The organism is Anabaena sp. CCY 9613 (assembly GCF_963920895.1).
GTDB lineage: Bacteria > Cyanobacteriota > Cyanobacteriia > Cyanobacteriales > Nostocaceae > Cyanocohniella.
This window is the reverse complement of the sequence record NZ_CAWUDE010000008.1, coordinates 1-115343: the sequence shown is the minus strand read 5'-3', so window position 1 is coordinate 115343 and position 115343 is coordinate 1. Positions and strand designations below refer to the sequence as shown.

The following is a 115343-nucleotide window of genomic DNA, read 5'->3' as shown; positions in this document are numbered from 1 at the left end:
TATTATCGGCAGCGGTAATTTAAAATATTGGCCTATTCAGTTGATATTGACTCTGAGGAAATCAAGTGATGCCATGTATCATAAATGGCAGTCTTTCTAGAAAAGATTGGCATAAATAATTACATAGCTTTTTTACTAAATAAGAACGAAAAATCTAGCTTTTTCGTCAATTAGTTCAGCATAAACACAAAAATTGAGTAAAATATGATGCACAAATAAGTAATTTATTTGTAGAAATACAAAAAGCAGCTTTTTAGAATCAGGTAGTGTGAGTTACCATGTGCTTTTTTGTCAATTCTTAAACTGAACTCTTAGACATCTTTAAATTTATTAATAATTTACAATAATTTTAGCGTATTCTTCTGTAGATTAAAAAGCTTTATTTACATCTACCCATACTACATTGAATTTATCTCCTTCACCTCTGCTGCGGTTGGGGTAAAATATGTCATTACTGAAAAATTTAGCGAAAGTTCCTCACCTACGATGCAAAATACTCGTCTGACTAACTTGTTTGACGCCATCGCTAGGCGTTTGGGGCAATGGTTTTTAAATCCTTGGCGGCGCTTATCGTTACTGACTATTAGTTTTTTGTTTGGCTTTTTTCTGGGAACGGCAATTTCTACCATAGCTGGACAAAGAGGTACGTTAGACATTTTGATGGCAGGAATTTTAGTGGTATTTACAGAGGTTACTAGTAGGATATTTTATAGCCGGAGCTTTATGGCTAGACAAGCACTTTGGGTAGAATCACTCAATTTACTAAAAGTGGGTTTTATTTACAGCATGTTTGTTGAAGCCTTTAAATTGGGTTCGTAATTATGAGTTGGTGGTTAGATGATGCAGATGCAACATGGCAGCAGCAAGCACAAACAGCGGCTTTAGCAGACACTTCAGTGGCTCAGGCTTTTGGCATCACACCTACAAATGTGGATGAAATGATCCAAAAGCGATCGCACTTACTAAAATCTGTACTACCCAATTTTTACCAAATTAAATTCTCCGTGCCACCTGAGGCTATGTTGGGTGTATTGTGGGACTTGTGGCTACCACTGGGAATGAAAATTGCGTCGCAGCGCCAAGAGTTGGGGCGTCCTTTTATCCAGGGAATCTTGGGAGGACAAGGAACAGGTAAAACCACCATGTGTCAGGTTTTGGGCTTGATTCTTCAAGAATTGGGATACCGCACCTTGAGTTTATCTTTAGATGATTTATATAAAACTTATAGCGATCGCCTGGCTTTAACACAGCAAGATCCTCGGTTAATTTGGCGTGGCCCACCGGGAACCCACGATATTAATTTAGGTTTACAAGTCCTAGATCAAATTCGTCAATGCCAAAGTCCTGTGAGTGTTCCTCGCTTTGATAAATCTGCATATAACGGTGCAGGCGATCGCACTACTCCAGAAATTGTCCAAGATGTGGATATTGTATTATTTGAAGGTTGGTTTGTTGGAGTACAACCCATTAATCCCGATGTCTTTGATCATGCACCGCCACCCATCGTTACAGAAGAAGATCAGGCATTTGCTAGGGATCTAAATGAACAGCTAAAAAATTATCTACCATTGTGGGAGCGATTAGACAGTTTAATGGTGTTATATCCCATCGACTATCGTTGCTCCCTAGAGTGGCGTCAACAGGCAGAACAACAAATGATCGCTGCTGGTAAATCAGGCATGAGTAATTCACAAATAAAAGATTTTGTCAATTACTTTTGGCGATCGCTACACCCAGAATTATTTATTACGCCGTTAGTAAAATCTCCTTCAGCAGTCGATTTAGTAATTGAAATTCATCCTGATCGTAGTATTGGCGCAGTTTATTGATCCAATGGTATAAATTTAACGCGATCGCGCCCCTCTGATTTTGCTTGATATAATGCTTGGTCAGCCATAGCAATCATTTTTTGTAAGTCCGAGCCAGGCTGAGGAATTGTTGTGGATACGCCAATACTGATGGTCACATAAGGACTAACTTGGGAAGTACCGTGAGGAATAGCCAATTTCCTGATGACAGAGCAAACGGTTTCAGCCAAGAGAATAGCACCTTCGGTATCAGTTTTTGGTAAGATAATGGCGAACTCTTCGCCGCCATAACGAGACACTAAATCGGCAGGACGTTTAAAAGTATTTTTAATAGTGTTAGCGACTTGTTGTAAACAGCGATCGCCTGCTTGATGACCATAGGTATCGTTAAAAAATTTAAAGAAATCAACATCGCATAGAATCAAAGAAATAGGCATTTGATCTCGTGCCATGCGTTGCCATTCTTGGGTGAAATATTCTTCAAATCGGCGGCGGTTAGCTACTTGAGTTAATCCATCGATAGTCACCAATCTCTGCAATTCTCGGTTAGCTGCTTCTAACTGTCGCTGAATTTGAGCTTGTTGAATTAAGCGTCTGACTCGTTGACGCAAAACAGGCCAGTGAATTGGTTTGGTGACAAAATCAATGGCACCTACTTCAAATGCCCGATCAACTGACTCTTGGTCATCTAGCCCTGTAATCATTAACACTGGCGTATACTGACTATATTCTAGAGACTGTAACAGAGTACAACATTCAAATCCATCCATATCAGGCATAATCGCGTCCAGCAGTACTATCTGAGGGTGCAATTGGTTACAGAGATTGATAGCCTCTCTTCCACTGTGAGCTTCTGCTATCTGATATCCTTCTCGTTCTAAGGCCAGTCGTAGCTGCATCCGGATAAATTGTTCATCGTCAACGATGAGAACTAAAGATTGGTCTTCTGGAAAAATTTTTTTCAATCTGCCTCCTGCTTCAGTTCTCTTTGCAAAGCGGTTTTGACTAACTCATACTCCTGATAAAGTTTTGATAATACTTCTAAACTGCCTGTCAAATTGCTACTAAGTCCTTGTACTTCTAGTTGCTGACAGAGTTGTGCTAAAACTGTGGCTCCCACCGCACCGCTACTAGACTTAAGTTTGTGGGCTGCTTGCCATAAAGCTTGGGCATTTTGAGTAGTCACAGATGCATTAATATCTTGTATCAATTGGGGAAGCTCTGTTAAATAACAATTAAGTAGTTCCGTAAGTGCCGCCTGATCTCCTGCTAACATATTGCGTAAGGATTGCAGAATTTGGGCATTAATGACCGTAAATTCCGAATTTATTCGTAGTCTGCATTTGCTGAGTGCCTGAACTAAATCTGCGATCTGGACTGGTTTGCTAATGTAGTCATCCATGCCGGCAGCCAAACAGATTTCGCGATCGCCACGCATGGCATTGGCAGTCATGGCAATAATATAAGGACGAGAATTAATGTCCCATTGTTGACAGATAATCTTAGTGGCCTCCAGCCCATCCATTTCGGGCATTTGTACATCCATTAACACCACATCATAAGACTGACGTTGCAATGCCTGGAGTATTTCTAGCCCATTAGTTGCGACATCGGCCTGATAACCAATTTTCTCTAGCGTTAGCAGGGCAACTTTTTGATTAACGATGGTATCCTCTGCCAACAGAATACGTAACGGCAATCGTTGTGCTAAATGCAAATCAAGCGCGGGAGTTTGGCGCACAGAGATACTAGCTTTAATAGGTTGATTACTTAAAACACAGGTGAAGACATTGTAGAGTTGAGACTGTTTAACTGGTTTGCTCAAAAATGTCACCAACTGGAGATCATTAAATTCACTGTAAGTTGCCGATTTTCCTAGAGAGGTGAGAATTACCAAGGGTAAATCCTGACAGCCAAATTGTTGGCGGATTTGCTGGGCTAGAGTTAAGCCATCCATATCGGGCATTTGCATATCCAGCATGGCAATATCGAACTGTCTTCCCTCATTGAGTGCAGCTAAAGCTTCCTGTCCGGATTGAACTGCATAAGTTTGCATTTTCCAAGATGCTGCCTGTAAGCTGAGAATTTCTCGATTAGTGGCATTGTCATCCACAATTAATACCCGTTTGCCCATCAGCTGGGCGGGGGAAGTATAAAATTCACCAGGTTCTGAATTGGCGACAACTTGGGTAGTAATAGTGAAATAAAAATTGGAGCCTACTACAGCCGAATCAGCTGATAAATGCCATCCAGAACGGGGATTACCACCTACACAACCTTGGCTTTCCACCCACAGACTACCGCCCATCATTTCACTTAAGCGTTTGCTAATTGCCAGCCCCAGTCCTGTACCCCCATAGCGGCGATTCATGGAAGCATCAGCTTGGGCAAAAGGCTGGAATAAGCGGGACATTTTTTCTGGTGGAATGCCAATGCCTGTGTCTTTGATGGTAAAGAGAATTTTGTAAATGTTTTTGGCTTTCTTGCTGGTTATTTGCCTGGCTTCCACAGAGAGGATCACTTCTCCCTGTTTAGTAAATTTAATGGCATTGTTGAGTAGGTTCATCAAGACTTGACGCAGACGAGTTAAATCGCCCACAATCTGTGCTGGAATCTGAGGCTTGATTAAATAAGCCAGCTCAATATTTTTTTGAGCGGCTTTCGGGGCTAAGAGGTCGATGACTTTTTCTATACAAGTTCTTAAATCAAAAGGTTTTGCTTCTAGTTCCAGTTTGCCTGATTCAATTTTAGAAAAATCGAGAATGTCATTAATGATAGTTAGTAGTGCCTCTCCACTACTGCGAATTGTCTCTACAAAGTCTTGTTGTGGGGCAGTCAAGTTAGTATCTAGCAGCAACTCTGTCATGCCGATAACGGCATTCATGGGTGTGCGAATTTCGTGACTCATCATGGCTAAAAACTCACTTTTTGCCCGATTTGCCGCTTCTGCTTGACGTTTTGTTTGCTCTAAAGCAAAGTTTTTTAAGGTAAGTTCTTCACGTTGTCTGGTTTCTTGCTCTAGTAATTGAGCTTGGGCTAAGGCAATACCTAGTTGAGCCGTAACGGCCTCTAATAATTCAATTTCGTCTGGAGTCCATTGGCGAAAATCTCTGCACTGATGTAAACAAATAGCACCATTAGGTTCTCCTTGATAGGAGGTACGGACTGACAGTATAGACTTGAGGTCAATTTCTGGGTATACCAGTTCAGCATCTGGGAGTAGAGGATCAACAGAAACATTTACCGAAGCGATCGCTTGATCTTGAGCGATGATTTGCTGAAAATAAGGATTATCAATAATTGGCATCTCGATATTCAATACCGAGGGATAATCCCAGACAACATACTCTGCTACTACAGGTAAGCGGGGAATCGGGTCAATAATATAAGAGTGAATCAAACAGCGATCTACTGCAAACGCTTTACCGATTTGGCTAGCAGCCGTCTCAAAAATGCCTTTAGTATCAAGACTTTCACGAATTTTCTGCGTGATTTGTCCTAGTAGCAACGTTCGATTAAATTGGCGTTTGAGTGCATCTTGTGCTTGTACGCGTTCAGTAATGTCAGTGTGAGATCCCACCATCCGCAAAGCATTTCCTTGTTCATCCCAAAGTGCTTGTCCCCGGTCAAGAATCCACTTGTAGTTACCGTTTTTACACAGTATCCGATGCTCACTAATGTAAAAGGATGTTTTTTTAGCTAGGTGATCCTTACGTACTTGCATCACCATTTGCCAGTCATCTGGATGAAGACGCTTTACCCATTCATCTAAATCGTTAGCAATTTCGTGGTCTGCATATCCCAACATTTCCTTCCAGCGAGGAGAGAAGAAGACTTCGTTGGTTTTGATGTTCCAATCCCAAATGCCATCGTTATTTCCTTGCAATGCTAATTGCCAACGTTCCTCTTGTTCTCTGAGGGTTATTTCGGCTTGCTGGCGATGGCGTAGCGCAGCTTGGTGTTGGCTAATATCATTTTGCACTCCCACAAAGTGGGTTAACTGTCCGTTTTCGTCATGAATGGGTGAGATACTCAATTCATTCCAGAAACCGCTGCCATCTTTACGGTAGTTGCGGAGAATAACCTGACAATTCTTGCCGTTTTTTACAGCTAACCGCAATTGATCTAGTGCTGATTGCTGGGTATCGTGACCTTGCAAAAATCGACAGTTATGCCCAATGACATCAATTGCACTGTAACCTGTGATTTGCTCGAACGCAGGATTGACGTAAATAACTGGATTATTAGGCAGTCGGGCATCGGCGATAATAATACCGTTACTGGTAGCAGCCAGTGCCCGTTCCCGCAATCTCAAGGTTTCTTCTACCAGCTTCAGATCCGTAATATCAAACATGAATCCCCGGACAACAGCAGGAGATCCGACTTTTTGAGCCACATTCAGAATATTTCGCAGCCAAACAACTCTTCCATCGGCGGCTAACATGCGATATTCCCATTCGTGACTTTCACCTTTAACTACTGCTTCTTGGCAAAAACTGCAAAACTTTGCTTTGTCTTGTGGATGCAGGTGGTTGAACCAAAAATTTTCCTGATACCAGTCATCAATGGGATATTCTAGTAATACTTCTGCTTGAGGCCCAACATAGGTAAATCGCCAAGTTTTCCAGTCTAATTCCCAGGGAATAACTTTGACGGTTTCTAATAATTGCCGCAGACGAATTTCACTGCCTCGCAGGGCAATTTCTATTTGTTTTTGCTCAATAATTCTGTGAGCTAATTCTTGATTGATTGTGGCTATTTGATAGCTGCTGAATTGAGTAGCTTGGATAAAGTAACTTAATAAAGTTAGGGTTCCAGCCAGTAATAATCCAGCAACCAATACAACTGTAGGTAAAAGTGATTTCCCGCTTGTTAATAAATCTGAAGTAGGAGCAACCTGCACTTGCCAGTTGAGTCCGTACAAGTCAATGTATGCATCTTGCTGGAAGGGTAATAAAGTGGGCAAACGGGAATCATCGCTGTAAATCAACTCCTCACCGTCAAATACATTAATTTTGTACCCTGGTGGTAATTCGACAATTACATCTAGTAGGCGTTGGATTTGAAAAACTCCTAAAATAAATCCATCAAACTGCTGTTGTTTGCGTAGGGGAACATATGCTAAAAAGCCTTTGCCGCCTTGGACAAGATTAACTGTACGACTAAAAGTGATTTCACTGCGATCGCGTGCTGTTTCTAATGCTTGTTTACGCCGTGGTTCCTGGCTCAAATCGAAATTTTGGGCAGTTTCATTCCCCGCTAACGGGACAATCCAGCGTACCCGAAATGATGCATCCACCCATTCAATGGCCTGATATCCGCCAAAGTCTTCCACTTGGGCTGCTGCATCTGCTTCCCATTCCAGACGAGGAGTACCGCCCCGCATTTGCCAGCGCTTTTGCATACGCTCTAATGCTAAAATACGCGTCCTCAGTTCCGTCGTCAATTCAGTTTGCAGTGCGATCGCTTGTTGTTGTACCAGTTGTTCAATGTTGCTTTGCTCTTCAACTAGTAGTCTTTGCCATAATATAACCACAGCAATTGAGACGAAAATTCCCACTAAAAGTGGCAGCAACAATCGTTTGCTGAAACAATGCACAGATTTAAATTGAGCATATCTGTGCCGCACACCCACTTATTTGTCCTCCAACACTAGTTGCACAGACTTTTACTTTAAATTTGTTAAAATCTGAATGGTAATGAGACAACTACGGGTTTTTCAACAGATAAAATTCTATCTTACGGTATTGAGTATTTTATGTGAATGAAAAATAATTACTTATAGAGTAAATTAATCTTCGTTCAAAATTAGCATTATTGCAAATTATTATTTAGACAAATTCATTTGCGAAATTTAATAATAAGTTATTATGTTGTTAGTATCCAGCTAATTAATTCATTCAAATGAAAAAGAGAATAGTGACCTCAGTTTGCTATGGAAAATTCATGATTTTTCCAGCTTATAAGAAATCAAATTTTGCGTCAATCACCTCAAGACTCGTACAAAAATAACTTACCTCAAACTTGCCTACCTGGAAAACTGTAGTTTGTAGTCAAGATTATAAAATTGCTTCTGGATGTCGCAATAAAAAAACTCTACTTTTCACAATGGATCAGGTTTATTTAAAAATATAAGCCTGAATTTACAGAGGTGTGGGAGACTCAAAAAAGTAACTTATTCTTGCGGTATGCCTCACCATTATCGGAATCATGACAAGGTAAATAAATGTCTTTGCAGTTTAGGGAATAGCTCATAGTCTTTATGCGATCGCTAACACCATGTCATAAAAACAACAACATTTGATACCCAATCCACTTAGTTGCTGATTGCTCCGGATCTCTGTGGTTTGTTTTATTCTAAAAAATACAGATAAAAAATAATTTAAAACTTCATGATTGAACTTTTACAAAAAATTAGAGTAATTGACCCGGTATCTGGAACTGATCAAATAGCTGATGTCCTCATTGCTGATGGTAAAATTCAAGCTGTCGCCCCCCAAATTTCCGATATCAGTTCCCAGACTCAAATTAAAGATTGTCAAGGATTAGTTTTAGGAACCGGGTTAGTTGATTTATACAGTCACTCCGGTGAACCAGGATTTGAAGAACGAGAAACCTTGTTATCTTTACTACAAGCTGCGGCTGCGGGTGGCTTTACTAGAGTGAGTATCTTACCTGATACATCTCCAACTATTGATCATCCTGCATTAATAGCAAAGTTGCAGAAGCAGCGAGATCAAGAACATACTAATGCTGTCAGCCCCATACCTCATCTGCATATTTGGGGTGCAATCACATTAGATTTAGCTGGGAAGCAACTGACAGAATTAGCAGAGTTAGCGGCTGCGGGAGTTGTAGGTTTTACAGATGGTAAACCTTGGGAAAACTTAGGGTTAGTGCGGCGAGTGTTGGAATATCTCCAACCAGTGGGCAAACCCGTAGCCTTTTGGCCAAGCGATCGCCTATTATCAGCCAATGGAGTCATGCGCGAAGGTGCAGAAGCATTGCGTCTTGGTTTACCACCCATACCCGCCAGTGCCGAAACCACTGCGATCGCCTCTTTGATAGAATTAGTAGCAGCCATCGGTACACCAGTACATATCATGCGAATATCTACAGCCCGGAGTGTAGAACTTATCGCCTCAGCCAAAGCTGCTGGTTTACCCATCACCGCCAGCACTACTTGGATGCATTTGTTACTAGATACCAAAGCCGTTAAAAGTTATCACACCAGCTTGCATTTAGAACCACCCTTGGGTAATGCTAGTGATGTTAGAGCGTTACGAACTGGGGTAAAGCAGGGAATTATCGATGCGATCGCCATTGACCATACACCCCACACCTACGAAGAAAAAGTCCAAGCCTTTGCCGAATCATTACCAGGGGCGATCGGTTTAGAATTAGCATTACCTTTACTGTGGCAAAACCTTGTAGAAACTGGTGAATTTACAGCCTTAGAATTATGGAGTGCTTTAAGTACTAATCCTGCCAAATGTTTAGGACAGAAACCAAGTACAATTACTCCCAATCAATCAGCAGAAATCATATTATTTAATCCCCAAGAAACCTGGAAACTAGAAAAGAAAAACCTACATACACTTTCTGTTAATACACCCTGGCTAGGACAACAACTAAAAGGACGTGTAGTAAAAACTTGGTGTTAGTTGCTAACAGATAAATTAAACTTTTAAATATTTATGCCATCCTACTTACAGGGAAGTTAGATAATGACAATTCTCAACGCTAGTAATTTATCTCTAGAAGATGTTCAGCGTCTGTTTGGCTTTCAAGAACAGTACAGTGAATCATTTTCTCCTCTGTTAGCCCTGGAACCTCTCACAGAAGTAGAACAACATGAACTTCTGCAAATTAGAGATGACTTTCGATGCTATCTTAAATCTGGCAAAGTTTCAGAAGGACAGGTCAAATTTCTTGTACTTGCACCCTTAATGAGATTAGCTGGATTTTATCGCTATCCTATCGAAATTCGCCTAGAAGAAGATATTGCTGATATTGAAATTGAAGATGAAGATATCACAATCAAAGGCAGGATGGATATTTTAGCTATTAGTAAAGCTAAACATACCAAATCTCAAGTATATTTTTGGATACTTTTAATTGAATCAAAAAACAGTCAAATTGATATATCAACTGGCTTACCTCAATTACTCACCTATGCTTATAAAAGTTTAAATAATCAAAAATCAGTTTGGGGGTTAACCACTAACGGTAGAGCTTATCAGTTTGTTTATATTGAACAAGGTAATCCTCCTATTTATAACCTATTACCATTACTAAATTTTATGGAACCTCCCCGTGCAGTTGAATTATTACAAGTTTTAAAATCTATTTGTCAGCTTTAAGTAACACCCATTTCCGAAAAGATAGGTTGAATTAAACACAGTAAAACCTAACCAAATCTACGAGAGCTTAGAATTTAAGTATGATTTAATACTTCCGTCATTTGCTGCACAGTCACCAAACTATTCGCACACAAAATCCCCGAAGCCGCCACAGCAGGGACACCAATTCCTGGCATAGTGCTATCACCCACACGATATAAACCTTTGATTGGCGATCGCGTACTAGGAAACATACCCTTACCAGCAGCTATAGCAGGGCCATAAGTTCCCTGATATCTTCTTAAATAATGGGCATGAGTTAAAGGTGTACCAATAAGTTCTAATTCCACACGTTCCCGAATATTTGGAATCACTTTTTCTAACGCAGCATATAAAGATTGAGCTTTCTGTTTTTTCTTTTCTTCATACTCTTCATTTCGTTCCCAACCAGTAAAAGCTTCCAAGGTATAAGCGTGAACCACATGATGTCCCTCTGGTGCTAAAGTTGCATCCCACACACTGGGAATAGAAATCATGCAAGTATTACCCGGTACAGTGATATCTTGGCTGGAATCATGAACTACCACATGATGACCGATTAAATTCTCTAACCCATGCGCCCGAATCCCTAAGTGTAAATGCATAAAACTTGCCACTGCTGGCGTATCCAATGCAGCTTGTCGGTAAGATGCAGGTAAATCTTCAGGGCGTAACAAATGATTGTAAGTATCCCAAATTGACGCATTGGAAATTACTATAGGTGCTGGGAGAACTTCACCACTTTGCAACCGCACCCCCACAGCTTGGCCCGATTCCACCAAAATTTGCTCGACATGACACCCCAGGCGTAACTGACCACCCCAGCCTTCTAAACCCCGCACTAAGGCTTTAACAAGTGCCCCACTACCCCCCACAGGATATTCAACCCCAGCACGAGAGCGTTCTCCCAACATAAAAGCCACCTCCGGGGCAATTGTGCCGTGTGCCTTTAAGCCAGAGAGTAAAAAGCATTCTAGGTCAATGAGTCGCCGCACCCAAGAATCTTGCACTGTGCTATCCATGATATTGCCAACAGATGCTTGAACAATGGGCAAATAAGGTAGCATTTTTAGCAAAGATGGCAAGTAACGTTTCATTAACACCAAAATCACTTGCCAATCTGACCTCAAAGCTAAAGTGGGAATACCCTTCATCGCCTCATATAGCCCTAACAAGCGTTCGGCAAATTGCTGAAACTCCATAGCACCTTGGGGCGTAATTTTTTGCAACTCATGACGATACTTTTCAACATTGCTATAAACGGCAAAAGTCGCTTCCGGAAAGTGGTAAAGTCCCAATGGATCATAGGGTATAACTTGAAGAGATTCACCTAAAACTTCAAGAACTTGTTTTACAGGATTCAAGCTTTGCTCCTGGGTCAGACCACAATAGAAAGAGGGGCCAGAATCAAATTCAAACCCCCTACGTCTAAAACTATGGGCTGCACCGCCAGGAATTACATGGCTTTCACACACAATTACCCGCTTACCATAACGCGCCAGTAAACCAGCTGCACATAACCCGCCAATACCGCTACCAATAACGATGACATCACTTTGAGAGTCCTGCGTTGTGAGTGCTGAATTCATATTTACCTGACCAATGACCAATGATTAATGACTAACGACTAATGAAGGAACCATTAATTGAACTCAAAGGCATTTCTAAATCCTTTGGTAGCAATAAAGTTTTAGATAATGTAGACTTGACAATTTACCGGGGAGAAGCAGTAGGGATTATTGGGCCTTCCGGGACAGGAAAATCAACAGTTTTACGCATTATTGCCGGGTTAATGACACCTGATGCTGGAGAAATTTATGTCCAAGGAGTCAGGCGAAACGGGTTAATTGAAGATGGAGCTGATCCCATTGACATTGGAATGGTATTTCAGCAAGCGGCATTATTTGATTCTTTGACAGTAGATGAGAACGTAGGTTTTTTACTTTATCAACATTCAAAAATACCGCGATCGCGGATTCGGCAACTAGTCAAAGAAAAACTAGATATGGTAGGTTTGCCAGGAATCAGCCATCTTTACCCTTCTGAACTATCTGGGGGAATGCGAAAACGCGTGAGTTTTGCTCGCGCCATTATGTCGAACCCCGAAAACCTTTCAGAAGGCCCAGAAGTTTTACTATACGATGAACCAACAGCTGGACTTGACCCCATTGCCTCAACAGTGATAGAAGATCTAATCCGGCAATTACAATTTACACAAGGAGTCTGTAGCACTTATGCGATCGTTACGCATCAAGACAGCACCATCCGCCGCACCACTGATAGACTAATTTTTCTTTATCAAGGTAAAGTGCAGTGGCAAGGTACAGTAAGTGACATAGATAGCACAGAGAATCCTTTAATTAGACAATTTGTCAGCGGCAGTGTCAAAGGCCCAATTCAGGTGGCTGGCTAGGTGGGAAAAAAATATGCGAGATATCATCACAAACCGCTTCACGTCTAAGCGGACATTAAGAGAAGGCTCAGTAGGGTTATTATTTCTACTGGGAATAGGGGCATTTGTCGTGATTGTCTTGTGGTTGAATAGATTTACAGCTACTAGCAATTCATATAAATTTATTGCTGAATTTGCCAACGCTGGCGGTATGCAAAGAGGCGCACCAGTTCGTTACCGTGGTGTGAAAGTCGGCAATATTTCTCGAGTTCAACCAGGGCCAAACGCTGTCCAAGTAGAAATTGAAATTGCCTCAGCCGACTTAATTATTCCCCGTGATGTGGTAATTGAAGCGAATCAGAGCGGCTTGATTAGTGAAAGCATTATCGACATTGTACCTAAAAGGTCTTTACCTACTGGGATGACTATTGCTAAACCATTAGATAGAAATTGTGATCAAAGCCTGATAGTTTGTCAGGGTTCGCGGTTAAGCGGTCAAATTGGCATTAGTGTTGATGAATTGATTCGCAGTTCAACTAATTTAGCCACTACATACAATGACCCGCAATTTTATCAAAGACTGAATCGACTTTTAGAAAGCTCAACAGAAGCCGCTACTGGCGTAGCCGAACTCAGTCAAGATATTCGCGGTTTAAGTCAAAGCTTTCAACAACAGCTAGGCACATTTGCTTCTACAGCTAATTCAGTCCAAAGAGCAACCAATGCACTCACTACATCTACTACTAGAACAGTAGATCAATTAGGTGTCACCGCAGGTGAATTTAGTAGTACTGCAACTCAAGCTAATCGTCTGCTGAATAATCTAGATGATTTGGTTACAACCAATCGTTCTACGCTGGTTGGCGCTTTGAATAATATTACCGAAACTAGTAATCAACTACGGGTGACAGTAAGTAGTCTATCACCTGCGGTGAATCAGTTAACCCAAGGCGAACTACTCAATAATTTAGAATCTCTTTCGGCTAATGCAGCACAAGCCTCAGCTAATTTACGTGATGCGTCCAACACCTTAAATGATCCGCAAAACTTATTACTAGTACAACAAACCTTAGATTCAGCCAGGGTGACGTTTGAAAATACCCAAAAAATTACATCTGATTTAGATGAATTGACCGGTGATCCTGCTTTCCGACAAAATCTACGGCAGTTAGTCAATGGTTTAAGCGGCTTGGTGTCTTCTACAGAACAAATGCAAGAACAAGTAAAAGTTGCTGCTACTTTAGATTCGGTAAAAGCTGAGATTAACAATCCTGTTGTTCAAAGCCCTACTGTTAACAAAGCGCCAGTTAGGAAACCACCAGTTAACAAACCCGACATTTCAATTTCTCTCCCCACCCCAAAGCAACAGGCGCTAAATATTAATCCCTTACCTGCTGCTGTAGAACTTGCTGAACCCAACCCTCAACCAAACCCCAGTCCAGCAATTCCAGAATCACCCCAAGAAAAGTTATTAAAGCAGCTACGGCAGTATGGGGAAGAGCGGAAATTGGATGAATGAGGGGATGAGGGAAATGGAGTCAAGTTTTCCCTCCCTAATCCCTACTCCCCACTCCCTGTTTCTAATTCCAATCCTGTTCTTCCTTTTTGCCGCGACTTTTATAAATTCCTCCCTTGTCATGCATTTGGCGAGTTTTTTCCAAAAGTTCAGCTTCCGTTAAACCCCACTGCTGTAAGACTTTATCTAAATCTTTTTGAATGTCTCTGGCTCCGGGAAAGCCTTGATAACGAATTCGTAGTCTAGCCAATTCGGCTAAATTGTAGTCCGTTGGCTCTTGAGCGAGTAAAATATCAATAGAGGGGCGATCGCGGTTGTAAAGTGGATGTTGTTGATCTTTACTTCCGTGTAATTCAGACATAGTTTATACCTTTAGTCGGATTATTAATTCAACCAAAATCTAGAGTTCAGAGTCTTGCCTTCGCGCCATAATGAATGAAGACGGCAACCACACCTGATCCCATACGGCTCTCACCACTGCCATTACATGTTAAATAAAGATACATTATCTTTAAGAAAATACAAGAAAGTTTAAATGAGGGTGAATTGATTTATCTCACCCAAAGTCCAAGCAGCAAGGGAGCAATAACCCGCTATGTTTGAACACTTCACTTCCGAAGCCATTAAAGTAATTATGCTAGCTCAGGAGGAAGCCCGTCGCCTGGGACACAATTTTGTAGGAACTGAACAAATTCTCCTGGGTTTGATTGGAGAAGGAACTGGGGTTGCTGCTAAAGTGCTGGCCGAATTGGGCGTTACTCTCAAAGAAGCACGTCGGGAAGTAGAAAGGATTATCGGTAGAGGTTCTGGTTTTGTACCACCAGAAATTCCTTTTACCCCCAAGGTGAAAAGCTTATTCGAGCAATCGTTTAGAGAAGCTAATAGTCTGGGACATAACTACATCAACACTGAACACTTGCTCTTGGGATTGACCGAGGCCGGTGAAGGTGTCGCCGCCAAAGTCCTACAAAATCTAGGAGTTGACCTCAAAAGTGTTCGTACAGCAGTCATTCGTCGGTTAGGTGAAGGTGTATCTGCTTCTGTTTTCTCTGGTGGTGGTAGTGCAAAACGCACCCAAAACCTGAGCGTAGAAGAATATGGCAGAAATCTTACCAAACTGGCACAAGAAGGTAAGCTTGACCCCGTAGTCGGTCGGGCTAAAGAAATTGAGCGTGCCATTCAAATTCTCGGTCGCCGGACGAAAAATAACCCAGTATTGATTGGTGAACCAGGAGTTGGTAAAACTGCGATCGCAGAGGGTCTAGCACAACGTATCGTCAATCAAGATGTGCCAGAAATTTTGCTAGATAGGCAAGTTATCAGCCTAGATATGGGTTCACTAGTTTCTGGAACTCGCTTTCGTGGCGACTTTGAAGAACGCCTGAAGAAAATTGTCGAAGAAGTCCGTTCTGCTGGCAATATTATTCTCGTCATTGACGAAGTTCATACCTTAGTGGGTGCTGGTGGTACAGAAGGCGGTTTGGATGCAGCCAATATCCTCAAACCTGCCTTAGCACGGGGAGAACTCCAGTGCATCGGTGCAACTACCCTGAATGAGTACCGTCAACACATTGAGCGTGATGCAGCCTTAGAACGCCGTTTCCAATCGATTTTAATTGGCGAACCATCAGTAGAGGAAACAGTTGATATTCTTTACGGCTTGCGCGGTGCTTATGAGCAGCACCATAAAGTCCATATTTCTGACGAAGCTGTTTTAGCAGCAGCCCAATTGTCAGATCGTTACATAAGCGATCGCTTTTTACCAGATAAAGCCATTGACTTAATTGATGAAGCTGGTTCCCGCGTGCGGCTACGTAATTCTCGCATTTCTGCTAATAAAGAACTCAAACAGCAATTAGTCGGTGTGACTAAAGCCAAAGAGGAAGCTGTCAGAATGCAGAATTTTGATAAAGCTGGAGAACTGCGCGACGAAGAAATAAAGTTGGAAGCAGAACTCCATACTGATAAAGCTGTTCCACCTCCCGTTGTGGATGAGGAAGACATTGCTCAAATCGTCGCTTCCTGGACAGGCGTACCAGTCAACAAACTCACTGAATCTGAGTCAGAGTTGCTGTTACACCTAGAAGACACACTCCACGAACGCCTAATTGGCCAAGAACAAGCAGTTACAGCAGTATCTCGCGCCATCCGTCGTGCCAGAGTGGGGTTAAAAAATCCCAATCGTCCAATTGCTAGTTTTATCTTCTCTGGGCCTACCGGAGTTGGTAAGACAGAATTAGCCAAATCCTTAGCATCGTACTTCTTCGGTGCTGAAGAAGCCATGATTCGCCTGGATATGTCCGAATACATGGAAGGACATACCGTATCCAAACTCATTGGTTCACCTCCTGGTTACGTAGGATACGACGAAGGTGGACAACTGACCGAAGCCGTGCGGCGCAAACCATACTCAGTGCTGCTATTCGACGAAATCGAAAAAGCGCACCCCGATGTATTCAATATGTTGCTGCAACTCTTGGATGACGGTCATCTTACCGATGCTAAAGGTCGGAAAGTGGACTTCAAGAACACACTAATTATTCTGACTTCCAACATTGGTTCTAAGGTAATTGAAAAAGGTGGCGGCGGCTTAGGCTTTGATTTTGATACTCAAGCTGATGCTAGCTACAACCGTATTCGTAACTTAGTTAATGAGGAACTAAAGGCTTACTTCCGTCCTGAATTTCTCAACCGCTTGGATGACATTATCGTCTTCACTCAACTTTCCAAGGATGAAGTCAAGCAAATTGCTGACATCTTGCTGCGTGAAGTGGCTAGCCGCTTAACTGAAAAAGGCATTATCCTCGAAGTTACAGACCGCTTTAAAGAGCGTGTAGTCGAAGAAGGTTATAACCCCAGCTACGGTGCTAGACCGTTACGTCGGGCAATTATGCGCCTGTTAGAAGATCCTCTGGCCGAAGCAATGTTATCTGGTGAAGTCCGCGATGGAGTAACAGCCATTGTCGATGTTGATGATGACAATCAAGTGAGAATACAAGGATCTGAAAAACGAGAGTTACTTTTGGCTAATGCTGGCTAATATTTTAAACCTGTCGTTGAATTAAAAACTTTTCCCTAGTAGTAATACTAGGGAATTTTTTGATTTCAGGTCAACAATTTCATTCACCAATAAAAAAGCTATAATTAAGAGTTGAATTTAAACTGAAAAATAAAAGTATTAGTCAGATAAAATTGGATGGCTACAACCTAGGTTTAGTTTGGTTATGAAAAATCTTGAGAGTTTAACCATCCACCAATTTCGAGGTTTACAGAACCTAAAATTACAGGATACAGGACAAATCAATATCCTTGTGGGAGTTAACAACGCAGGTAAAACTAGTGTATTGGAGGCAATTTCAACTTACTCTCGTCCACTAGATTTATCTGAGTGGCTCTCGACAGCATGGCGACGAGAAATAAGTCCATATCGTAGCTCAAGGCTAGAAGCTCTCAAGTGGTTATTTCCTCAACAGAAACAAGGAAAACATATTCAGAGTTACCAAGGACAGATATTGATGTCCGGGACGGGTAATTTCCCAGTTAGGAAACTAGAAGCAAGCTACCAGGAACTCGAAGGAACATGGATATCTAAAGAAACACTCGGGGAGGAAGAAATCAAAGAAAGTGATGAAAGTATTGAAGATGAAGATATAACCAGACACGGTGCCAATCTAGAACTAAAGGTAACTACTAATGAGGAAGACTGGTTGCAGAATCAAAAGGAGATTAGCGAACAATTTGAAATATGGGAAAATGATAGATTTATTCCCAAACGAGGGCAAAAAAACTTAGCATTACCTGTTGCTACTATTACACCATTTTCTCATCGTGCAGAACGGTTTCAAATTCGGCTGCTTTCAGACGCCACTTTTCAAGATTTCAAATCTGAGGTGATTGAATTACTTCAATATATGGACTCAGGAATTGTTGATCTTGAGCTTTTAGTTCCTCCAGGTCAAAGAGTCTCTCGTCCTAGTATATATATTAGCCATAAACAAACGGGGATCTCACCAATCAGTGCTTTTGGAGATGGAGTGCCGCGTTTGCTATTAATGGCTTTAATGCTTCCCAGAGTACAAGAAGGAATCCTCCTAATTGATGAATTAGGAACCGCTATTCATACTGAAGCACTGCAATTGTTCTTCGAGTGGTTGATTAATTGGTCTAGAAAAATGAAAGTACAAATTTTTGCTACCACTCACAGTCTTGAAGTTATTGATGCACTATTAGTTGCAGATACTTCCGAAACTGAATTAGTAGTGTATAGAATAGAACCTGAAGATTCAACAACTAATGCAGTACGGTTGGATAGAAATATGCTCAAAACACTTCGCGAGGAATTAGGACAGGAGGTTCGCTGGTGAGTCTGAAATATGCTCTTATTGGCGTTGAAGGCCCCCATGATTTAGCATTTGTTGGCAAAATTCTCAAGCTGCTAAAATTCAAAGAATTTGATGGAAAAGAACATAATTTGGACTCATTTTGGGCAAAATTTAAACCAATTTATCCCAAAAAAGGGGGGAATTTGTATGAAAGATTAGATATGCCATCTATTTTTTTCACAGATACTCTCTCTGTTGCTGTGTACGCAGGTGGTGGAAGCAATCTGGCACCACGTCTATTAGCTATTCTGGCAAATCATCCCCCATATCAAAAAGAAATTATAGCATTTGGAATTATTGCCGATGCTGATAAGTATTCACCAAATAATATTGCTGAAGAATATAGTCAAAAATTTAAAGTATATTTTCCTGGATTACCAACAGTTGGAGGAAATGTAGATACAAGTTATCTACGAACTGGTATTTATGTACTGCCAGATAATTCACAGCAAGGTGTATTAGAAAATATTCTTTGTAGTTGTAGAAACTATGCTTATCCTTTACACATGGAAAAAGCCGCTTCCTATTTAGCAGATTTCGATGCAGAACATAAGCTCGGGTGGCAACCCTTTGATGACAAGAAGGCTTTAATAGCTACAGTTGTTAGTATTCTGAAACCAGGTAAAACTAATACTGTGAGTATTAAAGATAATGACTGGATTAGTCACAATACTCAAAATAATGTTCCTGCTCTTGAAAATTTTGTAGCCTTTATAAAAAAACTTTTAAACATAGAGGACAGCAATATCTAGAAACAAATTATATTCCGTTTATGTATAAAAAATAAGCATATCTAAAACTAGAAAATGATTAAATATGCCCCTTTCCCAGTTGAAACCAGAAGGAGGCATATTCAAACAGCAGCAACAATCTTTTAATTATTGACTTTTTAACACCCCCGGTTCTTGCTGTATGGGCAAGACATCTAAAATATCGGTTTGAGCGCAATATTTTAAATCTTCATGACCTTCAAGGCGTAATAACCTTTTACCATGACTGGCTTGGTGAAATAATCCCAATAAGTCATTTTGCCACTGGGAGTAAAGAGCGATCGCACTAATTAACTCATCGTTACCAGCTAAATCATCTGGGGATAATTGGGACTTTTCTACAAGACTATGAGCGATCGCCCCGGCGCATACTGTATCTTCTAACGAAAAACTGCCTTCCCAACCAGAACCGACAATCCACACTGTCTCTGGTTGTTTTTCCAGGAGATAATGCACCACCGCTGCCCGGTTAATCAAAGCTGCGGCGAGTACAGTTGGGGAGTGTTGTATCCGTTGTAAGGCGCGAGTCCCATTGGTGGTACTGATAAACAAACGTCGCCCCTGGACTACTTCCGGTGTGCAGTCGAGGGGAGAATTACCTAATTCAAAGCCAGTTACCTTAGCACCGCCGCGTTCTCCAGCCCTCAGTCGTTTTTCTGGGGGCCAGTTTTCGCTAACTGCAATTAGTTCATCTAAATCACTGAAGGCTTGCACAGCTTCGCCTCCAGAAGCCAAGACAGCGGCTATTGTGCTAGTAGCTCGCAAAACATCAACTACGATAGCGCAGTCTGGAGTTTTGTCCGTGGGAGTCAATTCCGGAGTGTGGTATATGAATAGCTTCACGCGCTGGATACACCTGCTCTAAATACTGTTACCGAGATTACATTCTAATTGGTGTCATTAACCATAATCACAGTTAAAGTCAGATGATTTCTTATCTTTAGGTAAGAGTATTCATTATCTTAGATCGGGGATTTGCAGCCAAGGAACACAAACAGCGGTAATCTGAAAAAAGAATCGACCTGCCAAAACAATCTTTTTCGCAGTCTCAGCTTGGCAAATAGAGCCGGAATTTTTGCATCTCATCCGTTGATCCAATATCTAAAATCTGTGACAAAATCAATATGGCACCTTTACCTGACTATCGCCCCAAACAACTGTCTGTAGGCCCTTTGGAAGCAGAAATTTTAAATATCATCTGGGAATTGGGTTCAGCTACAGTCAAGGATGTACACGATCGCATTCTCTCTGACCCGAACCGAGAATTAGCTTACACTTCTGTCACCACAGTCCTGCGCCGCCTTACAGATAAGGGTTGGTTAACCTGTAATAAACAAGGACGGGCGTTTTATTGGCAACCCAAGTTGACAAAGCAGCAAGCACAGGTAATTAAGGCCCACGAACAGTTACAACGGTTTTTAGCAGTGGGCAACCCTGATGTTATTGCTGCCTTTGCTGATAGTCTAGATGCAGCCGCCAGTGAGCAATTAGAAGCGATCGCTAAACGCATTCAAGCCGCACGCCAAGCCAGGGAGGAACAACAATAATGCATCTGATGATGATTTTGACTGCTTTGACAGTTGCTTGGAGTTTAAGATGCTCTCTTAATCATCTCCAAGGTAACTGGGGTGTCCGGTGGCGGCGATCGCTATTTTTATTTCTCTTTCCGCCATTATTAATTTTTATGACGGCGATCGCTGTCTTATTTATGGGACCCCAAGGCAATATGGGTGGAGTACATACTGGCTGGTTAAGCTATGAATTTGCGTTAACTTGCCTAGCTTTTTTTGCAGTTTTATGCATTAAATTGGCTTTCCAAGGTTGGCAATCTGTGGAATCTGCTCGTCAATCTCCTTTGGTGCATCTTGCAGGTAAACAAGTTAGGTTACTGAACACAGACGCACCGTTTGCTGGTCAAATTGGCTTTTGGCATCCAGAACTAGTAGTTAGTCAAGGATTACTGCAAACCCTCTCCCCAGAACATGTAGATAGTGTCTTGGCACATGAGCAAGGACATTATCATTACCGCGACACATTTTGGTTTTTCTGGCTGGGTTGGGTACGCGCCTGTACCAGTTGGTTACCCAATACAGATGTTTTGTGGGAAGAACTTTTAGCTTTGCGTGAATTACGTGCTGACAGTTACGCAGCGTCACAAGCAGACCCGCTTTTGTTAGCAGAGTCATTGCTAATGGTAGTAAGTAACAGCAGTGTATCATCAGAAATTTGCTGTGCAGCTTTAGGGTCTAGCGGAGGGGATACCTACGACGGCAAGCTACGCTTAGAACAGAGAATAGAAGCTTTATTAGCACCACCAGAACCCACACCAGAAATTAACTGGCATTACTGGAATAGTTTTCTCCTAGCATTTATGCCGCTAGTGAGTGTGATGTTTCATACATAAACGGGAAAAATAGGTCACATCAAAACAAGAAGGTGGCGCTACACACTCAGGTATCCAGTGATTCATGCCAAATCCTCTTGCTGATAGGAACTAATTGTGAGATTCATGAGGAGGATTCGGTGAAACTTGAGGCTTTTCGAGTGGCGCTAGTTGTTCTTGTATCAGCTGTTGTTGTTGGGGACTAATTTTTAGGGGTGTATCTAAAGCAGAACGGCTTCTGTTTAGCAAACGTTGAATTTCTTTCTCAAATTGCTCTCTACCCCGTGTAAAAAAGTTTGGCTCTCTGGGGTTAATTGCACCGTTGATTACTGGCTGACTGGCTTTAGCAGCAAATGGTAAACTAACCACTAAAACCGCCATGACCAGAGTTATCGATTTAGCTATGGTTAGGCTGGAAAATTTCTGGTAAAAAATGCTTTTCATGCGACCATCTCATGCATGGGTTGTGAAAAATTACCACAAGAAGAGATTTATATTCTAGCTGCGATCGCACTTGATTCATCGGCAACCAAACAAAAGTGCAAGTTAGGTAATCTAACTCCACAATCTAACTTTATCTTTTTTAAACTCCCCAGGCTGGATTCGAACCAGCGACCAATCGATTAACAGTCGATCGCTCTACCACTGAGCTACTGAGGAACGCTCACAGTTTCTAATATTAAACCCAACATATAAGATTTGGCAAGTACTTTCCCAAACTTTTTTTCGTATATGCTAAATTTTTATAAAATCCCAACCAAAAACCATGCTAGATAATGGTTTGAGACTTTTGAACGAGAGAGTATACCACTCTAGCCCCTAGCCCCTAGCCCCTAGCCCCTAGCCCCTACTGTAATCCCATCCGCAATTCCGCTAATCGCTGCCGTGCTTTAGCGTCAATGGAGTTAGCTAAAAACCGACCTTTAGGTTGTTGGCGTTTTTGATATTTATGTCGCATCCGACAAACTGTGGTTTCTACCTCACCACACAGTTGTTGTGCCGATAACCATTCAGCCCCATACCCCTGTACCATCAACTGCTGTGCGCGGTCTGATGTTGCCACAATCACGCGAGCAATCAGAGATTGGGCTATTTGATAACGCAAAGATGCACAGGATTTTTCAATAAAAGTATCTGCTGTTTGCCCAAAATCAGTGTAATGAACTGATAAAAGTTCTGTAATAGTTTCTTGATTGCTAGAGGCTTTATGATATTGAGCATCAAAAATTATTTGCGTATCATAACCTTGAAATGAGCTGTAACTAGTCATCGCTTCCACTAATTCCCAGCGTGCTGCCTCTAATCCTGCTTGATCACGGGTTTTTTTCAGGCAAGGCCAAGCGCCAATGATGTTGTAGCCGTCTACTAACAAAACGGCTCGGAGTAAGGGACGAGGCATGGTTTTTAATCACAGTTATCTAGAGTTAACAAAATCCATTCATAAGTTTTATAGTAATTGAAACACTGCTTGTAACACTATGTTACATAGCAGCAAAAAATGCGATATGCTGGCAAAATTAGACGTGCAAAAGCTTTATCAAAAGGAAACGCGCCCGTTTAAGGCGCGCTGTAATTGTGATTAATTATTGATTAATTAACTGAAGAAAAAGAATTAGTAGAAATTGACTGTTTAAGAAGTTTCATCTTCTAGAGTCATTAAACGTTGTTTGAGACGCTGAGGTTCACCTCTATCTACCAAAAAGCCTTTTTCTAATAAAAAAGCACCGTCACAGTAATTCAACTCATCTAGACGATGAGTTACCCATAGAGCAGTAATACCGCGACTTTTCACTAAGCGACGGACACCAGCCACTAAATCCATTTGGCTATCTGGATCAAGTAAAGCTGTGGGTTCATCTAACAATAAGATTTCACAACGCCGGGCGATCGCACCAGCAATGGCGACGCGCTGTTTTTGTCCTCCACTCAGGGCATAAATAGGGCGTAGTTGTAAAGCAGACAAATTTACTGCCCCCAGCGCCTCTTCTACCCTGTCCCTCACCGTAGCAGGCGGCAACTTTTCTTCTACCAGACCAAAAGCCACATCAGCACCAACTGTAGGCATGACTAATTGATGATCAGGGTTTTGAAAGACAAAGCCAACCGGATGTAAAACCCGAATTTCCCCGGATTGGGGAGCTAATAGCCCCGCCAGCAGTCGGAGTAATGTTGATTTACCACTGCCATTTGTACCCAAAAGCATCCAAAATTCACCCACAGGTACTTCCAGAGAGCAAGATTGGATAGCCGTCTCGCCATTAGGCCAACTGAAGCGTAAATCTTTAACTTCAATGCCCGCTTCCGCCATGTGCATACCTTAGTTATTCACTTATTCAGCAGTTACGGCAAAAAAGCCTGGTGGTCTGCCACTACTAGTGCTAGCACCATCTTTCTGAACAATTTGTACCCCAGAAATTTCACTAGCACGCACAACAATTTTCTTTTCTGTCTTACCTTCACACTTCAGTTCCACAAGGTCAGGATTACCAGAGCGCATCGCTGCCAAAATTAGCTGATAAACTGCTTCAGCATCCTCTGCTGATTTACGTTGTACAGAGATAGGAAAGGCAGTATTTCTGAGACTTAAATCGATGGTAAACATTTAGGATTAATCAAAACATAACTGTAGGACTCATTTTAGCGTCAGGGCATAAGGAATTGGGGATTAGGGATGAGATAAGAATTTTCCTAATACCCAGTACCCAATCTCCTTTTGCAAAAAATTACTGGAAAAATTAGCGATTTACACTTATAATTATGAGAGTCGGTAAAAATTTGTAAACTAGATTGACAATCTGGTTAGCTTTCTGCATAAGGATAGCTGTAAACAGCCAATCTGTCAGCAGATTTGTACTTATAAGATTTGGAGATTTGTTCTAATGACCATCGCAGTAGGACGCGCCCCCAGTACAAGAGGGTGGTTTGACGTACTAGACGACTGGTTAAAGCGCGATCGCTTCGTATTTGTAGGTTGGTCAGGAGTATTATTATTCCCCTGCGCTTACCTAGCACTAGGCGGTTGGCTAACCGGTACAACCTTTGTAACTTCGTGGTACACCCACGGATTAGCCTCATCCTACCTGGAAGGCTGTAACTTCTTGACAGTAGCAGTATCTAGCCCCGCAGACAGCATGGGACACTCCCTGTTGTTACTGTGGGGGCCAGAAGCGCAAGGAGACCTCACCCGTTGGTTCCAACTCGGTGGCTTATGGCCATTCGTGGCCCTACACGGAGCCTTTGCCTTAATCGGCTTCATGTTGCGGCAATTTGAAATTGCGCGGCTAGTAGGCATTCGTCCCTACAACGCCCTAGCATTTTCTGCCCCCATCGCGGTATTCGTCAGCGTATTTCTGATGTACCCCTTGGGACAATCTTCCTGGTTCTTTGCACCCAGCTTTGGAGTAGCAGCCATCTTCCGGTTCCTACTATTCCTGCAAGGATTCCACAACTGGACACTCAACCCCTTCCACATGATGGGTGTAGCAGGTGTACTCGGTGGAGCGCTATTGTGTGCCATTCACGGAGCCACAGTCGAAAACACCTTGTTTGAAGACGGCGAAGCATCCAACACCTTCCGCGCCTTCAACCCCACCCAAGCAGAAGAAACCTACTCAATGGTGACAGCAAACCGTTTCTGGTCACAGATTTTCGGTATTGCCTTCTCCAACAAACGTTGGTTACACTTCTTCATGCTGTTTGTGCCAGTCACAGGCTTGTGGATGGCTTCCATTGGGATTGTCGGTTTAGCGCTCAACCTCCGGGCATATGACTTCGTATCCCAGGAATTGCGCGCGGCTGAAGACCCCGAATTTGAAACCTTCTATACCAAAAACATTTTGCTGAACGAGGGTATCCGCGCTTGGATGGCTCCTCAAGATCAGCCTCACGAACAATTTGTATTCCCTGAGGAAGTTCTACCTCGCGGTAACGCACTGTAAGAATGGTTTAATTGCCATTTTTTCATCCTCCTCCGCCTTTTGGCGGGGGTTTATTTATTTAGAGTTAACCTCTCTAAAATTTCTGTGTTATATTGATTCCAGGTTAATAACCCAGAGTAAACGCTCTGCCCTTTTGAAACTAAGTCCGCTTAGGCAACAAGGAGGTGATGCCCATGATAGAAAGTAGTATACGCATGGGTCATCAGGTTGCAGTTAGCCGGCTGCGCGCCGGGGCTGTTCTCTAAAAGTTAGCCTTAGTTTCCTGGTGAAACTAAGTTAGCTCAAGTAGCTAGGCTAAAGATCGGAGTTCCTTCCGGCAGTCTGGTTGCAACCTGAAGACCCGCTACACCGCTCTGGTATTAGGTCATCTGATCTAAATCAGAGCGGATAGTTTTTTAGGGGTGACTTTTGATTGATTAATGATTGCCGTAGCAAATTCAAATAGGAATTGCGTTAAAGTTTTTATTAAGTACTAAATATAATATCTTGCATATTCATGGCATTTAACCCTGAAGAGGATTCCGGCGTATTTCTCTATGTGAGCATAAAGGGTGTAATGTAAATGAAGCGCCAAAATCATGCAATGCAAGATATTGCCAAGATGTAAGCAGGAATTTTTGGATATGGCGAAACTACTGACTGATACAGAAATTCAAGCAGAGGCAAGCCGCTTGTCAGATTGGACAATTGTAGGATCTAAGTTGCAGACTACCCGCAAATTTAAAGATTTTATAGCAGCTATTGAATTTGTGAATAAACTGGTAGAACCTGCTGAAACATCAGGACATCATCCTGATATAGAAATTTCTTATAACAAAGTCAATATTGCACTGACGACACATGATGCAGGTGGGTTAACCCAAAAAGACTTTGAAGTAGCTGCAAAAATTTCTCAAATCATTTAAAAAGGCTCAGGGGAAAATTGCCAATTAAATGAGCTTTTAAGACTAGAGACAGAGAAAAAATATGGCAAAAACCTTACCCTTACTTCAGACTTAAAGAGCATCACATGTGACAGTTAATCAGGCGATCGCTTGTAGCTTGCCATATACTTCAAATGCTTTATAATGCTATGTTAGGAAGCTATGTTTTTGCACAAGTTAATTACATTGATTTTTAACATTTTTAGTTAATCAGTTATTAGCCCAGCAAAAACCTAAAATTGTAGTAGTGGCAACGATGCATCATCCAAAACTTCAACATAGGAACATGTTGAGTTTTAGAGAGTAAGTTCAACGAAAACAATTATCTATACAAGGTGTGAGGAAAAAGTGAAAATGTCTAACATATTGTGGAAATCCCTGGTGGTTAGCCCCGCAGTTTTGGGAGCAACCTTGTTGGTTTCAGGAGCAGCAATTGCCGCCCCAAGCATTACCACTGAAGTTTCGGCAACAGAACAAACTGTTATTGAAATAGCGCCACAGCCAGAAATATTGGCTCAAGCAGCTAACGACAACGTAATTAACCAAGTTAATAGCTATAGCAACGAAGGTAGACAAAACACTACCATATCCCAAGTAACATCGGTTTCACAGTTTTCGGACGTACAACCAACAGACTGGGCATTCCAAGCGTTGCAGTCCTTAGTAGAGCGTTACGGTTGTATTGCAGGTTATCCCAATGCGACATATCGCGGTAACCGTGCGTTAACTCGTTACGAATTTGCAGCTGGTTTAAACGCTTGTTTGGATAGAGTCAACGAATTGATCGCCACAGCCACAGCTGACATGGTGACCAGAGAAGATTTAGCGACTCTACAACGCTTACAAGAAGAATTTTCCGCAGAATTGGCGACTTTACGCGGTCGAGTAGATTCTCTAGAAGCGCGGACAGCTGAATTAGAAGCTAATCAGTTCTCCACCACCACCAAGCTAGTTGGTGAAGCCGTTTTTGCTCTAACTGACGCTTTTGGTGATACAGCAGGCGACAATAATAACACTGTATTCCAAAACAGAGTCCGTTTAGGCTTACAAAGCAGCTTTACCGGTCGGGACGTGTTAACAACCCGTTTAGCATCTGGCAACGCAGATCGTTTTAATCTAGGTGTTGGTTCACCACCGATTCTGGGTGAGCCTGGCACTGTTAGTGGTGAAGGTCTGCAAACCTTTAACATCGGTAACACTGGCGGTAACAACGTTGAAATCGACAGATTAACCTACCAAGCTCCTGTTGGCCCAGCCCAAGTTTATATTGCAGCAAATGGTGGTAGACACAGCCATTATGCAGCAGTAAACAATCCCTACTTCAATGATGGTACTGACGGTGGTAACGGTGCTTTAACAACCTTTGCTTCTGAAAGCCCCATTTATCGCATTGGTGGTGGTGCTGGTCTTGCCTTCACCTTACAACCCTTTGGTCAAGGTGGCGGTATCCTCAGACCCAGTTCTCTCACTGTAGGTTTCTTAGGATCAGAAGCTAACGATCCCAGTCTAGGTTCCGGTATCTTCCAAGGAAACTATGCTGCTTTAGGACAATTGAACTTTAGCGTTAGCGATCGCATAGCTTTAGCTGCAACCTACGTTCATGGTTATCATGGTGCAGGTAGCAGAATCTTTGACGCAGGTAACAACACTTCTCCTGTAGTAGGTACTTCAATCGCCAACCTTGGTGGTGTTGATAGAACCGATGGTAGCACCAATCCATTCGCAACTAATTCCTACGGTGTTTCCGCAGCCTTCCGTCCCAGCGATAGACTCTCCGTCAGTGGTTTTGTCTCCTACACCGATGTTAATGGCTTTGGTGCTAACGACAACGGCGAAGTTTGGAGTTACGGTGTTGGTGTAGCGTTACCTGACTTTGGTAAGAGAGGTAACGTACTAGGTATCTTCGGTGGTGCTGTACCCTACGCACGTGGTATCCAACCTGGATTTAACAGAGTTCCCTACCAAGTTGAAGGCTACTACAAGTACCAAGTTTCCGATAATATCTCCGTTACTCCTGGCGTTATCTGGTTGACCAACCCTGGTCAAAACAGCGATAACTCTGATGCAGTAATTGGTACTCTCAGAACTACATTCACCTTCTAGAGTTTTGTCAGTTTACTGAAAACAAACTTTACAGTTTGTTGCACCCCGCCATCAGGTGGGGTTTTTTTGTTGCTAAGGGTGAAGCGTTAAACCTCGTCCATCATGAAAAGTGGAGTTTTTGTCATGGCGACGCCAGGAAGCAATCTCATAATCTTGACTACAAACTACAGTTTTCAAAGTAGACAAGTTTTAACAAGCAAAAGGTGTCAGGCTTTTATGATCAATTTATGAACTCAGCTACCGAGAAACTCTTATATGATTAAAGACAGCTTGGTATAATATTGCTACTTGTGCAATTATCATTAAATTAGAATGCTTCATTCTCAACTTAATGCGGAATAACCGAATTAATTTTGATAATAGGCGTAGCTAATGCAACAACAGTACAAGGTGTGAGGAGAAAAGTGAAAATGTCTAACATATTGTGGAAATCCCTGGTGGTTAGCCCCGCAGTTTTGGGAGCAACCTTGTTGGTTTCAGGAGCAGCAATTGCCGCCCCAAGCATTACCACTGAAGTTTCGGCAACAGAACAAACTGTTATTGAAATAGCGCCACAGCCAGAAATATTGGCTCAAGCAGCTAACGACAACGTAATTAACCAAGTTAATAGCTATAGCAACGAAGGTAGACAAAACACTACCATATCCCAAGTAACATCGGTTTCACAGTTTTCGGACGTACAACCAACAGACTGGGCATTCCAAGCGTTGCAGTCCTTAGTAGAGCGTTACGGTTGTATTGCAGGTTATCCCAATGCGACATATCGCGGTAACCGTGCGTTAACTCGTTACGAATTTGCAGCTGGTTTAAACGCTTGTTTGGATAGAGTCAACGAATTGATCGCCACAGCCACAGCTGACATGGTGACCAGAGAAGATTTAGCGACTCTACAACGCTTACAAGAAGAATTTTCCGCAGAATTGGCGACTTTACGCGGTCGAGTAGATTCTCTAGAAGCGCGGACAGCTGAATTAGAAGCTAATCAGTTCTCCACCACCACCAAGCTAGTTGGTGAAGCCATATTTGCTGTTACAGATGCTTTCGGTGATACAGTTGGTGACAATAATAACACTGTATTCCAAAACAGAGTCCGTCTAGACCTGCAAACCAGCTTCACTGGTCGAGATATTTTGCACACCCGTCTTTCATCTGGTAACGCCCAAAACTTTAATTTGGGTACTGAAGTGGGTGGTCTTCCCAGTGGTGAAGGTCTTCAAACTTTTAACGTTGGTAGCACTGGTAATAATAATGTCAACATAGATTGGTTGGCATACTATGTTCCTGTTGGCCCCGCACAAGTGTATATTGCGGCCACTGGAGGTATTCATAGCGATTACGCCGCTACCAACAACCCTTACTTTGAAGACTTCGATGGTGGTAACGGTGCTTTAACAACCTTTGCTTCGGAAAATCCCATTTATCGGATTGGTGGTGGTGCTGGTCTTGCCTTAACCTTACCTTTTGGTCAAGGTGGCGGTATTCTCAGACCTAGTTCACTAACTGTCGGTTATTTGGGATCGGAACCTAACAGTCCAGGACTCGGTGAAGGTGTGTTCAACGGCAACTATGCTGCTTTAGGACAATTGAACTTTAGTGTAGGCGATCGCTTGGCTTTAGCTGCAACCTACGTACATGGTTATCACGGTGCAGGTAGTAGCTTATTCGACGCAGGTTCAGTAACTAATCCCATCGTAGGTAGTAGTTTAGCCAACATTCTGCAAAACCCATCTTCTACCAATTCTTATGGTGTGTCAGCTGCGTTCAGACCCAGTGATAGACTGTCAGTTAGTGGGTTCGTTTCTTACACAGATGTCACAGGATTCGGTGTAGATGATGACAAAGAAGTTTGGACTTACGGTGTTGGGGTAGCATTACCTGACTTTGGTAAAAGAGGTAACGTTTTAGGTATTTTTGCAGGTGCCCAACCCTATGCGCGTGGTGTAGTAGATGGCTCTAACAGATTGCCATACCAAGTTGAAGGCTTCTACAAGTACCAAGTTTCCGATAACATCTCCGTTACTCCTGGCGTTATCTGGTTGACCAATCCTGGTCAAAACAGCGACAACTCTGATGCAGTGATTGGTACTCTCAGAACTACATTCACTTTCTAGAGTTTTGTAAATCGGCTAAAAATTCGAGAATCTATTATGCCCTGCCTTTAGGTAGGGTTTTTTATTTGAGAAGATGAGGGGGATGAGGAAAGTAACTAATGACTAATTAACAAACCCCAGTGGAGAACCGGAGTATACTAGAAAAGGTAAAGACTAATAACTCTTCTCAACTAACACTTGATCCCTTACTAGTATTCATGCCTGTGGAACTATCATGTAAATCTGAATATGCCATTCTCGCCTTGATAGAGATGGCAACTCATTACGAAAGCGGCGAACCGATGCAAATTCGACAAATTGCCGCGCAACAAAGCATACCTGATCGCTATTTAGAACAACTATTGGCGACTTTAAGACGTGGGGGTATCGTAAAAAGTCAACGCGGGTCAAAAGGTGGCTATTTTTTAACAAAAGAACCTTGGAAAATTACACTCTTCGATGTTTTAGAATGTCTGGAAGGGTCAGACGTGCGGGTATGTGAAGACGATACTAACCCTAAAAGTATAGATACTTCTGTAATCAAAGAAATCTGGCAAGAAGCACGTCAAGCCGCCAACTCAGTTTTACAAAACTATACACTTCAGGATCTTTGTGAGAAGCGAGATTCTCGGCGACAGTTGGATATTATGTATTACATTTAGTCCACAGTTGCTTTGGCTATTGACTTTTGACCACTAACTATATAGATAAGGAACAATAATGAAAATTGCGCGTAACATTACAGAACTTATTGGTCGGACACCTCTAGTACAATTAAACCGCATCCCTCAAGCTGAAGGATGTGTGGCACAAATAGTTGTGAAACTCGAAAGTATGAACCCATCGGCATCAGTCAAAGACCGGATTGGGGTAAGTATGATTAATGCCGCAGAAGAGGAAGGGTTGATTACTCCTGGCAAGACTTTATTGGTAGAACCCACATCGGGAAATACGGGAATCGCTCTGGCAATGGCCGCAGCAGCTAAAGGTTATCGCTTAATTTTGACTATGCCAGAAACCATGAGTGGGGAACGCCGGGCGATGTTGCGGGCTTATGGAGCAGAATTAGAATTAACACCAGGTATTGAAGGGATGAGTGGGGCAATTCGGCGGGCCCAAGAGATAGTTGATACTACCCCACATACCTATATGTTGCAGCAGTTCCGCAATCCAGCCAATGCTAAAGTGCATCGAGAAACTACAGCTGAAGAAATTTGGTCAGATACCGATGGACAGGTAGATATGATCGTGGCAGGGGTAGGTACAGGTGGTACAATCACTGGGGTAGCGGAAATGATTAAAGCTCGTAAACCTAGTTTCCAGGCGATCGCAGTTGAACCAGCCAATAGCCCAGTGCTATCTGGAGGACGACCAGGCCCCCACAAAATTCAGGGAATTGGTGCTGGGTTTGTCCCTCAAGTACTGAAGACAGAATTGATTAATGAAGTGATTAGTGTGACGGATGACGAAGCGATCGCTTATGGTCGGCGTTTAGCTAGAGAAGAAGGTCTACTATCTGGGATTTCTAGTGGTGCAGCCTTATGTGCAGCTATCCGTGTTGCCCAACGTCCAGAAAATGAGGGACGCTTAATCGTGATGATTCAGCCCAGTTTTGGAGAAAGATATTTAAGTACACCGTTGTTCCAAGACTTAGAGGCTAGGTTGGCCACTAGCATTAGCTAACGTTAAATTGGATAAATGGTCGATTCTAAACACGTTTCTAATCACTACGAAACTCTCAACGTTAATCCCAATGCTAGCCAAGCGGAGATTAAGCAATCTTATCGCCGCTTGGTAAAGTTGTTTCATCCTGACAGCAACCAAGAAACAGCAGATAAAGAACAAATTATTCGCATCAATGCAGCTTATGAAGTCTTAGGGGACAGTCAAAATCGACTCAGCTATGACCAAAAACTGCAAGAAGATTCCCAAAAATTCCAGAGCAATTATCAACAGCGGACAGCATCAGCTCAAAAACGTTACCAGACAACCAGGCCAACAGGACGAGATGCAGATGAACATGTTGAAGCTTGGTTGCGCCTAGTTTATCAACCAGTCAATGACTTGCTAGATAACATTCTCAATTCTTTAGAGGATCAAATTGAGCAACTAGCCGCTGATCCCTTTGATGATGAATTATTAGAGGAATTCCAGGAATACTTAAACGCCTGCCGAGATGACCTCAAGCACGCTCAATTAGCTTTTCGTTCCCTGCCAAATCCCCCAAGTTTAGCAAAAACAGCTGCTTACATTTACCATAGTCTTAATCAAGTAGCAGATGGTATAGAAGAATTGGCTTACTTCCCTTTGAGCTACGACGAGCATCATTTACATACAGGGCAAGAATTATTCCGTATAGCTGCCAGATTACACTACGAAGTACAAGAATCTGTTAGTTAATCAAATTCAGCATCTTTTGCAGAATACCTTAGAAGCTCTAAGTTAGGAAGACGTACATAATTAGGGCTTGCTGAAAAAGTCATTTAAAGGTAGGAGAAGGATTGACTAAGTAATCAGGCAAGAGAAGAGATAAGTTTTTGTTGCCTGCAATTACTCAACCTATAACGTTCATTAATAAAAGGGGTAAAAAAAGATGTGCTGTTGAAAAATTGCCATAAAAATCGACAAAAAAGCCGTGAAAGAAGGGCACAAAGATTCATGACTAAAAAAGTAATAGCAATAGCAGTCACAGACGTATGAGGAAGTTTAGCCATGACTCTACCCAAACTAAATCTTCACTTGCTACAAAGGTTTTTACCTATTTTATCCTTTTCTCTTGCACTTTATTTTCTTTTATCACCCCAAATCTCTTGATTTGTCTAGGTTTTTTGTTTATTCTGCAAGCTCTAATTAAAGGCTTATGGCGAGCTAGCGCATTCATGGGGAGCCATTGCGGTTCCACGCTACTTGTCACTACAAGCCTAGTTCATTTTTTTACATTACTTAACATAGTTGGATTTATTCGCATCAGTTTACTGATTGCGAATTATGAGTAACAAATGAGTCTCAGGCATTGTGGGTGGTCAACTTTTAGGTCTCCCCTATAATCGATTTCCACGACCACCCCAGCCTTTAGACAATTAGCTGATAGTCCTGCTGACATCTAATACGCTTATGCCCCAAAAGTGCTTCCTCAATATTCTATTGGCCCTTGCCGTTGGGGCGGATACAAGGGCAATAGACTGTTCTCTCATGTTCCCTACCAGACCATTTCTTCTCCCTTTTAAATGCCCTGGTAAACGGAACAAATTGAACATTAAGATTTTTGGACTCAGTAAATTACCCGGTGAAGAGCCATCTGTTTGTGGTGGTCAAACAGATTGGTCAAGCCTAGCAGTAAGGTGGTGTTGCTGACGTTAGCTTACTGGGGCTTCTCGTCAAAAATCTAAACTTCGCTTTAGCTGACTCGATTAATCGACTCTGCTGGTAAGCAAATGAGATTATCCCCTTGGGTGAGAATTAAGCCGCGTTGGCGCAACTTACCCATCAAGCGAGTAACGGTAACACGAGTTGAACCAATCGCGCTACCAATTTGGGCATGGGTGAGGGGAAAGGGCAGACAATAGCCACGAATTACATCAGGATCAGTCTCGCTCATAGCTGGCTCTCCATATTCCTCAATCAACAATGTGAGAAATCCTAAGAGTCGGTCAATGGTGCGGCGTTGTCCCAAGGCACTCAGCCACAACAGTTTGCGCTGGTGCTGATACCTAAAGGCATCCATGACTTCACGGCGGAAGTGAGGCCAATTGTCTAAGTCGTGCCAGTACATCCACAGCACCGCAGTTTGGTCAACGTGGGCGTATGCTTGGAGCGTGAATGGTGACTGAGCAACAATTTCAAACGGTTGTCCCGCGCCAACAAAACCCAAGAAAGCTTCTTCTGGGGTTCTGTTAATTCTTCGAGACGTGAGCTGACTGGCAGTAGCACTAACTTGTGCGGTTCCTACCATGCGGATTGCGCCCCTTTGCACCAAATACAGCAAACCAGGTCGGGCTGGAATGCGTTCATCTTTGCTAAAGGTGCGGCAGCGGTAGTGTTCTTGAGCCCAGTCAAGAATCCGTTGCCAAGTCAGGAAAGGCCGTGATGCCTCAGAAAAGGAGGATGGAGATTGCATAGGTAACAAAGAGCGTTCGGCTGAAGACAAAGACGATCATAAAAAGGTGCAAGGAGTGTCTTTGTGTTGGCAGGGTAGGCTTAACGCCTAACAGCGCCAGCCATACAAAGAGTAGAAAGCGTTGAATTTACACTCTACTCTTTTGTTATACTTCCTACTGTACAATGATGGTAGTAAAGTTTACTTACTATTCATCGAATATTCATCAAATTTTATCCTACTCTCATTTTTCTTTATCTAAATTAGACATCCATCTTCAGATAGATGAAGGAAATAGATAAATAATCATGAAATCCTGCTTGAGGATCATAATCTCTGCATAAAAGGCTACTAGTGAGTAAATATACAGCAACTAAGCAGCTAATACATAGCTATTTAAGCCAATCGCTCAGTATTTATACTTCTAACCATCAGAACTCATGCATAGATGAGCAAAAAATTCCTCTATATAAAGGTAGAGATAATAATCGAGTTTTGTATATCTCAGATATAGCCCTCAAGCTATCAAAATCTCATAATCGAACACCAATGGAGATAGCGAGTGGTATCACGTCTCACTTGTTAGCAACCTGTGGCGAAGTTTTCAGCGTGCAAATTGTTCCCCCTGGTTCAATTTATGTAGAATTAAAGCCCCTATTGTTAGCAGCTTGGTTACAAAGTATTGCCATTAAGAGTTTAGGGAACGAAGAGGAAGTTGAGTCCCCATCTGGGGATCAGTGGCAAATAGCGGAAATAGCAACAAGAAAAATTGCGCTTGACAATTCTGAGCGATTATTTGCTGTTCAATATACCCATGCACGCTGCTGCTCATTAGTGCTACTAGCTCACCGAGAAGGATTAATTCAATTAAAAAATATAAAAAATCTACTGGCCGATACTGGCGAAAACTCCCAAGAACAGATACCTTGGCTCAACCATAATTACCAAATGCGTCTCAGTCATCCAGCTGAGAATCATCTAATTGCGGAGTTAGTAAAAGTTGTAGATAACTTAGAGTTCCCTCATGTAGATAGTTCTGTGAATTGGGAGAAAGCAGCACTAGATTTAAGTCAGGCTTTTGAAGTTTTTTGGTGTAGGTGTCGCATTTGGGGAAATGTCAAAATTTCTTCTCCCAACCTGGCTCAAGCCAGGTTGGGATTGGTTATGGCTACTCAGTCTGTGTTGAAGTTTTTGCTGGTAAATAAATTGGGGATTTTTGCTCCTCTGGAGTTATGATTTGCTGGTGTCTGCCCTTGCTGACTCTCCAAAAAAGTTACCCCAAATATTTCTGATTTAACTAGAGCTTCCTAAAAAAGAATGCCGACCAATTTGGTGCTGAAGAAATGTCCCAAAAGACAGTAGTGTCTCTGAGAAAAAATCAAAACTTTTGTAGTAACTATTGACTCATGTAATCACCTCGGCTATATTATCAGGTGTGTGAGGAGCGAACCAGCAAGGGCACCGAGACGAAACACGGCCAGTCGTCGGTGTCCCTTCTGATTTCATAAATTTCATACAGGGCAAGTATCAAACATCACCCTGACGACAGTAAAAATTTTTCGATGGCAGCAGCAGCTCCGTTTTCCTCTACAGTAGGAGCTATCCATTGAGCAATCGCCTGCACGCCATCTGGTGCATTACCCATAGCTACACCGATGCCAGCGTATTCTAGCATTTCCAAATCGTTGAAATTATCACCAATGGTCATCACATTGCTGCTTTGTAAGCCTAATAGTTCTTCTGCTAAGTAACGTACAGCAGTGCCTTTATTGACAAAAGCATTAGTTGCTTCAAAGAAGGTAGCCACAGATGTTGTCAGATAGAGTTCAGCGGGTGTATATTGACGACGTAAATTTCCCAATAAATCTTGGATCACTTTTGTGTCGTGGCATAAAGCTAGGACTTTTGTCGGTTCATTCGTCAAGACTTGGCGCAAATCGCCCACAGGAATTGGTGTAATTCCAGAACGTGCGGCATAAGTTTGAGTTTCTGGGGTTAACTCACGCACATAAAGCTGGTCATTGATGTAAAAGTGGACAGATAAGAGCGATCGCAGCTGCGGTTGTTCAAAATAGTCTAGTAATTGCCTAGCAATTTCCCGTGAAACTGCTAAATGTCGATGCATTTTTTGAGTACCTGGGTCTTGAATCCAAGCGCCCTGATAAGCCATCAATGGTAAAACAGAGCTAATTTCCTGATGGAAGCGTAAAGCTGAACAATACATGCGACCAGTAGCGATGGCCACTGGAATTCCTTTGGCTTGTACTGCGGCGATCGCTTGCTTTACAGGTTCGCTCAAAGTGTTAGACTCTCCAGAAATCGTGCCATCTATATCTAATACCAGTAATTTAATCTCTTTTGCAGTTGCGACTTGATGATCAATGGATGCCAACTCAGAGGCAGATGCTTGGTGCATAAATTCCCCATCCAGGTCTAAACTCCCAGTATTGAGATTAACAAATTCTGTTCACTTAGCAATTTATTTGGTTTCATCATCACAACAAAAAAACCCAGATCAGTATCCGGGTTTGTAAAATTTATTTTTGCAAGTATGATCGTTGATTACACCAAAACTAACACCTGTCTATAAATTAAATGTCGTCACTATGCAAAAAGATGGGAAACAGTCCACCCATTGAGGAAGGTCTAGGAATTGGAAATCTTCAGCCAGCTTTTCTTGCGTTGTGACAAAAGACCAATCCCTGCAAATAAACCTAAGCCAAGGACAGCAGTAGGTTCAGGAACTGCCTGAGCTGTGTCGTAGTTGTATGTAACAGAGAGATTAGCACCAGCAAGAGTGTTGATAAAACTAGCCATGTTACCAGAGCCTGTAACATTGGAGTTAGCGGTAGCATTGAATAAAAAGTTCAGATTACCAGCACCGATGAATTTTGCTAAGTCGTTAGCATCAGTAAAAGTCTTGCTAGAGGAATCTGATGCTACTAGTCCAGTAATAGACTTTCCAGAGGTACCATTAAAATCATTTACACCATCAAAGCCACTAACTGTGTAGAATTGAGAAACACTTGGTGATAATGGACTGATACCAGTTAAATCCAAGCCATTATCTGTGCCTAATGTAATATTGGCACCTAAATTAACTGTTACATTAGCTTGACCATTACCTCTATTTTCAAATCCTGCATCTCCAGTCACATTAGTGGAGAAATTTAAGATCACACTTGTGAGATTACCAAGAGATGAATCAAACTTTTGCACGCTTAGAGGTGCGTTGATGATATCTGTTTCTTGCATAGCTACAGAAGCACTTTTGCTGTAGCTAAGGGAAGCTGCATTAGCTGCACCAGCTGTTGCTAAAACACCTGCTAAGGTTGTAGCGGCGGCTAGAGAGTTGAGTAGTTTTGTTGTCATGGGAAATGAGTTTTTCAAACGAACGATTGCATGATTACTCATCTATTTCTAACTCTGATATTGGTCTGATTGGCTTGATAAATATACGTAATTTTATGTAAAGCTTCCATAAGAAACTTAGTTCGAAAACTATACTTTCGAGAGCTTTGATATAAAGTTTTGTTGATCCAAAAGGCTATAATATTGATAGTTAATCACTAAAATTTACTTCTATTTTTTGTTGATTTATCCAAGTTTTTAGGGAAATTGAGATATCTTGCCAATTTACTGAAAACCTAGTTTAACTAGACTCACGTATTAACTCTACAAGTATGATATTTTTTATACATATCGCTGGATTAAGGAAAATTGCCAGTCTCAGAATGCCTGTATCTAGTAGATATGAGGATTCTCGTTACTTGCCAATGATATCGGTATGCTACAGCTAAAATAAGGCTATGTCTCTAACTTCTGATTCTGTAAACACAACACGTCCGACGTTCATCCTTGTAGACGGACACTCTCTGGCTTTTCGTTCATACTTCGCTTTTGCTAAAGGACGTGATGGTGGACTGCGTACAAAGTCGGGAATTCCTACCAGTGTATGTTTTGGCTTTCTCAAGTGCTTACTGGAAGTCATAGCCACACAACAGCCACAAGCAATGGCGATCGCATTTGATTTAGGCTTACCAACTTTTCGCCACGAAGCCGACGATACTTATAAAGCAGATCGTCCAGGTACACCAGAAGACTTTGTACCTGATTTAAAAAATCTCCAGGAGTTGCTGACAGGGTTGAATTTGCCAATCTTCACCGCACCTGGTTATGAAGCCGATGATGTGTTGGGAACAATAGCACAAAAAGCAACCGCCGCAGGATATAAAGTGAAAATTCTCACAGGCGATCGCGATTTATTTCAACTCATCGACCCGGAAAAAGAAATTACTGTTTTAAATTTTAGTCCTGATGCATTAAAGCGCTCTACAAATAGCATCACTGAGTTTAGCACAGCAGAAGTTAAAGAAAAATTAGGCGTATTACCTACACAGATAGTCGATTTTAAAGCCCTCTGTGGGGATAAATCAGATAATATTCCCGGCGTCAAGGGTATTGGGGAAAAAACAGCAGTCCAGCTACTTAATACCTACGGTTCTCTGGAAAAAATTTATGCCGCACTAGATAAAATTCCCGGTGCAACTCATAAAAAACTGGCAACAGGTCAAGAAGATGCTCAAAAATCTCGTTATTTGGCCAGCATAGTTATAGATGTACCTTTAGAAGTTAATTTAGAAGATTGCAAATTAACAGGGTTTGATACCAGCTTTCTCATCCCAATTTTAGAAAAGTTAGAATTTAAAACTTTTTTAGGCAAAGTTAACCAACTTCAGGAACGATTTGGCGGTGAAGTTTTAGAAGCCACAACAGCACCCAGTGATGATGAAGATGATGATGTGTGGTTTTTCAGTGCAGCTGATACAGCAGCAGTTCCCCAGGTATCTGCTTCACCAATTCAACCAATAATCATTAACACCGAAGCCAAACTTACTGAATTGGTGGAGGTACTGAAAACATTTACTAACCCAGAAACTCCCGTCGCTTGGGATACAGAAACTAGTGATTTAGAACCACGGGATGCTGTACTAGTAGGAATTGGCTGCTGTTGGGGAACCAAACCAGACGAATCAGCATATATTCCCTTAGCTCACAAAACAGGGGAAAATCTTAGTCAAGATGTAGTTTTAGCAGCACTAAAGCCCATTCTAGAAAGTACTAATTATCCAAAAACCTTTCAAAACAGCAAATTTGACCGCTTAGTTTTCCGTTGTCAAGGAATTAAATTGGCAGGTGTTGTATTTGATACTATGCTAGCTAGTTATATTCTCAATCCAGATACTAGCCACAACTTAACTGATTTAGCGCTGCGATCCTTGGGAATAACTTTGCAAAATTATCCAGATTTAGTCCCCAAAGGTCAAACTATTGCGGATATAAATGTTAATCATGTAGCTAATTATTGTTGTTTGCAAGTTTACGCTACCTATCAACTTGTAGCGCAATTACGGGAGGAACTAAATAAAGTTCCAGCCTTGCACAAATTATTACTAGAAGTAGAACAACCCCTAGAAGCAGTTTTAGCTGAGATGGAATATACAGGTGTTTCCATTGATTCACCTTATCTGCGGGAACTTTCACAGCAGTTAGAGATAGATTTAGCCAAATTAGAAGAGACAGCCACAGAAATAGCTGGAGAAAAATTTAATTTGGGTTCTCCTAAACAATTAAGTCAAATTTTATTTGAAAAATTGGGTTTAAGCACCAACTATTCCCGAAAAATTCAAACAGGTTATTCTACAGATGCAGCGACTTTAGAAAGACTCCAAGAAGTTGATCAAACTGGGTTTGTTGATGCCATCATTGAATACCGCACTTTATCTAAATTAAAGTCTACTTATGTAGATGCACTACCAGCCTTAGTACGTCCAGATACTCAACGCGTACATACTAATTTTAATCAAACAGCAACATCAACTGGTAGGTTATCTTCATCCAATCCCAACTTGCAAAATATCCCTATTCGCACAGCTTTTAGTCGCCAAATTCGCAAGGCATTTTTACCAGAAACAGGATGGTTAATGGTGGCGGCTGATTACTCACAAATAGAGTTAAGAATTTTGGCTCATTTAAGTCAAGAGCCAGTTTTGGTGCAAGCATATCAGCAAAATGAAGATATTCACACAGTCACGGCGCGGTTAATTTTTGAAAAAGAAGATATTACCTCAGATGAACGCAGATTAGCTAAGACTATTAATTTTGGTGTAATTTATGGCATGGGTTCGCTGAAATTTTCTCGTTCAACGGGGATAGATAAAGGAATTGCTAACGAGTTTATTAAGCGCTTTAACGAACGTTACCCCAAAATTTTTGCATATTTGGAAGGAGTAAAAAAACAAGCGATCGCTCAAGGTTATGTGGAAACGATTCTTGGTCGTCGTCGTTATGTTGAGTTTACCAATAATAGTCTACGCAAATTACACGGCAGCAATCTTGAAGATATTGACTTGACTAAATTGAAAAATCTGGGTGCTTATGATGCAGGTTTACTACGTTCTGCTGCTAATGCGCCAATTCAAGGTTCCAGCGCCGATATTATCAAAATTGCGATGGTGCGACTACATAATATTTTGCCCAAGTATCAAGCACGTCTTTTATTGCAAGTTCACGATGAATTGGTGTTTGAAGTTCCTCCCCCAGAATGGGAAGAATTACAACCACAAATTAAATCAGTGATGGAAGATGCTGTTTCTTTAAGTGTGCCGTTAATTGTGGATGTGCGTGCTGGTAATAATTGGATGGAAACAAAATAATTCTAACTAAATTTAGATGACTATATGATCGATCATGACCGTTTATTTAAGGAACTCCTGACTACATTTTTTGTGGAGTTCCTAGAATTATTCTTACCCGAAGTACTAAGTTATCTGGAACGAGATTTTATACAGTTTTTAGATAAGGAAGTTTTCACTGATGTCACGGCTGGGGAACGTCACGAAGCTGACTTAATTGTCAAAGTTAAATTTCTAGGACAAGAGTCTTGCTTTGTGATTCACGTAGAAAACCAATCTTATAAGCAACCCAACTTTGATAAGCGGATGTTTCGCTACTTCTCCCGTTTGTATGAAAAATTCGACATACCTATTTATCCAGTGGTTATATTATCTTACGATTCTCCACAAACGCCAGAAAGCAATGTACATCAAATAGCATTTCCTCATAAAGTTATTTTACAGTTCAACTATGATGTCATCCAATTAAATCAACTAAATTGGCGAGATTTTCTGCGCCAAAAAAATCCAGTAGCTACTGCATTAATGGCAAAAATGAAAATTGCACCAGCAGAACGCCGTCAAGTCAAATTTGAATGTTTGCGGCTGTTGGCAACATTACGATTAGATCCAGCACGGATGCGTTTGATTTCTGGTTTCATTGACACCTATTTACGCCTAAGTCCACAAGAGCAAATACTGTTACAAAATGATATTACTAGGATAGAACCTAAAGAACAGGAGGTAGTTATGCAAATAGTTACAAGTTGGATGGAAGAAGGGATTGAACAAGGAAAGCAACAAGCAACACTATCCTTAGTTCTGCGTCTACTTCCTCGACGGGTGGGTACGCTGACTCCTGAGTTAGAAGAACGAGTTCAGGGGTTATCGCTGACTCAGTTGGAAGATTTAGCAGTGGCGCTGCTGGATTTTTCCTCAGTAGAAGATTTAGAAGCTTGGTTGCAACAAGTTTCAGCAACAACTTGAACTATTCAGAGGAAGAAAAAATCTTCCCCTAAACTTCCTGTTTCTCTACTTTTACCGCACACGACAGAATTTGCGATCGCTATCATGTTCAGGGTATTGCCACGAATATGCAAAATGACTCACTCCCGTTATTTGGGGAGCAAATTGGCGTAGTGCTTGCATTTGGGCTTCTAAGGATGGACGATTACTGACTGATTTTCCCCAAGAGCCAGCTAATGCAGGGATTACTTTTGTACCTGGTTGTGCAGAATTCAAAACTTTTTGTACTTGCTGCACAATGCAATTAGCCGTACCGCAAGTTGCATAAGACATGGGATGCCATTCTAAGGAACTAGGAAATCTATCCCAAGGTTGTAAGCGGGAATCATAACCTTGTCCAACGGCTTGGTTACCATCAGGGAAAAATACTGCTCCAGAGGGAATACCTTGTTGTTGTGCTGGGTAACTAGCTAAAGCTACAAAGTCTAGAATACCTTGCATAGCGTGGGCTACTGCGAGTTGCCACAATTGTGTTTGCAATATTGGTTGTCTGTCAGTTGCAGACAAAAGTGATTTTTGTTCTGGTTGGAGAACTCGACCTTGCCACATTGGTTCGCCTTCTTGGGGATGCAATTTATCTATTTCAGCTATATCTCCGGCGGTGACATATCCTTTCCCCAGAAATCGCCGAATTAATTCCAACCCTTTGTAATTTTGTGCCCGTCGAAATAAAGCTTCTTGAGTGGCTTTACTAAACAGCCATAAATCTGAAACTTTGGTGGCAATGGAATTACTTCCTGGCTGTCGTGGATAGCGTACATAATCAAATAACACTCCATCAGGACGACGGCGTACTACTTCTTGTACCAATTGATAGTAGTCACGTTTTGCCTGTGGGTGATAAGGATCTATATATAGTTGGGAACTATTATCTGGAAGATATAAGCTAGTTTGTCCTTGACCATTACGGGCGATCGCTTCTTCTCTATCCCGACGTTGAGCGTAAGTATAGCCGAAGTTATTAGTAAACATCCAAGCATAAACTTTTAAACCACGTTGCCGTCCTTTTTGAATGGCAATAGATAGTAAATCAATATTTTCAGCGCCTGGAGTCCGAATTACTGATGGCCAAACCGTAGGATTATTGACTGCTGGTAATAATACTTGACCATCGGAGAAAACTTCTACATAAACTTGATTATAGCCACGGTTGACGATGCGATCCATAATTTGGTCAATCGCTCCTGGCTGAATGTCACAAGGATATAAGCGTAACCAAATCGCTTGAATTTGTGGCCAAGTACGATTGCGGCAATCCTGTAATTCCTTTGCCTGTTGTTGCACCAATTGTTGGTAGCGGGTTTGGGCATCTTGATTGCCTTTTAGCGCTGACAAACGTAAATCTTCTTTTGTTTGCGCTGCTGCTGTGGATAATTGGCAATACTCTGTTACTTGAGCCTTTGCGGGTTGGCCGCCAAAGTGGGGAATCAATAAACTACTGGTGAAAGCGGCAGCGAACAGGCGTCGCCAAAATAACTTTGGTCTTGTAAGATTCAAGGGGCGGTTAGACATACCTAAAAGTAGAAGCACAGATCTGTGATCAACCCTAATTAATTTTATTGGCAGCTACATATACCAAATTTTCTAGTTGCGAACTAAAAGTTTTGCAGCTTATGTGTTCAAGACTGCCAAAATTATATTTCTGTTGCCTGATTTTTGGAAAAAAGCTTTAATCTAAAATGTATAAAATGTATACAAAAAGCAGGTCTAGCCTGCTAAGTGGGGGATTTAATTTTTACTTGGGTTGTTTAAATTTTATTTAGCCAACAAGACCATATTGGGGAGATCAGGGGGATGTAGACGCTTTAGCGTAGGGTTGCTTTGCACTTAGCAACTTCCCGAAGGATGGGAGAAGGATTGTGGTCCGAACCTTGCCCCCTTTCCTCTTCTCCCCTACTTTTGTAGACTTGGGAATAAATTAGCCAATAGTTAAGCACCACGTTTCAGTGCGGATTCTACCCTATCTAACTCCTGCTCTAGACGATTTTTGAGCTTTTGGGGTACGGGACGATTTGGGTAAGAACTGTAGTGTCCTGCTAAAGAGTTAAGTGCTGTTCGCATGGTTGTAAAGGAACTAAGACCGGAAACCGAGTTAACTCTCTGGTAGCGAGCTGAAAAATCGTTAATTTTCTGCCGTGCTTCTGCTTGAACTACAGCTTTGTTGGGTGAATCATCTGACAAATCTAGAGCTTCTCTCATGATATTAACTACAGCTAATGTGTCTTGGCGATAATCTCCTGTGAGACCATCTCGACTGCCAGAACAACCCGTTAAGCCAATGGTTACAACTAAGAACAGGGCAAGTAGACGCGACCAATAGCGCTTCATATGCATTAAGTAAATAATACGTAAATCAACGTCTATCGTATCCTGGATTGGTATCAGGGGGATCAATTTAGGTGGGGAGATGGGGAGTAACTAATGACTAATGATTAAGTTATACAAAGTATCCCGTTGTTGATAGGGTCTACTTAAGGAGGCGATCGCAGTTTGCAGAGTTGCAATTTCCATACAAGTACCGCCTACTGCTCCTGCCATTGTGGTAATATGCTCCTCCATTAAGGTGCCACCAATGTCGTTACAGCCCCAAAATAAGGCTTCAGTTGCACCAGCTAACCCCAGTTTTACCCAACTTGGTTGATGGTTGGGTATCCAATTTCCTAAATAAATCCGGGCGACAGCTGTCAGTAACAGTGCATCATTTAAGACTGGCTGATCGCGTCCGACACGACGGCGTAATGATTTAGGTGCTTCTTGTCCGACAAAGGGTAAAACAATAAACTCGGTAATGCGAGCCGGATATTCTTGATTAATGGCAGTTTTTTGGAGCGATCGCAATTTTTCTAGGTGCCCAATTTGTTGTTCTGGGGTTTCAATGTGCCCAGATAAGATGGTGCTAGTGGTGGGTAAACCTAATTGATGCGCTGTCCCAACAATTTCTAGCCAAGTTGCTGTGTTAATCTTCTCTGGACATAATATGCGCCGCACTTCATCATCTAATACTTCAGCTGCTGTTCCTGGCATTGAGCCTACACCAGCATCCCGCAAAGCAGCAATGACATGAGCGTATGTAATACCATCAAGTCTGGCGATAAATTCAATTTCCTGGGGAGAAAAGGCGTGTAGATGTATCTGGGGAAATTCTTGTTTAATAATTTCTACTAATTTGAGGTAATAAGGCAAAGATTTGCCGTTGATTTGCGCTTGGGGGTTTAATCCTCCCTGCATACAGATTTCTGTAGCACCCCGTTGCACTGCATCTGTGGATTTTTCGACAATTTGCGTCCAATCTAACCAATAAGCACCAGCATCACCATCATCCCGGCGGAATGCACAAAAACTACAGTGCTGTTCACAGATGTTAGTAAAGTTAATATTACGGTTAATTACATAGGTAACTGTATCACCTGCTTGGGTGTAGCGGAGTTTATCGGCTGTAGTGCGAATGGCAGCGATCGCCTCTGGGTCAGTTTGTTTTAACAATACCACTCCCTCTTGGGGAGATATATCATACCCTAAAAGGGCATGATCCAAAATATTATCAATATTTACATTTACAATAGCCACAGTTTCTTATAGACAAACTACATATCTTATTTTCGCAATAAATTAGCTAATCTGCTGTGATTTTTTTTGTTTGGTAACACGCTGTAATTCTACAAAACTCGTTACCATGTTGATTCGGCTCGTCTAGTACTAGGGATTTTTTTCATATATGATATTCTTATAACCTAAATATTTTTATCTTCTATCTGCCACAGCCTCCCTCTTTTGTACACAATGGATATTTTGTATTTTTTTGCCAGTGCGGATTGAGTTTTTTCAGATATATTCAATAAAAATATATTACTAAAATTTTCAGGAATATTTGGTAGATCTGGCTTAGTTACCAATAAAATTTTTACATTGGCATTCAGCAGATGACTGAGAGACATTAAATCACCAATATTTAAGGAATGATTACTGCTAATTAAAAGTGGATTGTTACTTTTGTTGATTATGCGAGCTATTTGAGGATTAGCATGACTACCTTTATTCCACCATGTCTCAGCCTGAGAACTAACTACACAGGATATAATTCCACTAGAAATTACTATTAATATGACTAATTGCCAAACTTTGCGGTTGATCAATTTAGCAGAAATGATTTGTGTTGCTAGTAAATAGACAACTGCTAACTGAATACCGACATAGCATGGAATAACATATCTTGCTCTCGAACTTAGTTGACCTCCAATAATTAAATCAGGTAGGATTAAAAATAAAGCAGGTACTCCACTCAATATAAAAACAAACAACCAAACTTTTGGTGCTGTTCGCCGATAAAGAAATAAAAATGAATATGCTACCAAAATTAATAAAAAGGGAATTAAATATCGCCCCCAGCGCAAAACTGGAAGATTTAAATCTGGAAAAAATGGTTCATAGCGCCAAAAATCAGCAAACAAATTACTAATATTACTAATCCACTCTGAAACCAAACCTATTAGAGATTGTTTCGCTTGAGCGCTGGCTGTTGTGTGTTTAATTTGAAATAAATTATTAATGATTATTAAAATCCAAGGTACAAAAGCTAAAAACCCAATACTAGTTGCGGTCAAATAAGCTCTAACGGTTTTGGTAAATCGAAAGCGTTCAATGGCAAATACATAGATACCGTGAGAGAGCGCCACCAAACCAGAAAATAAAAATGTATACAGTCCTAGTACCACCGTGACTGCATAAATCCCCCACAACCATTTGCTACCGAGCCGCATTGCTCGCAGTAATGTAGCACTCCCAAGCAAGATAGCTACTATCCACAAACTAAACTGTCGAGCTTCTTGAGCGTATAACACGTGTAAGGGTGAAACTGCTAATAGTGCAATGGACATCCATGCGGTGATCGGTGACTCAAATAATTCTAAGCACAACCAATAAAGACCAGGAAAAGCTAACAAGCTAATTATGGCTGACAAACTTCTCGTTGCTGCCACTGAATTACCAAAAATTTGTACCCATAATCGGATCATTACGTAATACAGTGGTGGATGTTGAGTATCATCTACTGCCAAGGAGTTGATTGTATTGATTACACCTTTTCCTGGACGGGGACGTTGAAATTTTTGTAGAGATTCAATAGGAATTACAGTTCCATTAAAGACTTGTTGGACAAGTTCCGTTTTTGTAGAACCGGAAATTCGTAATGAAGTATAAGCCTCATCATGCCAATAGACTTTTTGGTCAAGATTGACAAAGCGAAAAAAGATTCCTAAGACTAATAAAATGACAATTAAAAATCTTAACCAATGAGGTGGTAATAATTTTAAATTTGATGAAAATTTTATCATGTCATTACAGGGAGTTTTTCATGTATATTATTGAAATATATCACTCATGTAGCAGTTGTAAAAACCATTTTTTCAACAAATAGTGAAGACATATAGACTAGGACACGAAGACGCAAAAGAAGTTTTCATTAATGATTTAAGACTGCTGTATATCATTTATAGTATTTGCAATTTATTTTATGAATGACAACTCACCCAAGACACTGTTAAAAGTTCCAACTGGTACATTACAAGTTCCTGAATTGCCTTTCACAGGAGTAGATACAGATGATTTAGTAATCCATTTTTCACTTGTGATTCCCACTTATCAAGAGAGTGCCAATATCTACAATGTTGTCAAGATATTGAGCCAGTTACTTAATGAATCTATCCCAGGACATTATGAATTGATTGTGGTAGATGATAACAGTCCAGACCGCACTTGGGAAGTGGCACAATCTTTGATGGTTGAATATCCGCAATTACGGGTGATGCGACGCCAAGATGAACGAGGATTGTCTTCTGCTGTCATTCGGGGATGGCAGGTAGCTAGGGGTACTGTCTTAGGCGTAATTGATGGAGATTTACAACATCCACCCGAAATATTGACACAACTATTGGCAGCAATTGAACAGGGGGCAGATTTAGCAGTAGCTAGCCGTCATGTAGAAGGAGGTGGCGTTAGTAGTTGGAGTATTATCAGGCGTTTTTTATCTCGTGGCGCTCAGGTATTAGGATTAATTTTACTACCAGGGGTACTAGGGAGAGTTTCTGACCCCATGAGTGGTTATTTTATGGTGCGTCGTGCTTGCGTAGCAGGTGTCACACTTAATCCTGTAGGCTATAAAATTCTGTTGGAGATTATTGGTAGGGGCAAAGTGAGTGATATTGCTGAAGTTGGTTATGTATTTTGTGAACGCCAACAGGGAGAAAGTAAGGTGACGTGGAAACAATACGTCCAATATTTACATCACTTATGGCGCTTGCGTTTATCCAGAGGAGTATTGGGAAAAGTGAATCAACAAGTCGGGTTTCCCATTGGTAAGTTCCTCCGCTTTGGGTTGGTGGGACTAAGTGGGGTGTTTGTGGATATGGGAATACTTTATTTGCTTAGTGATCCAACAACTTTGGCTTTACCTTTAACGCGGAGTAAAATCATTGCTGGGGAAATTGCCATTTTCAATAATTTCTTATGGAATGATGCTTGGACGTTTGCTGATGTTAGTAGAACTCAACAGGGATGGCATCAACGTCTGAAGCGATTTGGAAAATTTAACTTAATTTGCCTGGCAGGATTATTATTAAATGTCTTGGTGTTGAATTTGGTGTTTAATTTTATCATTCCTAACAGATACATCGCTAATTTAGTTGCGATCGCAGTGGCTACTATCTGGAATTTTTGGGTTAACTTAAAACTCAGTTGGCGTATCACTGACGTGAAATAGCCCCAATTTCATTGAACTAAAATCACAAATGTGAGTCTAATATATACAAATTGACTTGTTGCTGGTATGGCGATGAAAGTCATTCCTTGGGCTGCTGATAAATTGTTTGGATACTTGTTTTTCGTAACTTATTTTATACTTTGAATAAGAAAAAATCTCCATAAAAATAGATGAACTTGTATAAAAATTGGCGTTCTACCGTTTCTGCTCGCTGGTTTCATCCCGTACTATTACTGTTTTGGCTAATTATCGGCATCGGCTTACGTTTTCATAATTTGACTGCCAAGCCTCCTTGGACTGATGAGTTTGCTACTTTGGTGTTTAGCTTGGGGAATAGTTTTTTACCAGTACCCCTAGATCAAGCGATCGCACCTGATATCTTATTGCAACCACTGTTAATAAATCCCGCAGCTGGTATTGGGGATGTGATTCATAATCTCCTAATAGAAGACCACCATCCACCATTCTATTTTGTACTGGTTCATTTATGGATGAGGCTATTTCCCAATCAAGAAGGGTTAGTATCGCTGTTTGCTGCACGATCTTTTCCCGCTTTACTAGGTGCATTATCCATTCCCTGTGCTTATCTTTTAGGCAAATTAGCCTTTCGTTCTCCAGTAGTGGGACAATTATCGGCCGCCATGATGGCAGTCTCACCATACGGAATTTTTTTAGCACAAGAAGCACGTCATTATACTTTGGCTGTAATCTGGGTGATGGCATCCCTGACTTGCTTAATAATTGCTATCCGTCACCTGCAAAACCGAATATTGCTACCGCTTTGGTTAATCATTGCTTGGGTAGGAGTTAACGCCTTGGGTATTGCTACTCACTACTTTTTTGTTCTGACTCTCGGGGCTGAAGCTTTGGTGTTAATTTTTGTAGCTTGGCAACAATACACCCATGCCAAAAGTTTACTGTTTCTTTCTCCTCTATGGTGGCGGATTTATTTTATTGCAGCTGGTACTGCTGTAGCGGGTGTAGTTTGGTTACCTGGTTTGTTACAGAATCGCTATAGCAGTAGTATGACAGAGTGGATTAAAACTGAGCGTGTGGGACTAGATTTGATCAGCCCCATTTTTCAAGCTTTAGCAGCATGGATTACGATGATTTCCTTGCTCCCAGTAGAAGCACCACAGTTAACCGTTGTGATTGCCTCTGGCTTGGTAATGTTAATTTTCTTTATTTGGGCAGTACCTATTTTAATTCGTGGTATAAAACTCAGATTACAGCAACCTGAAACTCGTTCGATAACTCAGGTATTTGCTGGGGTAGTATTAGGAGCGATCGCGTTCTTCTTCTTCTTTACTTATGTTTTGGGTATTGACTTAACACGGGGCGCTCGCTACAACTTTGTTTACTTTCCGGCGGTGATTGTCTTATTGGGGGCGATTCTGGCAGTTTGTATTCAAAATCCGAAAATCGGTAAATGGGGTATTACTGGAAAACAAGCTGTAATCCTAATTTGGGTAATGGGATTAATGAGCGCTATTACAGTTACGTCTAATCTCGGTTATCGCAAATACTACCGCCCTGATCTGTTAGTTCCCCTGATTCAACAAAATTCCCCGCTTCCATTACTCATTGCTACAACTCACAAAAGCTTAGTACAAACTGGAGAAATGATGGGTATAGCCAGGGAGTTAGAATTTTCTGGTTCACAAGCTAATATCCAATTTCTGCTAGCTCATCAAGAACAAGACTTCAGTAAATCTACAAAATCTCTAGAAAATACTTTAAATGGGATACCACGACCGTTTGATTTGTGGCTGGTAAATTTCCATGTACCCATAGCCCAGGAAGTGGAAAAATGTCTGCCTGATACGCAAGCTTTGCCAGCAGTAAACGGTTATGAGTACAAATTATATCACTGTATCTAATCTCATAACTACCGTATATTAAGATGCAAAAAACATTATTTACATAATGTTAGCGATGGCACTCCTTCGTCAATAACAGGGTTCTAAATTGGACTTAGATGATTGGGTATCAATTTCAACATTAGGAAGATAAATTAATGCTCAATGCTAAAACCAGCTTTGCCTTACTGATGGTTGTGTGTCTAATAGCCACTGGAGTGACAGGGTATTTACTGGGAGGAATCGATCCACAGCTAATTCAATCTTGGTTACAAGTTGCAGGCATTTGGGCCCCCGTCACTTATATAGCTGTCTATGTGGTAGCAACGATTTTGATTTTGCCTTCTACAGCCTTGAATTTAACAGGAGGAGCAATTTTTGGACCTTGGATGGGGACATTTTGGACAAGTCTTGGGGCAATTATTGCCGCGATCGCCGCTTTTATTTTTGCCCGTACAGTAGGACATGAGATTATTTCTCAAAGACTAGCTGGACGTTGGCAAGCTATAGATGCTGAAGTTAGACAAGGCGGCATTTTTTATATGTTTGCTATCCGACTCATGCCAATCTTACCTTATGGATTAGTAAATTTTGCAGCTGGTTTAACATCAATTAGCTTCAAAGATTACTTAATTGGCACAATCTTGGGGACAGTACCCGGAATCTTGCCATTTGTTCTCTTGGGTAGTTCTGGCTTAAAAGCAATCCGCACTGGCGAAATTCTACCATTGGTGACTGCCTTGGTATTGATAGGAATGCTAGTAGGCGTTTCTACTTGGTATCGTCGTCGGCGCTCTTTTCCAAGTCGTAAAAAACCTTAACACAGCTTATCTATGATACCTAAATATTCTTTTATCGTACCGTTATACAACGAAGAAGAAACCATTGAGGAAATGTATCGCCGCATTTCCCAAGTGATGAATCAGATGGATGGTGCAGTGGAGTTGTGTTTGGTAAATGATGGTAGCCGCGATCGCTCTTTGCAAATGATACGTGAATTACATCAAAAAGATCCGCGTGTCGTGTACTTGAGTCTAGCCAGAAATTTTGGTCATCAAATCGCCGTCACAGCCGGGTTAAATTTTGTCCGAGGACATATAGTTGTCATTCTCGATGCTGATTTACAAGATCCACCAGAGTTAATTATCGACATGCTGGAACAATGGCGACAAGGATATCATATCGTTTATGCCCAGAGGATAAAACGCAGTAGAGAAAGCTGGTTTAAACGCTTTATGGCTTATGCTTTTTATCGGATTCTCAAGCGACTGGCGGATGTAGATATTCCCACAGATACGGGGGATTTCTGCCTATTAGATCGCCAAGTTGTAGACGTGCTAAATGCTATGCCAGAGCGAAATCGTTACATTCGGGGGTTGCGTTCTTGGGTTGGTTTTAATCAAATAGCAGTACGTTTTGAACGTGATCCACGATTTGCAGGTGATGTCAAATATACATTTCGCAAGTCTTTTACATTAGCAATTAACGGTATAGTTTCTTTTTCTAAGGTGCCATTAAGACTGTCAACTTATTTAGGATTATTAGCCGCAATGGTTTCACTCTTAATGTGTCTGTTGGTATTATACTGGCGAATTTTTACCCCCAATTCTCCTCTAACTGGAATAACTATTATTCTTATAGCTATCTTCTTTTTAGGAGCAGTACAGTTAGTTAGTATTGGAATTTTAGGTGAGTATATTGGGCGTATTTATGAAGAGGTTAAGCAAAGACCACTTTACACCTTGTCGGAAGTTGCTGGGTTTGATCAACAATATCAACCTACTAACGAAAGATTAGAAATGTCTTCAAAGTCAACCAGTTTTTAACCATTCTTCCCAAAGATAGGCTTTTCTGGAATACTGATAGGCGATAAACCAGCGATCGCCCGTAAGTTTTGGCAACGAAGCAAGGCGCTAAAATTGAAACTGCCATGTCCTTCGATATTAGCGATCGCCTCAATAGCAGATAATAAATGCTGGGCCGCTTCTGTTTGGGCATAACCCCGGCGTTGGGCTATTAAAATTGCTGCTGCATCGGCGTTTAACTCTGATTCTGGAGATTGGTTGATGCGCCAAATCCGAGTTAAAGCAATCACACTTAATCCTCCAGCTACAGCCATACCCACCACATCTGACTGTGCTGATTCTATTAATCCTGCCAAAAGTCCCAACAACACCACACCTTGATAGATATCCGGTTTATACCACTTCACCCCCGTCAACCAGCTTACCTTCTGTAAGGTTAATAAATCCCGTTGCGGTTTAGTCAAACGAAACCATAGATCGAAATTAATATATATTGGTCGATCATGGTGCCACGGTAAGGGAAAAGCAGCATCAATCACCTTTACCTGCTCCGGCTTGCTGACAATTTTCACCGTCATGCGACTAGAAGCAGGTATAACATCTAATAAACGGCGAATTTCGCTTCTCGGCTCCATAAGCACAATTTGTAATTCTTAATTAGAATATACATTTATTTCATCCCGCAAACTCCGTACACAAACTCAGCGTACCTCTGCACTGACTTAGTGTGACTGACTCTGCGTTGGTAAATAAAGTTGAGTATATTCCATTATTATGAGATGGTAGACAAAACCGCTGAATTACGAATTACGTAAAGCCTGCGGCATAGCTACGCTTAGAGCGTAGCGGGACGTTAGTCCATTACGAATTACGAATTAATATTACATGGACGCTTTTGCTCCCATACCACCTAAATGGACAAATGAGGCAATTCACGCTTACGAGTTTTGCTGTCCTAGTTGTCGAGCCAGTAGTCTGGAAGCGATGGAAGTTTGGATTAATAGGCGATCGCCTGTAATGACAGAAAACCATCGTCGTAAATGGCAAGAGTTCTATAATTGCCAGTGTGGTTATGTTTGGTGGGCGTGGAGTAGCGATCGGCCACCTACAAATCTACTTCCTCAACAAGATTATGACCAATAAAAAACCCGCTTAAAGCGGGTTGTAAATAATTCAAATTATAACCAAAAATTAGTTTTAGAAACTGAATGTAGTCCGGAGAGTACCTACATATATAGTGTCGTTGTTGCTGTTGTGTTCAGGGTTGAAGATAACCAACAAACCAGGCGTAACCTGAACATTGCTGCTGACTCTAATTTTGTAAAGTCCTTCTAAATGATAGGAAGTATCGTTGTCTCTACCTGCTCTGTCTACACTACCACCAGTTACTTTGGGAGGTTGACCAAACACAAGACCTAAAACGTTACCTTCTCTACCCAAGTCTCTGACAGCTAGAGTAGTAGCCCAGTTCCAAATATCTGCGTCTCTACCAGCGCCTACTTGTTCATCCGCTGTGGTATAACCTACCCAACCACTTAGAGCTAGACTAGGGCTTGGTTGGAATGAAGCTTGCAGACCGTAGTGGTTAGCAACAGTGGCGTTACCATTAAAGGGATTGTTAGCAAAAGTACTGCCGATGCTAGCAAAGTTGTTGATGCCACTACCAGTAGGAGCGCTATTTTGATATGTCCGAGCGTAAGCCAAACCTAAGTTTAATGCTGTACTGGGTTGAAAGGATAGCTGACCGAAAACGGTATTAGCACCTTCAAGAACTCCGTTATCAGGATCAGGGTTATTACCTCTTGGAGCTAAGTAAGCACCAGATAAACTCAAAGCACCGCCAGGATTAAAGGTTACTGTCAAACCAGAACCACCAGCACCTTGACGATAAATGGGACTAAAACGTCCAAACCGGGAAATAGCGCCTCTACCTGAACTAGAAAAGTCGGGGTTGAAGACGTTGACGTTTTCGTTTAATTCAGCACCAGTTGCATCGATCTGCACACGCAAAGCATCACTGAAGTTGAATCTATAGTTAACTTTATCGATTTCAACGTTGTTACCGTTATCACCATCAAAACCCAAGCGGGTCATATTGGTACCTGTACCAGTACCCAATGCATCATTACCACGAGTGGAAACAATATTACCGGAATTTAAACGAGTTTGTAGTCTGTCTTGACCTGTAAAGCTAGTGTTGAGAGTTAGACGTACCCGATTAGAAAAAGTAGTGTTGCTGTTTAATCCTTGAGTTGGTTCACCCACGGGAACTGCTCTGCTATCACCAAAAACATCAGATACAGCAAAAATTGCTTCCCCAGATAGCTTGGTGGTGGTGGAGAATTGATTCGCTTCGAGTTCAGAAGTCCGAGCTTCTAAAGAATCTACACGACCACGTAAAGTTGCTAATTCCGCAGAAAATTCTTCTTGCAAGCGCTGCAAGGTTTCCAAGTCTTGTCTGGTAACTACATCAGCAGTTGCTGTGGCAATTAGTTCATTAACTCGGTCTAAACAAGCATTCAAACCAGCCGCAAATTCGTAGCGAGTTAAGGCACGGTTACCACGATAGGTGGCGTTGGGATAACCTGCAATACAACCGTAGCGCTCAACCAAGGATTGCAAAGCTTGGAATGCCCAATCTGTAGGTTGCACATCAGAAAACTGAGACACAGATGTTACCTGACCGATGCTATCAGTCTCTTGAGACAACTGAGCAACGGTTGTTACCTGTTCATTAACTTCAGCAGCTAAGGCACTGTTAGCAGCAAAAAATGTCGCAGCAACAATTGGGCTGACCTTTAACACATTCCAAAATAGTTTTGCCATATTAGTTAATTTCACTCACACCTAACGAAACTCTAGCTATGGAAAAAACCCATTTTCTTCAGGGAATTTACTCACGCATTCAGTAGGTAATATACCAGATTATGGAAACTGAATACAAGTCAATCACCTTCTTTCTGACTAATTTTTTGAATTTATTTATTTAGTGAACACAGAATAATCCGCCGTTTATAGCGTAACAATGCCCCTTGAGTTTCAAATTGTTGTAACAGCCGTGTTACTGTGACGCGAGTTGTGTTTAAAACTTCAGATATTTCCTGATGGGTGATGTTTAAATCAATCAATTTGCCTTGTTCTACGTCACGTCCAAACTTTTCACTTAACCACAGCAGAAATTTCCATAAACGTAAAGATATGGGCTTGGAATGCACAATACTTAAAAGCTCTTCTGAATGTTGAATGTGGGATAAAAAAGCATCGATATTTATATACCAAAGGTGAGGTGGTATCATGCTTACTTCTACGCTTGTCAAACATTCAATTTGATAAGGTTGGACTTTAGATAAAGGATAACCAATTAAATCTCCAGCGCCCCAGTAACCCAGGGTAATAAATAATCCGTCTTCACTCCAGGTTAAGGTACGAACTGCTCCCCGCTCAATGCGCCACAGTACGTCGTTACCAGGTGGAATTATTTCCCTACGACTAAATAACTTTTGTGGTAAGTGTTCACCGAGGCTAGATTCATGTGAGACATTGGGTAAGTTGGGAGTCAAACTTGTGGAAGACATTATGCAAGTACTTGTAGGAGTATGAACTGGAATTAATTGCAAACTATAAAAATTTTTTTATTAATTTATTCAAAAAAATTAATCGGTGAATATCTTCAGCTTGGTCAGATAAAAAGAATTTATTTAATTAACTCATATTTTTTATAAGATGATTTTATATGTATAAATGTCAGATAATCACTTGTAAAAAAATTAAACTTTGCTCACAGCCACAACTGCTGGCTTAGGAGGAGAATTGGGAGTCTTATGAGGCCAATTAGAACCAATAGGAACTTGACGAGTTTGTAAAAATTCTTCACCTAAAGTATTGGTAATCACAAATTCTCTAGTTTCAGATGCTTGGTCTTTACGTATACCATGAAATTCTCCTGGGTGTTGTATTGATAAAAATATAGTTTTGTGATCTGGAGTGAAGCAAGGCCCAGTAGTTTCACACTCCATCGGCCCCATCCCAAATAAAAAAGCTTTACCAACATCTTCACCGTGGGTGGGCAGAAACCAAATGGCATTGTTACCAAATAATCCAGATAAACTTACAGCTTTACCTTGGTCATTCGTACGAGTTTTGATGGAATTATTGAGTTTATTCGTGGAAATATCGGTCACCATCCATAAATTGTCTTGAGGATCTAGCAATAAATTGTCTGGGTTAGCAAAACCCATACCGCCGGCTGCTGGTTCCCCTCCTGTAGCTAAGATTTGCCAGCGAAAAGTATGTGCAGATAAATCATTGTGATCTTCACTTAAGCGCATGAGCCAACCATATTCATAAGGTGTTTCACCTGTAGGACTTTTGAAGATCCGTACATCAGCACCTCCTTGTTGATCTGGAAAACCAGAGGTAAAGGCAATGTACAAATCACCATTAGCTGCAATCACTGTATCTTCTGGACGTGCTGTGCAAGTAGCACCGACAGCATTAGCAGCGTAGTGGGCATCAATTAAAATGGCACCTTGCTTTTCTTCGGGGGTGCCGATGTAAAGTTCACCTAGTTGTTGATATATTTGTTTAAACTGAGTAATTTCCTCGTCTTTTTTCACTAACAAATAACCATCGTTGATCGCTGCGGATGACTGGAGTTTGGGGCCAATGGGTAGCCTGATCACATTACCGGCGATAATTTGCGGAATATCAGGATTAATTGGTGTGTCTGCATTGAGTGGTAGCCAATGACCTGTACCATCAGCGTTAAATTTGGCAGCATAAAGCATTCCCTGTTGTAATAACTGAGAATTGGCTTTGTCTTTGGGGTTATTTACACGATCACGGCTGATAAATTTGTAAATATGTCCTCCCCGGCGATCGCATCCCGAATAAAATGCAATGGGTTTACCTTTTTCTACCCTGACTCCCACAGCTTCATGGCGGTAACGTCCTAGCCAGGTATGTTTTGTCCCGTAGTCTTTGGGGTTGGCTGGGTCAATTTCCACAATCCAGCCATATTTATTTCCCGCTAAACCAAAAACATTACCTTGTCCGTACAGTTCTTCATCACCTAAAGCAAATGGTCGTTGGCTAGGGTCAAAAGAAGTACCGTCAGCATATACAGCTTCTGTAACTTGTATTTGAAAATTTTCTTCCGCACTGAGAACTGTACCCCACGGGGTTGTTCCGCCAGCACAATTAGCAAAAGTCCCAATGATGCGATCGCCTAATTGATCAATATACCCTTGTCCTTGTTGTTTGCGAAATACTGCCACTGCGGGGCCAGTTGCTTGCAGATACCGCCCATCTTCTAAGCCAGAAATACCACTTATCCGTCTATCAGCTACAGAATTATTTCTTTCCCACTGGCCATTATTTCCCTGGCGAATTGATATGACACCCAATCCTTGATCTAGCAGTGCTTCTGTACAAATTTCTCGGATTTGGGCTTTGATGGGATCGCTATCTGGCAAAGCATAAGCATTAATTTCTATTTTGCCTGATGATTGTGCTTTGAGGGCAGTTTTTACAGACTCAAAAGGCAGCGATTTCCCAATTACCTGCTCATAAGTTTGTATCCAGGGGATAGTACTGACATATTCAAAATTAACTGAGAGATATCCTTCATTTTCTGCTGTTGGTAAAAACGATAGATAATCGTTGTTGTAACCAAAACGAGAATCACCTACCACATCACCCCAAGCCGCAATAACTTGATATTGAAAGCCTTTTGGTAGCACCAAATCATCTACTACTTCATAGGTGCTGTATTCTGCTTGCTGTTGTTCTGGTGTCAAACCTGCTGTTGCTAAGGGAATAGGGCCCTTTATGGATTGAAAAGAAAATGGTATTTCAGCGTTTGTAATCTTGTTATCACAACCTGTCACATAACTCAGTGCCAATGCACTTGTACTGCCCCCAATTAACAATAAAAAATCCCGGCGTGTGATACTCATGGGTTTGATTAATTACACCAGATTTATCAGCTAGTGATAAAAACAACAGTTTTGATGCTTGTTGTAGCTAATGTAATTGGGCCAGGTTAAGAAAAAGTAATCGTTTGGTAAATTGTCTGTTGGTTAACCAAGTTTTTATTTTCGGGACTGCGAATTAGAAAAAAAAGGATTGGTAAATAGGTAACTTACCAACCCTCAATTCCTCATCCCTAAAACTGAATTAATGACGTTGACCGGTGACAATGTATGCTACTCTTTGACCAATATTAGTAGCATGATCTGCCATCCGTTCTAGACAACGAATTGCCAATGCTAGCAACAGAATCGGTTCAACTACCCCTGGCACATCCCGCTGCTGGGACAAGGTTTGATAAACACGATCATAGGCATTATCTACAGCATCATCTAAATGCTTTAAACCTCTTCCACCCACTTCATCCAAATCGGCCAAAGCTTTTAAGCTAGTGGCCAGCATTGCTTGTGCATGGTGGGACATGTTTTCAATCTCTGGTAAAGTCTCATGAGGCGCATAAGGAAAAATTTTAATGGCAATTTCCGCTAAATCCTCAGCATAATCGCCAATACGCTCTAAGTCTCGCACCAACTGCATAAACGCACTCAAGCAGCGTAAATCTTGGGCTGTGGGTGCTTGCAGCGTCATAATGGCTGTACAATCTGATTCTATTTGTCTATAAAAACGATCTATTTTTTTATCTAGTTGGGGAAGTTCCTCAGCTGCGGTTAAATTACGAGAAAATAGCGCTTGGTGGCTGAGGCGGAACGATTGTTCTACCAAGGCTCCCATACGTAATACATCTCGCTCTAAGCGCCTAATGGCACGTGTTAACTGGGGACTTTTGGGGTTGGAATTAGGGTCATACAAGACGGCTTTCACACTTGTTATCTCAAAGGTGAAGATATTCTTAACTATAATCTTGGCTTTGAGAGTTTGCCATAACTTCAGGAATTTGAAGTTGCATCCAAGCGCCACCAGTTTCTGGATGGTTCATAGCTTTGATAGAAGCACCATGAGCTGCAAGAATTTGCCAGACTATGGCCAAACCTAAACCATTACCCACAATTGCCCCCATACTGTTACTTTCTGGTAATGGAGAATGAGTGCGTGCTTTATCTCCTCTGTAAAATCTCTCAAAAATATATGGTAAATCTGCTTGTGAAAAACCTATGCCCGCATCAATAAGATTTATTTCTAAAACTGGGCTTGGGCGATCGCTATCTTCTGGGGAGATGATTTTCGCTTGAATTTGAATGCTGGTACAAGGAGGACTATATTTGATACTGTTATCCAGCAAGTTGAGAAAAACTTGATAAATTCGGGCAGAATCTGCCTTAATCCACAGATTTTCTGGACCAGTATAAGACAGAGACAGATGTTGCTTTTGGGTTAATGGTTCTAATGTTTCCCAAACCGATAAAATTAGCGATCGCAGTTCCAGAACTTCTAGATGCAATTGCATCGTGGGGTTGGCTTCCATTTGGGTGAGTTCTAACCAGCTTTGCACCAAGTTAATCAGCCGATCAACTTCTTGCATCAAGCGGTTAACCCAACGATTTAACGGCGGATCTAGGCGATTTTGTAAGGTTTCCACAATCAGACGGATTGAAGTCAGTGGAGTTCTCAGTTCATGGGCTAGATCAGAAAAAGAGCGATCGCGTTCTTGATTCATATCTAGCAACGGTTGGCGATTTTCTAGAAAAACTCCCACTTGTCCCTGAGGTAAAGGCAAGCTGAACGACCGCAAAGTCAATGATTTAATGGTGGGCATTTCTGCCGCATTATCACAAGCTGGGTGAAATACCCAATCTTTGGTCTGCGCTTTTTGCCAATCACGTGTTTTTTCAATTAAATGGTCAAGATCATAAGACCTCACCAATTCCAACAACAACCGCACTTGTTCTGGTTGCCAACTTTGCAGGTAAAGCATTTCCCGTGCTTGTTGATTACACCACAACAGTTGGTTTTCTTCATCTACCTGTAAATATCCTAGTGGGGCAAAATCCAGTAAATCTTTGTAGATTTGCAACGAGTGCTGCGAATCCTGTCGTTGCTGCTTAATAGTTGCTATTTTTCGCTGCAAACGGGGAATTAGCGGTAGCGATACCTCAGAATTATTCGCGGTTAAAGGTGAGAGTACTCGCCCCAAATAGCGGTTCAATTGAATCTGTTGCCAAATCCAAAACCCAATGCCTACCGCTAAACCCAGAAAAAATCCCAATAAGAGCATTTGAGTATGAGTTGCTAGTTGGTTGGTAATTAATCAAAACTAACAACTATCTCACAAATTATCCGAAACGATAGCCAAAACCTCTGACAGTCACAATGTATTCAGGGTGACTTGGGTCTTGTTCTAATTTCTCGCGTAACCAGCGGATGTGGACATCGACAGTTTTACTGTCGCCCACAAAATCTGGGCCCCAAACCTGATCTAGCAATTGCTCCCGTGACCAGACTCGGCGAGCATAACTCATAAAGAGTTCCAACAAACGGAACTCTTTGGGAGAAAGATTCACCTCATGACCACGAACCAGCACCCGACACTCTTGGGCATTCAAAGTGACATCTTTATGTTTGAGGACTGGTAGTTGTGGCAAAGTGCTTAAGCGTTGACGACGGAGTAGCGCCCGACAACGAGCGACTAATTCCCTCATGCTAAAGGGTTTAGTTAGGTAGTCATCTGCACCTACTTCTAACCCCAAAACGCGATCAGTCTCGCTACCTTTGGCACTCAAAATCAAAATTGGTACTGGGTTTCCTTGGTGACGCAGCAAGCGACAGATATCTAGCCCATTAATATGAGGTAGCATCAAGTCAAGAACAATTAAGTCAAAAGGCGGCTCTCCTGAGTTGGGTTCAAAACTTTTGAGATATTCGACAGCAGACCGCCCATCAGGGGCTGTGATGACACCAAAACCTTCTTCTTCCAATGCTACAGCTAGCATTTCTTGGATTAATTCTTCATCTTCTACGACCAGAATCCGACTAGTTTGTCCGATTTCTGCTCTAGTAGAATACTTAATTGATTCACTGGTATACATTGATAACAGAAAAATCTAGTTTGTGCTTGTATCAATTACGCTGATGCAATTAATTGTCTGATTTCAGTGGATATATGTTCTTACCGCAGTGAATTCTTTTGCAAAAAGTAATATATATAACACTACAGGATAAATTGCTGTAATTGCAAGCAGCTAAGAGTATTTTTGACTATCTAGCATTTTCGATTTCTCTTTACTGGCGATTCTGCATTGACAACCGCAAATTACGTTGATTATGAATTACGAGGATACGATTAAGCCCGCATAAGAGAATTATAGCTAAGTAAGTCAGAATTACTGGTACGTCAAAGAATCCCGATATTTTTATCATACCGGGATTTTCGTTGCTAGTTCACGGTTACTTTTTTATACTTAATTGTCGCGTACCGGAGCCTCTAGATTGACTTCACGGCGACTTCATGGCGGTACTAATGGTCTGTTTTTTCTGGTCTACCGTTGTTCAGGGGTTGTTTTCTATTCTTAGTTGTTTCATCTATTTTTTTGTTAGATGGTTGGCTGGAATTAGGTTGTGGATTAGACATAGGACTCAATGGCAAGATTAACTATATCTTTCTATACAACTAAGATATAAGTAATTCCGGTCATTAGTTAAAAAAGTTACATATTAATATAAAAAAATAGAGCCGCTACAATGTTCACGTCTCTATCAATTAGGAAACCCAATCTTCTTAAATTTTGCAAAATACTTAATTTTAACCGTGACTTTACTGAGTTTGATTAATTAATATTGGTACATAAACACTTATTCCTGGGCATCTGATTTTTGACGGGGCTGTTGATCAATGAGATTTTTTTGACTTTTCAACCGGATGGTACCAGATTCAGTTTTACGAGGCTTGCCATTATTAGGAGGTTTGGGACGAGTCATATAAATATCCTCACGGTTGCGTTATTTCTCTTACTGGAACTACAACAGTGTAAATTAGTATTCCGGAAATTTAAGAGGGGTTGGCATAGATGTCAAGTTAAGGAACAAAACCCAACTTTACCCAACATTTGGTATGCTTTGTTGGGTTGTGTTGTGCTTAACCTAACCTACTTTTCTGACTATAAAGCTACCCTTTCACTCAGGGTAAACTTTTGACTAGCCCCTTCACGCAAAGGTAGAGTCTAGATTTGGGGGGATATCTTGAATCCGTCCTGGACCGATCGCTCGTAGTGCTTCTTTGAGAGAAATGTCACCAGTATATAAGGCACGACCGACAATTACACCTTTGACACCTTGGTGTTCTAAGCCCAATAAACTCAATAAATCGGTGACAGAACTCACGCCACCGGAGGCAATTATAGGTATAGAAATTGCTCCAGCGAGTTCTCGTAAAGCTACTAAATTTGGGCCAGAAAGAGTCCCATCACGGTGAATATCAGTATAAATAATGGCGGCTGCACCAAATTCTTGCATTTGTACAGCTAGTTGGGTGGCTAAAACTTCTGATGTTTCTAACCAACCGCGAGTGGCGACTAATCCATTACGGGCATCAATACCGATGATAATTTGTTCGGGAAACTCTTGGCAAAGTTCTTGGACTAACTGGGGTTGTTCGACGGCGACGGTTCCCAAAATTGCCCACTGTACACCTAAATTAAATACTTGTTGTACGCTAGTGCGATCGCGCAATCCGCCACCTATTTCAATGGGTACTGATATTGCTTGAGCGATGGCTTCAATGGCTTTTAAGTTAACTACTTTACCTGCTTTCGCACCATCTAAATCAACTAGATGTAATCGTGTTGCACCCTGATCAACCCACTGTTTGGCCACATCCACGGGATTTTCACTAAAAACTTGCGATCGCTCATAGTCTCCCTGATACAGTCGCACACAGCGACCTTCTAGTAAATCAATAGCAGGAATTACATCCATATCACCAATCCCTCGTTATTGGGAGTTTTCATTTTTATTTTTTAATTGTCTAATGGCTTGGGCAAAACCCACCACCACTAAAATATTAGCCAGCGTTAAAAAAACTTCTGCCCCTCCGTGTAGCCAATCCACATTAGCTAAAGACTCGCCGTAGTGCAGTTGGGCGTAAATTCCCGCCGGGATGGTAACGCCAACAAACACCAGCGTTCCATAAAATCCATATAGCGCTAAACGTGGCATTTGTTGACTACGGCTAATAAACCACAAGAAACCCAAATAGGGAAACAATGACAGAGCAAATAGGGTTTCTTTAGATATCATGATTCTGATTTAAGGGGTTTGGCCTCAACAACATTGGTTTGCGGATCAACAGACTTAGTGGAACGCCAAATCCACACAGCTGCTGCCCACAGGGTAAAATTACCAACTAATGTCATGGTAGCTTGTAGCGTTACCAGCCATTCTAGAGATGTAGGATTATCGAAATAATGCCAGGTACAGGCACACATGGCACTAACTAAAGCTGGTAACATGGCTAAGGATAATCCCCACCAACTGCGGTTACCGGTGAGTTCTCCGTAAGTCCAGATTAACCAGATGGCGACAATCCACTCAATAACGCTAGAAACGTGAATAATCCAGGTGGGAATCGAAAGGGCGTGCATAAGTAATTAAAAATTCACAATTAAAAATTCAAAATGGGGAAGATGCGGGCGTTATTGTCTGGGTATTACGGTAAAGGTAATGGTGGTGACGAAGCTTTATTGGCGACGCTTTTGCAAATGCTACCACCTCACGTCACGCCTGTGGTGCTTTCTGGTAATCCAGAAGCCACGCGCGATCGCTATGGGGTGGAAAGTTATAATCGCATGGCTATGTTACCTGTATTGCAGGCTTTACGTGACTGTGATGCTTTGATTTGGGGCGGTGGGAGTTTAATTCAAGATGTTACTAGTACCATTAGTCCATTTTATTACGGCGGGCTGATGGCGTTGGCTCAAAAGATGGGTTTGAAAACCATTGCTTGGGGCCAAGGAATTGGCCCGTTAAAACGTCCGCCCACTCGCTGGTTAGCACGGCAAAATTTTCAAGGTTGTACCAAAGTTAGTGTACGCGATCGCGTCAGTGCAGATTTATTAGCCCAGTGGCAAATTCCTTGTCTGTTAGCGCCTGATCCTGTTTGGGCGTTAGATAGTAAACCAGTTCCCGGACTTTGGGACTTCCCAGCGCCGAGAGTTGCTGTGACGTTAAGAAACCATCCCCAACTGACAGCAGCACGTTTGGCTAACTTAACTCGCGCCTTAATAGATTTTCAAACAGCCACCCAAGCATTTATATTATTGCTGCCCTTTCAAAAAAGTGAAGATTTAGAAATTGCTGAAGCGATTCAACCCCAATTAAAAGATGTTAGCCAAATTTTGTGTTTAGAAGATCCCCAACTTTTAAAAGGTGTTTACAAAGGCGTAGAAATGGTCATTGGAATGCGCCTCCACAGTTTAATTATGGCTGCGGCTGAAGGTTGTCGCTGTTTTGCTCTAAGTTACGATCCCAAAGTCAATCGGTTAATGGAAGAATTAGAAATGCCTGGTTGGGATTTGGCCAAGTTACCAGATGACTCCAACATAATTAGTACAACCTGGATAGAACATTATGCCAACGGTGAGCCGCTTTCGTCTGACCAAATTCAATCTTTAGTCGATAGGGCATTAATGCACCGCGATATTTTGAATACAGTCTTCACAACATAAGTTTGTTGTTAGGGAAACTGACTTGTCAGCACTGACGCTATGGTTAATAAAGCGAGCATTTTACTCAGGCGATCGCTAATCTATTTTCATGAGAATCAAAACTTGGCTAAGATGAAAATACCACGCACAACTTTAATTTTAATCTTCCTAGCCCTGGGGTTGGGTGGTTTTGTTTACTTCTATGAAATTCGCGGTGAAACTCAGCGACAAGAAGTTAAGGCACAACAGCAGCAAATATTTTCATTTACAGAAGAAGATATCCAATCTTTGAGTATTAAAACCAAGGATATCACCCTCAATTTACAACGTAATGCGGACACCAATGATCCCAAATGGTTGCTGACATCTCCGACATCAGAACCAGCTAATGACGCCATAGTTGCTTATTTAACAGATTTATTAGTTAAAGGTACAAGCGATCGCACTTTATCAGCTTCAGTTAATCAGCGAGCCGACTTTGGTTTAGATCAACCCCAAGCGACTATCAATATTAATCTGAAGAATCAAAAAACTCACCAGCTAATTTTAGGTAATCCTGACTTTAATCGTCGTTTCTTGTATGCTCAAACTGATTCTGCTGTGCAACCTAATGGTAATATGGATGTCCTGTTAGTATCTGTAGATTTTGAAAATGCCGTAAATCGAGAAATCTCTGAGTGGAAACAACCAGAAGATGCAAGTGCGGCTGAACCAACTCCAGAAACCGAGCAGTAAAAATTGATACTAGAATAACTAAAGCGATAGTCCGCAGTTATGACAAATCCCACCGCCACTTTGCTCATTTCTTGCCCTGATCAAAGAGGACTAGTAGCAAAATTTGCTAATTTTATCTATGCTAATGGTGGCAACATTATCCATGCAGACCAGCATACGGACTTTGCTGCTGGGTTATTTCTCACCCGTATTGAATGGCAATTAGACGGATTTAATTTGCCTAGAGAATTTATTTACCCTGCATTTAATGCGATCGCTCAACCTTTAAATGCTCAGTGGGAATTACACTTTTCTGATACTATCCCACGGATTGCTATTTGGGTAAGTCGGCAAGACCATTGTTTATTTGATTTAATTTGGCGACACCGTGCTAAAGAATTTGCTGCTGAAATTTCTTTGATAATTAGTAACCATTCTAATTTAAAGGTGGTGGCTGAACAATTTGGCATTGATTTTCATCATATTCCCATTACTAAAGATAACAAATCTGAACAAGAAGCCCAACAACTAGAATTATTACAACGATACAAAATTGATTTAGTTGTATTGGCGAAATATATGCAAGTTGTCAGTGAAGATTTTATTAATCAATTTCCCCAGATTATCAACATTCATCATTCATTTTTGCCAGCTTTTATCGGAGCGAATCCTTATCATCGCGCCTTTGAACGGGGGGTTAAAATTATTGGAGCTACCGCTCATTATGCTACTGCTGATTTAGATGCCGGGCCCATTATCGAACAAGATGTAGTACGAGTTAGTCACCGTGATGAAATTGATGATTTGATTAGAAAAGGTAAAGATTTAGAGCGAGTAGTATTAGCTAGAGCGGTGCGGTTACATTTACAAAATCGCGTTTTGGTATATGCCAATAGAACAGTAGTATTTGGTTAAACATTCGCGTAGCGTGCGCGCAGCGCATACCGCACGCAAAGGACACAAAGAACACAAAGAAATTAAAGAGAGTAAAAGGAAGAATTTATTGGGAAAATAAAATAATTTGGGTTAATAAGATTTACCATCACTACCAAAGTATTCTCTATAGCTACAAATTTTATCTCCCCGCACATCAAAAGAAACTGCTACTCTATTTTTATAAGGTTGTCCTAATAAAAGTCCTTCATCACAAAATTCAAATACTACAGTTGTTTCATTACTGGTAATCCGGTCTAAAGAAGTTAGTTTTAATCCGGGTTTAAACGATGCAGATACATATTCAAAAAACTCTGTAGCCCTATCTTTACCTGCATTTAATCCGTGAAATTTGCCCATGGGAAACCAAAAGGTAAAATCTTCTGTGAGCATATCTAAAAATGCTTCCCATTCACCAGTCGCTAAACCGTGAGTAAAATACTCAAATGCCTGTCGAGCCACTGACAAAGTATTTGCTGAATTTTGGGTCATTAGTTTTTATTTTTTCAGTTTTACCTTTTGTAGTAATTCTTCTTTAATGCGATTGAGAATTGATGTTTCATCTAGGTTAGACAAAATCTGACCGATGACTGCTTTTGGCCCTTCTGGCCCCCAAGTGGCTCCATTGGCCAAATAAACTTTGGTTACTTGTCCAATGCCATAAGAAGAAACACCCGATACCCCAGCTTGAGTTAAGGCCACTGAGATATAAGGGCCAATGGTAGCGCCAGCTGTAGCTGATGCAGAGATACCTAGTAAAGTTTTTAGTCCACTCAAGCCCAAGTTAGCTAACAACTCACTGACACCAATACCCCCCATACTCAAGGCGATTTTTTGTAGCAATTGTACAGCACCAGTTTCACTCATGGGGATGCCATAGAGTTTAGATAAACCCAAAATCAGGGAAATATCAATTACTACACTACTCAGTATATCTACTACAGTAACCGGATTGAGAGCGATCGCAACGGCTTTGGTCATCACGGCTTTCCAAATCAACTGATTAGCATTCTGTTCACGAATGATTAATTTTCGCTCTACTAATTGCTCATTCACGTTGTCGGCATAAAGCATAGTATTGAGAGCAACCAAAGCTTTACCCTCACGGTGCAGAATCTCCAAAATTTTCAGCTTCAGTTCTTCAATTTGGGCTGTACCTGTACGCATCTGCATTCCCCTACTACCATCCGGGCGCAGTACTGCTGTTTTCACCAACGGTGATGCGGCTGCCATGACGATTTCTAGCGGCGTGAGTAATTCCTTTACCCGCTCATCGCGGATTTTTTGGTAAATTGCCCGGCGATCGGCTTCAGGATACTGGTCTACTTTATTAAATACCAAGATGATGGGCTTACCTGCTTCCCGCAACTGAGAAAGAGCTTCGTGTTCTATCTTGGTCATATCTCCAGAAATCACAAACAAAATTAAATCTGCTTGCTTGGCTACTTGTTCAGCTAAAGCTGCACGAGTGTCACCATCTACCTCGTCTAAACCGGGAGTGTCAATTAATTCCACCTGAGATTGACCGGTTGCAGGTAAAGTCACCCGTAAAGTACGTTCAGATTCGCCAATAGCCTCCTCACTAATACTCCAGTTCACTGTTTGGGCATCACGGGTAACTCCATGTAAAGGGCCAGTTTCAAACACCGTTTGCCCAACCAAGGCATTTAATAGGGAAGATTTACCACGTCCCACCATACCAAAGGCAGCAATTTGCACTACCATGCTGTCTAATTTACCCAACATGGTTTCTAAATCAGCCAGTTCAGCCTCTAATCCTTTTTTTTCTTGGGGTGACAAATCAAGATTGACTACTAAATTCCGCAGCGCCGTTTGTGCTTGTTTATAATTTAGTTCTGTTTGAATATCTTCAAAGCTAAAAATGGCACTATCTAGTTCCTCCTCCCAGTTGAGAGAATTAGCATCCGTGTTGGCAGAATCGCTGTGATGAGGTTCAGGTAATGGCAATGTGGAAGTCATAGCAATGTGAAATTTGCAATATAGGATTTTATCCCCATAGTTCTATCCTAGTTATTTTTGACAAGCGTTAGCGTCGCTTACCTTAGGTATGGCATAGAAGGAGGTTGAGAGATGAGGGAGAATTAATTCTTCATCCCAGTCCCTACTCCCTACTCCCCAATTAATGACTAATGACTAACAAAACGTCCTAAACTGAAAAATGCATCTAGTAGCGTTAGAATCTTGACTAAATCACCTGTGCGTAAAATAGTAATTGCCGGTAACTGGAAAATGTTCAAAACCCAGGCAGAAACCCAGGAGTTTTTACGAGGATTTCTGCCCAATTTGGAGGAAACGCCCGAAGGACGAGAAGTGGTATTATGCCCTCCCTTTACTAACTTAAACGTTTTATCTAAAACTTTACATGGTAGCCGCATCCAGTTGGGGGCACAAAATATCCACTGGGAAGAAAATGGAGCCTATACTGGTGAAATTTCTGGCCCTATGCTGACGGAAAGTGGTGTGCGGTTTGTAATTGTCGGTCATAGCGAACGACGGCAATACTTTTGTGAAACGGACGCAACTGTTAATCTACGGCTGAAAGCGGCTCAAAGGTATGGTTTGACACCAATTTTATGTGTTGGTGAAACGAAACAACAACGAGATGCTGGAGAAACTGAATCACTGATTTCTACCCAGCTAGAAAAAGACCTCGTAGATGTGGATCAAAATAACTTGGTGATTGCCTACGAACCAATTTGGGCAATCGGTACTGGTGACACTTGTGAAGCAAAAGAGGCTAATCGGGTAATTGGTTTAATTCGCAGTCAGTTGAGTAATCCCAATGTTTCAATTCAATATGGTGGCTCAGTGAAGCCAGAGAATATTGATGAGATTATGGCTCAACCAGAAATTGATGGCGCGCTTGTGGGAGGAGCGAGTCTAGAACCTGCAAGTTTTGCGCGGATTGTCAACCACAAGTAACCCCATGCATAACGCCTTTTCCCTGGCAAAGCCGGGGAATGCGTTTTATTCAATCACTAATGAATAATCAAAGTGCTTTTGCTTTCATTACAATTTTTGTGCAGCGGGCATCTTGTCCGCATTGGCAGAAAAAGATAAGTTATGTAAATTTATGTCAAGCAAGTTGATAATTCGAGGACGCTGTTTCCATTGGGGACAGCGCACTTATCTTATGGGTATTTTGAATGTCACACCTGATAGCTTTAGTGATGGAGGTGTGTTTAATAATAGTTCTGCGGCTTTGGCACAGGCACAAGCAATGGTAGCGGCTGGTGCTGACATTATTGATGTGGGTGGTCAATCAACTCGACCGGGAGCGCCACAAATAACTTTAGCAGAAGAACTGGATCGAGTAATACCAGTATTGCAGGCGCTAAGAGAAGAAATTACCGTACCAATTTCTGTAGACACAACTAGGGCTGCTGTAGCAAAAGCATCTGTAGAAGCTGGAGCAGACATGATTAATGATATTTCTGGGGGCACCTTTGACTCAGAAATGTTCCCCACAGTAGCTAGTTTAGATGTGCCAATTGTGTTGATGCACATTCGGGGTACACCGCAGACTATGCAACAAATGACTGATTATGAGGATTTAATAAGAGAGATTTCTAGTTTTTTAATAAAACAAATTTCAGCGGCAACTGCTGTGGGTGTTGATCAAAAGAAAATTATTATTGATCCTGGTATTGGTTTTGCGAAGAATTATGAGCAAAATTTAGAAATTTTTCGCCGCTTGCATTTATTGAAAGAGTTAAACTGTCCTATTTTGGTAGGAGCATCCCGTAAAAGTTTCATTGGTCACATTTTAGATCAACCAGATCCGCAAGCACGGGTTTGGGGCACAGCAGCGGCTTGTTGTGCTGCAATTTTTAATGGTGCTGATATCCTCCGAGTTCACGATGTTTTAGAAATGCGTGATGTGTCACAGGTAGCTGATGCGCTGTTGCGACAAGAATACAGCATACCTAAGAGTTAGGATTACCATTTTCAGAACTTCTGCCGTTACCTTCTCTTGCTACTGCATCAGCAATCAACTGATCATACACTTCATTACTTTTGCTGGGGTCTACAAAAACAATTTTGGCGTTATTGCTTTCACCTAATTTTTGACTAGCCATTACATAATCTTGAGCTACAAGATACCGTAAGATTTCTCTGCTTTCTGGATGGGTACGTAAAGCTTCAGCAATTATCTGCATTGAAGTTTGAGTTCCTTGGGCTTTTTTAATAGCGGCGTCACGTTCCCCTTCTGCTTCAAAAGCCAATGCTCGTTTTTTTATTTCCGCAGCCCGTTCCTCTTCCATTGACTTTCGCACGCTTTCCGGAGGTGTCAGGCTTTGAATATCTAATCGCAGAATCTGAACGCCCCAATCTTCTGTGGTCCGATTCAACTGGTTTAAAATGGCTGTATCCATTTCGGCACGGGAAACGTTGGTTTCCTCTACAGTATTTTGGGCAATGACTTCTCGCAGTGTGGTTGTCGCTAACTGTGTTAGTGAACCTTGGAGATCATCAATTTCGTAAAAACTCTTGACCATATCTCTAATACGCCAGAACAGAACAGCATCAACTTCCAGGTAAATGTTATCTCTGGTAATCACATTTTGCGGTTTGATATCTAGAAACTGCTCGCGGGTTGTATCTTCCATCACCACCTGATCAACCAGAGGCACAATAAAGTTCAGTCCAGGTGAAAGTTTACGATGATATCGCCCCAACCTTTCTACTAAGGCTTCGTTACCTTGATTAATTAATTTGGCAGATCCTAAGGCATAGCCTATCAGCGCTAAGACTATGGCAATAAGTGGCTCCATACATCCTCCTATTCAGCTTTTGGGCGAATTTTAGTTTAAAAGACATGGTACTACCTTAGTCCTAATTTCAGCTTAATGTTTTGAGGCTGTAATCTTATGAACATCAATATTGATATCTCATTACAAGTCGCTGGTCTTCTAGGTATTGCTTAGGCAGAACATTTTGGCATCATGCGATCGCTATTAAAGCACCTAGATCACACGCTGGCAAGGAGGAGGTATGTTATTAAATTTACTTTTAGGGCTTGGGGATAAGGGATTAGTGATTGGTGTCTCCTTACTCCCGATTCCCAATTCCCCACATTTCATTGATAGCGAAACCCAACCAGGGTTTAATATTTCTTGGCAAATCAGAATTGAACCTTAAGGGTATTTCTTGGGTAGATAGTGATTGGGCGTAGGCTGGTGTCAGAAATGGTTGGTAAATCGCGGCTTCTGGTGTGTCTTGTTTAATAAACGCTAAAGTTACACCACGAATCAGTTCGCGCAAAGCATCGGTTTCTTGTCCCCGCTTTTCTCTGACAAGTGTAGTCGCTGCACTGGCCGGATATGCGGGATCGGTAATACTCAAGTGAGTTGCACCAATGGCAGTTAACAAATATTTAGCACCCCCTAGTTGCTGAAAAGGTCTAATTTGATGACTCAAGGCTGGGGTCAAAGCATCTTCGGTGCTGCTGACAATTAAAACGGGTTTGGTAACTTTGCTCAAACCGTTGTTACCAAACAGTCTACCCACAAGAGGATTAAGAGCGATCGCCCTTTTAACTCGCTCGTCTTTTACCTGTGGTTTGCTATCTTTTAAACTAGCCGCTGCACATTGCAACCAATCACCGGGAGATTCGCCAAAGGAAAGAGAGGTTTTACAGAATTCTTGCAATGGCTTTAAATCTATTTCTCCACCCACTAAGGCTAATGCTGTATGACCACCTAAGGAGTGACCGATAACTGTGACTTGCTCTGTGTTGAGCTTTCCTTGCAGTTGTCCTGCTTGAGTATTGAGTTTTTCTAATTCGTTGAGTAAAAAGCTGACATCTTGCGGTCGGTCAACAAATTCCCTGGCTGGTAGTAATTGTGCCAAGTTGACTTGACTAGACACTTTATTGATAGCAGTAGAATTACTTCCTGGATGCTCAATTGCCGCAACTGTAACCCCGTGGGAAGCTAAATGACGTGCCAAATAGCTAAAAAATTGGCGATTGGCTCCCAATCCGTGGGAAAGTACTACCAATGGCGCTGGGGTATTTTGCTGACTCCAATAAATATCTACAGGAATGCGGCGGTTGCGTTGACTGTCTTGGAAGGTGAGTGTCTGCTGTTGAACGGTTGCTTGACCTGTGGTTGCGGGGTCAAAGGTTGGCTGAAAAGGCGTATTATTTTTTACTAACAATTCTCGTTCTAGCAACCGACCCAAAACTTGACTTTGTAAGTTATTGGCGTTAAATGCTAAGGCAATTTGCGCTGCTTGAGAAGCGTCTACAGTAATATTTTCCTGTGGGTAAGCTCGCAAAAAACCAATTGCACTTAAACCGTTGACTTGACGCAAAGAGAGGTTGAGTGCTGCCTGGAGGGTTTCTGGCGTACTGCCTGGTATTGCCGCTTCTAAGGAAGTAATTAATTGTCTGCCTTGTGGCGATCGCGCTAATTCATCGATGAATTTATCGGCAAATCCTGGATCTACTTGTAACTGTCGGTTCAGTAATTCTCCGATTTGCGGTGTTAATACAGCACTATATATTTGTAAGTGTTCTGGCAGGTTACCTGTTTTGGCAAATCTTTCAACGTCGCTGATATTTAAAGATTGTTGAAAGGGGCCCAAGCGAATAGTAACTGTTTCTGCTGCTTGAGTGGTGGGGATGTCGACACCACAGCTTACAACTAAAGTTAAACTGCACAATAATCCTTTAATGAAGGATGTTTGAGGTAAATTTTTACCCAGCCAAGAGTACATACGATGTGAGGAGTGAAAATGTCAGTCAACTTATTGACTACAATTATGGGTTTGAAGTTGCCATCGCTAGTCAAATAAAACAACTTCAAACCCACTCTTTTTATTATCCTTGAGCCACAGTTTTTAGAACAGACCGAATATAGCTCTGAATACTCCTAACAAACCGCCTAGTGGGTTAACTACTGTACCCACAGCATCGCCAGCCGAGGCTAAACCAGAGCGGTTGACGATAACAACGTCATTATTGCGGAGTATGGGATTAGTTTCTTCATTAATTCCTTGGGAGAAATCAACTTTAACTTCCCGCTTAGTCACAGAACCATTAGGATTAAGGCGAACTAAATCTACTGTGGTTGTTCTAGCTCTAGCGTCGTTGAATCCACCCGCAGCCAGTAATGCCTGATTTAAAGAGCTATTGGGCTTAATGTCTACGGCGCCCGGTCGTTTAACTTCGCCTACTACGCCCACTTGAATTGTCGCCGGAGACAAAGTGGTGGCAGCTAATTGAGTAGCTTCTGCTGTATTGATCTCAGTAGCAGTAGGAATGACAATTGTATCTCCGTCCTGCACAATTATGTCTTGATCAATATCACCGCTTTGTAATAATTCCCAGAGATCGATATTTATATTTTGTTGTGAACCAGTTCTTGTGGGTCGGCGGAGTTGGAGATTCCGAACATCAGCTTGTGATGTAATTCCTCCAGCTACTTGCAGCGCTCGCATTACAGTGGGTAAACCACCAGCGCCTTCTTCACCTCCACCACCCTGGCCAACAAGATATGAGCCAGGACGATTCACTTCACCAATGATGGCTACAGTACGTGGTGTTGTGGGGCTAGCGGCAAAGTTAGCTGAAAATAAATTTCGTGCTTCTGCGACGTTGAAAGTAGTTGCAGTTGGCACAACTATGGTGTCACCATCTCTTAAAGTAATATCTTGGTCTATCCTACCTGTTTGAATTAGTTCTTTTAAATTGAGATTAACAACTTGCTCTGAAGAACGTCCAATTTTCCGTCTTAATTGCACTTGAGTTACATCTGCTGCCAAGGTCACGCCTTGGGCTGTGGTGAGTGCAGCTAATACAGTTGGGTATTGTACCCCTGGATTATTACCCGCGCCACCTTGTAAGTTCAGAGTATAAGACCCAGGACGTGTTACTTCTCCAGCAACTAAAATATTAATAGGTCTAGGTGATAACAGGTTAACTGAAATCAGGGGACGTTTGAGAAAGCGAGAATACCTGTTGGCAATTTCATCAGCCGCTTGTTCGGTTGTCAGACCCAAAACGGAAACACTGCCAATTAAAGGTAGGTTAATTGATCCACCTGGAGGAATTTGATATTCGCCTGTATATTCTGGTACTTCAAATACGTTTACGCGAATTAGATCACCACCACCTAAAGAATAATTAGTATCTATTGGTACACTTGGTGATACTTGTTGTCCCGTAGGAAATATTGGTTGTGTACCCGGTGATACTTGTTGTCCTGTAGGAAATACTTGTTGACCCGTTGGTGATGCTGGTTGTGTTGGTGGTACTAATTGTCCCTGAGCTAGGCTCGCAGACGGTACAGCCGCACTGACAGCCGTTAACAAAGCCACACCCATAACTGGTTGGGTGAGGAATTTCAGCAAACCTGTGTTAAGCATATTTACCTTAGACTCTAAGACTGTGATCGGCATAGTTTTTTATAAACATCTAAATTTTGACTATACTTAATTATTCAAGTTCCCCGATTCAAGTTCCCCAACATTACTTATTTTCCTTGAAAAGTGTAATTTTCCGGAGGGATATTTATTTATTAATGTTGAATTTTTAGTAAAGTTAACTTAAAGATGTACTTGAGTTTCAGTCTAGTATAAATTCCCTCCTATGGTATTTGATTGATATCAAAAAAAGAATCATTTTATTTGAGTTAAAAAAATTACTTTTGTCATCAATAACATTCATCTACAGCAGCCACAGTTTATACTTTAGGGGCTTTATCAACTAAAAATTCTCAATAAAGCAAGAGAGAATTTTAACTGTTATTTTGGCAAAAATAGCTGGTATTGGATAAATTTGACAGATGGTATTAGAAAATTGTCCCTCACTTTTTCCAGAATCGGACACTTGCGTATACGGTGTATTCTGTAATAGAAAGATGTACGGTGAAAAATTTTGACCAGTCAGAAATACTAATTAACCGGCTTACTTTTTTGTAACTGTTGAATAAAGAAATCTTCTAGGGTGTGGCGAGATAAGTTCATAGAAATGATTTGCCCCCCCATCAAACGGAGACTAGCAAGAAAATCATAATAATCTTCTTGTAGCGTGCCTTGCCAAGAACCATCATGGGCAAATACTAGGCTCGGTATCCATTTTTTCAAAATTTCCCCGTCACCACCTTGACCTTTGACGTAGTATGTGTTTCCAGTTCCTAAAAGTTCATAAAGAGAACCAGAACAAATCATCTTACCTTGAGAGAGGATAGCTATGCGATCGCAAATTTGTTCGACTTCACTAAGAACATGACTGTTAAAGAAAATCGTCTTCCCGGCGGCTTTGAGGGACAAAATAATTTCCCGCATTTGGTAGCGTCCCACAGGATCTAAACCAGACATTGGTTCATCGAGAAATATCAAGTCTGGATCATTTATCAGTGCCTGGGCCATACCCACACGCTGTAACATGCCTTTAGAATAGCGCCGCATGGGCTTTTTTTGGGCATCTGTGAGGGATAAACCCACTAATTCCAATAGTTGGGGAATGCGTTGACGTTGTACACTTTGAGGAATTTGGAATAACCCAGCCGCTAGCTGTAAAAATTCCCAGCCCGTGAGATAGTCATATAAATAAGGATTTTCTGGCAGATAACCGATACGTTGTTTAGCATGGCGATCGCCTAATGGTTGACCTAATAATAAACCCTTGCCGGCAGTGGGACGAATAATTCCCAACAACAGTTTTAACAGAGTAGTTTTACCAGCACCATTAGGCCCTAGTAACCCAAAGGTTTCACCTTGGTATACCGTGAGCGAACAACCTTTAAGGGATACAATTTTTTGATTCAGCCAAAATCCCGTGCGATAGACTTTTCGCAAATCAGCAGTTAGGACTACTGGCGGATTTTCTGTAATATTCAGCGGAGAATTAAGGGTATTTGCACCAGACTTCATCTCTGTTTCGTGTATTAATTGCAGTGTACCCAATGGTCTAACAGTCATAATTACCACTAGGTTTGTCAATTATCACAAACCAAACAGCTAATTGACACCCTCTGTTTTACTTTTACAGAAAACCCTTGGAACTGGGAATAGTACCACCGCGACGAGGATCAATTTCCACAGCCATCCGGGTAGCTCTAGCAAAAGCTTTAAATGTCGCCTCAATAATATGATGGGAATTAATACCATCCAGTTGGCGAATGTGAAGTGTCATTTGGCTATGGTTGACCAAAGCTACAAAAAACTCGCGTACTAGCTGAGTATCATAAGTTCCCACACGCTGGGTAGGAATATCCAAGCCGTAACTCAAGTGTGGACGTCCAGAAAAATCTAGCGCCACTTGCACTAAAGCTTCATCTAAGGGTGCGAGAAAATTACCAAAGCGGACAATTCCTTTTCTATTCCCTAATGCTTGAGCGAAAGCTTGCCCTAAAGTGATACCTACATCTTCATTGGTATGGTGGTCATCAATTTCCCAGTCTCCCTGGGCTTGGACATTTAAGTCAATCAACCCGTGAGAGGCAATTTGATGCAACATGTGATCCAAAAACGGAATCCCGGTGGCTGAGGTGCAGATACCTGTACCATCCAGGTTAATGGTAACTTGCACATCCGTCTCACCAGTGGTGCGGTGAACAGAGGCCACGCGAGCAGTTTGAGCTTCGATAATTTGGCGTTGGACGGAGTCCTTACTGAAGGTATCGCTTGTTTGCATAGGAAATGGGGACTGGGTATTAGGTATTGGGTATTGGGGGAGATGACAGAGGAATTTATCTCTAGCCTCTAGCCTCTAGCTTCCACTCCCCCAATGATCTTACATTCCCATGATTTCATATCCTGCATCTACGTACAGAACTTGCCCGGTGATACCACTGGCTAAATCGCTGGACAAGAAGGCAGCTGTGTTGCCTACTTCTTGCTGGGTGACGGTGCGTCGGAGGGGGGCTACTTCTTCTACATGGTGAATCATATCTAAGATTCCGCCTACTGCTGATGACGCCAAAGTGCGAATTGGCCCGGCGGAGATGGCATTGACGCGAATGTTTTGTGGCCCTAGTTCAGCCGCTAAATAACGTACACTAGCTTCTAAACCCGCTTTAGCTACTCCCATGACATTGTAGTTGGGAACAGCTCTGACACCACCTAAATATGTCAGGGTAATAATACTACCTCCTTCTGTCATTAGCGGTTTGGCTGCACCGCTTAATTGCACTAAGGAGTAGGTGCTAATTTCTAAAGCGGTTTTAAATCCAGCACGAGAGGTTTGGCTAAAACCACCAGTTAAATCGTCTTTGTTGGCGAAAGCTAAACAGTGAATAAGAATGTCTAGTTTGCCCCATTTTTCTTGAATGGCTGCAAAGGTAGACTGAATTTGTTCGTCGTTTTGGACATTACAGGGAACAAATAAGCTGGGATTAAGAGGTTCCACTAATTCGGCAACTTTTTTCTCCATCTTGCCTCGGTCATCTGGCAAGTAAGTAATACCTAAGTTTGCTCCTGCTTGATGCAGTTGTTGAGCAATCCCCCAGGCGATGGAGCGGTTATTGGCAATTCCTGTAACTAAGGCGTTTTTTCCAGTGAGATTCAGCATAGAAATTGTAAATGCAACCAATCATTAGGAGCATACTAGAATCTGAGGTGAGTTTATCTTGGTTTTACACATGATTTGCAAAAATGATGATTATGTGAACTGTTTTCGGAAAAATTTTCCTAGATAATCCTTAAGATATTCTCAAGATATTATGAAAATTTTGGCAAAAAACCTGATGACTACAACTGTGCAAGTACTTATAACAACTACTAGCTAAAAACATGAAAAATTATGTATCATTATGAACAAATAACTGTGAAGTTGTGGGGTTGAGTATAGGAATGCACAGAAAGGTTGACGGTGCTTTATTCTTTTTTCGGGTGTATTCTTAGGTAATCAGTTTTTGTTTTTCCGGCATTGGGTAGGGGAAGGGAGATGATCGTGACACAAGATAAAGCCCTAGCAAATGTATTTCGTCAGATGGCAACTGGAGCTTTTCCTCCGGTTGTGGAAACGTTTGAACGCAACAAAACGATCTTTTTTCCCGGCGATCCTGCTGAACGAGTTTATTTTCTTTTAAAGGGTGCTGTTAAACTTTCCAGGGTGTACGAAGCAGGTGAGGAAATAACGGTAGCACTGCTGCGGGAAAATAGCGTTTTTGGTGTGTTGTCATTACTGACGGGAAATAAGTCAGATAGATTTTACCATGCAGTTGCATTTACTCCTGTAGAGTTGCTTTCAGCTCCTATTGAACAGGTAGAGCAAGCACTTAAGGAAAATCCAGAATTATCCATGTTGATGCTGCGGGGACTATCTTCGCGGATTTTACAGACAGAGATGATGATTGAAACCTTGGCTCACCGGGATATGGGTTCGAGATTGGTGAGTTTTCTATTAATTCTTTGTCGTGATTTTGGTGTTCCTTGTGCAGATGGAATTACGATTGATCTCAAGTTATCTCATCAGGCGATCGCTGAGGCAATTGGTTCAACTCGTGTAACTGTCACCAGGTTATTAGGGGATTTGCGTGAGAAAAAGATGATTTCCATCCACAAAAAGAAGATTACTGTGCATAAACCTGTTACGTTAAGTAGGCAGTTTACTTAAAAGCAATAGACGGAGGTGGAGTGGCAAGTGTTGTGTTTTTCAAGATGACACCCATAGCTGGAGGTAAATCTAAAATCGTGAGTAGTTTCAGCTATTGCCAATATTCCATCCTCCACCAGATAATGTTTGAAAGTAGTAGGCTGTATCTGGAAGCATTATGCCTCCGGCACACTACGTGAACGGTAGCTGAAGATGACCACCGGGTACATCCTTATAGCAGCAATTTTAATTTTGGGGGGCGTAATTGCCACTGTGGGCGATCGCATTGGCACACGTGTTGGCAAGGCTCGCCTCTCACTATTTAAGCTTCGTCCCAAAAGCACAGCAGTACTAGTGACTATTTTTACTGGTGCATTGATTGCCACATCAACTTTGGGAATCTTATTTGTGGCTGATGAAGGATTAAGGCAAGGGGTCTTTGAGCTAGAGGATATTCAAAGAGACTTGAGAGAAAAGCGCGAACAGCTAAAAGTTGCCGAAACTCAAAAAAGTCAGGTAGAAAGTGAGTTAAGCCAAGCAAGGATTGAACAAGCCCAAGCACAACAAGAGTTACAAGTAATTAATAAGTCCTTACAAGCAGCAAATACTAAACAACGGGAAACTCAAGCCCAACTAAACCGCACCCTTAGCCAACAGGCCCAAACCCAAAAACAACTCCAACGCACCCAAGGTCAATTAAGTCAAGTAGCTAATCGCTATGAACAAGCCCTAACGGAACTGCAAAGCGTTTATGATCAGAGAAAAGTATTGCAGTCAGCCATTGAAGAACTTAGGGCAGAACGTCAACGACTTTACGCCGAAGCAAAAAAAGCCATTGATGAAGCCAAAACAGCTATAGACCAGCGCGATCGCAAAATTGCCGAACTAGATGGATTAATTAAAAAGCGCAATGAAGAAATTGCGGCGCGAGAACAAGTAATTGCCATTAGGGAATCTCGCCTCAAAGAATTAGAAAGACAACAGAATTATTTAGAACAAGAAGTAGCCAGACTAGAAAAATATTACCAGTCATACCGTGATTTGCGTTTAGGCAAACTAGCTTTATTTCGGGGTCAAGTTTTGGCATCTGGTGTAGTTCGTGGTATTAACCAAGAAGACCTAGCGCGTCAGGTGGTAATCCAGCTGTTGCAGGAAGCTAACCGCAATGCCAACATTGAACTCTCAGAACCTGGGACAATCCCTGCGAATGAAGATATATTGCGTGTTACCCCAGAAAGAATTGAGCAACTAACCCAGCAAATTAACGATGGTAGGGAATACGTCATGCGAATCTTCTCAGCTGGCAATTATGTCAGGGGAGAAAACCAGATAGAATTTTTTGCAGATACAGCACGCAATCAACTAGTTTTTTCCGGAAGTGAGGTTTTGGCCACAACTACGGCTGATCCTAAAAATATGACCACCTATCAACTGCGGCAAAGACTGGATCTGCTAATTTCGGCTTCTCAATTTCGGGCCCGGAATGCGGGAATCGTCGAAAATGTCCAATTAGACAATACTTTTTTACGCTTTTTCTCGCAATTAAGGCAGTATGAGCAAACGTTGGAAATCAAAGCGATCGCCGCGGAGGATACTTATACAGCAGGGCCGTTAAGAGTAAAACTGTTGGCTATCGTCAATGGACAAGTTCTGTTTAGCACTTAATAAAAAAGGTTCGCTCCTAGTCAGGACTTTAGCCCTGGAATGAGGGACTGTAGACGCATAGCAGCTTCTACAAACTGTTTATTAAGGATGATTTGGCGGACTTAAAATTTGAATTTTGACTTTCAAGGCAGCGGTACTAGTCCTTAAAATAAGAAATAACGCTGTGCCATTGGTAAAGAGGTAGCAGGTTCACAAGTCAATAATTTTCCATCCACCCTCACATAAAAGGTTTCCGGATCAACCTCAATATGGGGAGTCGCATCGTTGAGTTTCAAATCTGCCTTACTCAGATTACGTGTATTACTAACCGCTAAGGTGCGAGTTGTTAAGCCCAGTTGAGCGGGTATACCCCCATCCAAAGCGGTTTGAGAAACAAAGGTAATAGAGGTATGAGCCATTGCGCCACCAAAACTACCAAACATCGGACGCATATAAACTGGCTCAGGAGTAGAGATACTGGCGTTGGGATCACCCATTTGCGCCCAAGCGATCATTCCTCCTTTAATAACAAGCTCTGGTTTGACCCCAAAAAAAGCTGGTTTCCACAAACACAAGTCGGCAACTTTACCTTTTTCAATGGAACCCACATAGTTAGCAATTCCGTGAGTGATGGCCGGGTTAATGGTGTATTTAGCGACATAACGCTTGGCCCTAAAATTGTCATGGGTTTCATAAGGATTTCCCGGTGACGGCAATAATCCCTTTTGTACTTTCATCTTATGGGCAGTTTGCCAAGTGCGAGTAATTACTTCCCCTACCCTTCCCATAGCTTGGGAATCGGAAGCCATGATACTGATAGCACCCATATCGTGCAATAAATCTTCCGCGGCGATGGTTTCCTTACGTATCCTCGACTCAGCAAATTTGACATCTTCCCGAATATTTTTATCGAGGTGATGGCACACCATTAACATATCTTTGTGTTCATCAAAAGTGTTGATGGTGTAGGGACGAGTGGGATTAGTCGAAGCGGGTAACACATTAGTTAAACTGCAAACTTTCAAAATGTCAGGCGCGTGACCTCCGCCTGCACCTTCAGTATGGTAAGTGTGAATGACACGACCTTGAAATGCCGCAATGGTATTTTCTACAAATCCGGCTTCGTTGAGAGAATCGGTATGAATTGCTACTTGTACATCATATTCATCGCCAACGGTAAGACAATTGTTAATGGCATCGGGAGTAGATCCCCAGTCTTCGTGCAGCTTTAAACCAATTACTCCCGCAGCAACTTGTTCAACTAATCCTTGGGGTTGGCTGGTATTGCCTTTGCCCAGCAAACCTATGTTCATGGGGAAGCCATCAGCAGCTTGGAGCATCCGGTGAATATTCCAAGTACCAGGAGTGCAAGTAGTAGCAAGAGTCCCAGTAGCCGGGCCAGTACCGCCGCCAAGCATGGTAGTTGTACCAGCAGCCAAGGCAGTTTCAATTTGCTGGGGACAAACAAAGTGAATGTGGCTATCGATGGCTCCAGCCGTCAAAATTTTGCCTTCTCCAGCTATTACTTCCGTACCGGGGCCAATAATGATATCAATGTTGTCTTGAGTGTAGGGATTGCCTGCTTTGCCAATTTCGACGATTTCCCCATTTTTAATCCCAACATCGGCTTTAACGATGCCCCACCAGTCAAGAATCAAGGCGTTGGTAATTACCAAATCTACTACCTTGGGATCTTGGGCTTGGGTGAGGGGAGATTGTCCCATACCATCTCGGATCACCTTACCACCGCCGAATTTCACTTCATCGCCGTAGAGAGTACCTCCGTAACTGGTATAGTCTGCTTCTACTTCAATGAATAAATCTGTATCAGCAAGACGGATGCGATCGCCTATGGTAGGGCCAAACATGGCTGCGTATTCTCGACGGTTCATGCGGTAGCTCATTTTTGCTCCTGAATTAACTTGAAAATTACCTAAGTTTTAACTAGCAAATAACCTGTGAGACAATTTTTGATGTCGCATTTGGGCAACATCGATAAAAGGCGTACAAGACCACATTTCATTTAAGCTGATTGATGCAGCAGCTTTGCAGATTGCTTCCATATCTGGCGCTAGCTGAAGCAGGACTTGTTGTGCTTGAATATGTCCGACAACACTTAAGCGGATAGCAGCCCCCAATAAACCGGCAATGAAGCTATGTAAAAAAGCCAATACAGTATCCCCTTTACTCAAACCCGCTACCCTACCGACGACAGCAAAAATTACCGGATGTAAGCAGTGAATTTTACCTGTAACGGCATCTTGATTCAGGGTGTTTAATTGAGAATCTTCCCATGTGGAACTAGCAACCATCAGCAAGGCTCGTCCGCTTTTGCGTTGGGTTTCACGAGTTTTTTCTACTAAGGTTTGAGCAAATAGTTGGGTATCAGCTTGTCGCACAGCGGCTAAGTCACCACTTGCACTTCCTTCATAGGCATGAATTAATGCAACTAGATCCGTAGTTCCTATCTTATTACGCAATAACAGCCGCAGAAATATCTGTAAGTCTTCACAACCGTGTAGTTGTTCGTCTTGAACCAGGCATTCTAGCCCATGAGACAGGGTAAATGAGCCAGAAGGAAAAAACGAATCAGATAATTGCATCAGAGCCAGTTGTTGCGCGATCGCAGATATCGGTTGATTCATGAGCCGTGATGGTGGTGTGTGTGGTGATCAAAGTCAAGCTGTGTAGCTGACGATGGTGATTCATAGTCAATTTTTAAACCAGGAATCTGGAAATTGCGGATGGTTGATTCCATGACTTCCACATCTGCGGCTAGCTGGAGATAAAGCTTGTGATTTTGCACAATAATCGGCCAATGGTGATTTCCTAGAACATGGCCCAGATGAACCAATTCCATAGCGCGATCGCCTACTGGCTCGGTAAAACTCAATACCATTAATTTTTGTTCTTGTAGATGAATTAGTAATAAGTTACCTTGTTGGGTTTCTAAAACATCTCCTTCTTGCAGTGACCAATCACGACTTTTGACAATTCCTACAGCTATGCCAGAGCTAGTGTGAGCGTGAATCCTCCCTTTACGGCTATCACTTTGACTAATGGAAACTTCTAAACAACGCTCCGAGCAACGAGCTTGCTCTATCTGTGAAGCTAGACTAGTGTTTTCAGTTAAATTGCCTAGATAAATTTGTGCTAATTCAGTCATAATGAATCAGGTAAAGGAGATTGATAGCTACTGCGGCGCACGCAGTTGAGAACATATTTCCAATAGTTTTTAAGTTCGTGAGTTCCATTAGCCATAGCCCTAATCAATAGACCTTTGTGATCAGGCAAGATCGAACTTGCTACAGTCAAATCAGAGCAATTTGCAGCTGCTAAATTTTCTACACTGGCACTCAATAATTCCCAGTTAGTTTCGGGTAAGATGACAATTAAACTACCAAGGACAGGCGCACAGGAAAAGAGATGACTTTGAATAAAGGGATTAAGCTTTCCTTCTAAGCGCATGGCATCACTAAACCATAGCTCTCCCCAAGTAGAAGTCACGCGCAGGCGACTAAAATAATGTTGAAACTGGTAAAATTCTCCTCTAGCCAGCCTTCCTGGGAGAATGATTTCACTTAAGCATAGTTTTGCGGTGTCATGAATTTTAATATTTATTGTTTGCTCTAAAGCAGCATCTGCATACAAAATCAAGGGTTCTGGGATCAACTCTAAGCTCGCTCCTGGGCCAATTTCAATTTCATAATGTGTTGTGGCTTTGGCTGCGGGCATAGAATGTACTTTAGTAGCAGCCTGATCGGTGAGGTAAAGGCTAGTATTAGCGGCGAGTTGCAAAGAAACATTTAACTCATCTCCAGCGAGTAAACCTGGAGATGTACTCACAATATAGAGATAGGCGCGATGGGAATCGTCTTCATCATCGAGACGAAATACGGGAGAGACGCTTAAGGGATAAGTTGCATATTGGTGACTAATAATAGTTTGACCAAAGCGATCGCACTTCAGCTCTAACTCTAAGTTATTTGTGGGTTTAATAGTTTCTAAAGTTGGCAAAGATAACACATTGAACCTCAACTAAGGAATGTGGATTTCATAAAATACAGAACCTCACCCCCAACCCCCTTACCAAGGAGAGGGGAGACTTTGACGCAAGTCAAAGGCGGGGTGAGGTCAAAAATTAGACTTGCATGTTATTTAATTCATATTCCTAAGCTGCTACACAGCCAATTATGTAATGACAGAAGGACTGCGAAACAAAACTGTCTCCAAAATAAAATTAACTACCTCGTCCAATCCTGCTTGTGTCTTGCAATTGGTATACGCTATGGGTTTACCTCGACGATGTAAGGGGGCTTGTTGGCGGATTAATTCCAAATCTGCACCCACATAAGGAGCAATATCAATTTTATTCACCACCACTAAATCAGCTTGTAAAAAGCCTGGGCCTTTTTTGCGAGGAATATCATCTCCTGCACCTACGTCAATCACAAAAATATAGGCATCCACCAACTCATAACTAAAAGTAGAAGCCAGATTGTCACCGCCACTTTCAATGAGGATCAAGTCTAATTGAGGAAACTGTAATTCAAAGTCCTTAACGGCTAAAAGATTCATTGTTGGGTCTTCCCGAATTGCTGTGTGCGGACAGCTACCCGTTTCGACACCAATAATTCGTTCTGGAGGTAAAAAGCCTCGTCCTTTGAGCCGATCTGCATCTTCTGTGGTGAGTAAGTCGTTGGTGACAACGGCAATTTCAATGCCTTGATGCATCAATATGGGAACAATACACTCAATCAAGGCTGTTTTTCCGCTACCCACTGGCCCCCCAATTCCTAGCCGGGCTGCTGAATTTGACATGGCGCATCTCCCTTTTATTGCTGATCTACATACCCATTGACTAATCCATTAAAGCCATAAATCTGGCGCGTACCACCATAGGGGACTAACTCGACTTCTTTTTCATCCCCTGGTTCAAATCTGATGGCTGTACCTGCGGGAATGTTGAGACGCATTCCTTTGGTTTGATGGCGGTCAAATTGCAGACCAGTATTCACTTCATAAAAGTGGAAATGAGAACCCACCTGGATGGGGCGATCGCCTATATTACTGACCCGAAGTTTGACAATATTGCGTCCAGCATTCAGTTCCAGAGGTTCTGATTTGGTAATAATAATTTGTCCTGGGGTCATTGCTATTTTGGCGACCTTAATTGAGGAGGTCAAATTGTTGAAGTTCGCACCCTCAACTTTAATATCCTCCAAATTGGCAACGTTGCCGGTAAAGGTTTTACTCCGACCCCGAAAATCTTCATATTCGTACAGGGTAACTTTCATACCTGCGGGGACTGTTAACGAACTCAGTTGATTGTGACCAATACCCAAATCGTTAATATTATATTCGCCTTCATCTAGCTCTTTTTGGGTTCCCTGAAAATCAGCATGAGCGTAAATTGTCACTTTATTACTCGTATACATTTATATATCCTTTTAATATCAATTCTCCATCTAAAATCTGGAATAGTATTAGTCTTGAATCGGATTGTGTACTGTTACTAATTTTGTTCCATCGGGAAATGTGGCCTCAATTTGCACTTCATGAAGCATTTCTGGAATGCCATCCATAACATCGTCCCGATGCAAAAGTTTTGTGCCTTCACTCATTAACTGACTCACAGTTTTTCCTTCTCTTGCGCCTTCCATAATCGCCGCAGAGATGTATGCCGTTGCTTCAGGGTAATTAAGCTTTAACCCTTTTTGTTTTCGTCTTTCTGCTACCAAAGCAGCCGTAAAAATCAATAATTTATCTTTTTCTTGAGGTGTTAGTTGCATAAAATTGTTCCTTAGATATAAATAATTTTATGAGTGATGCAATGTATACACGCTTTGAAATTTTCTCAGTATCTTAGCAAAAATGCAAGGACAGTTAAGAACAGTTAAACAAATAGTTATGGCATTCGCCAAGTAGCCTAGAGCATCAACAGATTATCAAACCCAGATAACTAAAGACTTCAAGCCTGTTACCTCTTTCCTTTGATATGTCAAATTGAATACTTTAGATACAGTAGTAAGTTGAATTTTTGAATCAACTTGATGGCTGGTTTAGCTGCTTATAGGTATTTACCACAAAAATCATCTCTTGACATTTATACCAAAGATTGATTTGCTGTAATGCTGCTATTTTTTAGTTCTGTCAAACTCACGTTAAAATTATGAAAAACGCCATGATATTAAAATATTTAACCCAAAATTATTTATAGGATTTAAGTGTATTTGATATGACTATCAGTGAATTTTCGCCAACGCAACCAGTTATTTTGGGCTTTGACCCAGGTAAAGACAAGTGTGGTTTAGCCATTATGGGACTGGATCGACAACTATATTATCATCAAGTCGTAGTTGCTCCAAAGGCGATCGCTACCATTGAAACACTACGCCAACAATTTCCAGTTTCCTTACTAGTCATGGGTGACCAAACTACCGCTAAAAAATGGAAACAGCAACTGCACCAGGAACTGACAGATCAGCTCAACATTATTTTAGTTGATGAACGCTACAGCACTTTAGAAGCACGCGATCGCTATTGGCAAATGTACCCACCCAAAGGTCTGACAAAGCTATTACCACAGGGTATGCGACAGCCGCCACGACCCATAGATGATATTGTTGCCCTCCTCTTAATTGAAAGATACTTAAATCGCCTAACAATCAGTAGGGAGTAGGGACTGGGCGAGATCAAAGAAAAGAACTAATGACCAATGAGCAATAACTAAAGTTCAGCCCGAATAGTAAAAGCATAATCTCCCCCAGGCTCTAGCTGGTAATCTTGTTGTTCCAAAAAGCGGCCGAGGGGTTCTTTAATAAGTGCGCGACCTTGAGATGGTTTAACTGACAATTCTCCCTGGCGGAAATGCCACAGGAAATGCCACTCAAACGTACCCGCGCTGACTTCACCTTCAAGGAAGCCATGTTGCCACGATTGGCGGATAATTCTAACATGGGCAATGGTTTCTGGCAGACGTTTAGCACTCACAATGCTTGGTGTCACGTGTGGGATAACAGCTGATTCTGTAGATTACTTCCTAGTAGCCTACTTCTTTTATTTACCAAACTTCGCTGAAATCGACAAACGAACAAAGGGAATATTTTGTAGAAATCTTTAATTCGACTTTATGCATTCTTATAGAAAACGATGCCTGGGGCAAGCCGCTCAAAAGCATCTACACCTTGATTTCCGCGTAGCGATACTAGAGTGTAGACGCAAGATATAAATTTATTCTTTAGATGAAATATTTGTTTTAACTGAACGATGAATCAATCGGCAAGGCCAACAAAAAGCTCCACAGATACTTACCGAAGCAACAGTAGCTATAACTCGCCAACTTGACATTGACGGCGGCGTCTCTGAATCTGAAGATTGAGCTTTAAGGTCTTTAACTAGCTCTGGTGTTGAATGACATAGTTGACTGGCTGTACTCACCCCTTCAATTGCCGCTCCAATTAGATAAGCTACCAGGGCAATTCCTAGCCAGTGATTCATAATATTGAAGTGGTTAAATTCTGAGAAGATGATTGACCATGAGTAATTTTGCTGTTGAATATGATTATTAATTGCCTTGCCCAAATAATTGTCGGCCTTCCGCCGTATCACGAATTAGGGGCAGCTTGGATTCAATGTAGGTATTGAGACTCTTGTCTGTATGTGTTTCCAAGGGTTGCTGGGCTTTTAATTTCTGAAGAAGTAGTTGTACTAAGGCTGCATCGTCAAACTGAAGCAAGGTGCTAACTTGGGTAGACTCAATTACACTCCAGATTTGTTGTATTGTTTTGGCAGTTATCATGAGTCTTCTTTTCCTTAAGATTTTCTTTATATTCTCATGATTTCACGATTAGTGCTACATTGCATCCTCAAAAGTAACTAATCAACACAATCAGAGATAGCTAAAGATGAGCTTGTTTACATAAATTAATGATAGATGGCAACTAATTTGGATATGTTGTAAAATAGATCACGCTACCATAGCTTGAGAGTGAGTCTTCTGCAATCACAGACGAACCGCAACTTAGACTTTCATTTAAGCTTTAGCTTGCCCTCTCCTTGATCATACTTGAGTTTTCTGTGAAGGGGCTAGTTTTAATTAGCTAGATGATAGTTTCCTGTAACTGACTTTCTAAATTGGCCCGTAAACACAAGTCGGCTATAGACCACACCCACAATTTATTGACATTCCCATTAAAATCTTCTGGTTTGTGGGTGACAATTGCATCTAAGTGCCAATAGTCAACACAAGCTAACTCGACGGCAGATTCAAAATCCTTTAAGGGTAATGAGCGTGCTTGCTGAAGAATTTGCTGGTTAACATGGCAAACTTGAATTTTTGCTTGTAACCAATAGATCACTATTTTAGCAATCTTATGGTTTTGTAAGCACTTAGCATAAGTGTAAAGTTTCTGCCAGCCAACCTCTGTAATTTGCATCTGAATCAATGGATTTGTGCTGTCTAATAATTTACTAATGTCTCCTGTAAATTCTTGACGATGCATCAAAGCTTCTAATATCAAATCAGCATCAAATAAAATTCTGATCACTTTCAATCCCCTGGATATTCGCATAACTGTAGCGTCACAACTTAGCTAACACACATTTAATTTGCATCTTTGCTACTGAAATTTTCCAGTACTTGCTTGTTTTAAATCCAACCAAAGTTTTTGTGATTTAAATTACTAAAAAACAAATATAAATACGTATAAGCTATGTTAGTTGGGTATAGACATCAATGAATACAATCGGTATTGGCAAGATTCCCGATAGCATGTCAAATTTTTTTCAAATTAGAGTTTTGTCCCCATAAAAACAGGTATGAACACCCCATTAACCCGTCTGAATATAGGCTAGTACTGACTTAAAGATTATCTGAAACGACGAAAAGTTATTGATGATGGTTCCAAACTAATAACATTCCTACGTAAAGTACCCGAAGCCTCTAAGATGCACAGGGAAGGGGACGTAACGTTATCAGTATTTCTAGCAATGGATGTATATATTCGCCTCGCTTGCTTCAAAGATATACCTGCACTTACCAATCTAATTCCTAAATCTGCTAGGAAACTTCAAGCTAATTACTACACCTTTCAGCAGATTGAAGGCGCTTTGGGAAGTGTTTTTGGTGTCGATAGCCAACTTATTGATGATGGTACTTATTTTGTTGCTGAAAGCAAAAGCCAAATCATTGGTTGTGGCGGATGGAGCAAACGAAAAACTCTTTATGGAGGGGATCAAAGCAAAAGTATGGCAGAAGAAAGTTTTCTAGATCCCAAAATTGAGGCTGCCAAAATTCGGGCATTTTTTGTAGATCCCACTTGGGCACGTCGAGGAATTGGTAGCCAAATAATGCAACAATGCGAGACAGCCGCATGTGATGCTGGATTTCAGAAACTAGAGATTATAGCTACTTTAGCTGGTGAATTTCTCTATGCTAAGTTTGGCTATCATGTCATTCAGCAATTTGATATCCCTTTGCCAAATGGTGAAATGCTGCCGGTAGTTAGGATGTTTAAGAGTTATGCTGTGGATTAGCAAATTTTAGCTAAATTTTTAACTCTGATTTACTCATTCATATTACGGTAAGTGGCAACTGCTGAAGGCGATATGCGGTTTAAGTACCGGAAAATCCAATATTTAAATATAGTATCTAAAATTACGGGAAATGTGGCAATAAATAAGAAGATAAAATCTCGATTGGCTGGTAAACCCCAATGGCGGGATACACCTTCTAAAATTACCTCCCAGCCATGAGGAGAGTGGAATCCTACAAATACATCGGTAAATAAAATGATAATAAAGGCTTTAGCACTGTCACTAAGACCATAAACCACATGATCAAAAAAGTCTTTTAGCACTAAGATAGAAGGCTTACTGGCAATCAATACACAAATAAAAGCACCAACAGAAAAAATATCTGAAAAAACGTTTTTAATAGCATTAGCACTTTCGTATCGAAATTCTTCAGCGATTTTACGTGCTTTAGCTTCTATCTCTTTTTCTACTTCTTCTGACGATAGTGGCGGAGCAATACCAATCATATTTTCAAATTTAATTCTTTCTTCAAATCTTTGCAGTTCTACTAATGCTTCTTCCTCCATTTCAAAATTAAGGAATACTTGCGTTGTATCGGGACTTCTAAAATGGTTAATTATTGGTCCTACTATCAAGACTTTGGAGATTTGATGAGTTAAAAGAGGTATGATAATTAATAGTAAAAGAAATCGAATAGATATTATTGTTCTTCTTTGAGTCTGACGGAAATTTTTAACAACATCTTGTTCAGAATTTGGGTCTAATTCAACTTGTAGACGCCCTATAGTACTTAAAATAGAACGGGGTAATATGCCCATACTATCAGCTTTGCGGCGCTGTTTTTTAGGCGGTTCTTGATTTTGATTCGGTAATTGGGGTGTTGATATTTGTGCAGAAGACGCATCAACTTTGACAATTTGAGGTTTCTTTACTAAATCTGAAGAAATTATTTCATAATCCAGGTTATTATATTTTGAAGTAACTTGATCAATGAACTTCAAATTTTCTAAAATTAAAGTAGCATTAGAATATTCTATACCCGTTTTCTGGATGGCTTTTTGATTAGATTCATTAGCAAACCAACGACTAGCTCGAAACTCTGTCAGTCGCATCCGGACAATTTTTAATTGTTTCTTCAAGTCGGACTCAAAATAATCCATCACACTGTTACTGTAGATGGCTGAGTTTAAGTCTATTTTTCGACCGTTGAAATACTCGTCTTCGATGGCTTTAATCTTTATCGCTGCCTTGTAAGCCTCTTCTAGTGAACGCTCTGGAGTTAGTAAGTACCATCTATAAGCAGACAGTAAAAACGGGTAAATCTTTTGGCTAAAAATAGGCATTCTCATTGTAGGCAATCATCTAGCATTTATTGGTGATTATTAACTTTAAGTTAACGCACGCAGTATACTAGCAAATCTATAAAGGGAGAGTTTGTGATTTCTCATTCTATTTGGATTGTTGGCAATAGCCGTAGTGGTAAGACAACTCGCTTGATAGAACATTTTTGTCGTTGGTTATCTAGTAAAAATTATGGTACCGAATTATTTTATACTAAAAAACAAGAAGAGCAAAAAGGTGAAATGATACCACAACTCTCCTATCTCCAACAAACAGGGACAGGAGTTTTAATTTTAGCTGCCAATAGCGAGAATCGCCGGGCATTAGGGGATAAAATTGTTACAACAACTCAAGGGAAATATCCAGTTCGTGCCAAAACAATCCTCGGCTTTTTTCAAGATGAAGTTATTTTATTTTGGCCGTTATTGATTCAATTGTTGCATCTAAAAGCACAATTTCCAGTGCGATTACGCCCAGAAACCGAACAAGAATTGGCAACTAAACTTTGGCGTTCCCAGTTGGATGCAGCGACTTTGCAGCGTGCGGGAGTGAATGAGTATCGCTTAGTGCGACGGATTCTGGACTTATTGCAATTAGCGGCTTACAGTTGTCAACCATGCGAAAATATTGCCCAAGTTTTACAAACCAGCTTACAGGAAGAATCCATAGATTTAGAGCCGGAATTATTGGCATCTTTGTTATTAGATTGGCGTGACTTTTGTTTATCCAGGGGATTGTTGACTTATGGTATTATTACAGAACTTTACAGTCAGAAATTATTAAGCGATCGCACATACCAACAATATCTCATACAACGCTATCAAGCTGTACTGGCAGATGATGTCGATGATTATCCTGGGGTAGCTCGTCAACTGTTTGATTTTTTGTTAGATCACAATGCTGTGGGGATGTTCAGCTTCAACCCTCAGGGTGCAGTCCGCTTAGGATTAGGTGCAGATCCCAATTATATGGAAGGTTTAGCCGGGCGTTGTGAAATAGAGAAATTAACTCAAACACCCTTACCGTGTTTAGCAGAGACACTCAACACCCCAATGCGGGAATTAGTTACAGAACCGATGGCATTGCTAAGTTTACCAGATACAGTCCAATCCATTCAAACTACCTCCCGCGCCCAACTGTTGCGACACACCGCCGAAGAAATTGTCACAGCCATCAAAACAGGACAAGTAGAAGCAGAACAAGTAGCGATTATTGCGCCAGGTTTAGATGCGATCGCCCGTTACACTTTAGTCGAAATTCTCACCAAACAAAACATCCCCGTCGAATCACTCAACGAACAACGCCCCTTAATTAGTTCACCAGTGATTCGGGCATTACTCACCATGCTGGCATTAGTTTATCCCGGTTTAGGTCGCCTAGTAGATCGAGATGCCGTAGCCGAGATGTTAGTAGTCCTCAGCAGAAAACCCGAACCCCCAGAAAATTCTTTCCCACTCCCAACTCCCTACTCCCAACTCCCCACCCACATAGATCCAGTACGCGCCGGCTTAATAGCAGATTACTGCTTTGTACCCCATCCTGACGAACCGAAATTACTACCAGTTTCCGCCTTCGAGCGCTGGGATAGAATTGGCTACGCAGCCACCAAAGCTTATGGTGAAATTTTAGAGTGGTTAGAAAAAGTGCGATCGCAACAACAACAGCGATTAATTCCCAGTCCAATTTCCTTGTTATATCTAGCAATTCAGCACTTTTTATGTAGAGATAGCAACCCCCCATCCGACCAAATGGCTGCACTGCGCGAATTACTAGAAACAGCCCAACACTACTGGGAAATCGACACCAGACTCAAACAAACAATCTCCCAACTTCAACGCCCCTCACCAAATACTACCGTTGGCGAATTTATTCAACTTTTACGCCGTGGTACCATCACAGCCAACCCTTACCCCTTACGTCCCGTCGGCCCTTCCAGAAAAGCTGTTACTTTAGCAACAATTTTCCAATATCGCTCTAGTAGAAAATCTCATCGTTGGCATTTTTGGTTAGATGCTGGTTCCCCCTTATGGACAAAAGGCGGAGCAGCCACACTATTTGGCGCACCTTTTTTCTTGCAAGAAAGACTAGGACAACCCTGGACAGCAGAAGACGAACAACAGTCAGAAGACGAAAGATTACGCCGAATTTTGCTCGATTTACTGTCTCGTGTATCCCAGAAAGTGTATTTGTGTCACAGTGAATTAGCAGTTAATGGTCAAGAACAAATAGGCCCATTGTTATCTTTAGTCCACGCCTGTACACCATCTGAAGTAGCAATTACATAATTATTAGAGACTTGCAGAAATTAAATTATCCAATGAGTCAGAGCAAAGACAATCATCAGATTTTTTCTGCTCCAACTTCAAAAACCATCTGACTTTTTACTTCATGTGGAAAAAACCTAACCCCCCAGCCCCCTTCCCTACAAGGGAAAGGGGTGAATTAAAACACCAGTATCAGAAAAAATTTATTCTTTTGCCAAATCTAAAGCTTCTGAAAAATTTGCGTAAAGTAAATTTCGCCTCGGCTATTGCTAGCAACGCCAATTCCCGTCACGTTATAGTTACCCTTGATATTGGCAAGATGTCCTGAACTCTTTAACCACCCTTCTACAGCTTTGGTGGCGGGGTCACTAAATCCCTTGTTATAAGCGACATTCTCCGCAGCAGCTATGTAGTTGAGACGGGTAGCTTTAATGCGTTGTGAAAATCCGCTATGTCCAAATGATACTGCTCCACTAGCCATGTTCTGACTGTGAATTTTAGCTTGATTGTTGATAGCAGAATTACGCGTTAGTAACGGGAGCTTTTTCGAGGCTCTGTAATCATTAATTTGTTTGAAAACAGATGCTTCCAGAGCAGTAATATTGATGGTACGAGATTGTGCAACCAAGAGGCGATCGCTTAATAAAGAGGTTGGACTGGGCGCAGAAATAGCGATCGCCCCACTAGCGAAAACCAGAGTACCTACAGTGATGCTAGCAATAGTGTTTTGGATCATAGTAGATTCCATGATGAACAAATGTGATCAACTTATCCTTCGCCACTTTAGTGCATCATCTGGATAAATCACAATTTCACTACTGCTATTTCAGTATGTTTACTCAGTTATTAAAAATTTAGCTACAGTCTGTACATCCTTATCACCGCGTCCAGAACAGTTAATCACAATGCGAGGACTGTCACTGAGTTGGGGACACAAGGTTTCAAGATAGGCGATCGCATGGGCAGTTTCTAAAGCCGGGATAATTCCCTCTAGTCGAGATAATCTCTGGAAGGCTGCTAAAGCTTCGGCATCGGTGACGCTGTAATATTCGGCGCGTCCCATATCTTTCAAATAGCTATGTTCTGGCCCCACACCCGGATAATCTAAACCTGCACTAATGGAATGCGCTTCAATGATTTGTCCCTCGGCATCTTGCAGCAGATAACTCATGGCTCCATGCAACACACCAATTTGTCCTTTTGTCAAGGTCGCAGCGTGTTTTTCTGTATTTACACCTTCGCCGGCTGCTTCTACACCAATCAACCGGATAGAGGACTCATGGACAAACTCATGAAACAAGCCCATTGCATTGGAACCACCGCCCACACAAGCCAAAAGAATATCGGGTAAACCGCCCCACTTTTCTAATGCTTGAGCGCGGGTTTCTTGCCCAATCACAGCATGGAAATCGCGTACCATCATCGGGTAAGGATGGGGGCCGGCGACAGAACCTAAGATGTAGTGCGTGGTTTCAACATTAGTCACCCAATCCCGAATGGCCTCAGAAGTGGCATCCTTGAGAGTACCTGTCCCCGCCTCTACCGGACGGACTTCTGCCCCCATCAAGCGCATTCTGAAGACATTTAAAGCTTGACGTTCCATATCATGAACGCCCATGTAAATTACACATTCTAAGCCAAACCGAGCGCAAACCGTCGCCGTCGCCACACCATGTTGTCCAGCACCTGTTTCGGCGATTACCCGTTGCTTACCCATGCGCTTCGCCAACAACACCTGACCTAAGGCATTATTAATTTTGTGAGCGCCTGTGTGATTCAAGTCTTCACGCTTCAAATAAATTTGCGCCCCTGTACCATCTGGTCTGGCATAATGAGCAGTAAGGCGTTCGGCAAAATACAACGGTGTTGCCCGTCCTACATAGTCTCTCAGTAGCTGTTGTAGTTCAGCTTGAAAGCTGGGGTCATGACGGTATTGTTGATAAGCTGTTTCTAATTCAGCAAGAGCAGGCATCAGTGTTTCCGGGACATACTTACCGCCAAAGCGTCCAAAGCGTCCTTGGATGTCGGGAACCTGAATATTTGATGAAGAATTTGGAGAAAGGGGTGTGGTAGTCACGGAAAGTTTTTGATGACTGGACGAACATCATTATTATAAAAGCATAGTGGGAAGTGCAAGATCCTGGAATAGATTACTTGCCATGTCAGGTTTTTTCTTATCAAACGTTTTATGTCTTCTTCTAAATCTTCTAACAAAGGCTTTGTCTACCGCGAATTTGGTAACGACAACTCAGCGGCTACAGAAAGAGGGATTCCTGAACTACCGCCGCAGCAACAAAATTTGAAGGTGCAAGCTTCCCGCAAAGGACGTAAGGGTAAAACTGTGACTGTGGTTAACGGTTTTCAAACCAAACCAGAGGTATTGACGGATTTAGTCAAACAGTTGAAAACTCAATGCGGTACGGGTGGCACTGTAAAAGACAATGAAATTGAAATTCAAGGCGATCATAAACAGAAAATCTTGGATATTTTGGTTAAGTTGGGTTACAAAGCCAAAATTAGTGGCGGTTGATGGGTGCGGTCTACCACATTTCTAGTGTTTTATTGAGTTAGGCAGTAAATGTTATTCTTGAATAGGCGGCAATATTTGTCGTCATGACAAACTGCCAGGGACACGAAGATAACTCAAGAACCAAGAACCAGTTTTGCCTTCGCGTAACTTCAGTCCCAGGATAATAATTTAAAAATGTTGGTTTTTGGGGTGCAAAAATAATTAGAAAGCTACTTTTGTTTGATATTTACAGGAGGTTTTTATGGATTTAGTTCGGATTTTATGTGCTATTTTTGTGCCCCCCTTAGGTGTGTTTTTACAAGTAGGTTTTGGGGCAGATTTTTGGATTAATATCCTGTTGACTTTGTTGGGTTATATCCCAGGTGTAGTTCACGCAGTGTGGATTATTGCCAAGAAATAATGTTTGGGGAGGTGGGTATGTGAGCCGGGAGCATCCCAGTTTTTTGCAAAGAAGGCGAAAATCAGTCAGGATAGGTGAGACGAGGGGAGGAAGAATGACCTTCACACCTCTAACAAGCTCAGTATTTAAATTTCGGACTGTAGATCCTGCTGCAAGTTTGTCAAACTGCTTACAAGTAGTGTTCGAGCCAAGAAAGTAGTACAGATAATCCTGGTTAAAAAATCCAGATTTATCCGGCGAAACTAGCCATCCATCATGAATACAGCCTGATGTCCGCATAATATATGGACGGACAAGGCTCATAGAATTTGACAAATACCAAATCGGGATGACTGGATTCGAACCAGCGGCCCCTTCGTCCCGAACGAAGTGCGCTACCAAGCTGCGCTACATCCCGTTTAAATAAATAAACAATGTTACTAGTATATCACTAGATATTAGTAAAAAGTAAAAATAAATATATCAAATAATCATTGCACCAAGAGCTTTGCTTGCTAGGATTAGATTTGTATAACTTCAAATGGTAAAAGCGGATTGTGACTGTAAAGCCAGACTGGTTGCGAGTAAAAGCGCCTCAGTGGGAGCGCGTTGGTAACGTTAAAGAAATTTTGCGGGATTTAGCTCTCAATACAGTTTGTGAGGAAGCGTCCTGTCCGAATATTGGTGAGTGCTTTCAGGCGGGGACTGCTACGTTTTTGATTATGGGCCCTGCTTGTACCCGTGCCTGTCCTTACTGTGATATTGATTTTGAGAAAAAACCCCAACCTCTAGACCCTACAGAACCAGGAAGACTGGCAGAGGCTGTGCGCCGCATGAAACTTAATCATGTTGTCATTACTTCTGTCAACAGAGATGATTTGCCTGATGGTGGTGCTTCTCAGTTTGTGCGATGTATTACGGCAGCGCGTAGTGTATCACCTCAAACCACAATTGAGGTACTAATTCCTGATTTGTGCGGTAACTGGAATGCTTTAGAGATTATTTTACAAGCTGCGCCAGAAGTACTTAACCACAACACAGAAACAATTCCTCGCTTATATAAAAGGGTGCGCCCCCAAGGAAACTACGATCGCACTCTAGAATTACTCAAGCGAGCGCGTCAAATGGCTCCTGGGGTATACACTAAATCCGGTATCATGGTTGGGCTGAGTGAAACTGATGCCGAAATCCGCCAAGTTATGCAAGACTTACGATCTGTAGATTGTGACATTTTGACCATTGGGCAATATCTCCAACCCAGTCAAAAACACTTGCAAGTTAATGACTTTATCACCCCAGAACAATTTGCAGCTTGGCAAGCATTCGGTGAAGACATCGGTTTTTTACAAGTTGTTTCCTCACCATTAACTCGCAGTTCATATCATGCTGAACAAGTGAGGGAATTAATGCAACGCCACCCCCGTTAGGTGAGTGTTTAGTTGTGAGTGATTTTGAGTGGTTATATATATAGATAGCAGTGCAAGAAATTACCATAGCGATTCTGGGTGCAGGTGCTTGGGGTCTAGCTCTAGCAGATTTGGCGACTGAAAATGGTCACCGGGTGCGTCTGTGGTCACGGAGCGGATCAACAAATCTAGAAGCAGTACTAAAAGATACCCAAATAGTCTTGTCTGCTATCTCAATGAAAGGGGTGAGTGATGTAGCTTCCCAAGTACAGGCTTTCCCCCTTTCTCCAGAGACAATTTTTGTCACAGCAACAAAAGGCTTAGATCCCAAAACTACCTGTACACCCTCGCAAATTTGGCAAACAGCATTCCCCAATCATCCAGTAGTTGTGTTATCTGGGCCAAATTTATCTAAAGAAATTCAACAATCTTTACCCGCTGCAACCGTAGTAGCTAGTCACGACACGGCTGCTGCTGAACTAGTACAACTGGTCTTTTCTTCCCCACGATTCCGCGTCTATACCAATTCTGATCCTGTGGGTGTAGAACTAGGGGGAACATTAAAAAATATTATGGCGATCGCCGCAGGTGTCTGTGATGGCTTACATCTAGGAACCAACGCCAAGGCCGCTTTAGTCACCCGTGGACTTGCAGAAATTATTCGCATTGGCAATGCTTGGGGTGCGAAGCCGGAAACATTTTATGGTTTATCGGGTCTAGGAGATTTATTAGCAACTTGTAATAGTCCTCTGAGTCGCAATTACCAAGTTGGTTACCAAATGGCTAGTGGTCAGACACTTACAGAAATTCTGGCAAATCTACAAGGAACAGCTGAAGGTGTCAACACTTGCCAAGTGTTAATGCAACGAGCCAAGCAGCAAAATATTACTATCCCCATTACCGAGCAAGTTTATCACTTACTTCAAGGTGAGGTTACGCCGCGACAAGCACTAGAGGAACTGATGTTAAGAGATATCAAGCCAGAATACGACTATTAATAGTGCTTTCTGCGTGATGACAACTTATCTAAGACACTCGATCACTTCTAATTATTCCTCAATAATCCCTAGAAAAAAAATAGTAAATCGTCAGGATATTACTTTCATTCCCATGTAGATATGACTAAGCAAACGATAAACATGATTTTTACTGAAATATGTTTATACAAATTACCGATATCACATTAAATATCTATCAAGGTGGAAATGCTAACTAGGTAGTTTGTAATTTAAAGCCTATCTGTAAATTTGAATAGCTATTGGTTCAATTCAAACATGCGACTGATACATTTCAGTATTAGTGTTTGAAAACAAACCAGTATGTTTTTTGAGAAAAAAACTTTACTGGAAACCTCAACCGTGTTAGTTCATCTTGAATCACGGGAACAATAGCAACAGTTAATTAGCTGACCGTAATCTATTGTTACCTGGAGCCATTGAGACGATCCCTATGCCAGCAACATCTTTTTACGCAGATGCCGCATCTAATACCCAAAAGTCCCGCCAGGCTTTGGACGCAGAACTCATTATTGATGATGGTGAGTTGTCGGCAGATGATATCCAAGAGTTGGAAATAGCTGCTGTTGACCCTGCCAACTTTGCTGCGAATACTAACCGTCGGAGTACAGACTTGGTACGTCTATATCTTCAGGAAATTGGGCGAGTTCGGCTGTTAGGGCGCGACGAAGAAGTTTCCGAAGCACAAAAAGTCCAACGTTACTTGCGGATGCGGACTGTGCTTGCCAATGCTGCCAAGCAAGGTGATGAAGTAGTTGTACCATACCTCCGATTAATTGAAGTTCAAGAGCGTCTAACATCTGAACTGGGACACCGCCCGTCTTTGGAACGGTGGGCTACCACCGCTGGTATAAATCTGCCGGATCTCAAACCAACTTTAGCCGATGGTAAGCGTCGCTGGGCAGAAATTGCCAAATTAACAGTAGAAGAACTGGAAAAAGTTCAGTCCCAAGGACTCCAGGCCAAAGAACACATGATCAAGGCAAACCTGCGCTTGGTAGTGTCTGTTGCCAAAAAGTATCAAAATCGTGGTTTGGAATTATTAGATTTAGTTCAAGAAGGAACTCTCGGTTTAGAACGAGCAGTAGAAAAATTTGACCCGACTAAGGGATATCGCTTTAGTACATATGCTTATTGGTGGATTCGTCAAGGAATTACCAGAGCGATCGCTACTTCTAGTCGGACAATTCGCCTACCTGTTCATATTACAGAAAAGCTGAATAAAATTAAAAAAGCTCAACGCAAAATTGCTCAAGAAAAAGGTCGCACCCCCACTCTAGAAGACCTAGCAATTGAGTTAGAAATGACACCTACCCAAGTCCGGGAAGTGTTGCTGAGAGTACCACGTTCCGTGTCTTTGGAAACTAAGGTAGGTAAAGATAAAGACACCGAGTTAGGGGAATTACTAGAAACTGACAGTGTGACCCCAGAAGAAATGTTAATGCGAGAATCTTTACAAAGAGACTTGCATAGTCTGTTATCAGATTTAACTAGCCGTGAGCGTGATGTAATTCTCATGCGCTTTGGTTTGGCAGATGGTCATCCTTACTCGTTGGCAGAAATTGGTCGCGCTCTTGACTTGTCAAGAGAACGAGTGCGTCAAATTGAATCCAAAGCTTTACAAAAGCTACGTCAACCCAAGCGTCGCAACCTCATCCGCGATTATTTGGAATCCCTAAGTTAGTTATGAGTCAATTGTCAGAAGGTAGGGGCAAAACATGACTTATAGATGTCAACTTTAGCAAAAACCCTGGAAAGTTAAATTGACATACACAAGCTGTGCGTCGCCTCTACTGGCAAATGACTAGATACTTAATAATTCGTAATTCGTAATAGATTGGTTATTTGACAACTAATCTATTCGGGAATATTTAGTAAATGTTTGCAATAAGCTACGATTGTTGCAAATTGATCGGAAAATTTGTTATATTCTCAACTAATAGGCTTTGTTGAGAAAAATTAGTATGACGGCTTACACATCTACTTCACTCAAGGCAGAACTAAACGAAAGAGGTTGGCGTTTAACTCCCCAACGCGAAACAATTTTACATATTTTTCAAGAACTTCCGCAAGGTGAACACCTGAGTGCTGAGGATCTTTATCATCGACTAGAAGGTGAAGGCGAAGGCATCAGTCTTTCAACTATCTATCGGACGTTGAAATTGATGGCGCGGATGGGTATTTTGCGGGAATTAGAATTGGGAGAAGGGCATAAGCATTATGAAATTAACCAGCCCTACCCCCATCATCACCATCACTTAATTTGTGTTAAATGCAATGCCACTATTGAGTTCAAAAACGACTCTATTTTAAAAATTGGAGCCAAAACAGCCCAAAAAGAAGGATTTCACCTGCTAGATTGTCAAATGACCATCCACGCAGTGTGTCCCAAGTGCCAACGGGCGCTGATGCCGTTATAGCACCTGGGTGAGATAACAAGACGAAGTTATGCTATTTATAATTCGCTGTTATCGGAGGTAAGTAACCTGGTGAACTACTCAGACCTGCCTACAGGTGAAGTCTGAGCTTCCCAATTCATCGGTAACAGCCTCAAAAACTCCGTAGTTTTTTTGGTCTTACATTCCCTCCAAGGGCAGAAGTCCTGGTTCCCAAGACCCAAGTCTTGTTCTTGCAACATATACCTAATTAGCTTAGTTTTCGCTTATGGCATTGATGGTCAAGATATTGAGTATCTTACCAGAAAATCCGGGGGATTCGTCATCCATCCTACTAAGAGTCGTTCGCGTAGCGTCTCGCAGAGAGGGTGGGGACTTCCGCGTACTTTTAAGAACTCATACTGACAATATCTCAGCGGATGCTAAAAGCGTCCGCTTCTGATATCGCTGAGACTGATGCCATAAAATTCCTGGGCTTGCTGAATTGCTCTTCTGGTATCATCTGCCATGACACCGTTGAGATTGCCTTTATAAAAACCCTTTTCTTGTAATCTTCTTTGAATTTCCAGGACACTGAAATCACTCTTGGGAGCAGTATTAATCACTTCGTATAACTTAGCTCTTGTGGTGGGGCCAGCAATACCACTGGCTGCTAAGTAATTAGCTGCTTGAAATCGACGTACAGCATCCGCAGTATAGGAACCAAAATAGCCATTTGGGGTTCCATGCAGATATCCGGCGCTAATCAAATGTTCTTGCAGTAGTCTGACTGCTTCGCCGCGATCGCCTATAGTCAGGTTATCTCTATTAGTTGTAGCTGTGGGTCTAGCAGCAATAGTAGGAGCTTCACCGCCAACACCAACAGGAGGTAATTTGCCTACGGTTGCTGGGCCCACAACACCATCAACACCTAAGTTGTAAGCTGCTTGGAACCGCCTGACTGCTTCTTCTGTAATGGGGCCAAATACTCCTGTGGCGTTACCAAAATAAAAACCTGCCACTTGCAACTGTTGTTGTAAGGCCCTGACTTCTTCACCTTCATCGCCTCTGACTAACAGGTTGGGATGGCGGCGTTTATTTTGAGTCCTGACCATGCTATTGATTTGAGTTGGTGTACTAGCAGTACTGGGTGGTCTTGGGGCTGGTGTACTGGTAGTGTTAATTGTCTCAAATGGTGTACTAGCAGGAGTGGGTTTTGGCGGTTGTAGATTGCTCAGAGTGACTGGTGGAACAGGTGTACTAGCAGTACTGATTCTGGGCGGTTGGGGACTAGTAGTATTGATGGCGGGTACTGGTGTATTCGCAGTACTCGGTTTTGCAGGTTGATTATTTGTCTGTTGTGGCTGCCAATTGTCTAATTTTTGGCGTGTGCTAGGTCCGACAATGCCATCAACTGGTAAACCATTGGCTTGTTGGAAGCGCCGTACAGCATCTTCCGTTGGAAAGTCATAAATTTGGGTAATGGGAGATTGATAAAAGCCGGCTTGTTGCAACTTTTGTTGCAGACTCCTGACAGAAGGGCCTTGATCACCTCGTTCTAGTGCCAAAACGCTGCTAACAGAACCGAGAATAGCCAAAGTTAGAGCTAGGGGCAACATGTGCTTCCAGGCTCTACTAGAAAGACGCTTCCAGTCTGGTGCAGATGCTTTGGTTAATAAAGAACTGAGAGATACCAAATCACTGGATGCGCTGTCTTCATAGGCGTCAGCTAAGTGGAAATACGCAAGATTATCCATATGTTTTTCCTACACCAATTATTTTTCTTCAATGGTCGCTTCAGCTTGATGTACGAGATTTCGCAAATTTTCTAATGTCTGTATATTTACATCCTGCCATAAATTGCGCTGGTGTGCTTCTAATAATTTTTCAGCAATATCACGTAATGCCCAGGGATTTTTATCCTGGATAAAGTCACAGACAAGGGGATCAAATACATAGGCCTGGGCGATACCCTCATACATGTGGTCTTCCACACATTGAGCTGTAGCATCGTAGGCAAATAAATAATCTACTGTGGCGGCCATTTCAAATGCACCTTTATAACCGTGGCGCATCATTCCTTCAATCCACTTGGGGTTAACTACACGAGAGCGATACACCCTGGCAATTTCGGCTTTTAACTGACGCACACGTGGTTGAGCAGGAATAGAATTATCACCAAAATAAGTTTGGGGGTTTTTTCCCTGAAGCGATCGCACGGCTGCTGTTAAACCACCCTGAAATTGATAATAATCATCCGAATCAAGCAAGTCATGTTCGCGGTTGTCTTGGTTATGTAAGACAATTTGCATTTGTGTTAACCGCTGTTTAAAAGCGAATGGCGCAGAAATTCCCACTAATCCCCCTTTGTCGTCAGGGTCAGCGGTGGTGTAAGCGTAGCAACTCCAATTAATATAAGCACGTGCTAAATCCTGATCATCTGTCCAATTTTGTGACTCCATTAAACCTTGGAGACCTGCACCATAAGCACCCGGTTGAGAACCGAAAACCCGATATTGCGATCGCACCACGGCTGCTTCCACAGACAAACCTTGTTGCACCCATAAATTAATATCTTGGTTTACTTGTGCTGCCAGGGGATTATACTCTGGGGATTCTTCCAGTGCTGCTACGGCTGCTACAGCTTGCTCAAATAAATCGATTAAGTTAGGAAAGGCATCACGAAAGAATCCCGAAATTCGTAAGGTGACATCTACACGGGGTCGTCCCAAAATACTCAAAGGTAAAATCTCAAAATCCACAACCCGCCTAGCTGCACCATCCCAAACAGGACGTACACCCATTAACGCCAAAGCTTCGGCAATATCATCACCGCCAGTCCGCATTGTGGCAGTTCCCCACACAGATAAACCCAATGTTTGGGGATATTCACCGTTTTCTTGGGTATAGCACTCAATTAAGTTTTCCGCCGCTTTTCTGCCTATATCCCATGCGGTTTCTGTGGGGATGGCGCGAATATCCACAGAATAAAAGTTTTTGCCAGTAGGTAAAACCTCCGGGCGGCCACGTGTGGGGGCGCCAGAGGGGCCACTGGGAATGTATTTACCATCAAGTCCGTGGAGTAAGTTGGTGATTTCTTGGTGGGTTTGTTGTAAAGCTGGGAGGAGTTTGGTGTTAATCCAGTCAAGAGTGGAGGGGAGTTGGGAGTTGGGAGTTGGGAGTGGGGGGGATGAGGGAGTTAGGAGTGGTTCTATGAGGTTGGCTGCATGTGTTTCTAGTATTTCTACTGCGTCACCGACAGTGCGACAGGGATTTGGGTTTTTGGTGGCTAAAATTTGCTGATCAATTTCTGATAACTGAGTGCTGAAGTCTGTTGTGAGGGGGTCGAAGTCTAAACCCCATTCTTCAGTTATGGTGCGGGTAAGACCTATAGAGTAGCGATTGGGGATGCGGGCGATCGCCACGATTAAATCTCGCAGTTGTCGTCCTTGGGGACATTGGCCAAAAATGTGTAACCCGTCGCGGATTTGGGCTTCTTTTAATTCACAAAGATAGCCGCCGATGAAATTCAAAATTAAGGATTCAAACTTTAAAATATCAGTTGCATCTTGAATACCTAAATCTTTATGAAGATTTTCGGCAATGACCAATTCCTGAATGCGATCGCGGATTGCTGGTAAACGTGAAGGATCTAAACTTTCGGCTTCGTAATATTCATCAACTAAATTTTCTAACTGTTGCAGCGCACCATACAGTTCAGCACGGGTCATGGGGGGCGTGAGGTGATCTAAAATCACCGCTTGGGCGCGACGCTTGGCTTGTGAACCTTCACCTGGGTCATTAACAATAAACGGATAAAGATGAGGAACTGGCCCCAATGCGACTTCTGGATAACAAGTACTAGATAAAGCCACACTTTTCCCCGGTAACCATTCTAAATTGCCATGTTTTCCCACATGCACAACCGCATCAGCCCCAAAACTTGACCTCACCCAATGATAAAAAGCTAAATAATCATGAGTTGGTACTAAATCTGGCGCATGATAATTCAAACTAGGGTCAATATCATAACCCCGTGATGGTTGAATGCCTACGAAGATTTTGCCAAGTTGAATCCCAGGAATGGGGAATGAATCAGCCCTGGGGGGCAGGGGGGAGTTATACTGATTTTGCTCCTCTGTGTTCTCTGTGTCTCTGTGGTTAGACCATCTTTCACTAATTTCTTGCTGTACAACTGCCGGTAAACTAGCAAAATACTCTTGATACGCCTCACCAGATAAACTTTGCTGCACCGGACGCAATTCCCTACCTTCTGGGTCATTAGTCACACCATCGGTAAGACGTTGAATTAATTCATCTCCATGAGTAGGGGCATTTTCTACCAAATACCCAGCCGCTTGTAAAGCCTTAATTATTTCCACACAACTAGCTGGCGTGTCCAGCCCCACACCATTAGCTAGCCTGCCATTACGATTGGGGTAATTTGCCAAGATCAAGGCAATACGCCGTTCTTGGGGTGGCTTTGAACGGAGGCGTACCCAATTGGCTGCTAATTGTGCGACAAACTCAATGCGATCGCTTACTGGTTCATAAACTACCACATCTGTTTCTAAGTTAGTATTCCGTGTTTGTACGGTTTTAAAAGACACAGCGCGAGTAATAATTCGCCCGTCGACCTCTGGTAGTGCCACATTCATGGCCATATCGCGGGGAGAAAGCCCTTGTGATTGTGCTTCCCACTGTTCCACACCACCGCCACTGAGAATCACTTGTAAAACTGGGACATCTAACTTTTGCCATAAATCAAGTTGGGGTGCTTCTGCTTCCAATCGCGCCAGAGAAAAACTTGTGGTATTCAGTAATACACCAATTTGCTCCGAATCTTTCGGTTGAAAAAACTCATTCAATTCTGCTTGCACATCGGGATCACGCAATGAAGAAACAAATAACGGTAGAGGTTGTAAATTGCGCTGTACTAAAGCCGTACATAAAGCATCAATTACCTTGGTATTTCCCGATAGATAATGAGCGCGGTAGAAGAGAATGCCGACTTTTGGCAGGAGGGAGTGGGCAATAGGGAGTAGGGAGTAGGGGGATGAGGAAGTATTGTTGTGCTTGTCCTCCAGTCTCCAATCCTCATATAACCCGACACGCGGAACCCCTTGCGGTGGTAGAAAATTAAACTTAGTGCCTAAGCAAGTATCTGAGACAAATTTGAGGGCGTTAACAATATTTTCCACTCCGCCTTCGCTGAAATATTGTAATAGTTGATTAACAACACCCAACGGTAAGGTAGACTGAGAAATTAATTCTGGATCAAGTCCATCGTCCCCAGGCATTACAATCAGGGTTGTACCCTGACGTTGCACAATTTCCTGTACGACTTCTAAGCCGTAAGCCCAGTAGGAACGTCCTCCTAATAGGCGCAAAATAATTACCTGGGCATGTTCTAAAACTTGTTCGCCGTAGGAATCTATACTTATTTGTTGCTGCAATTGCAATAAGTTAGCAACTCTTAATGCGGGAAATTTTGCAGGTAATTTGGGGACTGCTGCTGCTAGGGTTTGAATGTCAGTATCAGCAGCAGTAATAAACACAAAAGGAGCTGGAGTTTGTTCGATAAAAATTAAATTTTCTGACTGATTCCATCCGCCTGATGTGGCACTTATACGATGCATAATCCTGTATTACCGTTTTAAACTGTTGGTTAGAAAACAATTACAAAAAATTTGGACGTAGCCTTCAGCCCTTCTTACCAGACTATTGAAAATGCTTAGTTCTCCTGATGTGAGCTTTTCTCGAAACTTGCCTTTAGTTGTATTTAATCAACTTGGGGAATTATTACAGCAGATGGCTCAAGCAGTAGGAAGTACTGCACTGGTAATCACAGAAGCTGTATTGGCAAGAGTTCGTATACCTCTGGAGTGGCAAAATCAAAGATTTACGCTGGTGATTTCTGAGCAGTTTAACGCACTTTTGGTGGGCGTTTTGGATGTGAAGAGTCAGGAGGTAGATTCACCAGAAATTGATGCGAGGTTGACGTTCAATTCAGAAGCGATCGCCTCCTTTGTCTGGCAATTGCGCGACTTGTTTGAGGGTGATTCCTACACTCATCAAAATTTGGAAAATTACGGTCAAACTCTTCAACCCAATGATGCTACGCTCCAAAGTAAATTTACGCTGTTGTTATTAGAATATCTGCTGCCGCAGCCACAGGAAAATGTAACAGAATCTTTAAGCGCCATTGTGCATGAAGTTTATCTTTGTCAGGCGGTGGAAGATGCTCTGAAAAAACAGATTTCCCAAGAGCGATTATTAAACCAAGTGACGAGTCAAATCCGTAAAACTTTGGATTTGCCAGTAATTATGGCAACAGCGATCGCTCAAGTGCGAGAGTTTCTGGAATTAGACAGACTTGTAATATATAAATTTGAGGGTGCTAAAGTCAAAAGTCAAAACCAATCTCCAGTACAAGACCTGCAAAAGTATGGGGGTTGTATTGTCTATGAAGCCCGTGCTAAAAATACAATTCCATCGGTGTTATATTACCAGGAAAAAGCTTGTTTTGTGAGAAATTCTCCATGTTGGGAGAAGTATCGGCAAGGATTTATCCTAGCTGTGGATGATGTAGAAAAAACTTATGCCTTAGAAGCATGTTTGTTGAACTTTTTAAGGGAAAGCCGAGTTAGGGCAAAGTTGGCTGCACCGATTATGTTTGAAGAAAAGCTGTGGGGGTTGCTGATTGCTCATCAATGTGACGCCCCACGGGAGTGGGCCGAAAGTGACAAAAGTTTACTCAATTCCATAGCTGAACAATTAGCGATCGCCATTCATCAAGCTGAGTTAATGCGATCTCTGACTCAAGAAAAACAAACCCTGGAACAACGCGTCATTGAGCGGACAATGGCATTGCGGGAGGCTTTACTGGCGGCTGAAGCTGCTAGCCGCCTCAGAAATGAATTTCTCGCTACTATCAGTCATGAATTGCTCACGCCTTTGACTTATGTGATCGGCATGTCTTCCACCTTGTTACGTTGGCCTTTGGGTGAATTGAGTCAACGCCAACGTGATTATCTGCAAACAATCCACGACAGTGGAGAACATTTATTAGAAATGATTAATGACATCCTCGATTTATCACAAATTGAGGCTGGTAAAGCAGTATTAAATATTACTGAATTTTCCTTGGCAGATACCGCACAAAGTTCAGTAAATTCACTAACAGAAAAAGCCACCAGCAAACAAGTTAATCTCAAACTAGATTTGCAAATCGATCCGCAGCGCGATCGCTTTACCGCTGATGCAGGGCGAATAGAACAAATTCTCTGGAATCTGTTAACTAATGGGATTAAATTTACGCCTGAAGGTGGCAGTATTACGTTGCGAATCTGGGTAGAAGATGATACTGCTATCTTTCAAATTGAAGATACAGGTATTGGCATTCCCGAAGAGCAATTACCATTACTGTTTGAAAAATTTCAGCAACTCGATACCCCCTATCGTCGTCGCTACGAAGGTACAGGACTTGGTTTAGCTTTAACGAAACAACTTGTAGAACTCCATCGGGGTCGAATTGAAGTAGAATCTACTGTGGCTATTGGCTCGATTTTTACGGTATGGATACCAGATCAACACAGAGTAGGGAGTGGGGAGTAGGGAAAATATTTCAAATTCTAATTACGAATTACGTACAGCCTGGCGGCATCCGGAGGCTCTATTATGAACTACGAATTACCAATGATGGGAGAAATGAATGACAGCAGGGTTGCAAAAAAAACGCGTGGTAGTTGTGGGTGCGGGTTGGGCTGGGTTAGGTGCAACCTACCATTTGGCAAAACAAGGATATGATGTCACACTTTTGGAAGCAGGTTCATATCCTGGCGGATTGGTAGCAGGTTGGAAAACCACAACAGGGAAATCTGTAGAAGCCGGGATTCATGGTTTTTGGTATCCTTACAGAAATATTTTTGCCCTAATTAATGAATTAGAAATTAATCCCTTCACTACCTGGACTCGTTCTGCTCAATATTCGCCTGCGGGGTTGGAAGTTGAATCACCGATTTTTCAAGAATTACCACAACTGCCTTCACCTCTAGGTACTTTTGTTTACACGCAGTTTCAGCGATTACCGTTGATTGATCGTCTCAGTGCTTTGCCTTTACTTTACTCTGTTGTTGATTTTGACAATTCTGATGAGGCTTGGCGACGTTATGATTTTGTCACAGCCCGTGAATTGTTTAAAGATTTTGGTGTTTCTGCTCGACTGTACAAAGAAGCCTTTGAACCCATGTTGTTGGTAGGCTTATTTGCCCCTGGCGAACAATGTTCAGCCGCAGCTACCTTGGGGATGCTGTACTTTTTTATTTTGGCGCACCAAGCAGATTTTGATGTGGTTTGGTGTCGGGGAACAGTGGGAGAAAAAATATTTCGTCCTTGGGTGGAACGGATGGAGCAAGGCGGGGCGAAAGTGTTAGCTCAAAGACGTGTGACTGACGTCATTATAGATAGTGAAAACCGTGCCAAGGGCGTTGTTTGTGGTGATGAAATATTTGATGCTGATGCGGTAATTTTTGCAGTTGGTGTCACGGGGATGAAAAAGATCGTCGCCAATAGCCCTAGTTTGCAAAACCGTGAAGAGTTTCGTAATTTAAATAATTTAGGAGCAATTGACGTTTTAGCGACACGGTTATGGTTTGACCGCAAAATTAATATTCCGCGTCCTTCTAATGCTTGCTTTGGCTTTGATGCTACTACAGGCTGGACATTTTTTGATTTAAATGCCCTACATGATGAATATAAAAATGAACTGGGAACTGTAATTGAAGCTGATTTTTATCATGCCAATCAGTTTCTCGGTATGAGTGACGCAGATATCATTACCAAAGTCAAGAATTATTTAACAACTTGTGTCCCAGGATTTCGTGAAGCCAAAGTCATAGATAGCAGTGTAATTCGCTTACCCAATGCTGTAACTCATTTTGCCCCTGGTAGCTATCGCCATATGTTGCCAGCTAAAACCAGTTTTGAAAATATATTTATGAGTGGTGATTGGATTGTTAATCGTCACGGTTCTTGGTCACAAGAAAAAGCTTACGTTACTGGTTTGGAAGCAGCTAACTTGGTAGTATCTTATTTAGGACAGGGCCAGCCATCTGAGATTATACCTGTAGAAGCCGACGAAGCGCACATTCAAATAGCGCGATCGCTCAACCAAACAGTACGTGAGTTGGGTAAATCTCTGTTGCCGGAGTTCTGGTTACCATAGTCACCCTTAGTTTTATTTACACTATCAATTCTTCTTTTCGGGGGAGTGTGAATAACTACACTCTCAGTAAAGAAAATGACACATTACTTTTGAAGACAAATGCAGCCAGTATGTTTAACTTGTTCGTGGCAAGCTCCTTAGTCAAAACTGTAGCTCAAGCGCTCAGTTACTGTTGATAGAAAGTTTTATGTTAATGTTAAGAATATTACTAAAAGATTTATATGCCGCAACCCTCTACTCGTGATATGGAGTTAATAGTTCATGTCTCTACTAAAAAAATTACACAACGTTTAATTATAATAATTTTATGTCTTGCCGTAACTGGCGCTATAAGTGGTTATTTTTGGGTTTCCGAGTTCCCATTTCCCAGCTCAAAATGGTTTCATGAACTCTTTAGCCTTGATGAAGAGTTAAATATCCCTGCTTGGTATTCATCATTCATGTTATTACTTGCTTCGGGATTATTAGCAGTAATTACTTCAATAAAAAAAACAGATAAACATTATATTTATTGGAAAAACCTATCTTTAATATTTCTTTTTTTCAGTCTAGATGAAGCTTTCAGCTTCCACGAAATTTTGATTATTCCCTCGCTAAGAGAAGTATTGAATTTAAACCCAATATTTTTTCACACCTGGGTTATATTTGGAATTCCTGCGGTTATATTTTTTATATTCAAATATTTTCAATTTTTCCTAGATTTACCTAAGAAGACTCAATCTTTATTCCTGCTTGCCGCAATTTTTTATGTAGGCGGAGCTTTGGGTATGGAAATGGTAGGTGGATTTTCAAGAGAATATTTTGGTCGGCTTGCCCCAATAACAACAATTATCATAGTGATTGAAGAATTGCTGGAAATGATAGGAACTGTAACTTTTATCTATGCGTTGCTAAATTACTTTAGCAGTTTGCGAGAAAGTATTAATCTAAAAATTTATGTATCCCAAAAGTAGCAAATATATCAGATTAATTTGCAAGTAGAGCGAGGTGAAAAAACCAAACTATGTAAAGATAGGTAAATACGTAGAATGTGTAGACCAAGGTAACAGAGATATGGACAGCCGTTTAAGGGTGTTTCTGACTAGAGAACAAGAGAAAACTCTTTTTAACCTGAGAACATCTCCAAGGTTTAATACAACCTTTTGATAATACCTAGCCGCCATTTCTTCTGCTTTTTCATAAACACCCAATGGGTTTTTTAACATATCACCTGCTTCAACTTCTATTTTCGCCGTTTTGAGGATGCGATGTGGCAATACTGCAGCGATCGCGTCTGTTGCCTTAGCCGTCTATTCCGTTCGGCAGGTGCCTACGCTAGAGCGCACGTACTGTCCTGGTCTCAGGTAATGGACAACTTGCATCTGTTGGGGTTGGCCACTGAGCGGCCGCAGACTGATGTAGAGTCCGTTGACCGAGGCGGTAGCGCTGTAGAGACGCTGAGCGCTGTTGGCTTGAGCGCGAAACGAATCTGGAAAGGGCAAACGAGAGTAGTCTGCATCAGGAGCAATTTGCGCGTAGTCGCTCAGGGCGCTGGGGTTGAGCCAGGTTTGAACCCGACCGGCAGCATCGCGTCGCTGTACGGTTAAGCTGAGGTTGGTTCCAATTGGATTTTGAAGCGCTGAGCCGTTGGTAGCTGCTGGCACGGTGCCACTCACCTGATAGGTCAGGCTACCATCTTGACCCAATGCAGCGGTTGCCTGACAGGTGAGCGGATTCATTGCTGTTGCTACCGTCGCCATCGCTACAGTGTCCATCAGCTCGGGAATACGTCCGTAAAAACGGCTATGGCGCAGGGCCATCGCATCCGCTGTGCAGACACCGCAATGGACGCCGGGCGGAGGTACGGCTACAGCCTGCACCACTTCATCTGAAACCCCTGCCCAGGGTAGGTGCCCCTTGGGGGCTTCCAGCGAATAGGTCAGCTCCGACTCATTGCGCCAGTCGCTGCTGATAAAATCGGTTTCCTCACGGGGAGCAGGGATTTTCCAGCCGATGCGATCACGAAAAGCATTCACTGCCGCCTCCTGATCATTCGCATGAGCCGCCTGAACTGCCTGCCACAGCCGCAACTGCACACTCAGGCCAAAGCGCCCGTTACTCGCCGTTAGCCATGCTTGGTCAATAGCGCGAATCATCTCTGGTGCGATCGCCGGAGCCCCCGGCGCAGATTGAGTAACGACCGAATCAGGCGCGAGCAGCCGCCGCGTCTCACGATCCGCTGCCGCCCAGCTTTGAGCCCGGAGCAGTTGTTGTAGCTCTGCCGTGGTTTCATCTACCGGCGCATCCACAGAAATCAACAGATTTAGCAGCAGCGATCGCTGTCCATAAAAATCACATAGTTGATTAAGATCACCCCCTTGCTCAATGGCATCGAGCAGCGCCGTGACATCTAAATAGGGAGAAGCTTGAGCTTCGATAACTTGACAGAAGGGAGTGCGATTATCATCAGTTGTAGACTGAGACTGGGCCAGCAGCGGCAAAGGAGAAGCCATACTCGTCGCCACGAGTAGGCTGGCGGCGTAAGCTTGAAGCGAAAAAGGGAAACGAAAATGCAATGGGAAGAAGACATCCATGGAAACCTGACCGATGACGTTTGGTTAGACGATAAGCGTGAAGTGAACCAGCACCTAGCATAGAAACAATAGGAACTGATTCAGAAATTGTGGACATGACTGCCATGCGAAGGATACTACCAACGGGGCCTCTGAGAACTCTAGTTGATAGAGCCACTTTTTTAGGGTGGCCGTTTACTTGGCTAACCCGCTTGACAGCTACCCGCCCCCGATCGCACGTGCTGTCCTAGGCTCAGATAATGCACCACCTGCACCTGCTGGGGCGCTCCGCTGGTAGGTCGCAGACTGACATAGAGACCGTTGACCGAAGCCGTAGCGCTCTTTCTCATTGCCCTATTCCGTGCTAAAACAGTCAATCTCAGCGAGCTGGCTAACTGCTTAATCGCAACCTGTTAACGAACCTGCAACGGGCTTGACAGTACCTAACCCAGACGGAGAATCAGGAGAGGTATCGCGCACAACTATGAACTGTTCATAGGCTATGTCCGGCCCACCAGGAAAACCGTAAGTTACATTAACCCTCAGTCCTAACGTTTGAGCGCTACCGCCGAGTTCAGTAGCAACCCGATTTGTTCGCTCTGACGAGGAGGCACTGCAGGCGTCAAAATCTTGTAGTGTCATCGGCATTTCGGGTGTCGATGCATGACTCTCTGAAGGTAACGAATTTTCTCCCATACTCCATTCGATACTTTGTCTAATCCAATTATTCAATCCTTCAGACAGCAAGTTATACATGCAAGCGCCAGTGCATCCCCGTCGGCCTATTACAACAATAGTTTCTAGTTCTTGTTGTGCAAATGCATGAGGCACAGCAACAATGTTCGTCAATGAAAATACGGTCAATGCGGACAGGAGTAACTTGTTCATTTGAATTATTCAATGAGAATAAACAAAAGTTACTACACAGATTTTTTTTACTATTCCCAAAAATGTTTTAGTTATTTAGGTCTTAGTAAACCTCAAAAATCGGCAAATCAGTCATTTTTTAGTGCGAGAACAACTAGACCATCCCATAGAGATTGCAGGTGTGCTGGCGACTCGGTACGATCGCAGGAACAATCTCAGTAAAGAAGTATTTGATGCACTCACGAATCATTAATACCCAGAAAGAGGAATTTAGCTATGCTTACATCAATGCCGTCGCTTCGGCTGCGGGTTATTCATTCCAAGAGCAGCAGTCTAAAAAATAGCGAACTGACAAGTCAGCGCTTCGCTATCGCAAAAGGAGACAAACTAGGCAATGTTACTATCTGAATTTGACACTCCCCTACCTGAGCAAGTTTCGCTATGCTCACTTACTCCCAAAGGTAG

Annotated in this window: 100 protein-coding genes, 2 tRNA genes and 1 pseudogene; 45 read left to right on the top strand and 58 right to left on the bottom strand. The window is 42.0% G+C overall.

Going from position 1 to position 115343, the window contains the following annotated elements:
- Positions 1-486 precede the first annotated feature (486 nt).
- Positions 487-819, top strand: a complete 333-nt coding sequence (locus tag ACM0OT_RS11655; RefSeq protein ID WP_414564504.1) for a DUF565 domain-containing protein — start codon at positions 487-489, stop codon at positions 817-819.
- 2 nt (positions 820-821) lie between these two features.
- Positions 822-1829, top strand: coding sequence for a glycerate kinase (locus tag ACM0OT_RS11650; RefSeq protein ID WP_414564503.1), 1008 nt, complete (start codon positions 822-824; stop codon positions 1827-1829).
- Here ACM0OT_RS11650 and ACM0OT_RS11645 read toward each other — a convergent pair.
- Both ACM0OT_RS11645 and ACM0OT_RS11640 read right to left on the bottom strand, forming a co-directional pair.
- Positions 1823-2773 (bottom strand): diguanylate cyclase domain-containing protein, encoded by a 951-nt coding sequence (locus ACM0OT_RS11645; RefSeq protein ID WP_414564502.1) that lies wholly within the window; start codon positions 2771-2773, stop codon positions 1823-1825. The two genes, ACM0OT_RS11650 and ACM0OT_RS11645, sit on opposite strands and share 7 nt — an antisense overlap.
- The gene (locus tag ACM0OT_RS11640) at positions 2770-7383 is read right to left on the bottom strand and encodes a PAS domain-containing protein (RefSeq protein ID WP_414564501.1); all 4614 of its coding nucleotides are present in this window, start codon (positions 7381-7383) and stop codon (positions 2770-2772) included. The genes ACM0OT_RS11645 and ACM0OT_RS11640 overlap by 4 nt, the downstream gene beginning before the upstream one ends.
- An 817-nt stretch (positions 7384-8200) precedes the next feature.
- On the opposite strand from ACM0OT_RS11640, the gene ACM0OT_RS11635 reads away from it, so the two are divergent.
- The gene (locus tag ACM0OT_RS11635) at positions 8201-9472 is read left to right on the top strand and encodes a dihydroorotase (protein ID WP_414564500.1); all 1272 of its coding nucleotides are present in this window, start codon (positions 8201-8203) and stop codon (positions 9470-9472) included.
- 63 nt (positions 9473-9535) lie between these two features.
- Positions 9536-10171, top strand: coding sequence for a restriction endonuclease subunit R (locus tag ACM0OT_RS11630; protein WP_414564499.1), 636 nt, complete (start codon positions 9536-9538; stop codon positions 10169-10171).
- Positions 10172-10245: 74 nt separating this feature from the next.
- Here ACM0OT_RS11630 and ACM0OT_RS11625 read toward each other — a convergent pair whose 3' ends face one another.
- The gene (locus ACM0OT_RS11625; protein ID WP_414564498.1) at positions 10246-11778 is read right to left on the bottom strand and encodes a phytoene desaturase family protein; all 1533 of its coding nucleotides are present in this window, start codon (positions 11776-11778) and stop codon (positions 10246-10248) included.
- 41 nt (positions 11779-11819) lie between these two features.
- Between ACM0OT_RS11625 and ACM0OT_RS11620 the strand changes: the two genes are divergently transcribed.
- Together ACM0OT_RS11620 and ACM0OT_RS11615 are read left to right on the top strand one after the other, a co-directional pair.
- Positions 11820-12602 (top strand): ABC transporter ATP-binding protein, encoded by a 783-nt coding sequence (locus ACM0OT_RS11620; RefSeq protein WP_414564497.1) that lies wholly within the window; start codon positions 11820-11822, stop codon positions 12600-12602.
- Between the two features lie 13 nt (positions 12603-12615).
- Positions 12616-14100, top strand: coding sequence for an MlaD family protein (locus ACM0OT_RS11615; RefSeq protein ID WP_414564496.1), 1485 nt, complete (start codon positions 12616-12618; stop codon positions 14098-14100).
- 61 nt (positions 14101-14161) lie between these two features.
- On the opposite strand, the gene ACM0OT_RS11610 is transcribed toward ACM0OT_RS11615, so the two are convergent.
- Positions 14162-14458, bottom strand: coding sequence for a DUF3288 family protein (locus ACM0OT_RS11610; protein WP_414546319.1), 297 nt, complete (start codon positions 14456-14458; stop codon positions 14162-14164).
- A gap of 234 nt (positions 14459-14692) precedes the next feature.
- Between ACM0OT_RS11610 and ACM0OT_RS11605 the strand changes: the two genes are divergently transcribed.
- The 3 genes from ACM0OT_RS11605 (at position 14693) to ACM0OT_RS11595 (ending at position 19231) form a co-directional block, all read left to right on the top strand.
- On the top strand, positions 14693-17137 hold the full coding sequence (locus ACM0OT_RS11605) for an ATP-dependent Clp protease ATP-binding subunit (protein ID WP_414564495.1): 2445 nt from the start codon (positions 14693-14695) through the stop codon (positions 17135-17137).
- Positions 17138-17321: 184 nt separating this feature from the next.
- Entirely contained in the window at positions 17322-18461 is a 1140-nt protein-coding gene (locus ACM0OT_RS11600) for an AAA family ATPase (protein ID WP_414564494.1), read from the top strand.
- Positions 18458-19231 carry a DUF3226 domain-containing protein gene (locus tag ACM0OT_RS11595; protein WP_414564493.1) on the top strand — a complete coding sequence of 258 codons (774 nt, stop codon included), beginning with the start codon at positions 18458-18460 and terminating at the stop codon, positions 19229-19231. Before ACM0OT_RS11600 ends, ACM0OT_RS11595 begins: the two co-directional genes overlap by 4 nt.
- Before the next feature lie 126 nt (positions 19232-19357).
- Here ACM0OT_RS11595 and ACM0OT_RS11590 read toward each other — a convergent pair whose 3' ends face one another.
- Positions 19358-20092, bottom strand: coding sequence for a 2-phosphosulfolactate phosphatase family protein (locus ACM0OT_RS11590; protein ID WP_414564492.1), 735 nt, complete (start codon positions 20090-20092; stop codon positions 19358-19360).
- A 281-nt stretch (positions 20093-20373) separates the two neighbouring features.
- On the opposite strand from ACM0OT_RS11590, the gene ACM0OT_RS11585 reads away from it, so the two are divergent.
- Both ACM0OT_RS11585 and ACM0OT_RS11580 read left to right on the top strand, forming a co-directional pair.
- A complete protein-coding gene (locus ACM0OT_RS11585) occupies positions 20374-20796 on the top strand; it encodes a BlaI/MecI/CopY family transcriptional regulator (protein WP_414564491.1) in 423 nt (140 codons plus the stop codon).
- The gene (locus ACM0OT_RS11580) at positions 20796-21653 is read left to right on the top strand and encodes a M56 family metallopeptidase (RefSeq protein WP_414564490.1); all 858 of its coding nucleotides are present in this window, start codon (positions 20796-20798) and stop codon (positions 21651-21653) included. The genes ACM0OT_RS11585 and ACM0OT_RS11580 overlap by 1 nt, the downstream gene beginning before the upstream one ends.
- A 90-nt stretch (positions 21654-21743) precedes the next feature.
- Here the strand turns inward: ACM0OT_RS11580 and ACM0OT_RS11575 are convergent, their stop codons facing one another.
- From ACM0OT_RS11575 to ACM0OT_RS11555, 5 genes are all read right to left on the bottom strand, one after another.
- Positions 21744-22076 (bottom strand): hypothetical protein, encoded by a 333-nt coding sequence (locus ACM0OT_RS11575; protein ID WP_414564489.1) that lies wholly within the window; start codon positions 22074-22076, stop codon positions 21744-21746.
- A 144-nt stretch (positions 22077-22220) separates the two neighbouring features.
- Positions 22221-22292: transfer RNA gene (locus ACM0OT_RS11570), tRNA-Asn, on the bottom strand.
- A 187-nt stretch (positions 22293-22479) separates the two neighbouring features.
- On the bottom strand, positions 22480-23031 hold the full coding sequence (locus ACM0OT_RS11565) for an NYN domain-containing protein (protein ID WP_414564488.1): 552 nt from the start codon (positions 23029-23031) through the stop codon (positions 22480-22482).
- A gap of 231 nt (positions 23032-23262) precedes the next feature.
- Entirely contained in the window at positions 23263-23940 is a 678-nt protein-coding gene (locus tag ACM0OT_RS11560; RefSeq protein ID WP_414546311.1) for an ABC transporter ATP-binding protein, read from the bottom strand.
- A 21-nt stretch (positions 23941-23961) separates the two neighbouring features.
- The gene (locus ACM0OT_RS11555) at positions 23962-24234 is read right to left on the bottom strand and encodes a hypothetical protein (RefSeq protein ID WP_414564487.1); all 273 of its coding nucleotides are present in this window, start codon (positions 24232-24234) and stop codon (positions 23962-23964) included.
- Between the two features lie 277 nt (positions 24235-24511).
- On the opposite strand from ACM0OT_RS11555, the gene psbD reads away from it, so the two are divergent.
- The 7 genes from psbD to ACM0OT_RS11520 all read left to right on the top strand — a co-directional run bounded on the left by psbD (position 24512) and on the right by ACM0OT_RS11520 (position 33086).
- Positions 24512-25570 (top strand): photosystem II D2 protein (photosystem q(a) protein), encoded by a 1059-nt coding sequence (gene psbD / locus ACM0OT_RS11550; RefSeq protein WP_414564486.1) that lies wholly within the window; start codon positions 24512-24514, stop codon positions 25568-25570.
- A gap of 623 nt (positions 25571-26193) precedes the next feature.
- A complete protein-coding gene (locus tag ACM0OT_RS11545) occupies positions 26194-26475 on the top strand; it encodes a 4a-hydroxytetrahydrobiopterin dehydratase (protein ID WP_414564485.1) in 282 nt (93 codons plus the stop codon).
- Positions 26476-26847: 372 nt separating this feature from the next.
- A complete protein-coding gene (locus ACM0OT_RS11540; protein ID WP_414564484.1) occupies positions 26848-28596 on the top strand; it encodes an iron uptake porin in 1749 nt (582 codons plus the stop codon).
- Between the two features lie 410 nt (positions 28597-29006).
- Positions 29007-30707 carry an iron uptake porin gene (locus ACM0OT_RS11535; RefSeq protein ID WP_414564483.1) on the top strand — a complete coding sequence of 567 codons (1701 nt, stop codon included), beginning with the start codon at positions 29007-29009 and terminating at the stop codon, positions 30705-30707.
- A 203-nt stretch (positions 30708-30910) separates the two neighbouring features.
- The gene (locus ACM0OT_RS11530; RefSeq protein WP_414564613.1) at positions 30911-31348 is read left to right on the top strand and encodes an RrF2 family transcriptional regulator; all 438 of its coding nucleotides are present in this window, start codon (positions 30911-30913) and stop codon (positions 31346-31348) included.
- Positions 31349-31406: 58 nt separating this feature from the next.
- Positions 31407-32369, top strand: coding sequence for a cysteine synthase A (cysK, locus tag ACM0OT_RS11525; protein ID WP_414564482.1), 963 nt, complete (start codon positions 31407-31409; stop codon positions 32367-32369).
- A 15-nt stretch (positions 32370-32384) separates the two neighbouring features.
- Complete coding sequence (locus ACM0OT_RS11520) at positions 32385-33086, top strand: J domain-containing protein (RefSeq protein WP_414564481.1); 702 nt, start codon at positions 32385-32387, stop codon at positions 33084-33086.
- Positions 33087-33199: 113 nt separating this feature from the next.
- Here the strand turns inward: ACM0OT_RS11520 and ACM0OT_RS11515 are convergent.
- Both ACM0OT_RS11515 and ACM0OT_RS11510 read right to left on the bottom strand, forming a co-directional pair.
- Positions 33200-33421, bottom strand: a pseudogene (locus ACM0OT_RS11515) (IS5/IS1182 family transposase); the annotation flags it as partial.
- A 662-nt stretch (positions 33422-34083) separates the two neighbouring features.
- Positions 34084-34803, bottom strand: coding sequence for a Crp/Fnr family transcriptional regulator (locus ACM0OT_RS11510; protein ID WP_198015027.1), 720 nt, complete (start codon positions 34801-34803; stop codon positions 34084-34086).
- Positions 34804-35136: 333 nt separating this feature from the next.
- On the opposite strand from ACM0OT_RS11510, the gene ACM0OT_RS11505 reads away from it, so the two are divergent.
- Positions 35137-36018 carry a DALR anticodon-binding domain-containing protein gene (locus ACM0OT_RS11505; protein ID WP_414564480.1) on the top strand — a complete coding sequence of 294 codons (882 nt, stop codon included), beginning with the start codon at positions 35137-35139 and terminating at the stop codon, positions 36016-36018.
- Positions 36019-36316: 298 nt separating this feature from the next.
- On the opposite strand, the gene ACM0OT_RS11500 is transcribed toward ACM0OT_RS11505, so the two are convergent.
- On the bottom strand, positions 36317-37198 hold the full coding sequence (locus ACM0OT_RS11500) for a Cof-type HAD-IIB family hydrolase (protein WP_414564479.1): 882 nt from the start codon (positions 37196-37198) through the stop codon (positions 36317-36319).
- 230 nt (positions 37199-37428) lie between these two features.
- Entirely contained in the window at positions 37429-38196 is a 768-nt protein-coding gene (locus ACM0OT_RS11495; protein ID WP_414564478.1) for a choice-of-anchor E domain-containing protein, read from the bottom strand.
- 395 nt (positions 38197-38591) lie between these two features.
- Here ACM0OT_RS11495 and polA point away from each other — a divergent pair, with 395 nt between their 5' ends.
- Together polA and ACM0OT_RS11485 are read left to right on the top strand one after the other, a co-directional pair.
- Positions 38592-41498 (top strand): DNA polymerase I, encoded by a 2907-nt coding sequence (gene polA, locus ACM0OT_RS11490; protein WP_414564477.1) that lies wholly within the window; start codon positions 38592-38594, stop codon positions 41496-41498.
- A gap of 24 nt (positions 41499-41522) precedes the next feature.
- Positions 41523-42443 (top strand): Rpn family recombination-promoting nuclease/putative transposase, encoded by a 921-nt coding sequence (locus ACM0OT_RS11485; protein ID WP_414564476.1) that lies wholly within the window; start codon positions 41523-41525, stop codon positions 42441-42443.
- 51 nt (positions 42444-42494) lie between these two features.
- Here ACM0OT_RS11485 and ACM0OT_RS11480 read toward each other — a convergent pair whose 3' ends face one another.
- The 4 genes from ACM0OT_RS11480 to ACM0OT_RS11465 all read right to left on the bottom strand — a co-directional run bounded on the left by ACM0OT_RS11480 (position 42495) and on the right by ACM0OT_RS11465 (position 47812).
- Positions 42495-43994: a family 10 glycosylhydrolase gene (locus tag ACM0OT_RS11480; protein ID WP_414564475.1), complete on the bottom strand. Its 1500-nt coding sequence runs from the start codon at positions 43992-43994 to the stop codon at positions 42495-42497.
- Between the two features lie 417 nt (positions 43995-44411).
- Positions 44412-44810 carry a photosystem II protein Psb27 gene (psb27, locus tag ACM0OT_RS11475; RefSeq protein WP_414564474.1) on the bottom strand — a complete coding sequence of 133 codons (399 nt, stop codon included), beginning with the start codon at positions 44808-44810 and terminating at the stop codon, positions 44412-44414.
- Positions 44811-44900: 90 nt separating this feature from the next.
- Complete coding sequence (gene cofH, locus ACM0OT_RS11470; protein WP_414564612.1) at positions 44901-46043, bottom strand: 7,8-didemethyl-8-hydroxy-5-deazariboflavin synthase subunit CofH; 1143 nt, start codon at positions 46041-46043, stop codon at positions 44901-44903.
- Positions 46044-46213: 170 nt separating this feature from the next.
- Positions 46214-47812 carry a glycosyltransferase family 39 protein gene (locus ACM0OT_RS11465; RefSeq protein WP_414564473.1) on the bottom strand — a complete coding sequence of 533 codons (1599 nt, stop codon included), beginning with the start codon at positions 47810-47812 and terminating at the stop codon, positions 46214-46216.
- 179 nt (positions 47813-47991) lie between these two features.
- Between ACM0OT_RS11465 and ACM0OT_RS11460 the strand changes: the two genes are divergently transcribed.
- From ACM0OT_RS11460 to ACM0OT_RS11445, 4 genes are all read left to right on the top strand, one after another.
- Positions 47992-49236 (top strand): glycosyltransferase, encoded by a 1245-nt coding sequence (locus ACM0OT_RS11460; protein WP_414564472.1) that lies wholly within the window; start codon positions 47992-47994, stop codon positions 49234-49236.
- A 170-nt stretch (positions 49237-49406) separates the two neighbouring features.
- Positions 49407-51116 carry a phospholipid carrier-dependent glycosyltransferase gene (locus ACM0OT_RS11455; RefSeq protein ID WP_414564471.1) on the top strand — a complete coding sequence of 570 codons (1710 nt, stop codon included), beginning with the start codon at positions 49407-49409 and terminating at the stop codon, positions 51114-51116.
- Between the two features lie 137 nt (positions 51117-51253).
- On the top strand, positions 51254-51916 hold the full coding sequence (locus ACM0OT_RS11450; RefSeq protein ID WP_414564470.1) for a TVP38/TMEM64 family protein: 663 nt from the start codon (positions 51254-51256) through the stop codon (positions 51914-51916).
- Between the two features lie 12 nt (positions 51917-51928).
- Entirely contained in the window at positions 51929-52921 is a 993-nt protein-coding gene (locus ACM0OT_RS11445; RefSeq protein ID WP_414564469.1) for a glycosyltransferase family 2 protein, read from the top strand.
- Here ACM0OT_RS11445 and ACM0OT_RS11440 read toward each other — a convergent pair.
- A complete protein-coding gene (locus tag ACM0OT_RS11440) occupies positions 52918-53535 on the bottom strand; it encodes a DUF3318 domain-containing protein (protein ID WP_414564468.1) in 618 nt (205 codons plus the stop codon). The genes ACM0OT_RS11445 and ACM0OT_RS11440 overlap by 4 nt on opposite strands.
- Before the next feature lie 250 nt (positions 53536-53785).
- Between ACM0OT_RS11440 and ACM0OT_RS11435 the strand changes: the two genes are divergently transcribed.
- A complete protein-coding gene (locus ACM0OT_RS11435; RefSeq protein ID WP_414564467.1) occupies positions 53786-54043 on the top strand; it encodes a hypothetical protein in 258 nt (85 codons plus the stop codon).
- A 54-nt stretch (positions 54044-54097) separates the two neighbouring features.
- On the opposite strand, the gene ACM0OT_RS11430 is transcribed toward ACM0OT_RS11435, so the two are convergent.
- The 10 genes from ACM0OT_RS11430 to ACM0OT_RS11385 form a co-directional block, all read right to left on the bottom strand.
- Positions 54098-55726 (bottom strand): iron uptake porin, encoded by a 1629-nt coding sequence (locus tag ACM0OT_RS11430; protein WP_414564466.1) that lies wholly within the window; start codon positions 55724-55726, stop codon positions 54098-54100.
- 152 nt (positions 55727-55878) lie between these two features.
- Entirely contained in the window at positions 55879-56475 is a 597-nt protein-coding gene (locus tag ACM0OT_RS11425; RefSeq protein ID WP_414544498.1) for a Crp/Fnr family transcriptional regulator, read from the bottom strand.
- A gap of 192 nt (positions 56476-56667) precedes the next feature.
- Positions 56668-58857: a PhoX family protein gene (locus ACM0OT_RS11420; protein ID WP_414564465.1), complete on the bottom strand. Its 2190-nt coding sequence runs from the start codon at positions 58855-58857 to the stop codon at positions 56668-56670.
- 220 nt (positions 58858-59077) lie between these two features.
- Entirely contained in the window at positions 59078-59752 is a 675-nt protein-coding gene (gene phoU / locus ACM0OT_RS11415) for a phosphate signaling complex protein PhoU (protein WP_414564464.1), read from the bottom strand.
- A gap of 28 nt (positions 59753-59780) precedes the next feature.
- Positions 59781-61103 carry an ATP-binding protein gene (locus tag ACM0OT_RS11410; RefSeq protein ID WP_414564463.1) on the bottom strand — a complete coding sequence of 441 codons (1323 nt, stop codon included), beginning with the start codon at positions 61101-61103 and terminating at the stop codon, positions 59781-59783.
- A gap of 58 nt (positions 61104-61161) precedes the next feature.
- Positions 61162-61914 (bottom strand): response regulator transcription factor, encoded by a 753-nt coding sequence (locus tag ACM0OT_RS11405; RefSeq protein WP_414544494.1) that lies wholly within the window; start codon positions 61912-61914, stop codon positions 61162-61164.
- A 763-nt stretch (positions 61915-62677) separates the two neighbouring features.
- Entirely contained in the window at positions 62678-62803 is a 126-nt protein-coding gene (locus tag ACM0OT_RS11400) for a hypothetical protein (RefSeq protein WP_414564462.1), read from the bottom strand.
- 225 nt (positions 62804-63028) lie between these two features.
- Positions 63029-63799: a 1-(5-phosphoribosyl)-5-[(5-phosphoribosylamino)methylideneamino]imidazole-4-carboxamide isomerase gene (gene hisA, locus ACM0OT_RS11395; protein WP_414564461.1), complete on the bottom strand. Its 771-nt coding sequence runs from the start codon at positions 63797-63799 to the stop codon at positions 63029-63031.
- Positions 63800-63814: 15 nt separating this feature from the next.
- Complete coding sequence (locus ACM0OT_RS11390; RefSeq protein WP_414541863.1) at positions 63815-64120, bottom strand: DUF3593 domain-containing protein; 306 nt, start codon at positions 64118-64120, stop codon at positions 63815-63817.
- On the bottom strand, positions 64117-64464 hold the full coding sequence (locus ACM0OT_RS11385; RefSeq protein WP_414564460.1) for a DUF2499 domain-containing protein: 348 nt from the start codon (positions 64462-64464) through the stop codon (positions 64117-64119). Before ACM0OT_RS11385 ends, ACM0OT_RS11390 begins: the two co-directional genes overlap by 4 nt.
- A gap of 42 nt (positions 64465-64506) precedes the next feature.
- Here ACM0OT_RS11385 and csaB point away from each other — a divergent pair, with 42 nt between their 5' ends.
- From csaB to purU, 3 genes are all read left to right on the top strand, one after another.
- Positions 64507-65547, top strand: a complete 1041-nt coding sequence (gene csaB, locus ACM0OT_RS11380) for a polysaccharide pyruvyl transferase CsaB (protein ID WP_414564459.1) — start codon at positions 64507-64509, stop codon at positions 65545-65547.
- A gap of 111 nt (positions 65548-65658) precedes the next feature.
- Positions 65659-66261, top strand: coding sequence for a DUF4340 domain-containing protein (locus ACM0OT_RS11375; RefSeq protein ID WP_414564611.1), 603 nt, complete (start codon positions 65659-65661; stop codon positions 66259-66261).
- Positions 66262-66300: 39 nt separating this feature from the next.
- Positions 66301-67155 carry a formyltetrahydrofolate deformylase gene (purU, locus tag ACM0OT_RS11370; protein ID WP_414564458.1) on the top strand — a complete coding sequence of 285 codons (855 nt, stop codon included), beginning with the start codon at positions 66301-66303 and terminating at the stop codon, positions 67153-67155.
- Between the two features lie 111 nt (positions 67156-67266).
- On the opposite strand, the gene ACM0OT_RS11365 is transcribed toward purU, so the two are convergent.
- Positions 67267-67665: a nuclear transport factor 2 family protein gene (locus ACM0OT_RS11365; protein ID WP_414564457.1), complete on the bottom strand. Its 399-nt coding sequence runs from the start codon at positions 67663-67665 to the stop codon at positions 67267-67269.
- A 6-nt stretch (positions 67666-67671) separates the two neighbouring features.
- Positions 67672-69153 carry a GTP-binding protein gene (locus ACM0OT_RS11360; protein WP_414564456.1) on the bottom strand — a complete coding sequence of 494 codons (1482 nt, stop codon included), beginning with the start codon at positions 69151-69153 and terminating at the stop codon, positions 67672-67674.
- 237 nt (positions 69154-69390) lie between these two features.
- Here ACM0OT_RS11360 and tpiA point away from each other — a divergent pair, with 237 nt between their 5' ends.
- Together tpiA and folP are read left to right on the top strand one after the other, a co-directional pair.
- Positions 69391-70116: a triose-phosphate isomerase gene (gene tpiA, locus ACM0OT_RS11355; RefSeq protein ID WP_414564610.1), complete on the top strand. Its 726-nt coding sequence runs from the start codon at positions 69391-69393 to the stop codon at positions 70114-70116.
- A 151-nt stretch (positions 70117-70267) separates the two neighbouring features.
- On the top strand, positions 70268-71131 hold the full coding sequence (gene folP / locus ACM0OT_RS11350) for a dihydropteroate synthase (RefSeq protein WP_414564455.1): 864 nt from the start codon (positions 70268-70270) through the stop codon (positions 71129-71131).
- Here the strand turns inward: folP and ACM0OT_RS11345 are convergent.
- The 6 genes from ACM0OT_RS11345 to fabI form a co-directional block, all read right to left on the bottom strand.
- A complete protein-coding gene (locus ACM0OT_RS11345) occupies positions 71121-71969 on the bottom strand; it encodes an SPFH domain-containing protein (protein ID WP_414564454.1) in 849 nt (282 codons plus the stop codon). The two genes, folP and ACM0OT_RS11345, sit on opposite strands and share 11 nt — an antisense overlap.
- 277 nt (positions 71970-72246) lie before the next feature.
- Complete coding sequence (locus tag ACM0OT_RS11340) at positions 72247-73917, bottom strand: alpha/beta hydrolase (protein ID WP_414564453.1); 1671 nt, start codon at positions 73915-73917, stop codon at positions 72247-72249.
- A 123-nt stretch (positions 73918-74040) separates the two neighbouring features.
- Complete coding sequence (locus ACM0OT_RS11335) at positions 74041-75567, bottom strand: polysaccharide biosynthesis/export family protein (protein WP_414564609.1); 1527 nt, start codon at positions 75565-75567, stop codon at positions 74041-74043.
- A 528-nt stretch (positions 75568-76095) separates the two neighbouring features.
- A complete protein-coding gene (locus ACM0OT_RS11330; protein ID WP_414564608.1) occupies positions 76096-77076 on the bottom strand; it encodes an ABC transporter ATP-binding protein in 981 nt (326 codons plus the stop codon).
- Positions 77077-77188: 112 nt separating this feature from the next.
- Complete coding sequence (gene hisB / locus ACM0OT_RS11325; RefSeq protein ID WP_414564452.1) at positions 77189-77839, bottom strand: imidazoleglycerol-phosphate dehydratase HisB; 651 nt, start codon at positions 77837-77839, stop codon at positions 77189-77191.
- Between the two features lie 99 nt (positions 77840-77938).
- The gene (gene fabI / locus ACM0OT_RS11320) at positions 77939-78715 is read right to left on the bottom strand and encodes an enoyl-ACP reductase FabI (RefSeq protein ID WP_414541873.1); all 777 of its coding nucleotides are present in this window, start codon (positions 78713-78715) and stop codon (positions 77939-77941) included.
- Positions 78716-79090: 375 nt separating this feature from the next.
- Here fabI and ntcA point away from each other — a divergent pair, with 375 nt between their 5' ends.
- Positions 79091-79762, top strand: a complete 672-nt coding sequence (gene ntcA / locus ACM0OT_RS11315) for a global nitrogen regulator NtcA (RefSeq protein WP_010998529.1) — start codon at positions 79091-79093, stop codon at positions 79760-79762.
- A 192-nt stretch (positions 79763-79954) separates the two neighbouring features.
- Positions 79955-81406, top strand: a complete 1452-nt coding sequence (locus ACM0OT_RS11310) for a DUF3084 domain-containing protein (protein ID WP_414564451.1) — start codon at positions 79955-79957, stop codon at positions 81404-81406.
- 143 nt (positions 81407-81549) lie between these two features.
- Here the strand turns inward: ACM0OT_RS11310 and ureC are convergent, their stop codons facing one another.
- From ureC to ureA, 7 genes are all read right to left on the bottom strand, one after another.
- Entirely contained in the window at positions 81550-83289 is a 1740-nt protein-coding gene (gene ureC, locus ACM0OT_RS11305; protein ID WP_414564450.1) for an urease subunit alpha, read from the bottom strand.
- 36 nt (positions 83290-83325) lie between these two features.
- Positions 83326-84030 (bottom strand): urease accessory protein UreF, encoded by a 705-nt coding sequence (locus ACM0OT_RS11300; protein WP_414564449.1) that lies wholly within the window; start codon positions 84028-84030, stop codon positions 83326-83328.
- Complete coding sequence (locus ACM0OT_RS11295) at positions 84027-84551, bottom strand: urease accessory protein UreE (protein WP_414564448.1); 525 nt, start codon at positions 84549-84551, stop codon at positions 84027-84029. The genes ACM0OT_RS11300 and ACM0OT_RS11295 overlap by 4 nt, the downstream gene beginning before the upstream one ends.
- Positions 84548-85411, bottom strand: coding sequence for an urease accessory protein UreD (locus ACM0OT_RS11290; RefSeq protein ID WP_414564447.1), 864 nt, complete (start codon positions 85409-85411; stop codon positions 84548-84550). Before ACM0OT_RS11290 ends, ACM0OT_RS11295 begins: the two co-directional genes overlap by 4 nt.
- A gap of 165 nt (positions 85412-85576) precedes the next feature.
- Positions 85577-86206: an urease accessory protein UreG gene (gene ureG / locus ACM0OT_RS11285; RefSeq protein WP_414564446.1), complete on the bottom strand. Its 630-nt coding sequence runs from the start codon at positions 86204-86206 to the stop codon at positions 85577-85579.
- A 14-nt stretch (positions 86207-86220) separates the two neighbouring features.
- Positions 86221-86538, bottom strand: a complete 318-nt coding sequence (locus tag ACM0OT_RS11280) for an urease subunit beta (protein ID WP_414564607.1) — start codon at positions 86536-86538, stop codon at positions 86221-86223.
- 333 nt (positions 86539-86871) lie between these two features.
- Positions 86872-87177 (bottom strand): urease subunit gamma, encoded by a 306-nt coding sequence (ureA, locus tag ACM0OT_RS11275; protein ID WP_414564445.1) that lies wholly within the window; start codon positions 87175-87177, stop codon positions 86872-86874.
- 446 nt (positions 87178-87623) lie between these two features.
- Between ureA and ACM0OT_RS11270 the strand changes: the two genes are divergently transcribed.
- Positions 87624-88067, top strand: a complete 444-nt coding sequence (locus ACM0OT_RS11270) for a pre-16S rRNA-processing nuclease YqgF (RefSeq protein WP_414541881.1) — start codon at positions 87624-87626, stop codon at positions 88065-88067.
- Between the two features lie 47 nt (positions 88068-88114).
- On the opposite strand, the gene ACM0OT_RS11265 is transcribed toward ACM0OT_RS11270, so the two are convergent.
- From ACM0OT_RS11265 to ACM0OT_RS11250, 4 genes are all read right to left on the bottom strand, one after another.
- Positions 88115-88378 carry a DUF3146 family protein gene (locus ACM0OT_RS11265; protein WP_414564606.1) on the bottom strand — a complete coding sequence of 88 codons (264 nt, stop codon included), beginning with the start codon at positions 88376-88378 and terminating at the stop codon, positions 88115-88117.
- Positions 88379-88618: 240 nt separating this feature from the next.
- Complete coding sequence (locus ACM0OT_RS11260) at positions 88619-88885, bottom strand: hypothetical protein (RefSeq protein WP_414564444.1); 267 nt, start codon at positions 88883-88885, stop codon at positions 88619-88621.
- Positions 88886-88952: 67 nt separating this feature from the next.
- Positions 88953-89186 carry a hypothetical protein gene (locus ACM0OT_RS11255; RefSeq protein WP_414541883.1) on the bottom strand — a complete coding sequence of 78 codons (234 nt, stop codon included), beginning with the start codon at positions 89184-89186 and terminating at the stop codon, positions 88953-88955.
- Positions 89187-89487: 301 nt separating this feature from the next.
- Positions 89488-89934, bottom strand: coding sequence for a PIN domain-containing protein (locus ACM0OT_RS11250; RefSeq protein WP_414564443.1), 447 nt, complete (start codon positions 89932-89934; stop codon positions 89488-89490).
- A gap of 400 nt (positions 89935-90334) precedes the next feature.
- On the opposite strand from ACM0OT_RS11250, the gene ACM0OT_RS11245 reads away from it, so the two are divergent.
- On the top strand, positions 90335-90922 hold the full coding sequence (locus ACM0OT_RS11245; protein ID WP_414564442.1) for a GNAT family N-acetyltransferase: 588 nt from the start codon (positions 90335-90337) through the stop codon (positions 90920-90922).
- A gap of 29 nt (positions 90923-90951) precedes the next feature.
- On the opposite strand, the gene ACM0OT_RS11240 is transcribed toward ACM0OT_RS11245, so the two are convergent.
- Entirely contained in the window at positions 90952-92280 is a 1329-nt protein-coding gene (locus ACM0OT_RS11240; RefSeq protein ID WP_414564441.1) for a proton extrusion protein PcxA, read from the bottom strand.
- Positions 92281-92358: 78 nt separating this feature from the next.
- On the opposite strand from ACM0OT_RS11240, the gene ACM0OT_RS11235 reads away from it, so the two are divergent.
- The gene (locus tag ACM0OT_RS11235) at positions 92359-94548 is read left to right on the top strand and encodes a recombinase family protein (RefSeq protein ID WP_414564440.1); all 2190 of its coding nucleotides are present in this window, start codon (positions 92359-92361) and stop codon (positions 94546-94548) included.
- A 199-nt stretch (positions 94549-94747) separates the two neighbouring features.
- Here the strand turns inward: ACM0OT_RS11235 and ACM0OT_RS11230 are convergent, their stop codons facing one another.
- The gene (locus ACM0OT_RS11230) at positions 94748-95263 is read right to left on the bottom strand and encodes a CAP domain-containing protein (RefSeq protein ID WP_414564439.1); all 516 of its coding nucleotides are present in this window, start codon (positions 95261-95263) and stop codon (positions 94748-94750) included.
- Between the two features lie 99 nt (positions 95264-95362).
- The gene (trpB, locus tag ACM0OT_RS11225; RefSeq protein ID WP_414564438.1) at positions 95363-96604 is read right to left on the bottom strand and encodes a tryptophan synthase subunit beta; all 1242 of its coding nucleotides are present in this window, start codon (positions 96602-96604) and stop codon (positions 95363-95365) included.
- 111 nt (positions 96605-96715) lie between these two features.
- Here trpB and ACM0OT_RS11220 point away from each other — a divergent pair, with 111 nt between their 5' ends.
- Positions 96716-97057, top strand: a complete 342-nt coding sequence (locus ACM0OT_RS11220; protein WP_414564437.1) for a translation initiation factor — start codon at positions 96716-96718, stop codon at positions 97055-97057.
- Between the two features lie 241 nt (positions 97058-97298).
- Entirely contained in the window at positions 97299-97457 is a 159-nt protein-coding gene (locus tag ACM0OT_RS11215; protein ID WP_414545445.1) for a YqaE/Pmp3 family membrane protein, read from the top strand.
- Positions 97458-97780: 323 nt separating this feature from the next.
- Here the strand turns inward: ACM0OT_RS11215 and ACM0OT_RS11210 are convergent.
- Positions 97781-97854, bottom strand: a tRNA-Pro gene (locus tag ACM0OT_RS11210).
- A 139-nt stretch (positions 97855-97993) separates the two neighbouring features.
- Here ACM0OT_RS11210 and lipA point away from each other — a divergent pair.
- From lipA to ACM0OT_RS11190, 4 genes are all read left to right on the top strand, one after another.
- Positions 97994-98863 carry a lipoyl synthase gene (gene lipA / locus ACM0OT_RS11205; protein ID WP_414564436.1) on the top strand — a complete coding sequence of 290 codons (870 nt, stop codon included), beginning with the start codon at positions 97994-97996 and terminating at the stop codon, positions 98861-98863.
- Between the two features lie 50 nt (positions 98864-98913).
- Positions 98914-99840 carry an NAD(P)H-dependent glycerol-3-phosphate dehydrogenase gene (locus tag ACM0OT_RS11200; RefSeq protein ID WP_414564435.1) on the top strand — a complete coding sequence of 309 codons (927 nt, stop codon included), beginning with the start codon at positions 98914-98916 and terminating at the stop codon, positions 99838-99840.
- A gap of 451 nt (positions 99841-100291) precedes the next feature.
- Positions 100292-101542, top strand: a complete 1251-nt coding sequence (gene sigC / locus ACM0OT_RS11195; protein WP_414564434.1) for an RNA polymerase sigma factor SigC — start codon at positions 100292-100294, stop codon at positions 101540-101542.
- A 280-nt stretch (positions 101543-101822) separates the two neighbouring features.
- Complete coding sequence (locus ACM0OT_RS11190) at positions 101823-102278, top strand: Fur family transcriptional regulator (protein ID WP_414564433.1); 456 nt, start codon at positions 101823-101825, stop codon at positions 102276-102278.
- Between the two features lie 398 nt (positions 102279-102676).
- On the opposite strand, the gene ACM0OT_RS11185 is transcribed toward ACM0OT_RS11190, so the two are convergent.
- Complete coding sequence (locus ACM0OT_RS11185) at positions 102677-103990, bottom strand: peptidoglycan-binding protein (RefSeq protein ID WP_414564432.1); 1314 nt, start codon at positions 103988-103990, stop codon at positions 102677-102679.
- A gap of 18 nt (positions 103991-104008) precedes the next feature.
- Positions 104009-107872 (bottom strand): cobaltochelatase subunit CobN, encoded by a 3864-nt coding sequence (gene cobN, locus ACM0OT_RS11180; protein ID WP_414564431.1) that lies wholly within the window; start codon positions 107870-107872, stop codon positions 104009-104011.
- A gap of 91 nt (positions 107873-107963) precedes the next feature.
- Here cobN and ACM0OT_RS11175 point away from each other — a divergent pair, with 91 nt between their 5' ends.
- The 3 genes from ACM0OT_RS11175 (at position 107964) to ACM0OT_RS11165 (ending at position 112412) form a co-directional block, all read left to right on the top strand.
- The gene (locus ACM0OT_RS11175; protein WP_414564430.1) at positions 107964-109850 is read left to right on the top strand and encodes an ATP-binding protein; all 1887 of its coding nucleotides are present in this window, start codon (positions 107964-107966) and stop codon (positions 109848-109850) included.
- Positions 109851-109947: 97 nt separating this feature from the next.
- On the top strand, positions 109948-111459 hold the full coding sequence (locus ACM0OT_RS11170; protein WP_414564429.1) for an FAD-dependent oxidoreductase: 1512 nt from the start codon (positions 109948-109950) through the stop codon (positions 111457-111459).
- 221 nt (positions 111460-111680) lie between these two features.
- Positions 111681-112412: a hypothetical protein gene (locus tag ACM0OT_RS11165; RefSeq protein WP_414564428.1), complete on the top strand. Its 732-nt coding sequence runs from the start codon at positions 111681-111683 to the stop codon at positions 112410-112412.
- 48 nt (positions 112413-112460) lie between these two features.
- Here the strand turns inward: ACM0OT_RS11165 and ACM0OT_RS11160 are convergent, their stop codons facing one another.
- The 4 genes from ACM0OT_RS11160 to ACM0OT_RS11145 form a co-directional block, all read right to left on the bottom strand.
- Complete coding sequence (locus tag ACM0OT_RS11160; RefSeq protein WP_414564427.1) at positions 112461-112715, bottom strand: hypothetical protein; 255 nt, start codon at positions 112713-112715, stop codon at positions 112461-112463.
- A 33-nt stretch (positions 112716-112748) separates the two neighbouring features.
- Positions 112749-113951: a GUN4 domain-containing protein gene (locus ACM0OT_RS11155; protein ID WP_414564426.1), complete on the bottom strand. Its 1203-nt coding sequence runs from the start codon at positions 113949-113951 to the stop codon at positions 112749-112751.
- Positions 113905-114189 carry a hypothetical protein gene (locus ACM0OT_RS11150; RefSeq protein ID WP_414564425.1) on the bottom strand — a complete coding sequence of 95 codons (285 nt, stop codon included), beginning with the start codon at positions 114187-114189 and terminating at the stop codon, positions 113905-113907. Before ACM0OT_RS11150 ends, ACM0OT_RS11155 begins: the two co-directional genes overlap by 47 nt.
- Positions 114190-114410: 221 nt before the next feature.
- On the bottom strand, positions 114411-114899 hold the full coding sequence (locus ACM0OT_RS11145; protein WP_414564424.1) for a hypothetical protein: 489 nt from the start codon (positions 114897-114899) through the stop codon (positions 114411-114413).
- Positions 114900-115343 lie beyond the last annotated feature (444 nt).

Coding starts and splice junctions, on each gene's coding strand:
- ACM0OT_RS11185 (WP_414564432.1), bottom strand. CDS start 103,990: ATGGATAATCTTGCGTATTTCCACTTAGCTGACGCCTATGAAGACAGC.
- ACM0OT_RS11385 (WP_414564460.1), bottom strand. CDS start 64,464: ATGCACGCCCTTTCGATTCCCACCTGGATTATTCACGTTTCTAGCGTT.
- ACM0OT_RS11655 (WP_414564504.1), top strand. CDS start 487: ATGCAAAATACTCGTCTGACTAACTTGTTTGACGCCATCGCTAGGCGT.
- ACM0OT_RS11190 (WP_414564433.1), top strand. CDS start 101,823: ATGACGGCTTACACATCTACTTCACTCAAGGCAGAACTAAACGAAAGA.
- ACM0OT_RS11230 (WP_414564439.1), bottom strand. CDS start 95,263: ATGATCCAAAACACTATTGCTAGCATCACTGTAGGTACTCTGGTTTTC.
- ACM0OT_RS11460 (WP_414564472.1), top strand. CDS start 47,992: ATGAATGACAACTCACCCAAGACACTGTTAAAAGTTCCAACTGGTACA.
- ACM0OT_RS11510 (WP_198015027.1), bottom strand. CDS start 34,803: ATGCAATCTCCATCCTCCTTTTCTGAGGCATCACGGCCTTTCCTGACT.
- ACM0OT_RS11270 (WP_414541881.1), top strand. CDS start 87,624: ATGACTATCAGTGAATTTTCGCCAACGCAACCAGTTATTTTGGGCTTT.
- ACM0OT_RS11330 (WP_414564608.1), bottom strand. CDS start 77,076: ATGAAGTCTGGTGCAAATACCCTTAATTCTCCGCTGAATATTACAGAA.
- ACM0OT_RS11255 (WP_414541883.1), bottom strand. CDS start 89,186: ATGATAACTGCCAAAACAATACAACAAATCTGGAGTGTAATTGAGTCT.
- ACM0OT_RS11480 (WP_414564475.1), bottom strand. CDS start 43,994: ATGTCTAACCGCCCCTTGAATCTTACAAGACCAAAGTTATTTTGGCGA.
- ACM0OT_RS11495 (WP_414564478.1), bottom strand. CDS start 38,196: ATGAGTAATCATGCAATCGTTCGTTTGAAAAACTCATTTCCCATGACA.
- ACM0OT_RS11620 (WP_414564497.1), top strand. CDS start 11,820: ATGAAGGAACCATTAATTGAACTCAAAGGCATTTCTAAATCCTTTGGT.
- ACM0OT_RS11360 (WP_414564456.1), bottom strand. CDS start 69,153: ATGACTTCCACATTGCCATTACCTGAACCTCATCACAGCGATTCTGCC.
- ACM0OT_RS11260 (WP_414564444.1), bottom strand. CDS start 88,885: ATGAATCACTGGCTAGGAATTGCCCTGGTAGCTTATCTAATTGGAGCG.
- ACM0OT_RS11635 (WP_414564500.1), top strand. CDS start 8,201: ATGATTGAACTTTTACAAAAAATTAGAGTAATTGACCCGGTATCTGGA.
- ACM0OT_RS11335 (WP_414564609.1), bottom strand. CDS start 75,567: ATGCTTAACACAGGTTTGCTGAAATTCCTCACCCAACCAGTTATGGGT.
- ACM0OT_RS11600 (WP_414564494.1), top strand. CDS start 17,322: ATGAAAAATCTTGAGAGTTTAACCATCCACCAATTTCGAGGTTTACAG.
- psbD (WP_414564486.1), top strand. CDS start 24,512: ATGACCATCGCAGTAGGACGCGCCCCCAGTACAAGAGGGTGGTTTGAC.
- ACM0OT_RS11565 (WP_414564488.1), bottom strand. CDS start 23,031: ATGCCTCGTCCCTTACTCCGAGCCGTTTTGTTAGTAGACGGCTACAAC.
- ACM0OT_RS11545 (WP_414564485.1), top strand. CDS start 26,194: ATGGCGAAACTACTGACTGATACAGAAATTCAAGCAGAGGCAAGCCGC.
- ACM0OT_RS11245 (WP_414564442.1), top strand. CDS start 90,335: ATGCACAGGGAAGGGGACGTAACGTTATCAGTATTTCTAGCAATGGAT.
- ureC (WP_414564450.1), bottom strand. CDS start 83,289: ATGAGCTACCGCATGAACCGTCGAGAATACGCAGCCATGTTTGGCCCT.
- ACM0OT_RS11455 (WP_414564471.1), top strand. CDS start 49,407: ATGAACTTGTATAAAAATTGGCGTTCTACCGTTTCTGCTCGCTGGTTT.
- polA (WP_414564477.1), top strand. CDS start 38,592: ATGTCTCTAACTTCTGATTCTGTAAACACAACACGTCCGACGTTCATC.
- cobN (WP_414564431.1), bottom strand. CDS start 107,872: ATGCATCGTATAAGTGCCACATCAGGCGGATGGAATCAGTCAGAAAAT.
- ACM0OT_RS11340 (WP_414564453.1), bottom strand. CDS start 73,917: ATGTACTCTTGGCTGGGTAAAAATTTACCTCAAACATCCTTCATTAAA.
- ACM0OT_RS11400 (WP_414564462.1), bottom strand. CDS start 62,803: ATGACTCGTCCCAAACCTCCTAATAATGGCAAGCCTCGTAAAACTGAA.
- ACM0OT_RS11585 (WP_414564491.1), top strand. CDS start 20,374: ATGGCACCTTTACCTGACTATCGCCCCAAACAACTGTCTGTAGGCCCT.
- fabI (WP_414541873.1), bottom strand. CDS start 78,715: ATGCTGAATCTCACTGGAAAAAACGCCTTAGTTACAGGAATTGCCAAT.
- ACM0OT_RS11450 (WP_414564470.1), top strand. CDS start 51,254: ATGCTCAATGCTAAAACCAGCTTTGCCTTACTGATGGTTGTGTGTCTA.
- ACM0OT_RS11345 (WP_414564454.1), bottom strand. CDS start 71,969: ATGGAGCCACTTATTGCCATAGTCTTAGCGCTGATAGGCTATGCCTTA.
- ACM0OT_RS11165 (WP_414564428.1), top strand. CDS start 111,681: ATGCCGCAACCCTCTACTCGTGATATGGAGTTAATAGTTCATGTCTCT.
- ureG (WP_414564446.1), bottom strand. CDS start 86,206: ATGTCAAATTCAGCAGCCCGGCTAGGAATTGGGGGGCCAGTGGGTAGC.
- ACM0OT_RS11575 (WP_414564489.1), bottom strand. CDS start 22,076: ATGAAAAGCATTTTTTACCAGAAATTTTCCAGCCTAACCATAGCTAAA.
- ACM0OT_RS11465 (WP_414564473.1), bottom strand. CDS start 47,812: ATGATAAAATTTTCATCAAATTTAAAATTATTACCACCTCATTGGTTA.
- ntcA (WP_010998529.1), top strand. CDS start 79,091: ATGATCGTGACACAAGATAAAGCCCTAGCAAATGTATTTCGTCAGATG.
- ACM0OT_RS11175 (WP_414564430.1), top strand. CDS start 107,964: ATGCTTAGTTCTCCTGATGTGAGCTTTTCTCGAAACTTGCCTTTAGTT.
- ACM0OT_RS11650 (WP_414564503.1), top strand. CDS start 822: ATGAGTTGGTGGTTAGATGATGCAGATGCAACATGGCAGCAGCAAGCA.
- ACM0OT_RS11630 (WP_414564499.1), top strand. CDS start 9,536: ATGACAATTCTCAACGCTAGTAATTTATCTCTAGAAGATGTTCAGCGT.
- ACM0OT_RS11365 (WP_414564457.1), bottom strand. CDS start 67,665: ATGACCCAAAATTCAGCAAATACTTTGTCAGTGGCTCGACAGGCATTT.
- ACM0OT_RS11300 (WP_414564449.1), bottom strand. CDS start 84,030: ATGAATCAACCGATATCTGCGATCGCGCAACAACTGGCTCTGATGCAA.
- ACM0OT_RS11295 (WP_414564448.1), bottom strand. CDS start 84,551: ATGACTGAATTAGCACAAATTTATCTAGGCAATTTAACTGAAAACACT.
- ACM0OT_RS11145 (WP_414564424.1), bottom strand. CDS start 114,899: ATGAACAAGTTACTCCTGTCCGCATTGACCGTATTTTCATTGACGAAC.
- ACM0OT_RS11605 (WP_414564495.1), top strand. CDS start 14,693: ATGTTTGAACACTTCACTTCCGAAGCCATTAAAGTAATTATGCTAGCT.
- ACM0OT_RS11390 (WP_414541863.1), bottom strand. CDS start 64,120: ATGATATCTAAAGAAACCCTATTTGCTCTGTCATTGTTTCCCTATTTG.
- ACM0OT_RS11555 (WP_414564487.1), bottom strand. CDS start 24,234: ATGTTTACCATCGATTTAAGTCTCAGAAATACTGCCTTTCCTATCTCT.
- purU (WP_414564458.1), top strand. CDS start 66,301: ATGACAAATCCCACCGCCACTTTGCTCATTTCTTGCCCTGATCAAAGA.
- ACM0OT_RS11445 (WP_414564469.1), top strand. CDS start 51,929: ATGATACCTAAATATTCTTTTATCGTACCGTTATACAACGAAGAAGAA.
- ACM0OT_RS11410 (WP_414564463.1), bottom strand. CDS start 61,103: ATGCTCTTATTGGGATTTTTTCTGGGTTTAGCGGTAGGCATTGGGTTT.
- ACM0OT_RS11500 (WP_414564479.1), bottom strand. CDS start 37,198: ATGCACCAAGCATCTGCCTCTGAGTTGGCATCCATTGATCATCAAGTC.
- ACM0OT_RS11625 (WP_414564498.1), bottom strand. CDS start 11,778: ATGAATTCAGCACTCACAACGCAGGACTCTCAAAGTGATGTCATCGTT.
- ACM0OT_RS11155 (WP_414564426.1), bottom strand. CDS start 113,951: ATGGCTTCTCCTTTGCCGCTGCTGGCCCAGTCTCAGTCTACAACTGAT.
- ACM0OT_RS11280 (WP_414564607.1), bottom strand. CDS start 86,538: ATGACCCCAGGACAAATTATTATTACCAAATCAGAACCTCTGGAACTG.
- ACM0OT_RS11430 (WP_414564466.1), bottom strand. CDS start 55,726: ATGGCAAAACTATTTTGGAATGTGTTAAAGGTCAGCCCAATTGTTGCT.
- ACM0OT_RS11615 (WP_414564496.1), top strand. CDS start 12,616: ATGCGAGATATCATCACAAACCGCTTCACGTCTAAGCGGACATTAAGA.
- ACM0OT_RS11440 (WP_414564468.1), bottom strand. CDS start 53,535: ATGGAGCCGAGAAGCGAAATTCGCCGTTTATTAGATGTTATACCTGCT.
- ACM0OT_RS11535 (WP_414564483.1), top strand. CDS start 29,007: ATGTCTAACATATTGTGGAAATCCCTGGTGGTTAGCCCCGCAGTTTTG.
- hisB (WP_414564452.1), bottom strand. CDS start 77,839: ATGCAAACAAGCGATACCTTCAGTAAGGACTCCGTCCAACGCCAAATT.
- ACM0OT_RS11560 (WP_414546311.1), bottom strand. CDS start 23,940: ATGGCGGAAGCGGGCATTGAAGTTAAAGATTTACGCTTCAGTTGGCCT.
- ureA (WP_414564445.1), bottom strand. CDS start 87,177: ATGCAACTAACACCTCAAGAAAAAGATAAATTATTGATTTTTACGGCT.
- ACM0OT_RS11435 (WP_414564467.1), top strand. CDS start 53,786: ATGGACGCTTTTGCTCCCATACCACCTAAATGGACAAATGAGGCAATT.
- csaB (WP_414564459.1), top strand. CDS start 64,507: ATGCGGGCGTTATTGTCTGGGTATTACGGTAAAGGTAATGGTGGTGAC.
- ACM0OT_RS11425 (WP_414544498.1), bottom strand. CDS start 56,475: ATGTCTTCCACAAGTTTGACTCCCAACTTACCCAATGTCTCACATGAA.
- ACM0OT_RS11405 (WP_414544494.1), bottom strand. CDS start 61,914: ATGTATACCAGTGAATCAATTAAGTATTCTACTAGAGCAGAAATCGGA.
- ACM0OT_RS11540 (WP_414564484.1), top strand. CDS start 26,848: ATGTCTAACATATTGTGGAAATCCCTGGTGGTTAGCCCCGCAGTTTTG.
- folP (WP_414564455.1), top strand. CDS start 70,268: ATGTCAAGCAAGTTGATAATTCGAGGACGCTGTTTCCATTGGGGACAG.
- ACM0OT_RS11485 (WP_414564476.1), top strand. CDS start 41,523: ATGATCGATCATGACCGTTTATTTAAGGAACTCCTGACTACATTTTTT.
- ACM0OT_RS11170 (WP_414564429.1), top strand. CDS start 109,948: ATGACAGCAGGGTTGCAAAAAAAACGCGTGGTAGTTGTGGGTGCGGGT.
- ACM0OT_RS11310 (WP_414564451.1), top strand. CDS start 79,955: ATGACCACCGGGTACATCCTTATAGCAGCAATTTTAATTTTGGGGGGC.
- hisA (WP_414564461.1), bottom strand. CDS start 63,799: ATGGATGTAATTCCTGCTATTGATTTACTAGAAGGTCGCTGTGTGCGA.
- ACM0OT_RS11215 (WP_414545445.1), top strand. CDS start 97,299: ATGGATTTAGTTCGGATTTTATGTGCTATTTTTGTGCCCCCCTTAGGT.
- ACM0OT_RS11375 (WP_414564611.1), top strand. CDS start 65,659: ATGAAAATACCACGCACAACTTTAATTTTAATCTTCCTAGCCCTGGGG.
- psb27 (WP_414564474.1), bottom strand. CDS start 44,810: ATGAAGCGCTATTGGTCGCGTCTACTTGCCCTGTTCTTAGTTGTAACC.
- ACM0OT_RS11610 (WP_414546319.1), bottom strand. CDS start 14,458: ATGTCTGAATTACACGGAAGTAAAGATCAACAACATCCACTTTACAAC.
- ACM0OT_RS11220 (WP_414564437.1), top strand. CDS start 96,716: ATGTCTTCTTCTAAATCTTCTAACAAAGGCTTTGTCTACCGCGAATTT.
- ACM0OT_RS11420 (WP_414564465.1), bottom strand. CDS start 58,857: ATGAGTATCACACGCCGGGATTTTTTATTGTTAATTGGGGGCAGTACA.
- ACM0OT_RS11520 (WP_414564481.1), top strand. CDS start 32,385: ATGGTCGATTCTAAACACGTTTCTAATCACTACGAAACTCTCAACGTT.
- ACM0OT_RS11580 (WP_414564490.1), top strand. CDS start 20,796: ATGCATCTGATGATGATTTTGACTGCTTTGACAGTTGCTTGGAGTTTA.
- cysK (WP_414564482.1), top strand. CDS start 31,407: ATGAAAATTGCGCGTAACATTACAGAACTTATTGGTCGGACACCTCTA.
- sigC (WP_414564434.1), top strand. CDS start 100,292: ATGCCAGCAACATCTTTTTACGCAGATGCCGCATCTAATACCCAAAAG.